This window comes from Streptomyces kronopolitis, from assembly GCF_050953795.1.
GTDB lineage: Bacteria > Actinomycetota > Actinomycetes > Streptomycetales > Streptomycetaceae > Streptomyces > Streptomyces kronopolitis_A.
In genome coordinates, this window is record NZ_CP191850.1 from 7,234,579 (window position 1) to 7,347,367 (window position 112,789).

General features: G+C 72.6%; 105 protein-coding genes, 1 pseudogene and 1 riboswitch (1 of these 107 cut by a window edge). Of the genes and pseudogenes, 53 read left to right on the forward strand and 53 right to left on the reverse strand.

The annotated features are described in order from the left end of the window. Both ACQP17_RS31975 and ACQP17_RS31980 read left to right on the forward strand, forming a co-directional pair. Nucleotides 1-321, forward strand: the 3' portion of a protein-coding gene (locus tag ACQP17_RS31975; RefSeq protein WP_433859415.1) for a helix-turn-helix domain-containing protein. Its footprint begins 252 nt before the window's first position; the window shows 321 of its 573 coding nt (coding positions 253-573); its start codon lies off the left edge, out of view; its stop codon occupies nt 319-321. 43 nt (nt 322-364) lie between these two features. Continuing rightward, nucleotides 365-922: a YbaK/EbsC family protein gene (locus ACQP17_RS31980; protein ID WP_433859416.1), complete on the forward strand. Its 558-nt coding sequence runs from the start codon at nt 365-367 to the stop codon at nt 920-922. A 20-nt stretch (nt 923-942) separates the two neighbouring features. On the opposite strand, the gene ACQP17_RS31985 is transcribed toward ACQP17_RS31980, so the two are convergent. Continuing rightward, a complete protein-coding gene (locus ACQP17_RS31985) occupies nt 943-1,350 on the reverse strand; it encodes a CoA-binding protein (RefSeq protein ID WP_433859417.1) in 408 nt (135 codons plus the stop codon). 179 nt (nt 1,351-1,529) lie between these two features. After that, nucleotides 1,530-2,300 carry a type VII secretion system-associated protein gene (locus ACQP17_RS31990; RefSeq protein WP_433859418.1) on the reverse strand — a complete coding sequence of 257 codons (771 nt, stop codon included), beginning with the start codon at nt 2,298-2,300 and terminating at the stop codon, nt 1,530-1,532. A 261-nt stretch (nt 2,301-2,561) separates the two neighbouring features. Between ACQP17_RS31990 and ACQP17_RS31995 the strand changes: the two genes are divergently transcribed. Then, the gene (locus ACQP17_RS31995; RefSeq protein ID WP_433859419.1) at nt 2,562-3,188 is read left to right on the forward strand and encodes a YigZ family protein; all 627 of its coding nucleotides are present in this window, start codon (nt 2,562-2,564) and stop codon (nt 3,186-3,188) included. Nucleotides 3,189-3,712: 524 nt separating this feature from the next. Here ACQP17_RS31995 and ACQP17_RS32000 read toward each other — a convergent pair. Next, on the reverse strand, nt 3,713-4,024 hold the full coding sequence (locus ACQP17_RS32000) for a chaplin (protein ID WP_433859420.1): 312 nt from the start codon (nt 4,022-4,024) through the stop codon (nt 3,713-3,715). Between the two features lie 408 nt (nt 4,025-4,432). Between ACQP17_RS32000 and ACQP17_RS32005 the strand changes: the two genes are divergently transcribed. Next, nucleotides 4,433-5,599, forward strand: a complete 1,167-nt coding sequence (locus ACQP17_RS32005) for an exonuclease SbcCD subunit D (RefSeq protein ID WP_433859421.1) — start codon at nt 4,433-4,435, stop codon at nt 5,597-5,599. Continuing rightward, nucleotides 5,596-8,814 (forward strand): AAA family ATPase, encoded by a 3,219-nt coding sequence (locus ACQP17_RS32010; RefSeq protein ID WP_433859422.1) that lies wholly within the window; start codon nt 5,596-5,598, stop codon nt 8,812-8,814. The genes ACQP17_RS32005 and ACQP17_RS32010 overlap by 4 nt, the downstream gene beginning before the upstream one ends. A 60-nt stretch (nt 8,815-8,874) precedes the next feature. Here the strand turns inward: ACQP17_RS32010 and ACQP17_RS32015 are convergent, their stop codons facing one another. The 4 genes from ACQP17_RS32015 to ACQP17_RS32030 form a co-directional block, all read right to left on the reverse strand. Beyond that, nucleotides 8,875-10,308 carry a GNAT family N-acetyltransferase gene (locus ACQP17_RS32015; protein WP_433859423.1) on the reverse strand — a complete coding sequence of 478 codons (1,434 nt, stop codon included), beginning with the start codon at nt 10,306-10,308 and terminating at the stop codon, nt 8,875-8,877. Nucleotides 10,309-10,385: 77 nt separating this feature from the next. Continuing rightward, nucleotides 10,386-12,080, reverse strand: coding sequence for a DUF885 domain-containing protein (locus ACQP17_RS32020; protein WP_433859424.1), 1,695 nt, complete (start codon nt 12,078-12,080; stop codon nt 10,386-10,388). A 149-nt stretch (nt 12,081-12,229) separates the two neighbouring features. Next, nucleotides 12,230-13,627: a GNAT family N-acetyltransferase gene (locus tag ACQP17_RS32025; RefSeq protein ID WP_433859425.1), complete on the reverse strand. Its 1,398-nt coding sequence runs from the start codon at nt 13,625-13,627 to the stop codon at nt 12,230-12,232. Nucleotides 13,628-13,711: 84 nt separating this feature from the next. After that, on the reverse strand, nt 13,712-15,283 hold the full coding sequence (locus tag ACQP17_RS32030) for an alkaline phosphatase D family protein (RefSeq protein ID WP_433859426.1): 1,572 nt from the start codon (nt 15,281-15,283) through the stop codon (nt 13,712-13,714). A gap of 255 nt (nt 15,284-15,538) precedes the next feature. Here ACQP17_RS32030 and ACQP17_RS32035 point away from each other — a divergent pair, with 255 nt between their 5' ends. Then, nucleotides 15,539-15,943, forward strand: a complete 405-nt coding sequence (locus ACQP17_RS32035) for a VOC family protein (protein WP_433859427.1) — start codon at nt 15,539-15,541, stop codon at nt 15,941-15,943. 321 nt (nt 15,944-16,264) lie between these two features. On the opposite strand, the gene ACQP17_RS32040 is transcribed toward ACQP17_RS32035, so the two are convergent. Next, the gene (locus tag ACQP17_RS32040; protein WP_433859428.1) at nt 16,265-17,095 is read right to left on the reverse strand and encodes an alpha/beta fold hydrolase; all 831 of its coding nucleotides are present in this window, start codon (nt 17,093-17,095) and stop codon (nt 16,265-16,267) included. A 361-nt stretch (nt 17,096-17,456) separates the two neighbouring features. Between ACQP17_RS32040 and ACQP17_RS32045 the strand changes: the two genes are divergently transcribed. Further along, on the forward strand, nt 17,457-18,203 hold the full coding sequence (locus ACQP17_RS32045; protein ID WP_433859429.1) for a GntR family transcriptional regulator: 747 nt from the start codon (nt 17,457-17,459) through the stop codon (nt 18,201-18,203). 84 nt (nt 18,204-18,287) lie between these two features. On the opposite strand, the gene ACQP17_RS32050 is transcribed toward ACQP17_RS32045, so the two are convergent. Next, nucleotides 18,288-19,445: an ROK family transcriptional regulator gene (locus ACQP17_RS32050; protein WP_433859430.1), complete on the reverse strand. Its 1,158-nt coding sequence runs from the start codon at nt 19,443-19,445 to the stop codon at nt 18,288-18,290. A gap of 120 nt (nt 19,446-19,565) precedes the next feature. On the opposite strand from ACQP17_RS32050, the gene ACQP17_RS32055 reads away from it, so the two are divergent. Continuing rightward, on the forward strand, nt 19,566-20,003 hold the full coding sequence (locus ACQP17_RS32055; protein ID WP_433859431.1) for a hypothetical protein: 438 nt from the start codon (nt 19,566-19,568) through the stop codon (nt 20,001-20,003). A gap of 133 nt (nt 20,004-20,136) precedes the next feature. On the opposite strand, the gene ACQP17_RS32060 is transcribed toward ACQP17_RS32055, so the two are convergent. The 8 genes from ACQP17_RS32060 to ACQP17_RS32095 form a co-directional block, all read right to left on the reverse strand. Beyond that, entirely contained in the window at nt 20,137-21,492 is a 1,356-nt protein-coding gene (locus ACQP17_RS32060) for an MFS transporter (protein WP_433859432.1), read from the reverse strand. Nucleotide 21,493: 1 nt separating this feature from the next. Next, nucleotides 21,494-22,300, reverse strand: coding sequence for an alkaline phosphatase family protein (locus ACQP17_RS32065; protein ID WP_433860063.1), 807 nt, complete (start codon nt 22,298-22,300; stop codon nt 21,494-21,496). A 277-nt stretch (nt 22,301-22,577) separates the two neighbouring features. After that, on the reverse strand, nt 22,578-23,135 hold the full coding sequence (mug, locus tag ACQP17_RS32070) for a G/U mismatch-specific DNA glycosylase (protein ID WP_433859433.1): 558 nt from the start codon (nt 23,133-23,135) through the stop codon (nt 22,578-22,580). A gap of 10 nt (nt 23,136-23,145) precedes the next feature. Then, nucleotides 23,146-24,588 (reverse strand): adenylosuccinate lyase, encoded by a 1,443-nt coding sequence (gene purB / locus ACQP17_RS32075; protein ID WP_433860064.1) that lies wholly within the window; start codon nt 24,586-24,588, stop codon nt 23,146-23,148. 113 nt (nt 24,589-24,701) lie between these two features. Further along, entirely contained in the window at nt 24,702-25,472 is a 771-nt protein-coding gene (locus ACQP17_RS32080) for an SGNH/GDSL hydrolase family protein (protein ID WP_433859434.1), read from the reverse strand. 284 nt (nt 25,473-25,756) lie between these two features. After that, nucleotides 25,757-26,776, reverse strand: coding sequence for a hemolysin family protein (locus ACQP17_RS32085; RefSeq protein ID WP_433859435.1), 1,020 nt, complete (start codon nt 26,774-26,776; stop codon nt 25,757-25,759). Next, a complete protein-coding gene (locus ACQP17_RS32090) occupies nt 26,773-28,116 on the reverse strand; it encodes a hemolysin family protein (RefSeq protein ID WP_433859436.1) in 1,344 nt (447 codons plus the stop codon). The genes ACQP17_RS32085 and ACQP17_RS32090 overlap by 4 nt, the downstream gene beginning before the upstream one ends. Nucleotides 28,117-28,321: 205 nt before the next feature. Then, complete coding sequence (locus tag ACQP17_RS32095) at nt 28,322-28,747, reverse strand: GNAT family N-acetyltransferase (RefSeq protein WP_433859437.1); 426 nt, start codon at nt 28,745-28,747, stop codon at nt 28,322-28,324. A gap of 628 nt (nt 28,748-29,375) precedes the next feature. On the opposite strand from ACQP17_RS32095, the gene ACQP17_RS32100 reads away from it, so the two are divergent. The 3 genes from ACQP17_RS32100 (at nt 29,376) to ACQP17_RS32110 (ending at nt 30,792) form a co-directional block, all read left to right on the forward strand. After that, nucleotides 29,376-30,020 (forward strand): CAP domain-containing protein, encoded by a 645-nt coding sequence (locus ACQP17_RS32100; RefSeq protein WP_433859438.1) that lies wholly within the window; start codon nt 29,376-29,378, stop codon nt 30,018-30,020. A 134-nt stretch (nt 30,021-30,154) separates the two neighbouring features. Beyond that, the gene (locus tag ACQP17_RS32105; protein WP_433859439.1) at nt 30,155-30,424 is read left to right on the forward strand and encodes a hypothetical protein; all 270 of its coding nucleotides are present in this window, start codon (nt 30,155-30,157) and stop codon (nt 30,422-30,424) included. Next, a complete protein-coding gene (locus ACQP17_RS32110; RefSeq protein ID WP_433859440.1) occupies nt 30,421-30,792 on the forward strand; it encodes a fic family toxin-antitoxin system, toxin component in 372 nt (123 codons plus the stop codon). Before ACQP17_RS32105 ends, ACQP17_RS32110 begins: the two co-directional genes overlap by 4 nt. Nucleotides 30,793-30,835: 43 nt before the next feature. On the opposite strand, the gene ACQP17_RS32115 is transcribed toward ACQP17_RS32110, so the two are convergent. From ACQP17_RS32115 to bioB, 4 genes are all read right to left on the reverse strand, one after another. Further along, the gene (locus ACQP17_RS32115; protein WP_433859441.1) at nt 30,836-31,507 is read right to left on the reverse strand and encodes a class I SAM-dependent methyltransferase; all 672 of its coding nucleotides are present in this window, start codon (nt 31,505-31,507) and stop codon (nt 30,836-30,838) included. Between the two features lie 154 nt (nt 31,508-31,661). Next, entirely contained in the window at nt 31,662-32,411 is a 750-nt protein-coding gene (bioD, locus tag ACQP17_RS32120; RefSeq protein ID WP_433860065.1) for a dethiobiotin synthase, read from the reverse strand. 128 nt (nt 32,412-32,539) lie between these two features. Next, complete coding sequence (locus ACQP17_RS32125) at nt 32,540-33,844, reverse strand: adenosylmethionine--8-amino-7-oxononanoate transaminase (RefSeq protein ID WP_433859442.1); 1,305 nt, start codon at nt 33,842-33,844, stop codon at nt 32,540-32,542. Continuing rightward, complete coding sequence (gene bioB / locus ACQP17_RS32130) at nt 33,837-34,997, reverse strand: biotin synthase BioB (RefSeq protein WP_433859443.1); 1,161 nt, start codon at nt 34,995-34,997, stop codon at nt 33,837-33,839. Before bioB ends, ACQP17_RS32125 begins: the two co-directional genes overlap by 8 nt. Nucleotides 34,998-35,153: 156 nt before the next feature. Here bioB and ACQP17_RS32135 point away from each other — a divergent pair, with 156 nt between their 5' ends. After that, the gene (locus ACQP17_RS32135; RefSeq protein ID WP_433859444.1) at nt 35,154-36,371 is read left to right on the forward strand and encodes an 8-amino-7-oxononanoate synthase; all 1,218 of its coding nucleotides are present in this window, start codon (nt 35,154-35,156) and stop codon (nt 36,369-36,371) included. A 39-nt stretch (nt 36,372-36,410) separates the two neighbouring features. Here ACQP17_RS32135 and ACQP17_RS32140 read toward each other — a convergent pair whose 3' ends face one another. Continuing rightward, on the reverse strand, nt 36,411-37,328 hold the full coding sequence (locus tag ACQP17_RS32140; RefSeq protein WP_433859445.1) for a LysR family transcriptional regulator: 918 nt from the start codon (nt 37,326-37,328) through the stop codon (nt 36,411-36,413). Between the two features lie 71 nt (nt 37,329-37,399). Here ACQP17_RS32140 and ACQP17_RS32145 point away from each other — a divergent pair, with 71 nt between their 5' ends. Beyond that, nucleotides 37,400-38,059 (forward strand): LysE family translocator, encoded by a 660-nt coding sequence (locus tag ACQP17_RS32145; protein ID WP_433859446.1) that lies wholly within the window; start codon nt 37,400-37,402, stop codon nt 38,057-38,059. Between the two features lie 71 nt (nt 38,060-38,130). Here the strand turns inward: ACQP17_RS32145 and ACQP17_RS32150 are convergent, their stop codons facing one another. The 14 genes from ACQP17_RS32150 to ACQP17_RS32215 form a co-directional block, all read right to left on the reverse strand. Next, nucleotides 38,131-38,604, reverse strand: coding sequence for a C40 family peptidase (locus ACQP17_RS32150; protein ID WP_189096137.1), 474 nt, complete (start codon nt 38,602-38,604; stop codon nt 38,131-38,133). 4 nt (nt 38,605-38,608) lie between these two features. Next, a riboswitch (cyclic di-AMP (ydaO/yuaA leader) is annotated at nt 38,609-38,779 on the reverse strand. 308 nt (nt 38,780-39,087) lie between these two features. Next, nucleotides 39,088-39,396: a hypothetical protein gene (locus tag ACQP17_RS32155; RefSeq protein WP_433859447.1), complete on the reverse strand. Its 309-nt coding sequence runs from the start codon at nt 39,394-39,396 to the stop codon at nt 39,088-39,090. Nucleotides 39,397-39,402: 6 nt separating this feature from the next. Then, nucleotides 39,403-40,038 (reverse strand): ATP-dependent Clp protease proteolytic subunit, encoded by a 636-nt coding sequence (locus tag ACQP17_RS32160; protein WP_433859448.1) that lies wholly within the window; start codon nt 40,036-40,038, stop codon nt 39,403-39,405. 149 nt (nt 40,039-40,187) lie between these two features. Further along, nucleotides 40,188-40,322 carry a hypothetical protein gene (locus ACQP17_RS32165; RefSeq protein WP_433859449.1) on the reverse strand — a complete coding sequence of 45 codons (135 nt, stop codon included), beginning with the start codon at nt 40,320-40,322 and terminating at the stop codon, nt 40,188-40,190. A gap of 190 nt (nt 40,323-40,512) precedes the next feature. Next, nucleotides 40,513-41,706, reverse strand: coding sequence for a macrolide family glycosyltransferase (locus ACQP17_RS32170; RefSeq protein WP_433859450.1), 1,194 nt, complete (start codon nt 41,704-41,706; stop codon nt 40,513-40,515). A gap of 9 nt (nt 41,707-41,715) precedes the next feature. Further along, on the reverse strand, nt 41,716-42,585 hold the full coding sequence (locus ACQP17_RS32175; RefSeq protein WP_433859451.1) for an SAM-dependent methyltransferase: 870 nt from the start codon (nt 42,583-42,585) through the stop codon (nt 41,716-41,718). A 28-nt stretch (nt 42,586-42,613) separates the two neighbouring features. Continuing rightward, on the reverse strand, nt 42,614-43,882 hold the full coding sequence (locus ACQP17_RS32180) for an amidohydrolase family protein (protein WP_433859452.1): 1,269 nt from the start codon (nt 43,880-43,882) through the stop codon (nt 42,614-42,616). Between the two features lie 14 nt (nt 43,883-43,896). Beyond that, the gene (locus tag ACQP17_RS32185; protein WP_433859453.1) at nt 43,897-44,814 is read right to left on the reverse strand and encodes a UbiA family prenyltransferase; all 918 of its coding nucleotides are present in this window, start codon (nt 44,812-44,814) and stop codon (nt 43,897-43,899) included. Further along, nucleotides 44,802-45,440 carry a nitroreductase family protein gene (locus ACQP17_RS32190; protein ID WP_433859454.1) on the reverse strand — a complete coding sequence of 213 codons (639 nt, stop codon included), beginning with the start codon at nt 45,438-45,440 and terminating at the stop codon, nt 44,802-44,804. Before ACQP17_RS32190 ends, ACQP17_RS32185 begins: the two co-directional genes overlap by 13 nt. A gap of 1 nt (nt 45,441) precedes the next feature. Next, entirely contained in the window at nt 45,442-46,425 is a 984-nt protein-coding gene (locus tag ACQP17_RS32195) for a ScbA/BarX family gamma-butyrolactone biosynthesis protein (RefSeq protein WP_433859455.1), read from the reverse strand. A 15-nt stretch (nt 46,426-46,440) separates the two neighbouring features. Continuing rightward, entirely contained in the window at nt 46,441-47,439 is a 999-nt protein-coding gene (locus tag ACQP17_RS32200) for a nucleoside-diphosphate kinase (protein WP_433859456.1), read from the reverse strand. Beyond that, the gene (locus ACQP17_RS32205; RefSeq protein ID WP_433859457.1) at nt 47,436-48,512 is read right to left on the reverse strand and encodes an SDR family NAD(P)-dependent oxidoreductase; all 1,077 of its coding nucleotides are present in this window, start codon (nt 48,510-48,512) and stop codon (nt 47,436-47,438) included. Before ACQP17_RS32205 ends, ACQP17_RS32200 begins: the two co-directional genes overlap by 4 nt. A 100-nt stretch (nt 48,513-48,612) precedes the next feature. Further along, nucleotides 48,613-50,268: a hypothetical protein gene (locus ACQP17_RS32210; RefSeq protein WP_433859458.1), complete on the reverse strand. Its 1,656-nt coding sequence runs from the start codon at nt 50,266-50,268 to the stop codon at nt 48,613-48,615. Nucleotides 50,269-50,373: 105 nt separating this feature from the next. After that, nucleotides 50,374-53,136, reverse strand: coding sequence for a phosphoenolpyruvate synthase (locus ACQP17_RS32215; protein WP_433859459.1), 2,763 nt, complete (start codon nt 53,134-53,136; stop codon nt 50,374-50,376). Nucleotides 53,137-53,511: 375 nt separating this feature from the next. Between ACQP17_RS32215 and ACQP17_RS32220 the strand changes: the two genes are divergently transcribed. Next, nucleotides 53,512-54,900, forward strand: coding sequence for a cytochrome P450 (locus tag ACQP17_RS32220; RefSeq protein ID WP_433859460.1), 1,389 nt, complete (start codon nt 53,512-53,514; stop codon nt 54,898-54,900). Between the two features lie 222 nt (nt 54,901-55,122). Beyond that, nucleotides 55,123-55,615 (forward strand): annotated as a pseudogene (locus ACQP17_RS32225) (transposase). A gap of 111 nt (nt 55,616-55,726) precedes the next feature. Here ACQP17_RS32225 and ACQP17_RS32230 read toward each other — a convergent pair. Beyond that, a complete protein-coding gene (locus ACQP17_RS32230) occupies nt 55,727-56,206 on the reverse strand; it encodes a DoxX family protein (RefSeq protein WP_433859461.1) in 480 nt (159 codons plus the stop codon). Nucleotides 56,207-57,234: 1,028 nt separating this feature from the next. Here ACQP17_RS32230 and ACQP17_RS32235 point away from each other — a divergent pair. Continuing rightward, nucleotides 57,235-57,549 (forward strand): type II toxin-antitoxin system Phd/YefM family antitoxin, encoded by a 315-nt coding sequence (locus ACQP17_RS32235; protein WP_433859462.1) that lies wholly within the window; start codon nt 57,235-57,237, stop codon nt 57,547-57,549. A 39-nt stretch (nt 57,550-57,588) separates the two neighbouring features. On the opposite strand, the gene ACQP17_RS32240 is transcribed toward ACQP17_RS32235, so the two are convergent. Next, nucleotides 57,589-58,530 carry a M28 family metallopeptidase gene (locus ACQP17_RS32240; protein WP_433859463.1) on the reverse strand — a complete coding sequence of 314 codons (942 nt, stop codon included), beginning with the start codon at nt 58,528-58,530 and terminating at the stop codon, nt 57,589-57,591. A 500-nt stretch (nt 58,531-59,030) separates the two neighbouring features. On the opposite strand from ACQP17_RS32240, the gene ACQP17_RS32245 reads away from it, so the two are divergent. From ACQP17_RS32245 to ACQP17_RS32270, 6 genes are read left to right on the forward strand one after another with little or no spacing between them, the layout of a single operon-like run. Then, nucleotides 59,031-59,333, forward strand: a complete 303-nt coding sequence (locus tag ACQP17_RS32245; RefSeq protein WP_433859464.1) for an urease subunit gamma — start codon at nt 59,031-59,033, stop codon at nt 59,331-59,333. 17 nt (nt 59,334-59,350) lie between these two features. Then, nucleotides 59,351-59,665, forward strand: a complete 315-nt coding sequence (locus ACQP17_RS32250; RefSeq protein WP_433859465.1) for an urease subunit beta — start codon at nt 59,351-59,353, stop codon at nt 59,663-59,665. Continuing rightward, nucleotides 59,655-61,379: an urease subunit alpha gene (locus ACQP17_RS32255; protein ID WP_433859466.1), complete on the forward strand. Its 1,725-nt coding sequence runs from the start codon at nt 59,655-59,657 to the stop codon at nt 61,377-61,379. The genes ACQP17_RS32250 and ACQP17_RS32255 overlap by 11 nt, the downstream gene beginning before the upstream one ends. Before the next feature lie 42 nt (nt 61,380-61,421). After that, complete coding sequence (locus ACQP17_RS32260) at nt 61,422-62,096, forward strand: urease accessory protein UreF (protein ID WP_433859467.1); 675 nt, start codon at nt 61,422-61,424, stop codon at nt 62,094-62,096. A gap of 56 nt (nt 62,097-62,152) precedes the next feature. Further along, complete coding sequence (gene ureG, locus ACQP17_RS32265) at nt 62,153-62,848, forward strand: urease accessory protein UreG (protein WP_433860066.1); 696 nt, start codon at nt 62,153-62,155, stop codon at nt 62,846-62,848. Then, the gene (locus tag ACQP17_RS32270) at nt 62,845-63,687 is read left to right on the forward strand and encodes an urease accessory protein UreD (RefSeq protein WP_433859468.1); all 843 of its coding nucleotides are present in this window, start codon (nt 62,845-62,847) and stop codon (nt 63,685-63,687) included. Before ureG ends, ACQP17_RS32270 begins: the two co-directional genes overlap by 4 nt. Nucleotides 63,688-63,702: 15 nt before the next feature. Here the strand turns inward: ACQP17_RS32270 and ACQP17_RS32275 are convergent, their stop codons facing one another. From ACQP17_RS32275 to ACQP17_RS32290, 4 genes are all read right to left on the reverse strand, one after another. Continuing rightward, nucleotides 63,703-64,077: a hypothetical protein gene (locus tag ACQP17_RS32275; protein ID WP_189096146.1), complete on the reverse strand. Its 375-nt coding sequence runs from the start codon at nt 64,075-64,077 to the stop codon at nt 63,703-63,705. 76 nt (nt 64,078-64,153) lie between these two features. Beyond that, the gene (locus ACQP17_RS32280; protein WP_364874244.1) at nt 64,154-64,534 is read right to left on the reverse strand and encodes a roadblock/LC7 domain-containing protein; all 381 of its coding nucleotides are present in this window, start codon (nt 64,532-64,534) and stop codon (nt 64,154-64,156) included. Nucleotides 64,535-64,604: 70 nt separating this feature from the next. Further along, nucleotides 64,605-65,456, reverse strand: coding sequence for a hypothetical protein (locus ACQP17_RS32285; protein ID WP_433859469.1), 852 nt, complete (start codon nt 65,454-65,456; stop codon nt 64,605-64,607). 42 nt (nt 65,457-65,498) lie between these two features. Then, nucleotides 65,499-65,882 carry a hypothetical protein gene (locus ACQP17_RS32290; protein ID WP_189096149.1) on the reverse strand — a complete coding sequence of 128 codons (384 nt, stop codon included), beginning with the start codon at nt 65,880-65,882 and terminating at the stop codon, nt 65,499-65,501. 638 nt (nt 65,883-66,520) lie between these two features. Between ACQP17_RS32290 and ACQP17_RS32295 the strand changes: the two genes are divergently transcribed. Then, entirely contained in the window at nt 66,521-68,158 is a 1,638-nt protein-coding gene (locus tag ACQP17_RS32295; RefSeq protein ID WP_433859470.1) for an alpha/beta hydrolase, read from the forward strand. 78 nt (nt 68,159-68,236) lie between these two features. On the opposite strand, the gene ACQP17_RS32300 is transcribed toward ACQP17_RS32295, so the two are convergent. After that, nucleotides 68,237-69,010, reverse strand: coding sequence for a lysophospholipid acyltransferase family protein (locus ACQP17_RS32300; protein WP_433859471.1), 774 nt, complete (start codon nt 69,008-69,010; stop codon nt 68,237-68,239). A 765-nt stretch (nt 69,011-69,775) separates the two neighbouring features. On the opposite strand from ACQP17_RS32300, the gene ACQP17_RS32305 reads away from it, so the two are divergent. Both ACQP17_RS32305 and ACQP17_RS32310 read left to right on the forward strand, forming a co-directional pair. Further along, entirely contained in the window at nt 69,776-70,462 is a 687-nt protein-coding gene (locus ACQP17_RS32305) for a hypothetical protein (protein WP_433859472.1), read from the forward strand. Nucleotides 70,463-70,667: 205 nt separating this feature from the next. Then, nucleotides 70,668-71,081, forward strand: a complete 414-nt coding sequence (locus ACQP17_RS32310) for an SSI family serine proteinase inhibitor (protein WP_433859473.1) — start codon at nt 70,668-70,670, stop codon at nt 71,079-71,081. A gap of 53 nt (nt 71,082-71,134) precedes the next feature. Here the strand turns inward: ACQP17_RS32310 and ACQP17_RS32315 are convergent, their stop codons facing one another. From ACQP17_RS32315 to ACQP17_RS32335, 5 genes are all read right to left on the reverse strand, one after another. After that, on the reverse strand, nt 71,135-71,293 hold the full coding sequence (locus tag ACQP17_RS32315) for a hypothetical protein (protein WP_189096154.1): 159 nt from the start codon (nt 71,291-71,293) through the stop codon (nt 71,135-71,137). 206 nt (nt 71,294-71,499) lie between these two features. After that, a complete protein-coding gene (locus tag ACQP17_RS32320; protein WP_433859474.1) occupies nt 71,500-72,459 on the reverse strand; it encodes a cytochrome c oxidase assembly protein in 960 nt (319 codons plus the stop codon). Between the two features lie 142 nt (nt 72,460-72,601). Next, nucleotides 72,602-73,627: a 6-phosphofructokinase gene (locus ACQP17_RS32325; protein WP_364874229.1), complete on the reverse strand. Its 1,026-nt coding sequence runs from the start codon at nt 73,625-73,627 to the stop codon at nt 72,602-72,604. A gap of 191 nt (nt 73,628-73,818) precedes the next feature. Continuing rightward, nucleotides 73,819-74,547: a type 1 glutamine amidotransferase gene (locus ACQP17_RS32330; protein ID WP_189096157.1), complete on the reverse strand. Its 729-nt coding sequence runs from the start codon at nt 74,545-74,547 to the stop codon at nt 73,819-73,821. 38 nt (nt 74,548-74,585) lie between these two features. Continuing rightward, a complete protein-coding gene (locus tag ACQP17_RS32335) occupies nt 74,586-75,824 on the reverse strand; it encodes a Mur ligase family protein (RefSeq protein ID WP_364874227.1) in 1,239 nt (412 codons plus the stop codon). Between the two features lie 185 nt (nt 75,825-76,009). Here ACQP17_RS32335 and def point away from each other — a divergent pair, with 185 nt between their 5' ends. Beyond that, nucleotides 76,010-76,570: a peptide deformylase gene (def, locus tag ACQP17_RS32340; RefSeq protein WP_433859475.1), complete on the forward strand. Its 561-nt coding sequence runs from the start codon at nt 76,010-76,012 to the stop codon at nt 76,568-76,570. Nucleotides 76,571-76,603: 33 nt separating this feature from the next. Here def and ACQP17_RS32345 read toward each other — a convergent pair whose 3' ends face one another. Beyond that, a complete protein-coding gene (locus tag ACQP17_RS32345; RefSeq protein ID WP_433859476.1) occupies nt 76,604-77,251 on the reverse strand; it encodes a TetR family transcriptional regulator in 648 nt (215 codons plus the stop codon). Between the two features lie 161 nt (nt 77,252-77,412). Between ACQP17_RS32345 and ACQP17_RS32350 the strand changes: the two genes are divergently transcribed. From ACQP17_RS32350 to ACQP17_RS32375, 6 genes are all read left to right on the forward strand, one after another. Continuing rightward, nucleotides 77,413-78,639 (forward strand): acyl-CoA dehydrogenase family protein, encoded by a 1,227-nt coding sequence (locus tag ACQP17_RS32350; protein WP_364874222.1) that lies wholly within the window; start codon nt 77,413-77,415, stop codon nt 78,637-78,639. Nucleotides 78,640-78,982: 343 nt separating this feature from the next. Beyond that, nucleotides 78,983-80,764, forward strand: coding sequence for a glyoxylate carboligase (gene gcl, locus ACQP17_RS32355; protein ID WP_433859477.1), 1,782 nt, complete (start codon nt 78,983-78,985; stop codon nt 80,762-80,764). 246 nt (nt 80,765-81,010) lie between these two features. After that, nucleotides 81,011-81,238 (forward strand): hypothetical protein, encoded by a 228-nt coding sequence (locus ACQP17_RS32360; protein WP_433859478.1) that lies wholly within the window; start codon nt 81,011-81,013, stop codon nt 81,236-81,238. A 292-nt stretch (nt 81,239-81,530) separates the two neighbouring features. Beyond that, entirely contained in the window at nt 81,531-83,063 is a 1,533-nt protein-coding gene (locus ACQP17_RS32365) for an AlkA N-terminal domain-containing protein (RefSeq protein ID WP_433859479.1), read from the forward strand. Further along, nucleotides 83,060-83,569, forward strand: coding sequence for a methylated-DNA--[protein]-cysteine S-methyltransferase (locus ACQP17_RS32370; protein WP_433859480.1), 510 nt, complete (start codon nt 83,060-83,062; stop codon nt 83,567-83,569). The genes ACQP17_RS32365 and ACQP17_RS32370 overlap by 4 nt, the downstream gene beginning before the upstream one ends. Nucleotides 83,570-83,624: 55 nt before the next feature. Continuing rightward, nucleotides 83,625-84,365: a 2OG-Fe(II) oxygenase gene (locus ACQP17_RS32375; protein ID WP_433859482.1), complete on the forward strand. Its 741-nt coding sequence runs from the start codon at nt 83,625-83,627 to the stop codon at nt 84,363-84,365. 37 nt (nt 84,366-84,402) lie between these two features. On the opposite strand, the gene ACQP17_RS32380 is transcribed toward ACQP17_RS32375, so the two are convergent. Together ACQP17_RS32380 and ACQP17_RS32385 are read right to left on the reverse strand one after the other, a co-directional pair. Continuing rightward, nucleotides 84,403-85,167, reverse strand: a complete 765-nt coding sequence (locus tag ACQP17_RS32380) for an SDR family NAD(P)-dependent oxidoreductase (RefSeq protein ID WP_433859484.1) — start codon at nt 85,165-85,167, stop codon at nt 84,403-84,405. Nucleotides 85,168-85,274: 107 nt separating this feature from the next. After that, entirely contained in the window at nt 85,275-86,312 is a 1,038-nt protein-coding gene (locus ACQP17_RS32385) for a ScbA/BarX family gamma-butyrolactone biosynthesis protein (protein WP_433859485.1), read from the reverse strand. A 117-nt stretch (nt 86,313-86,429) separates the two neighbouring features. On the opposite strand from ACQP17_RS32385, the gene ACQP17_RS32390 reads away from it, so the two are divergent. From ACQP17_RS32390 to hypE, 17 genes are all read left to right on the forward strand, one after another. Continuing rightward, nucleotides 86,430-87,104 (forward strand): ScbR family autoregulator-binding transcription factor, encoded by a 675-nt coding sequence (locus ACQP17_RS32390; RefSeq protein WP_433859486.1) that lies wholly within the window; start codon nt 86,430-86,432, stop codon nt 87,102-87,104. A gap of 747 nt (nt 87,105-87,851) precedes the next feature. Continuing rightward, nucleotides 87,852-90,305 carry an MFS transporter gene (locus ACQP17_RS32395; RefSeq protein WP_433859487.1) on the forward strand — a complete coding sequence of 818 codons (2,454 nt, stop codon included), beginning with the start codon at nt 87,852-87,854 and terminating at the stop codon, nt 90,303-90,305. A gap of 497 nt (nt 90,306-90,802) precedes the next feature. Next, nucleotides 90,803-91,528, forward strand: a complete 726-nt coding sequence (locus tag ACQP17_RS32400; RefSeq protein WP_433859488.1) for a DUF4232 domain-containing protein — start codon at nt 90,803-90,805, stop codon at nt 91,526-91,528. Nucleotides 91,529-91,894: 366 nt separating this feature from the next. Next, a complete protein-coding gene (locus ACQP17_RS32405) occupies nt 91,895-92,983 on the forward strand; it encodes a hydrogenase expression protein HypE (RefSeq protein ID WP_364874202.1) in 1,089 nt (362 codons plus the stop codon). A gap of 90 nt (nt 92,984-93,073) precedes the next feature. Continuing rightward, complete coding sequence (locus tag ACQP17_RS32410; RefSeq protein ID WP_364874200.1) at nt 93,074-94,858, forward strand: nickel-dependent hydrogenase large subunit; 1,785 nt, start codon at nt 93,074-93,076, stop codon at nt 94,856-94,858. Continuing rightward, nucleotides 94,855-95,463: a hypothetical protein gene (locus ACQP17_RS32415; protein ID WP_433859489.1), complete on the forward strand. Its 609-nt coding sequence runs from the start codon at nt 94,855-94,857 to the stop codon at nt 95,461-95,463. Before ACQP17_RS32410 ends, ACQP17_RS32415 begins: the two co-directional genes overlap by 4 nt. Continuing rightward, the gene (locus ACQP17_RS32420) at nt 95,460-96,122 is read left to right on the forward strand and encodes a DUF5947 family protein (RefSeq protein ID WP_433859490.1); all 663 of its coding nucleotides are present in this window, start codon (nt 95,460-95,462) and stop codon (nt 96,120-96,122) included. Before ACQP17_RS32415 ends, ACQP17_RS32420 begins: the two co-directional genes overlap by 4 nt. After that, a complete protein-coding gene (locus ACQP17_RS32425) occupies nt 96,119-96,826 on the forward strand; it encodes a DUF6084 family protein (protein WP_433859491.1) in 708 nt (235 codons plus the stop codon). The genes ACQP17_RS32420 and ACQP17_RS32425 overlap by 4 nt, the downstream gene beginning before the upstream one ends. Continuing rightward, the gene (locus ACQP17_RS32430) at nt 96,823-98,244 is read left to right on the forward strand and encodes a hypothetical protein (protein WP_433859492.1); all 1,422 of its coding nucleotides are present in this window, start codon (nt 96,823-96,825) and stop codon (nt 98,242-98,244) included. The genes ACQP17_RS32425 and ACQP17_RS32430 overlap by 4 nt, the downstream gene beginning before the upstream one ends. Continuing rightward, nucleotides 98,241-98,804, forward strand: coding sequence for a hydrogenase maturation protease (locus ACQP17_RS32435; protein WP_433859493.1), 564 nt, complete (start codon nt 98,241-98,243; stop codon nt 98,802-98,804). The genes ACQP17_RS32430 and ACQP17_RS32435 overlap by 4 nt, the downstream gene beginning before the upstream one ends. Next, nucleotides 98,798-98,902, forward strand: coding sequence for a DUF6893 family small protein (locus ACQP17_RS32440; RefSeq protein ID WP_372509262.1), 105 nt, complete (start codon nt 98,798-98,800; stop codon nt 98,900-98,902). The genes ACQP17_RS32435 and ACQP17_RS32440 overlap by 7 nt, the downstream gene beginning before the upstream one ends. A 127-nt stretch (nt 98,903-99,029) precedes the next feature. After that, nucleotides 99,030-99,410, forward strand: a complete 381-nt coding sequence (locus ACQP17_RS32445; RefSeq protein ID WP_433859494.1) for a hydrogenase maturation nickel metallochaperone HypA — start codon at nt 99,030-99,032, stop codon at nt 99,408-99,410. 3 nt (nt 99,411-99,413) lie between these two features. Next, nucleotides 99,414-100,289, forward strand: coding sequence for a hydrogenase nickel incorporation protein HypB (gene hypB / locus ACQP17_RS32450; protein WP_433859495.1), 876 nt, complete (start codon nt 99,414-99,416; stop codon nt 100,287-100,289). Next, a complete protein-coding gene (hypF, locus tag ACQP17_RS32455; RefSeq protein ID WP_433859496.1) occupies nt 100,286-102,712 on the forward strand; it encodes a carbamoyltransferase HypF in 2,427 nt (808 codons plus the stop codon). The genes hypB and hypF overlap by 4 nt, the downstream gene beginning before the upstream one ends. Before the next feature lie 50 nt (nt 102,713-102,762). Further along, nucleotides 102,763-103,104 carry a HypC/HybG/HupF family hydrogenase formation chaperone gene (locus ACQP17_RS32460; protein WP_364874184.1) on the forward strand — a complete coding sequence of 114 codons (342 nt, stop codon included), beginning with the start codon at nt 102,763-102,765 and terminating at the stop codon, nt 103,102-103,104. Next, nucleotides 103,101-104,225, forward strand: coding sequence for a hydrogenase formation protein HypD (gene hypD / locus ACQP17_RS32465; protein ID WP_433859497.1), 1,125 nt, complete (start codon nt 103,101-103,103; stop codon nt 104,223-104,225). Before ACQP17_RS32460 ends, hypD begins: the two co-directional genes overlap by 4 nt. Beyond that, complete coding sequence (gene hypE / locus ACQP17_RS32470; protein WP_433859498.1) at nt 104,218-105,327, forward strand: hydrogenase expression/formation protein HypE; 1,110 nt, start codon at nt 104,218-104,220, stop codon at nt 105,325-105,327. Before hypD ends, hypE begins: the two co-directional genes overlap by 8 nt. A gap of 64 nt (nt 105,328-105,391) precedes the next feature. Here the strand turns inward: hypE and efeB are convergent, their stop codons facing one another. Further along, nucleotides 105,392-106,651 carry an iron uptake transporter deferrochelatase/peroxidase subunit gene (efeB, locus tag ACQP17_RS32475; RefSeq protein WP_433859499.1) on the reverse strand — a complete coding sequence of 420 codons (1,260 nt, stop codon included), beginning with the start codon at nt 106,649-106,651 and terminating at the stop codon, nt 105,392-105,394. A 292-nt stretch (nt 106,652-106,943) separates the two neighbouring features. On the opposite strand from efeB, the gene ACQP17_RS32480 reads away from it, so the two are divergent. Next, the gene (locus tag ACQP17_RS32480; protein WP_433859500.1) at nt 106,944-107,360 is read left to right on the forward strand and encodes an acyl-CoA carboxylase epsilon subunit; all 417 of its coding nucleotides are present in this window, start codon (nt 106,944-106,946) and stop codon (nt 107,358-107,360) included. 101 nt (nt 107,361-107,461) lie between these two features. On the opposite strand, the gene ACQP17_RS32485 is transcribed toward ACQP17_RS32480, so the two are convergent. Then, the gene (locus tag ACQP17_RS32485; protein WP_433859501.1) at nt 107,462-108,865 is read right to left on the reverse strand and encodes an MFS transporter; all 1,404 of its coding nucleotides are present in this window, start codon (nt 108,863-108,865) and stop codon (nt 107,462-107,464) included. 150 nt (nt 108,866-109,015) lie between these two features. On the opposite strand from ACQP17_RS32485, the gene ACQP17_RS32490 reads away from it, so the two are divergent. The 3 genes from ACQP17_RS32490 (at nt 109,016) to ACQP17_RS32500 (ending at nt 112,766) form a co-directional block, all read left to right on the forward strand. After that, nucleotides 109,016-109,789 carry an ArsR/SmtB family transcription factor gene (locus ACQP17_RS32490; RefSeq protein WP_433859502.1) on the forward strand — a complete coding sequence of 258 codons (774 nt, stop codon included), beginning with the start codon at nt 109,016-109,018 and terminating at the stop codon, nt 109,787-109,789. A gap of 246 nt (nt 109,790-110,035) precedes the next feature. Further along, nucleotides 110,036-111,682, forward strand: coding sequence for an APC family permease (locus ACQP17_RS32495; protein ID WP_433859503.1), 1,647 nt, complete (start codon nt 110,036-110,038; stop codon nt 111,680-111,682). Nucleotides 111,683-111,932: 250 nt separating this feature from the next. Further along, nucleotides 111,933-112,766, forward strand: a complete 834-nt coding sequence (locus tag ACQP17_RS32500; protein WP_433859504.1) for a PP2C family protein-serine/threonine phosphatase — start codon at nt 111,933-111,935, stop codon at nt 112,764-112,766. Nucleotides 112,767-112,789: the final 23 nt, after the last annotated feature.

Consider the following 112,789-nt stretch of genomic DNA (forward strand, 5'->3'; position numbering starts at 1 on the left):
GAGGCGGTCCGGCTCTGGTCCACCGAGGCCGGCAGCTCCACCATGCTCCTGGTGGGCGCCGAGGCCCCCGGGCCCTTCGAACTGTGGGACTGGCGGCTGATGCCCGGCGACCGCAGCGCCTCCGATCCGCACCCGCCCGGCACCGTCGAACTGCTGCATGTCCGCGCCGGCACCCTGACGCTGGTTGTGGACGGCGCGGAGCACCCGGTGCCCGCCGGCTCCTCCGCGACGTTCGAGGCCAAGGTGCCCCACGCCTACCGCAACGACGGCGCGGACCCGGTCGAGATGACCATGTCGGTGATCATCCCACTCGCCCGCTGAGACGGTCCGCCGCCGGGCGGGCACGACTGTTAACTTGGCGCGTATGCCCGTCCCGATGGATGCCTTTGACGAGGTCCGCCCCGCCGTCGAGTGCCTGGATCTGCTGTCCCCGCCGGTGGCCGACGCGCTGCGGGACTGGCAGGGGTCCGTGGCGGTCGAGGAAGTGCGCTACGTCGACACCGACCCGGCCATCGCGGACACCGCCCTGCTCGTCGAGCACTACGGCCCCTGGCTGCTGGAGCAGTCGGCGAACTGCGTGGTGGTGGCCGGCAAACGCGGCGGTCGGACCACCCTGGCCGCCTGCGTCGTCCTCTCGCACACCCGCGTCGACGTCAACGGGGTGGTGCGCCGCCAACTGGGCGCCCGCAAGGCGTCGTTCGCGCCGATGGACCAGGCCGTCGAAGACAGCGGGATGGCATACGGCGGCATCACCCCGATCGGCCTGCCCGCGGACTGGCCGCTGCTGGTGGACACCGCCGTCGCCGAGGTCCCCTACGCCCTGATCGGCAGCGGCGGCCGCCGCGGCAAGCTCATCGTGCCCGGCAGGGCACTTGCCGAACTGCCCGGCGCCACCCTCCTGGACGGCCTGGGCACCGCCTGACGGGCGCCGCCCCCGCCCCCTCAGCCCAAACGGGGCAGCTCGATCGCCGGACAGCGGTCCATCACCATGTCGAGCCCGGCGTCGCGCACCCGGTCCCAGGCCGTCTCGTCGACCACCCCGAGCTGGAACCAGACGGCCTTCGCGCCGAGCGCCACCGACTCGTCGGCCATGCCGCCCGCCAGCTCGCTGTTGACGAAGACATCGACCACATCGACCGGGAACGGGATCGCGGAGAGCGAGGGATACCCCCGCTCACCATGGACCGTCTCCGCCTTCGGATGCACCGGCACGATCCGCTTGCCGTGCCGCTGCAGCACCTCCGCGACGCCGTGCGCCGCGCGCTGGTCGTTGTTCGACAGGCCCACGACGGCCCAGGTGTCGCCGAGCTCGGTGAGGATCCTGCGGATCGTGGTGGGGTCGCCGTACACGCACTGCCTCCTGTGAAGGGAAGGGTCCTGTGCGCTCAACGGACGGCGCCGCCAGGAGATTCCCGCGCGGGGCCGACCGGTGCCAAGAGGCTCGCGGACCGTGCGGAGTCCGCCCGCGGTACGGCAGACGCCCCGCCCGAAGGGGAAGACGGGCGGGGCGGGTCCTGTGCGCCGGCGGCTCAGTTCCGGCCGCGGGCCGCCATCCCGGCGCCGACCACGGTGCTGCCGTTCGCCGCACGGGCCGGCTTGCCGATCGCCCGGCCGCCGCTCACCGGCTCGGCGCCGCCGGCCCCGGTCCCCGGGCGCGCCGCCACGGCCGGCTTGCCCGCCTCGTCCGTCGCGCCGGATGCCGCGGCCAGCGCCGCGCGCAGCTCCTCGGTGTCCACCAGCATGCTCACCGGGCCGGTCGGGTTGAGATACAGCGCGTGCCCCGGCGGCAGCTGTTCGACGAGCGCGGACACCGGCCGGCGGTCGAAGAGCAGCCGGCCCACCGATTCGAGATAGCTCTGCGAGGTGTAGACCGGGATCACCGGGGTGCCCTCGGGGGAGGCGGCGGCCAGCGGTGAGCCGGTCGCGGTGACCAGGACGGACACCTCCGCACGCGCCAGCGCCTCGGACACGTCCTGCCCCGGGCCGTACCCGGTCGCGGCGAGCTGCACCGCGCAGTCGACCGCGTCGGCCGGCTCCGGCCAGTCCAGCATCTGCGGCGACGGCCGGTACTCCGGATTGTCCCGCCACTCCTCGATCTCGCCCGTCGGACCCGAGCGCCACTGCCCGATCAGCGCCCACAGGGGCGGTGGCCCCTCGCCCTGCCAGGTCAGATCCACCATGGCCAACCAGTGATCGGGCGCCTGGCGTGCCGCCTCGATGACCTCGGGCGGGGGTTCGGGCATCTCGTCACCCGTCACGGGCACGCCCGCCGTCATCGCCGCCTGTGTGCTCTCTTCCATGCCGTCCTCCGCAAACCCGCCGTTCCTACGTGTACGAGCGGGGCCCCGGAAACACGAGGCTCTCGCACTGGCCTCACAGTGCCCACGGGCGGCGCGGACGTCTCTGCGACGCACCGTGCGGACGGGGCGGGTACGCCGCCTGGCCGTGCGGACTGCGCCCGTCCGGCGGACACCCCGGCCCGTCCGGCGGACACCCCCGCGCGGCGCGGGCCGCCGCCGGCCGCCGGTTCGCAGGTCACCGGGGCCGCATAGGCTGGCCCGATGCAGGAGCAGTACCGCACGCTCGCGCGCGAGGGCGTCCACGAGATCGAGATCAACAAGTCCCGCTTCCTGTGCGCGCTGGCGCCCGTGGCGACCGAGGCCGAGGCCGAGGACTTCATCGCGCGCATCCGCAGGGAACACCCCACGGCCCGCCACCACTGCTTCGCCTACGTCCTCGGTGCCGACGGCGGTGTCCAGAAGGCCAGCGACGACGGGGAGCCCGGCGGCACCGCGGGCGTACCGATGCTCCAGATGCTGGTGCGCCGCGAGGTCCGCTTCGTGGTCGCCGTGGTCACCCGCTACTTCGGCGGCGTCAAGCTCGGCGCCGGCGGCCTGATCCGGGCCTACGGCGGTGTCGTCGGCGAGGCGCTGGACGCGCTGGGAACGGTCACCCGGCAGCGCTTCCGGCTGGTGACGGTGACCGTCGACCACCAGCGTGCGGGCCGGCTGGAGAACGATCTGCGCACGACGGGCCGGACGGTGCGCGAGGTGACGTACGGGGCGGAGGTGCGCATCGAGATCGGGCTGCCGGAGGCCGATCTGGAGGCCTTCCGCGGCTGGCTCGCGGACACCACCGCCGGAACGGCGCGGCTGGAACTCGGCGGCGAGGCGTACGGGGACGCCTGACCCGCCAACTGGCGCCGTGCACGGGAGCGCGCGGGCCGGAGAAGGATCTGCCGCTTGACCGATCTTCTCCTTGGCTGAACTCCGCGAGGAGCGCGGGGGATTCGTCCGGCGGATCAGACCTGTTCCAGGCCACGCTCTTCAACCCACTCGGCCGGCGGCAGGGGCGTCGCCGACGCCGTCACGGCGCGCATCGTGCTCACGATGGGCACCGTCCTGGTGCCCGTCCAGGCGTTGGGCCAAGTGGCCGCGGCCAATCTGCTGTGCCCGCCTACCGGATGTGGCTCCATCCGCTGCCGAGCATCGTCGCCCTGCCCGGTCGGCCGGTCATCCACGGGTACGCGGACCGCAACGTGCCCGGCAGGCACCCCGGTGCGCAGCACAAACCCGGGGCCGGGCCGTCTGCGCCGATGAAGGTGGAAGGGCTCTCGGTGCGGACGGCCCGGCCCCGGGCCGGGTGGTGCGAGCGTCAGCAGGTGCCCCCGGCGCTGCCATGAGGAACGGCAGCGCCCGGGACGGGTCCCGTCTTAGGACATGCCGCCGCCGCCGGTGTGGATGCCACCGATGGGACGGTGGTGACGCTTCTTGTGGTGGCGCTTCTTGTGGTGCGGCGTGACGTGGCGGACGTGGTGGTGGTGAACAATCACCCGGCGGCGCTCGATGGAGCCGTTGAGGCAGGTGTTGCCGAAGGCCGGGTTCAGCAGGCCCACGATGTTCACGGTGTTGCCGCACACGTTGACAGGAATGTGAATCGGGACCTGAACCGCATTGCCTGACAACACTCCCGGCGAGTTGGCCGCGCCGCCGGACGCACCGCTGTCTGCGAACGCTGCCGACATGCCACCCAGGGCGGTACCGGCCGCAAGAGCGGCAATAGCAGTCGCCCGTGTGATCCGTGACATAACAATCTCCCGATCGATCCAAAGCGACTAGCTGCCGCTTCCTGTTACTTCTCTTCGGCGCCCACGGCCGCACCTTGAGAGAGTTTGCGATCATTTCACTCTTTCAGGGAGTAAATGTGGTTTAGTGCAAATGGCTTGCGCATCACGGCTATTGAGACAAATGTTCTACGGCCCGGCGTGCGGTGAGGCGCTCGGGGTGCGGTGGCCCGGTCGGGTCCGAGCGGCGGCCCCGACGCGGTCACCCGCTCCGCGCGTGGGTGCGAGAATGGCGCCAAGGAAACGTGCCGGCCGGGGCGCTGACCGGTCGCCTCGGAGGGGGAGAAGCATGCAGGTCGGAGCCTTTTTGTGAGAGTGCTGCACACCTCCGACTGGCATTTGGGGCGGTCCTTTCACCGGGTGAACCTGCTCTCCGCGCAGCGGACCTTCCTCGACCATCTCGTCGAAACGGTGCGCACCCGCGAGGTCGACGCCGTACTGGTCGCCGGTGACATCTACGACCGGGCGGTGCCGCCGCTCGCCGCCGTCGAGCTCTTCGACGAGGCGCTGCACCGGCTCGCCGCGCTCGGGGTCCCGACGGTGATGATCTCCGGCAATCACGACTCGGCCCGCCGGCTGGGCGTCGGCTCCGGACTCATGGAGCGGGCCGGCATCCACCTGCGGACCGACCCGGCGGGCTGCGGCACGCCCGTGCTGCTCGACGACGCGCACGGCCCGGTGGCGCTGTACGGGCTGCCGTACCTCGAACCCGCGATGGTGCGGGACACCCTCGGTGCCCGGCGGGCCGACCACGCCGAGGTGCTGCGCGCGGCCATGGAGCGGGTGCGGGTCGACCTCGCCGGCCGGCCCCCGGGGACGCGTTCGGTGGTGCTGGCGCACGCCTTCGTCACCGGCGGCGCGGTCAGCGACAGCGAACGGGACATCACCGTCGGCGGGGTCGCGTCCGTCCCGGCGGCCGTGTTCGACGGGGTGGACTACGCCGCGCTGGGCCATCTGCACGGCTGTCAGACCCTCACCGAGCGGGTCCGCTACTCCGGATCGCCGCTCGCCTACTCCTTCTCCGAGGCCCGACACCGCAAGTCCTCCTGGCTCGTCGACCTCGACCGGGACGGCGCCGTGCGGGCGGAGCGGGTGGACTGCCCGGTGCCGCGGCCGCTGGCCCGTCTGCGGGGCACACTGGACGCGCTGCTGGACGACCCCGGGCACGCCCGGCACGAGGACGCCTGGGTGGAGGCGACGCTGACCGACACCGCCCGCCCGCACGAGCCCATGGCCCGCCTCGTCAAGCGCTTTCCGCACCTCGTCAGCCTGGTCTTCGACCCCGACGAGATCCCCGCCGACGGGGCGGCCTCGTACGCCCAGCGGCTGCGCGGCCGCAGCGACCAGGAGATCGCCGAGGACTTCGTGGTGCATGTACGGGCCGGGCGCGCCGCCGACGCGCAGGAGCGGGCCGCACTGCGGTCGGCCATCGACGAGGTACGCACCGCCGAGACGACGGCGGAGGGGGTCCGATGAGGCTGCACCGGCTCGCGCTCACCGCCTTCGGGCCGTTCGGCGCCTCCCAGACCGTCGACTTCGACCGGCTCACCCGCGAGGGCCTCTTCCTGCTGCACGGGCCCACCGGCGCGGGCAAGACCTCGGTCCTGGACGCGGTGTGCTTCGCGCTCTACGGCTCGGTGCCCGGGGCGCGGCAGAGCGGCCAGGCGCTGCGCAGCGACCTGGCCGACCCGCTGACGCCCACCGAGGTCGTCCTCGAACTGACCGTCGCCGGACGGCGGTTGGAGATCACCCGGCTGCCCGAGCAGCCGCGCCCCAAGAAGCGCGGCAGCGGCACGACGAAGGAGAAGGCGCAGAGCAGGCTGCGGGAGTTCGTGCCCGCCGGGACCGGCGTCGCTCCCGCCGCGCAGGGCGCCGGCCCGGACGGCCACTGGAAGGCCCTGAGCCGCTCCCACCAGGAGATCGGTGAGGAGGTCGGCCAGCTGCTCGGGATGAGCAAGGAGCAGTTCTGCCAGGTGGTGCTGCTGCCGCAGGGCGACTTCGCCCGCTTTCTGCGGGCCGACGCGGAGGCCCGTTCGCGGCTGTTGGGGCGGCTCTTCGACACCCGGCGGTTCGCCGCGCTCGAAGAGCAGTTGAACGCGCGCCGCAAGACCGCCGGCGAAACGGTGCTGGCCGGCGACGAACGGCTGCTGGCGCTGTCCCACCGGATGGCGCAGGCGGCCGGGGAGAGCGCCGACCTCACCGACCCGTCGGTCCCGGCGCCGGACCGCGACGGGCGGCCGGCGGGGCGCGCACCGGCCCGTGGCCGTGCGGCGGCCGGCGGACGCGGCCGGGCGACGGCGCTCCTGACGCAGGCGGCGACGGTGCCGGGGCAGGGCGGAGCGGTGGAGCCCGCCGGGCACGGAGCTTCCCGTGCGGGGGAGGAGCCGGCCGTACCGGGCCCGGGCGAGCCGGGGTTCGCCGAGGCGGTGCTGGTGCGGGCGGCCGTCGCCCGGGTGAGCGCACGGGAGCGGCTCGCCGTCGCCCACAGCGCGGTGGTGGCCGCCGAGACCGCGGAGCACACCGCGGCCGAGCTGTGGACGGCGGCCCGCGAGCGGGACCGCCTCCAGCAGCGCTACGCCGACGCCCGGCGGCGCGCCGCCCGGCTCGACGAGCGTACGGAGGAGCGGGAGCGCACCCGCGACAGGCTGGAGCGGGCCCGCGCGGCGGCGGAGGTCGCCCCGGCGCTCGCCCTGCGCGACGCCGCCCGGCGTGAACTTGACACCGCACGGCACGCCGAGCGGCAGGCCCGGGGGCCGCTGCCCGAGTCGCTCGCCGGCGCCGCGGGCGAGCATCTCGCCTCCCGGGAACGGGCGGTGCGGGAGGACCTGGGGTCGCTCGCCGCGGCCCGGCGGGGCGAGCGGCGGGCCGCGGACATCGCGCGGGAGCGGGCCGCCCTCGACCGCGAGGCGCGCGCCGACGAGCAGACCCTGCTGGACGCCGCCGAGTGGCTCGCCACGTGGGACGAGGCCCGCTCGGCCCACGAGCAGCGCATCGAAGCGGCCCGGGAGGCCGCCACCCGGGCCGAACACCTCGGCACCCTGATCGCACCGGCCCGCGAACGGGTCGAGGCGGCCCGTCGCCGCGACCGTCTCCGGGACGAGGTGCGCGCGGCCGAGGACGCGTTGCTCGCCGCCAGGGAGCGCGCCACGGAGGCCCACGAGCAGTGGCTGGCGCTCAAGGAGCAGCGGCTGCGCGGGATCGCCGCCGAACTCGCGGACACGCTGCGCGACGGCGAGGCCTGCGCGGTGTGCGGGGCGACCGAGCACCCCGCCCCGGCGCGGGCCGGCGCCGGCCATGTCGACCGGGCGGCCGAGGAGGCCGCGCAGGAAGACCACCGGCAGGCCGAGGAGGCCCGCGGGCGCACGGAGACCGCGTGCCAGACGGCCAAGGAGGCGCTGGCCGCCGCGACCGCCGCGGCCGGGGACGCCTCCACCGCCGAACTTGCCGCGCAGATCGCGGAACGGGAGGCCGAGCACGCCCGTGCCCGTGCGCTCGGCGCCGGCCTGCACGACGCCCGGGAGGCGCTCGGGCACGCCGGGCGTGAGGCCGAACGGCGGCGCGGCGACCAGCAGCAGGCCGAACGCCGGGTCGCCGCCCGTACCTCCCACCGCGAGGCACTGGACCGTGAACAGGTCGCCCTGGAAAAGGAGTTGGCGCAGGCCCGGGGTGACAGCCCGAGCGTCGCCGACCGGGCCGCCCGGCTGGAGCGGCAGGTGACGCTGCTGGCCGCCGCGGCGGAGGCGTCCCGTACGGCGCAGGCCTGTGCCCGGCGGCTCGACGAGGCCGGGGCCGGGCTGGCCGAGGCCGCCACCCGCGCCGGATTCGACACCGCGGAGGCCGCCGCGCAGGCGCTGCTGCGGGAGGGCGAATGGCGGACGCTGCAACAGCGGCTCGACGACTGGCAGGCCGAATCCGCCGCCGTGGAGGCCGAGTTGGCCGACCCGCAGGGCCGTGCCGCCGCGGCGCTGCCGCCCGCGGACCCGGCCGCCGCACAGGGCGCGCACCAGGCCGCGGCGGCCCGGCTGCGTACCGCCTCGGCCACCCTCGCCGCGGCCCGGGAACGCTGCGCCGCGCTCGACCGGCTCTCCGCCGGTGCCGAGGCCGACGCCCGTGCGCTGGCCCCGCTGCGGGCCGACCACGACCGCATCGCCCGGCTCGCCGCGCTCGCCTCCGGCACCTCCGCCGAGAACGCCCGGCGGATGCGTCTGGAGTCGTATGTCCTGGCCGCCCGGCTCGAACAGGTCGCGGCCGCGGCCAGCGCCCGGCTCCAGCGGATGTCCGCCGGCCGCTACACCCTCGTCCACTCCGACGAACGGGCCGGCGGCGCCCGGCGCTCCGGCCTGGGGCTGCACGTCATCGACTCCTGGACCGGCCACGAACGGGACACCTCCAGCCTCTCCGGCGGCGAGACCTTCTTCGCCTCGCTCGCGCTGGCGCTGGGCCTCGCGGACGTCGTCACCGACGAGGCGGGCGGTGTCCGGCTGGACACCCTCTTCATCGACGAGGGGTTCGGGAGCCTGGACGAACAGACCCTGGACGAGGTGCTGGACGTGCTGGACTCGCTGCGCGAACGCGATCGCAGCGTCGGCATCGTCAGCCATGTCGCCGATCTCCGGGCGCGCATCCCGGCTCAGCTGGAGGTCGTCAAGGCCCGTTCGGGCTCCACGGTCCGGCACCGGGTGCGCGGCTGAGCGGACGGAGGGCGGGGGCGGTCGACGCTGAATGGGCGCGTGACGACGGCGCCGGGCAGCTCATCGACTGAGCCGTTCCGCGGCTCCGGCCGTGTCCCGGACCGCGGGGGCCTCGTAGGCGCGCAGCCCCTCGCGCTCCCCGGCGAAGCGGAAGCCGGCCCGTTCCAGCACGCGCTGCGAGGGGGTGTTCTCCGGCTCGGTCAGGGCGCACACCGTCCGCACCTCGGGGCGGGCCGCCGCCCACCCGGCCAGCAGGCGCACCGCCTCCGTCGCCCATCCGGCGCCGCGTGCGGACCGGGAGAGGTCGTAGCCGATCTCCACGAAGCCCTCGCCGTCCGGCGGGCCGTGGAAGCCGATGCTGCCGAGGGCCGTTCCGTCGACCGCGTCGGTCAGTACGAAGACGCCCCAGCCGGGACGGCAGGGGCCCGCCGCGGCGGCCCGCACCGCGAGGCCGGCGGCGCCCGACGTGGTCTCGGCCGGTGCCCCGTCGATCCAGTCGAACCCGGCGGCCTCGCCGTCCGCGACCCGGGCGGCGGTGGCCGGCAGCAGGGCGCGCAGCACGACCCGGCCGGCCGTGAGGGTCAGCGGAAAGCCGGCGCCCGCGGTGACCAGCGCCTCGAACAGCGGCCGCTGGTCCACGCCCGGGGGCAGCGCGGCGACCTGGCCGTCGCCGACCTCCCGCACCCGCCAGACCCCGTCCGTGCGCCGCGCCAGATCCGTGGTGACGAAGCGCGCGCCCAGCGCCCGGACCGCGGGCGCCACCGAGGCCAGCTCGGGGACGGGCCGCAGCTCCGGAGTGCCGGGATGCGGGCCGGTCAGCACCGGCTCCCCGTCCACCCACCACACCCGGGCCACCCCCACCGGATCGAGGGGCTCGACGGCCCGCAGCGCCACACCCCCGGTCAGGCGCGCTCCCCGCAGGGCCAGGAGGCGGCCGACGGCCGAGACCAGCCCCTCGGTGTCGGCCCCGTCGGGGAGGCGGACGGTCTCCTGCGCTTCGTGTCCGCCGGACGTGCCCCAGTCCGTGACGAGGAGTGGACACGGACGGCCCGGCGTACCCAGGGAGGCGGCGAGCCTGGCCAGCGCGGCCGGCTTGGGGGCCCGGCCCGGGGCGCACGCCAGCCAGCTGCTGGGTGGCGTCAGGGCGCGAAACGTGGCGTACCAGCACGGCAGTTCCCGGGCGGTGCGGTAGTCGGCGGGGGAGGTCAGCGGCCGGCCGCCGTGTGCGGTGAGGGCCGCGGCGAGCGCGGCATGGCGCGCGGCGGACAGCGGCCGCCCGCGGTACCAGACCGGCCCGGCGCCCCGCGGAACCCGGGCCAGCGCCCCCTCGGCGTCCCCGGCGAGCAGTGCCTCGTGGTCGAGGACCGCACACGCGGCTCCGGCCGACCGCGCGGTGGCGGCCTCGCCCGCGAAGTGCGGATCGGGACGCCGCGGGCGGAGCGGATCACCGGGGAACACAAGGAGCGGCGGGCCGCCCGTGGGGTCCACTGTCATGTCAGCGGACCCTACGGACGGGCGGCGGCAGGGCGTCGCACCGGACGGGCCGGCCCGCCGCCGTGTCCGGGCCGGTGTCAGAGCGCCGACAGCTCGCTCAGCAGATCGTCCAGGCCCAGCGAGCCCTGGGACAGCGCGGCCATGTGCCAGGCCTTGAGGTCGAAGTCCGCGCCGTGCCGGGCGCGGGCCGCCTCCCGGCCCCGCAGCCACACCCGCTCGCCGAGCTTGTAGCCGATCGCCTGGCCGGCCATGCCCTGGTAGCGGATGATCTCGCTCTCGACGAAGTCGGCCGGCCGGCTGCAGTGGCGCGCCATGAACTCGTGCGCCAACTGCGGCGTCCAGCGCTCGCCGGGGTGGAAGGGGGAGTCCGCCGGGATCTCCAGCTCCAGATGCATGCCGATGTCGATGATGACCCGGATGGCCCGCATCATCTGTGCGTCCAGATAGCCCAGGCGCCGCTCGGCACTGGTCAGGAAGCCCAGCTCGTCCATGAGCCGTTCGGCGTACAGCGCCCAGCCCTCCGCGTTGGCGCTGACGATGCCCACGGTCGTCTGGTAGCGCGAGAGCCGGTCGGCGACATGGACCCACTGCGCCAGCTGGAGGTGATGGCCGGGCACCCCTTCGTGGTACCAGGTGGAGACCAGGTCGTACGCCGGGAAGCGGGTCTCACCCATCGGCGGCAGCCAGGTCCGGCCGGGACGGGAGAAGTCCAGCGACGGCGGGGTGTAATACGGCGCGGCGGCGCTGCCGGCCGGGGCGATCCGCGACTCCACCCGCCGTACCCGCTCGGCCAGTTCGAAGTGGGTGCCGTCGAGCGCCGCGATGGCCTCGTCCATCAGCGACTGGAGCCACTGCCGGGTCTCCTCGACGCCCTCGATCGCCTCGCCGTGCTCATCGCACCAGGCCAGCGCCTCCCACGGGGTCTTCGCGCCGGGCAGCACCTTCTCCGCCTCGGTCTCCATCTCGGCCAGCAGCCGGTGGAATTCGGACCAGCCGTAGACATACGCCTCGTCCGCGTCGATGTCGGCGCCGTTGTAGTGGCGGGCCAGGCGGGCGTAGCGCTCGCGGCCCACCACGTCCGGCGCGTCCGCGACGGCCGGGAGGTAGCTGTCCCGGAACCAGTCCCGCAGCTCCACCAGCGCGCCGGTCGCCAGCGCGGCGGCCTCGGTCAGCTCGCCGCGCAGTACCCCGGGCCCCGCGTCGGTGAATTCGGCGAACCAGCTGCGGTCGGCGCCGATCCACTCGTCCAACTGGCCGATGACCGTGCGGACCTGGAGCGGGCCGGCGGGCAGGTCCCGCTTGCGGCCGGCGTCCAGCGCGGCGCGATAGCCCTCCAGCGCGGCGGGCACGGCCCGCAGCCGCCGGGCGATCGCCGCCCAGTCCTCGTCGGTCTCCGCGGGGGTGACCGTGAAGACCTCACGGACGCTGTGCAGGGGCGAGCTGAGGTTGCTGACGGTGCGCAGGCCCTCGCCGGCTTCGTGGACCGCCAGTTGGGCGGTCAGCCGCTCGCGCAGCAGCCGCGCGCAGACCTGCTCGGCGGGCAGTTCCGCGCCCGGCCGGGTCTCTGCCTCGGCGAGCCGCTCCAGCGTCGTACGGGCGAGCTGGGCCAGCGCTTCCTGGCCGGTCGGTGAGAAGTCGGGGAGCCGGCCGGAACTCTCGGGGATCCCGAGGAAGGTCCCGGCGATCGGGTCCAGTTCCACGAAGGCGTCGACATAGGCGTCGGCGACCTCGCGGGGCAGCGGACCGCTCTGGGGGGTAGTGGTGTGGGGCATGGGGCCATCCTCGTACGGATGGCCCGCCGCGTCACCAGCAATCGCCCGATGACTCGTGACGAGAGTGGCCGGTCGCCCCACGGGGAAGCCGGCCGGGCCTCGCGGCGTCCGGCCGGCTCCCGCGCGCTCACGGCCGCGGGGGCGGGTGCTCAGCGGCGCCCCGAGGCGTCCTGGATCTCCTGGATCCGTAGGGTCTCGCGGCCCGCGGCGCGGCGGGCGGGCGGGCTCGCCGGGCGGGCGGTGATCACCAGGGTGCCCTCCTCGATCTGGTAGTCGAGGGGCAGACCGAGGCCGCGCATCGCCGCCACCATGCCGGTGTTGGAGGCCTGAGTGATCGCGTACACGCTGGTGCAGCCGGTCTCGGCCGCCATCGCCGCCAGCCGGCGCAGCAGTTCGGCGCCGATGCCGCGCTGCTGCCAGGAGTCCTCGACCAGCAGGGCGATCTCGGTCTCGTCGCCGTCCCACAGCAGATGGCCGAGCGCCACCAGCCGGCCGGACACGGTCTCCACCGCCAGGGTGCGGCCGTAGCGCGGGCTGAGCAGATGGCCGAGATAGCGGTCAGCGTCGCCGACCGGGCCGTGGTAGCGCAGCGCGAGGGTCTGCGGGGAGCAGCGCTCGTGCATCTCGCGGGCCGCGGCCAGGTCGGAGGTGTCGGCGCGGCGGATCGTGATCTCGTTGCCCTCCGGCAGCGTCAGCACATCACGCCGCGGCGGCACCCGTTGGCCGAGCCGGGCGTCCAGCTCGACCAGCGCGCGCACCCGGGCGAACTCGGTGGGCGTGAACGGCAACTGCGGCCTTTCGATGGTGAGCGAACCCCCGGAGGAATCGCGGAACTTCATCCGGTGCTCCTCCAGCACGCCCTCGGTGGGCACCTGCTCGGCGAGCGGCCGGCCGTGCAGCGAGCGCGCGGGCACCGAGTGGATCGTGCAGCGCCCCAGCAACTGGCGTAGCGCGAGGGGGAGTTCGGCGGAGTCCAGGGCCGTACGGGTCGCCATGCCCAGCATCCGGGTCGGGGCGTCGACCAGGTCGTGGGTGTCGGCCCGCTCCAGCCAGCAGTGCGTGCCGCCCGCGCCGGACACCGTCCCCGTCAGCTCAGCGGACTGCAGCGCGGCGGGGGCGCGCAGCAGGAACTCGTCGACCGTGCCGTCGGACAGCGGGTGGGTCTGCAGGCTCAGGATGTCCACCCGCTGCCCGGCCAGCGCCGTGCACAGCGCGGCCAGGCTGCCCGGCTCGTCCCGGACCGTGGTCCGCATCCGCCACAGCGTCGTCTCCTGACCGGCGGCCCGGGGGGCCTGACCGGCGGGAGACGGCGCCGTGGCGCCGGTATCGGTCGGCGGCGGGGCGTTTTCGTGGCGCCGTGAGCGCCAGGCGTACGAGCCCGTCGTGGCCAGCAGCGCCACCGCGGCGAAGCACAGTACGACGGAGCCCGCCGGTCCGGGGGTGAGGGTGCCGGCCATCGCCACGGCGGTGAACAGGGCGGCCGGCCCGATGAGGTCCCGCCGCCGGTGCGGGCGGCGGGCGGAATGCGCAAAAGATGCTTCAGTCATGCACACCAGCCTGGCGGACAGGTGTTGCCTGATCGCCAACACATTGTGTCCGACGGGTAAAAGACGCAATCGACGCATTGGCCTCTACTGTCCTGCCCGTCCCGGTTGAAGCACCTTGGTGAACAGCACCGTCCCGCCCTCCTGCCGCAGCCGGACCGTGAGCTCCCCGCTCGCGCCATCGATGTCGATCTCCCCGAAATTCTGCGGCGTCTCCGCGGGGGAGGTGTTGGCGCGGTCCGGCGCCTTGAGGAACGACTGCGCGGGCCCGAAGGTTCCGTCCAGCTTCACCGCCTGGAAACCTCCCGCGTTGAGCGGCCCGGACACGAACTCCCAGAACGGCTCGAAGTCCTTGAACGCGGCCCGCTCCGGCGCGTAGTGCTGCGCCGACGTGTAGTGGACGTCGGTGGTGAGCCAGAGGGTGCCGGTGATCCGGTCGTGCTTGATGTGTCGCAGCAGCTCGGCGAGCTGCAACTCGCGTCCCAGGGGCGCGCCCGGATCGCCCTGCGCCACCGCCTCGAAGTCGGTCTTGCCGTCCGCGACGACCAGGCCCAGCGGCATGTCGGAGGCGATCACCTTCCACACCGCCCGCGAGCGGGACAGCTCCCGCTTGAGCCAGCGCAGCTGCGCGGCCCCGAGGATGCCCTGACGGTCGTCGGTCTGCCGGCCCGGCGAATTGGCGTCGCGGTAACGCCGCATGTCCAGGACGAAGACATCGAGCAGCGGACCGTGGTGCACCACCCGGTAGACCCGTCCGTGCCGGTCGGGCCGCAGCGTACGGATCGGGAAATACTCGCTGAAGGCGCGCAGCGACCGTGCCGAGAGCACATCGGCGTCCTTCTCGGTGTACCGGTCGTCGTCGAGCAGCTGACCCGGGTACCAGTTGTTGTGCACCTCGTGGTCGTCCCACTGGGTGATCGTCGGCACCTGCGCGTTGAAGCGGCGCAGGTTGTCGTCGAGCAGGTTGTAGCGGAAGGCGCCGCGGAACTCCCCGAGCGTCTCGGCGACCTTCGCCTTCTCCTCGGTCGTCACGTTCCGCCAGATCCGGCCGTCCGGCAGGGTCACCTGCTCGGTGATCGGGTTGTCCGCGTAGATGTTGTCGCCGCTGCACAGGAAGAAGTCCGGGTTCCGGCGCCGCATGTCCGCATAGATGCGGTAGCCGCCGCGGTCCGGGTTGATGCCCCAGCCCTGGCCGGCGAGGTCACCCGACCAGTGGAAACGGACGTCCGCGCGACGCCCCGCGGGCGCGGTGCGGAAGGTGCCGGCGACCGGCTCGCCGGTGCGCCGCGGGTCGTCCGGGTCGGCCAGCAGCACCCGGTAGTGGATCTGCTCACCCGAGGGCAGGCCGTGCAGCGAGGTGACGCCGGTGAAGTCGGTGCCCGGACCGAGCAGCGGACCGGTCCAGGAGCGGGCGTGGCGGAACGACTCGGTGGCCGCGGTCTGCACCACCATCCGGGCCGGCCGGTCCGACCGCACCCAGATGAGCCCCGAGGACGTGGTCACATCGCCGGCCTGTACGCCCCAGCCGGCGGCCGGCCGGCCACTACGGGCCTGTGCCGGCGCGGCGGAGGAGAACGCGGGCAGGGCCAGTGCCGCCGAACCCACCGCGGCGCCCCGCATCAGTGCGCGCCGCCCGAAGCCGCCGGATTCCTGCGCCATACCGAACCTCCATGTCGACCGGTTTCACTGCCGTGCCGTTCGTATCGCTGTCCGGTGCCCCGCAGCCGAACGGACGGTGAACAGCGGCCCGTTCACGGTGCGGTGCCCGTTCGCCCGAACGGGTCCCGGGCCCTGCGGACCGCCGGACCCGGGCCATGGTCGCAAGACCGACGGCCGATCGCCAGGATGCCGCCACGGCCCGTACGTTTCTGCTACGCGCCGCCGCAGGGCGGCCTGGAGAAAGGTGATCCCGGTATGCCGGCCAACGGTTCCGCCCATGTCCGCCTCGCCCGCCCGTCCCGCGATCTGGCCGCGGCCGGCCGCTTCTGGAGGGACGGCCTGGGCCTCAGCGAGCTGTACCGGAGCGACGGTGAGGCGGGCGAGCACGCCCTGCTGATGCTCGGCTGGCCGGACGCGCACTGGCACCTGGAGCTGACCGTCGACCCGTCCGGCACCCTCGCACCGTCCCCCACGGCGGACGACCTGCTGGTGGTCTATCTGGGGGAGGCGGTGCCGGCCGACCTCGTGGCCCGCCTGGAGCGCAACGGGGGCAAGCGGGTGGCCGCCTACAACCCCTACTGGGACGAGTGGGGCGTCACCCTGGAGGACCCGGACGGATACCGCCTGGTGCTGTCGACACGCGACTGGTCCAACGCGTAGGCACGGCACGGCAGTTCGGCGTCCCCGGGCTCCGGGAGTGCGGCTGTTCCGGGCGGCCGCCGAACTGCCACCGGTGCACCTCGATGTCGGCGTACGCCTCCGGGGTCAGGGTGGCGCGTGCCGCGTCCCGGTCGGGCCGCACGGCGAGGTCGCCGGCGGGGCCCGCACGCAGGCCGAGGACCAGGTAGCGCGTGCCGTCCGTCGGTCCGTCGGTCCGCCGGGGAAGTCCCCCATGGTGTGCCCCGTCGGGCCCCGGGCGATCACCCCGTCCGCGAACCACGCCCCAGCCGTGCCGACGCGGCCCGGCCGGCCGCTGCCGCCCTACCGCACCGTGTCGAGAACCACCCGCGCCACCAGCGCCGGATCGTCGTTCATCGGTACGTGACCGCAGCCCGGCAGCCGCACCAGCCGTGCGCCCGGGATCGTGTGCTTGGCGCGCACGCCCTGACGGGGCCGCAGCAGCCGGTCCCGGCTGCCCCACCCGATGGTCACCGGTACGTCCGGCACGTCGTCGGTGAACCGCACGCCCCGGCCGGCCGCCAGGGTCGAGGCGAAGCCGGTCGCGTCACGCATCGCCCGGGTCTCCGCCACCACGGCATCGGCCGAACGGCGACCCGGATGGGCGTAGATGGTGCCGGTCAGCGAGGCACGGCCGAGCGGGGAGCGGGCCAGTGTCTCCAGCATCGACTCCGGCAGCACCCGCGCACCCGCGTACATGCCGCGCAGCACACCGAAGGCGTACCGCCGCTCGGCCGTCGTCCAAAAGCCCGCGGGCGACAGCGCGGTGACCGAGCGGACGGCCCGCCGCCGGCCCAGCTCCAGTGCCAGTAGCCCGCCCAGGGAATTGCCCACCACATGCGGACGTTCGGCGCCCAGCTCCGCGAACGCCGCGGTGAGCAGCGGGAGGACGGTGTCCAGGTCGTAGGAGAAGCCCTCGGGCAGCGCCGGGGAGGCGCCGAAGCCCGGCAGGTCCAGCGAGATGACCTCGTGGGAGGCGGCCAGGATGTCGGACACCGGGTGCCAGGCCTGGAGGTGGTGGCCGATGCCGTGCAGCAGCACGATCGGCTCGCCCGCGCCCTTGCGTTCGTACGCGACCGTGAGCGGCGGCCGGTCCTCGGGCGTGACATGGGCGAAGGAGACCGGGGCGGCCATGGGAACTCCTCGGGGTGCGGTACGTGCGGTGGTGCGGGTGTGCACTGACACGATGCCAGCTGAGGCTACTGAGCGGTATGGGGCAGCCGGGGCCGGCGACGAGTGATCCGTGAGGACGGCGGAACGGCGTGCCGGAGTCCGCGGGGCAGGACGGAAGCGGAGCGCCGGGGTCCGGACGGTGGCCCGGGATTGGTCTTGACCAAGGGTGGGGGTGCCCATATCGTCGGGATACTGCAACAACCTTTCATAAAGCAGCGCCCTGACCGGGTGCGCGGAACGGCCCCGGCGCAGGGCATGGGCGCGGGCCCGCGGTCCATCGGGGCAACGCCCCGCGGGGTGACGGCCGGTGCGGAGGACAACGGTGGGGACCAGGCAGCTCGAAACGGTGCCGGAGCCGAAGTACTGGCAGCTCAAGACGGTGCTGAGCGAGGCGCTGGACTCGGACTTCGCGGTCGGCGAGATCCTGCCCAACGAGCGGGACCTGGCGGCCCGGTTCGGCGTCGCCCGCGCCACGCTGCGGCAGGCCCTCGAACAGCTGGAGCTGGAGGGCAGACTGCAACGCCGCCGCGGCGTGGGAACCACGGTCGCCCCGCCCCGGGTCGGCGTCGCCGTCGAATCCGTCCACCACACCTGGCCCGGCGTCGGCGAGGACGACTGGCTGCCGGTCGACGCCGTCGAAACGGACCAGGTGCCGGCCGCGGTGGCCGCTTTGCTGGAGACGGGCCCCGGCGACCGCGTGCACCTCGTGCGCCGCAGCCGGGTCACGCAGGATCAGCCGGTCGCCGCCGAACTCCTCTACGTCCCGTCCGCCGTGGTTCCCGGCTGCGCGGCCGCCGTCCCACCGGGTGCCCAGGCCCGCGCCCGTACGGTCCTGCGCGCACTGCAGACGCTGGAGCTCACCGGCCGCGAACGCACCGTCGAACTCGGCTCGGCCCGTGCGGAGGATGCCAAGCAGCTGGACCGGCTGCCGGGCGCGCCCGTCCTGGTCGTCACCACCCGCTACGTCTCCGGGGGACGCACGACGGCCGTCGCGGTCGCCACCTACCGGGCGGACACCTGCCGGCTGACCTTCGGCGAGAGCGACCCGGTCGCCCTGCTCGCGGGCTGAGCCGCCCGCCGGACGGGGCGGTGTTCGCGCAGGCGCCGACGCCGTCCCGTACCCGGTCAGGGCGGGCACCGTCCCGAGCGGGCGTCACTGACGGCTCGTCACCCTGCCTTGTACGGCGAAGAGTTCGCCCTCCACGTGGTCGAGTGCGAGCCGCAGTGCCCCGGTGGCGATCGCCGCCTCGCCCAGCTGCGACAGGACGACCCGCGGCGGGCGCAGGCAGTAGCGCGCCAGCTCCGTGCGCAGCGGTTCCAGTACGCCGGCCGGCCCCGCCCTCCAGCCGCCGATCACCACCAGTTCCGGATCGAGCGCCAGCACCAGGGCCGCGACGTCGTGCACCAGCCGCCGCAGGAAGCGGTCCACCGCTTCCCGGGCCGGCGCCGCGCCCTCCCGCGCCGCCGCGAAGACCGCCCCGACCTGCGCCTCGTCGAGGGGCTGCAGCGGCGTTCCGGTCGTCGACAGCAGGCTCTCCGGACGCGCCTCACGGCCCAGCAGATGCAGCGCGCCGATCTCGCCCGCGGCGCCGCCGAAGCCGCGGTGCAGCCGCCCGCCGATCAGCGAACCGGCCCCCGGGCTGAGCCCCGCCAGCACGAAAACGATGTCATCGGAGCCGGTGGCCGCGCCCTGCCAGTGCTCGGCCACCGCGGCGGCGTTGGCGTCGTTCTCGACCAGCACCGGGCAGCGGAACGACCGCCGCAGTCGCTCGCCCAGCCGCAGGCCCGTCCAGCCCGGCAGGGCGGTGCTCAGCCGTACGGTGCCGTCCGCCTCCACGATGCCGGGACCGGCGACCCCGACGGCGCGCAGGGCGCTTCGCGGCACGCCCGAGTGGCGCAGCAACTCGGTGACCAGGGTGTGCACCCGCTCCAGCCGTTCCTCGGCCGGGGCGGTCTCCGCCACCGGCCGTTCCGCCCTGTCGAGCACCCGGCCGCCCAGATCGGAGAGCAGTGCCGCGACACGGTGCGGGCCGATCTCGACGCCCAGCAGATGGCCGGCCTCCGTGCGGAACCGGAACCGGCGGGCGGGCCGTCCCTGGCGGCGCGCCGCACCCCCTCCGGCAGCGGCCTCGGCCACCAGACCGGACTCGATGAGCCCTTCGACGACGCCCTCGACCGTGGGTCGGGACAGGCCGGTGGCCCGCACGAGGTCGGTGAGCGTGGGGGAGTCGGCGGCACGCAGCGCGTGCAGCACCACCGAGGAGTTGATCCGTCGCAGCAGGGACGGGTCCCCGCCGGTGAGCCGCCCCAACGTCCCTCTCCCTCGCTTGCCGTGTGGGCGGATCGTAACCGGCCGGGGGGTGCGCGGCGAGTGTCGCGAGCGGTCCGCCCGGGGGAGCCAATTGTCAGACCCGGGCGGTTTACTGAGGGCATGACGCTGGATGAGCAGCTGACGGCCATCGACCTGTGGCGCGCGCGGGAGTTCCCGGCCGGGCGGGTCCGTTCCGCCATGGCCGAGAGCGGGCCGGGCTTCCACCTCGCCGCGCTGCGGACCGGCCCGGATCTCTGGGACGCGGACCCGGCCGAGGCGGCGGAGGTCGAGGAGGAGTTCGCGGACGGGCTGACGGCGCTGGTGCAGGCGCTGTCCTTACGGTGGGGGCCGGCCGAAGTGGTCGATCTCACCGCTCATTTGGAGCGGCAGGCGCAGGGCCTGCCGGTCCGGCCGCCGCTGGACACGGTCTGTGGATATGTCCCGCGGATGCACGGCTGGCGGGTGCGGGGCCGCTGGATAGGCGTGGGGGTGGGGCAGGGCGGTCCGGAACTGCCCTGCCAACTGCTGGTGGCGGTGGGGGAGGAGCGGGTGGCGTAGGAGGGGGTGACGGGGCGTGTGCGAGGGAAGCACGGCATCGGCCGTCCCAGGGGAGCGGGAGCTTGCCCTGTGCACGGAGTCAAGCTCCGAGGTCGGGAGCACGGAGTCAGGCTCCGGGGTCCAGGGCATGGCGTCAGGCTCCGCGGTCCGGGTCGTGCCGTGGCGGCCGGGACGCCTTCCCGGCGGGCGGGGCCTGGTGGGGAAGGGCGGGCGGGGCCGGGGTGGCGCGGCGCAGCAGGCGGGCGCTCAGGGCCGCGGCGAGGGCGAGGCCGAGGGCGGTGGCAAGGACGGCGGTGCGGTCGCCCCACGCGGTCCAGGCGGCGCCGAAGGCGAGCGAGCAGACGAAGCGGGCCGCGGTCTGGCCGGTCTGCACCAGCGCCAGACCGCTGCCCCGGACCTCCTCGGGCACCGCGTCGGCGGTCGCGGCCGCCAGCACTCCGTCGGTCGCCGCGTAGAAGGCGCCGTGCAGCACGAGCACGGCGCAGACCAGCGGCGGGCCGCCGCCGGGCGGCGCCGCCAGCAGCCCGTAGGCGCCCAGCAGCGCCAGATGCCCGGCCAGGAACAGCCGCCGGCGGCCGAGCCGGTCGGCGACCGCCCCCAGCGGCACGGCCAGCAGCAGGAACGCCGCGGCCGTGCCCAGCGGGAGCAGCGGGAACCACCCGGCCGGCAGATCCAGCCGCTGCTGCAGGGCCAGATAGAGGAACGAGTCGCTGACGGTGGTCAGCCCCAGCAGCACCGCACACCCCGTCAGCCGGCGTACCTCCGGCCGGCCCAGGAGAGCGCGCACCGGCATCCGTGGCCGGGCCGGGGCCCGTTCGCCGGTGTGCCGGGTGGGGTCCCGGGTGCGGCCCGGGACGAAGAGGACAAGCACCAGCACGCCCGCCACGGCCACGCAGAAGCTGACCGTGAACACCGCGTCATAGCCGTCCGCGGTCGCCCTCAGCAGCAGGAACGCGACCAGCGGCCCGCCCAGCGCGCCGGCCGTGTCCATCGCCCGGTGCACCCCGAAGGCCCGTCCGCGCACGGCCGGTTCGGCCGCCAGCGAGATCATGGCGTCCCGTGGGGCGGTCCGCAGCCCCTTGCCGGTGCGGTCCACCGCCAGGACCGCACCGATCAACGGCAGCGAGTGCACCATCAGCAGCAACGGCTTGCACAGGGCGGACAGCCCGTACCCCACCGCGGCCACCGCCTTGTGACCGCCGCCCCCGTCGCGGTCCGACACCCGCCCGCCCACCAGCCGGACCAGCGCGCTCACCCCGTTGTAGACCCCGTCCAGCACCCCGAACCCCAAAGGGGACAGCCCGAGTTCGGCGACCAGATAGAGCGGGAGAACGGCCGTGATCATCTCCGAGGAGACATCGGTGATCAGGCTCACGGTGCCAAGGAGCAGCACCGTGGACGGCAGCGCGGCCACGGAGCGCCGCACCCGGGCGTGACGCCGGACCTCCGGCGGAGCCGCGGCAGCCGACGGGCGGTCGGCGAGATACACGTCAGCCGGCCCAGATGCCGCTGATGTCCTTGGCGTCGGCGGCCTTCCCCGCGTGCGTGGTGCCGTACATGTCCTCCAGGGTGCGCAGCACGTCGTAGTGGTTGTAGGTGGTGGCGGAGGTGGCGCCCGGCTTCACCGGCCGGCCGTACAGCACGGTGGGGATGCGGTTGCCGCTGAGCCGGTTGTCCTCGTCGAAGGTGAGCAGCAGCAGGCTGTTGTGGGTCCGGGCCCAGTCGGCATAGCTCTTGAGGTGGTTCTTGAGCCAGGTGTCACCGCTGGACACCGAGCAGTCGTGCATGTCGCTGCACAGGTTCGGCACCACGAACGACACGGTGGGCAGCTTCGTGAAGTCGGAGGGGAACGCGTCGAAGGTGTGCGCCGAGCCGGTGGGGACGTTGCTGAAGCCGAACCACGGGTTGTGCTTCTGCGCGTAGCTGCCGCTCTTGCAGGTGGTGGAGCCCTCGGACGGCAGCGATTCGTTGTAGCTCGCCCAGGTCTTGCCGGCCGCGGTCAGCTCGGCGGCGAGGTTGGGGGCGTCGCTGAACCCCGGGTCGACGCAGCTGTCGTCGGTGACGCCCTGGGTGTCCCCGGAGAAGAGGGCGTAGTAGTTGGGCTGGCTGGGGTGGGTCTCGGCGTAGGAGGCGGTGAGGCCGGCGCCCCCGGAGGCCAGGGAGTTGAAGTAGGGGGCGCTGGAGCTGCCGATGACCTGGCCGTACGCGTGGTTCTCGAAGACCACCACGACCACATGATCGGGGGTCGGCACGGCGGCCGCGGCCGGTTCGGCGCCGAAGCCGTTGCCGGCCCAGATGCCGAGGCCGGCGGCGGCGAGGCCGAACGCTGCGGCGAGCGCGCCGGCCCGATGGCGGCGCGAGCGGCGGAGAGAGGAGGGGGAGTCCGTGGAAGAAGCCGTGGGGGAAGCCGAGGGGGACGGAGCAGGCACGGGAGCCTCCGTACGGGGGAGGTGGGGGGTGCGGGCGGCGACAGCGTAGAGCTGACGCCGTGGCATGTACACGCCTATCGGGTGACGCGCGGTGGAACAGCGGCCGAGCGGCCGATGCCGCCGCGCACCCTCGCCCCCGGGAGCCTCAGCCGTCGTCCTGCGTCGCGAACGCCGCGGCGCGCAGCCGTCCGTACTCCTCCGCCAGCGCCTGCGGTGTCCAATGGGCGTTCAGCCCGCTGGGGTTGGGCAGGGCCCAGATGCGGGTGTCGCCCAGCGTGCGCTGCTGCGGTCCGATCGCGGCGCGCTTGTCGTCGAAGGCGAGGCGATAGGCGGTGACACCCGCGACGGCGAGCCAGCGCGGCCGCAGCCGGGCCACCTTCTCGGCGAGCAGCCGGCCGCCCTCGCGGTACTCCTCCGCGCTCAGCTCGTCGGCCCTGGCGGTCGCCCGGGCCACGACGTTGGTGATGCCCAGGCCGTGCGCGAGCAACTCCTCCTGCTCGTCGGGCCGCAGCCGGCGCGGGGTGAACCCGGCGGCGTGCAGGGCCGGCCAGAAGCGGTTGCCGGGCCGTGCGAAGTGGTGGCCGGTGGCCGCCGTCATCAGGCCCGGGTTGATCCCGCAAAAGAGCACGCGCAAGCCGCTCGCGGCCACGTCGGGGACGAGGCGGTCGCGAGCGGCTGCCAGCTCTTCGGGAGTAAAGCGCATGGCGTTCGCGTCAGAGGATGGCGCCCGGCGTGTACGCGGCGGCCTGCGGGTGCTGCTTGGTGATCTCCTCGATCCGGGCGACGACGGACGCCACCTGGCCGGCCGCGGCGCCGGTGAAGGAGAGCTTGTCCGCCATCAGCGCGTCCAACTGGGGCTTGTCCAGCGGGATCCGCGCATCCGCGGCCAGCTTGTCCAGCAGCTCGTTGCGCTCCGCGCCCTGCTCACGCATGGCCAGCGCCGAGGCGACCGCGTTCTCCTTGATCGCCTCGTGCGCCTCCTCGCGGCCCACGCCGGCCCGCACGGACGCCATCAGCACCTTCGTCGTGGCGAGGAAGGGCAGATAGCGGTCCAGCTCGCGGGCGATGACGGCGGGGAAGGCACCGAACTCGTCGAGCACGGTCAGGAAGGTCTCCAGCAGGCCGTCGAGCGCGAAGAACGCGTCCGGCAGCGCGACCCGGCGCACCACGGAGCAGGACACATCGCCCTCGTTCCACTGGTCGCCGGAGAGCTCACCGGTCATCGAGGCGTAGCCGCGCAGGATCACCATCAGGCCGTTGACGCGCTCGCAGGAGCGGGTGTTCATCTTGTGCGGCATCGCCGAGGAGCCGACCTGGCCGGGCTTGAAGCCCTCGGTGACCAGCTCGTGCCCGGCCATCAGCCGGATGGTCTTGGCGATCGACGACGGGGCCGCGGCCAGCTGCACCAGCGAGGTCACCACGTCGTAGTCCAGCGACCGCGGGTAGACCTGCCCGACGGAGGTGAAGGCCCGGCCGAAGCCGAGGTGCCCGGCGATCCGCTGCTCCAGCTCGGCGAGCCGGGCCGCGCCGTCCGGGCCCCCGCCCAGCAGGTCGAGCATGTCCTGGGCGGTGCCGACCGGGCCCTTGATGCCGCGCAGCGGGTAGCGCGCGAGCAGGTCCTCCAGCCGGGCGTAGGCCACCAGCAGTTCGTCCGCCGCGGTCGCGAAGCGCTTGCCGAGCGTCGTGGTCTGGGCGGCGACGTTGTGCGAGCGGCCGGCCATTACCAGTTCGGCGTGCTGCGCGGCCAGCGAGCCCAGACGCGCCAGCACGGCCACCGTACGGTCGCGCATCAGCTCCAGCGACAGCCGCACCTGCAGCTGCTCGACGTTCTCGGTCAGGTCGCGGGAGGTCATGCCCTTGTGGACCTGCTCATGGCCGGCGAGGGCGTTGAACTCCTCGATCCGCGCCTTGACGTCGTGCCGGGTGACCTTCTCGCGCTCGGCGATGGAGGCCAGGTCGACGTTCTCCAGCACCCGCTCGTAGTCGGCCGGCGCCTGCTCGGGGACCTCCACCCCCAGGTCCTGCTGCGCGCGCAGCACGGCGAGCCACAGCTTCCGCTCCAGCTTGACCTTGTACTCGGGGGACCACAGCACGGCCAGCTCCGCGGAGGCGTAGCGGCCGGCCAGGACATTGGGGATGCGAGGCTTCGCAGACACAGCAGTCACGTGGTCAGAGTCTACTGGCGCTTCACGCAGGCCGGCGCCCCGGTCCCGGCTGTGCTTTCCTCCAAGCCGGGCCGACCGCCGCGCAGGCCGCGACGGCCCTCCCGTCAGACCTCGTACGGCAGCAGTTCGGGCCGCTTGGCCGGCCGGCCGTCCCCCGAGGAGCGGCCGGTGAGCCGCCGGCCTATCCACGGCACGAGGTGCTCGCGCGCGAACCGCAGATCCGCCGTGCGCCGGGCGCCCCAACCTGGCGGTGCGCTGCTGGGCAGCGGGGCGTTCCAGTCGTCCCCGGCCGGCAGCCCGAGCGCCTGCCATACGGCCTCCGCCACCCGGCGGTGGCCCTCGGCGTTCAGATGCAGCCGGTCGTCGGCCCACAGCCGCGGATCGGACAGCGCCCGCGACCCGTAGAGGTCCACGACCACCGCTCCGTGCCGCGCGGCCACCTCGTCGAGGTGCGCGAACAGCTGCTCCATCCGCGGCCGGAAGCGCTCCAGCACCGGCCCTTGGCGGCCAGGGCTGCGCATCAGCACCAGCTGTCCGCCGCCCCTGGCCAGCAGCGCCGCGCCCTCATCGAGCCGCGCGCAGACCTGTGCCACGTCGCACCGGGGCCGCAGGACGTCGTTGAGCCCGCCGACCATGGTCACCAGATCGGCGCCCATCGAGGCGGCCGGGCCGCACTGCTCGTCGGCGATCTGGCCGATGAGTTTGCCGCGCACCGCGAGATTGGCGTAGCGGAAGCCGGGCGAGGAGGCCGCCAGCCGGGCGGCGAGCAGATCGGCCCAGCCGCGGTACGAGCCGTCCGGCAGGCCGTCCGACATGCCTTCGGTGAAGCTGTCGCCGACCGCGACGAAACTGGTGTAGCGGGCATTCATCTCCATGGCGCGGTGATCCTACCGCCTGGCGTACCGCTCGGTATGTCCAGGCCCCCCGTGAGCCGATGGATGATCCGGCCGTCCTGTCGTTCGCACGGCGCGGAAGCGGCGCAAAGAGGCAGGTGGCAGCGCGGTGCCCCCCGACGAGGGGGTGCGTTCCGGGAGTTCCACGCCCAGACGGTCACCCCGGCGATCGGCGGAGCGATCGACGGGGTGATCCCGCACGGGCCGGTGCACCCGGACCGACACCTCGAGCCGGTGACGGTCCGCGGCGTACGGCGCCCCGCTCGTCAGGCCGCGGGCTGTTGCAGCACCAGCTCCCGGAGGACGTCCTCCATCGTCACCAGCCCGGCCAGCCGCCCGTCGTCGCCGATCACCGCGGCCAGATGGGTACGGGAGCCGCGCATCGCCGTCAGCACGTCGTCCAGCGGCGTCGCCGCCTTGACGCGGGCGATCGGGCGCAGCGCCGACACCGGGAACGGCTGCCGGCGGGGGGCGGCGTCCAGGGCGTCCTTGACGTGCAGATAGCCGAGGATGCGCTCGGTGTCGTCGACGACGGGGAAGCGGGAGAAACCGGAGTCGGCGGCCAACTGCTCCAGCTCCTCCGGGGTGATCCCCATCCGTGCGGAGACGACCCGCTCGACCGGCAGCACCACGTCCCGCACCGGGCGGCGGCCCAGCTCCAGGGCGTCCCGCAGCCGCTCCTGCGCCCGCTCGTCGAGCAGCCCGGCGGCCCGGGAGTCCTCGACCATCTTCGCGAGCTGGGCGTCCGAGAACGTCGCGGCCACCTCGTCCCTGGTCTCCACCCGCAGCAGCGCGAGGAGTCCGTTGGCCAGCGCGTTGATCGCGAAGATCGCCGGGCGCAGCGCCCGGGTCAGCGCGACCAGCGGCGGCCCCAGCAGCAGCGCGCTGCGCACCGGTTCGGCCAGCGCGACGTTCTTCGGCACCATCTCGCCGAAGAGCATGTGCAGATAGGTGGCCAGCGACAGCGCGATCACGAACGAGATCGGCTGGTTCAGCGCGGACGGGATCCCCACCGCGTGGAACACCGGCTCCAGGAGATGGGCGATGGCCGGCTCGGCGACCACACCCAGTACCAGCGTGCACAGGGTGATGCCCAGCTGGGCGGCCGCCAGCAGGGCCGAGACGTGCTGCAGACCCCACAGCACGCTGGCCGCCCGCCGGTCACCCCGCTCGGCGAACGGCTGGATCTGACTGCGGCGCACCGAGATCAGCGCGAACTCGGCACCCACGAAGAAGGCGTTGACGACCAGCGTCAGCAGCCCCACGAACAGCTGTAGCGCGGTCATCGGCCGGCCTCCGTCTCCCGCTCGTCGGTACTGCCGGGCAGCGGCGCGTGCAGCAGCACCCGCGCGGCGCGGTGACCGGTGGCGTCGAGCACGTCCAGGGTCCAGCCGGCCACCTCCAGGCTGTCGCCGGCCACGGGTATCCGGCCCAGCGCACGGGCGACCAGACCGGCGAGGGTCTCGTACGGGCCCTCCGGCAGCCGCAGGCCGATCCGTTCCAGCTGGTCGGTGCGGGCGGCGCCGTCGGCCTGGTAGAGCGCGCGGCCCTCGGCGTCCGCGCCGGCCGGCGCCAGGTCGGGGGTCTCCATCGGATCGTGCTCGTCGCGGACCTCGCCGACGACCTCCTCGACGATGTCCTCCAGGGTCACCACTCCGGCCGTGCCGCCGTATTCGTCGATGACCACGGCCATCGTGCGCTTGCCGGAGAGCCGGTCCAGCAGCCGGTCCACGGTCAGCGTCGTGGGGACCAGCAGCGGCTCGCGCACCAGCTCGGAGACCGGATGGCGGGGACGGCGTTCGGCCGGGACGGTCAGCACGTCCTTGATGTGCGCCACCCCGACGACGCTGTCCAGGCTGCCGCGGTAGACCGGGAAGCGGGACAGTCCGGTCGCCCGGGTCGCATTGGCCACGTCCTCCGCCGTGGACTGCACCTCCAGCGCCATCACCTGCACCCGCGGGGTCATCACGTTCTCCGCGGTCAGATCGGCGAGGCTGAGGGTACGGACGAACAGCTCGGCGGTGTCGGCCTCCAGCGCGCCCTCATCGGCGGAGTGCCGGGCCAGCGCCACCAGCTCCTGCGGGCCGCGGGCCGAGGCCAGCTCCTCGGCGGGCTCCAGGCCCATCCGGCGGACCATGCGGTTCGCGGCGTTGTTGAGATGGCGGATCAGCGGCCGGAAGAAGGCGCTGAAGCCGCGCTGTGCGGTGGCCACCCGCTTGGCGATGGCCAGCGGGCTGGAGATGGCCCAGTTCTTCGGGACCAGTTCGCCGACGACCATCAGGACGACGGTGGAGAGCGCCGTGCCGAGCACCAGCGCCAGCGAGTCCGCCGCCGAGCGGGGCAGGCCCATCGCGTCGAGCGGACCGGCCAGCAGGGTGGCGATGGCCTTCTTCGAGAGCATGCCGATGACCAGCCCGGTGACGGTGATCCCGAGCTGGGCGCCGGAGAGCTGGAAGGTGAGGCTGCGGACGGCCTTGAGGGCGCTGTCCGCGCCCCGCTCGCCGCGCTCGACCGCGCGTTCCAGGTCGCTGCGCTCGACGGTCGTCAGCGAGAACTCGGCCGCGACGAAGACTCCGCAGGCCAGGGTCAGGAGGAGCGCCACGCCCAGAAAGAGCAGGTCGGTCATCGAGTCACCTCCGTCCCATGATCGAGCAGGATGGGGAGGTTCGCGCTATGTCGCCAGGAAGCTCGACAACTGGGAGGTTCGCCCATGGTTGGACGCTCACACACCTTTCGCCGGGTCGGTGGAGCCTCCATGGTAAAGGATCAGCAAAGCCGCGAGCGGGGCCGTCCGCACCCCGGACAATCCCCGCTCGCGCCGAGGGGTGCGCTCAGCCGTCGAGGTGCTTGACCCAGCGGCTCCACTGCGGCTCGGGGGCGTACCCCGCCGCCCGCCAGGCATGGTGCGCCGGCTCGTTGCGGTCCAGCACCATCGCGTCGCCGCGCCGCCCGCCCAGCGTGCGGAACCGCTCCTCGGCGGCCGCCAGCAGCGCGCCGCCGATGCCCCGCCGACGGTGCCGGGGATGCACGGCCAGCCGGTAGAGATGACAGCGCCAGCCGTCGAACCCGGCGATCACGGTGCCCACCAGGGCGCCGTCCTGTTCGGCCAGCAGCAGCGCCGCGGGATCGCGGGTCACCAGCCGTGCCACGCCGTCGGTGTCATCGCTGATGCTGGTGCCCTCCGCGGCGTCCTTCCAGAAGGCGAGTACGGCATCGAGGTCGGCCGGCGTCCCGGCCCGGACGTGAAGATCATTCATGATCGGATCCCATCACCGGGGGAAGTGCGGTGTCGAAGCCTTTCCGTGATGTGGGCGCCGCGGGCCCTGGGTGGCGTCCGGCCGGGGTCTTGGCCCGCGCCCTGGTTTCCGTGCCGAGCCCGTCGCCGGGCTGCCCGTACATTCTCTGTGGCTGGACCGGCAATCCCTTTTCCTGACGCGGAACGGAAACGCGGCGAGTCCCTCGCGCATTTCCCCGGAAAGGGGGCATCGGGTCGTGGATATTCGCTTTCGGTGCGCGTGCGGGGGCGTTTTTTCGGCCCTCTTGTTGACGACGTTTCCAGCAAGCCGGGGATGCGCTCGACCTCTGTGCTCAACCCGCCTGAAGTAAAGCGCAGTTGGGATTCCAGCTTCGCAAACTCGATCCGAGTGGCGTGCGGATCATGCTTTCAAAGGTTGGCGAAAGCGGGCATGTTGCTTATTGCGGCCACGCCGGGCAATTCCCGCTGTCGCGTCCGCCGATGATCGATTGGCTGAATGTTTTGTTACCGTAATCCAGTTCTCGGAAAGGGAAGTTCGGTGCACCGGCCTGCCTGTGCGAGGCGCGTGGGTGTCTTTGCTGCACCCTTTCCCTTCCGGTTATCCCCCCATGGAGACGATTTAGTTGAACGTGAAATTCTCTTCGTCGCAGCGCGAGGCGCGCGGCAATCACCGGCGCAGGGCCAGGATCATCCCGATCGGCCTGGTGGCCTCGGTGGGCGTCGTCGCCGGTTCGCTGACGGTGTTCAACTCCCAGGACCACGCGAAGGCCGACGAGGCCTTTCCGCCGGCCGCGCACACCGGCGCGCCCACGGCCGGGCCGGGCGCCCGGCCGTCCCCTCCGGCCACCCCGTCCGCCGCGCCGACGGCTTCCGCGCAGGCCGGTGGCAAGGTCGCGCGCTACGAGGCGGAGATCAACCGGCTGGTCAACAAGGCGCGGACCGAGCACGGTTGCGCGCCCCTGCATCGCGACCCCCGCCTGGACAAGGCGGCCCGTCTGCACAGCCAGGACATGGCCGCCCACGGCTTCTACGCGCACACCGCCCCCAACGGCAAGGACCCCAAGGAGCGCATGGAGGCGCAGGGCTACGACGACGCCTCGGCGGAGAACATCGACGCCTGGCCGACCACGCCCCAGGGTGCCTTCGACGCCTGGATGCACAGCCCCGGCCACCGGGCCAACATCCTCTCCTGCCACTCCAAGGCCACCGGCATAGGTGTCGCCCTGGGCGGCAAGCTCCGGGCGTACTGGACCCAGGACTTCGGCTACAAGTAGCGGCCGGCCGCGGGGTGCCGTGCGCCGTCCGGATCGTGCCGCGCACGGCACCCGACGCGGTACCCCGCGTCGGGGTCCGCCGCCGTCACCGCCGATGCTTGCCGCTGCTAGCATCCGCGCGCTAGCTTGGAAGCGTGGCGAAGACACAGCTGAACGTCCGGGTGGACGAGGCCACTGCCGAAGCGGCGCGGGAGCGCGCTCTGCAGCGGGGGGTGAGCATGAACCGCTACATCGAGGACCTCGTCCTGAAGGACGCCGGCGAGATCGGCCAGACCTTCGTCGAGGCGGCCTCCGACTTCATGAAGCAGTACGAGCGGGTCTTCGCCGAGGAATTCGACCGGGAACGACGCGAGGCGCCGGACGCGGCGCCCACTCCGCACGAAGGACAGCCGGGCACGACGTGACACTGCGGATCGATCTCGCCTGGCTCCTTCTGATCGCCGAACAGCACACCCCCGGAGACCCCCAGGTCACCGACTGGGGCGCCCTGGTGGCCGCCGTCTCCCGCCACGAGGCCGAGATACTCGGCGTGCCCGTCTACGCCGACCCCCAGGAACGCGCCGCGTCCCTGCTCCACCTCCTGCTCCGGGTACCGGCGTTGGAGGGCTCGAACGCGATGTTCGCGACCGCGGTCGCCTACGGCTATCTCGTCGCCAGCGGGCTGAAGATCGCCACCTCCCCGGAGCAGGTCCGCGACCTCGCCCGCCTCGTCAAGGACGGCACGGCCGACGTCTGCGCCATCGCGGACGCACTGCGCACCTGGACCGTCTGAGGCCCGCGGCCGTTCCGGCGTCGGCCCGGCCCGTTCCGTCCCTTCAGGCCGCGGGCCGCCGCGCCAGGCCCAGTACCGCCGGCGAGGTCGGCAGCGTCGGCCCGCGCTCCGGCACCTTCAGCCGGCGCACCCGCACCACCTCGAACCCGGCCGTCCGCACCTCGCCCAGCGGGTCGCGGCCGGTGTGACAGCCGCCCATCAGCAGCGGCCAGACCGTCCGGTCCAGGGCTCGCTGCACCATCGCCAGCCCCCGCCCCGCGGCCCGCCCGTGCTCGAAGAACCGCAGCTCACCGCCAGGACGCAGCACCCGCAGCAGTTCCGCCAGCGCCCGCGGCACCTCGTGCACCGAACACAGCACCAGTGAGGCCACCGCCGTGTCGAACGCCTCGCTCTTGACCGGCAGGGCCTCCGCCACCCCCGGCACCAGGTCCACCGGCACCTCCGCTCGGGCCGCCGCCGACCGGGCCACCTCCCGCAGCGTGGACTCCGGCTCGATCGCCACCACTTCCGAGACCGTCCCCGGATAGTGCGCGAAGTTCAGCCCCGTGCCGGCGCCGACCTCGATGACCCGGCCGGTGGCGCCCGCCAGCAACTCCCTGCGGAGCGCGGCCACCCCCGCCCGCGCGTCCGCCGCCGGACCGCAGCAGCTCGCGTAATAGCGGGCGAACACCGGGTGGTGGACGGTGCCCTGCGGCACTCTTCTGCGCTGCAACATGACGGTCCCCTTCGCCGGCGATGCCCGCTCCTGCCGTCAGTCTCCCCACTGGGCGGCCAAGGAGTCCCCGCGCGTCACCCGGTCCGCGATGCGCACATCCGTACGGGGCCGCGGCGCCGTGCTCGCCCGGCCCACCGCCCGGGTCGTCAGCGACTCACACCGGGATCAGGAACGTGTCCGAGCCGCCGAGTTCCGGTGCCAGCCAGTCGGCCGCCGCGGCACGGAACGCGTCCGGGTCGAGGGCGCCGGACCGCTCCGGGACCAGGCCGAGCAGTGGGGCGCCGGCGGCCTCCGGGAGGTCGGCCAGATTGCAGCGCGCGGCCAGATCGGGCGCGGCCGGCCAGCTGCCGATGACGACGCCGGGGGAGTCGAGACCGTACGAGCGCAGCGCCAGCGCGGTCAGCGCGGTGGCGTTCAGGGTGCCCAGACCCGCCTGGGCGACCACCAGCACCGGGGCCTTCGCCAGCCGCGCGGCGTCGGCGAGGGTGTGGCCGTCCGCGTCGAAGCGGACCAGCAGCCCGCCCGCGCCCTCGACCAGCACCAGATCGTGCGAGGCGTCCAGTTTCGCGGCGGCCTCGGCGATGTCCTGGGGGAGCACCGGCGGCAGACCGGCCCGCAGCGCGGCCGTCGCGGGCGCCAACGGGTCGGGGAAACGGGCGAGTTCCAGGGTGGTGACCGGACCGGCGAGCCGCTCGACCTCCGCGGCGTCACCCGTCTCGTGTGGTGTGACACCGGTCTGGGCCGGTTTGAGCACGGCCACCGAGCGACCCCGGGCGAGCGCCGCCGCGGCGATCGCGGCGGTGGTCACGGTCTTGCCGATCTCCGTGCCCGTGCCCGTCACGAACAGCACTGACATGGTGTGCCTCCGACTCTGCGCAAGACCGTCCCCGGGGGACGGCCGGATGGTTCTGAGGGAAATCTGAGGAAAACTGAGGAGATCTGAGGAGAGAGGTGCCGGTGTGCACCGCACCGGCGGGGGCGTGGCGGCCGGGGCCGGCCGGATACCCCGGCCGCGCCCCGCCGCTCGCGGGGTCAGCCCTCGCGGGCCGCCGCGCACACCGCGGCGCAGATGCGCGCCAGATCGTCGTCGCCGGTGATGTACGGCGGCATGGTGTAGATCAGGTCGCGGAACGGGCGCAGCCACACGCCCTCGCGGACCGCCGCCCGGGTCGCGGCAGCCATGTCCACCTCGTGGTCCAGCTGCACGACACCGATCGCGCCGAGCACCCGCACCTCGCGGACCCCGGCGTGGCCGGCGGCCGGCGCCAGACCCTCCCGCAGCCCGGTCTCGATCCGCTTGACCTCCTGCGCCCAGTCCTGGGACAGCAGCAGCTCGATCGAGGCGTCCGCGACGGCCGCGGCGAGCGGGTTGCCCATGAAGGTCGGGCCGTGCGCCAGCACCGGCAGGGCGCCACGGGAGATGCCGTCCGCGACGGCCGACGTGCACAACGTCGCCGCCAGCGTCAGATAGCCGCCGGTCAGCGCCTTGCCGAGACACATCACATCGGGCGTGACCCCGGCGTGCCCGGCGGCGAAGAGCGAACCCGTGCGGCCGAAGCCGGTCGCGATCTCATCGAAGATGAGCAGCACGCCGTGTGCGTCGCAGGCCTCCCGCAGCACCCGCAGATAGCCGGGGGAGTGGAACGACATCCCGCCCGCGCCCTGGACCACCGGCTCGACGATCACCGCCGCCAGCTCCTCGGCGTGCCGGCCGATCAGCTCGCGCAGCCGCGCCGCGTACGCCTCGTCCGGTGCGGCGTCGAAGCCGGCCGGCGGCGCGTCCGCGAAGATCTGCCGCGGCAGCACCCCCTGCCACAGCTCGTGCATCCCGCCGTCCGGATCGCACACCGACATCGGCTGCCAGGTGTCGCCGTGGTAGCCGCCCCGCCAGGTCAACAGCCGCTGTTTGCGCGGCTTGCCGAGCGAGCGCCAGTACTGCAGGCACATCTTCACGGCGACCTCGACCGACACCGAACCGGAGTCGGCGAGGAAGACGTGCTCCAGCGGCTCCGGGGTGATGTCGACCAGCCGCTTCGCCAGCCGCACCGCGGGCTCGTGGGTGAGCCCGCCGAACATCACATGGCTCATCCGCTCCAGCTGGCCGTGCGCGGCCTCGTCGAGCACCGGGTGGTGGTAGCCGTGCACCGCCGACCACCACGACGACATGCCGTCCACCAACTCGTCCCGGCCCTCGACCGGTTCGGCCAGCCGGAGCCGGACCCCGGAGGCCGACTCCACCAGCAGCGGTGCGGCGGTGCCGGGCATCGGCCCGTACGGGTGCCACACATGCTGCCGGTCGAGGGCCAGCAGTTCGCGGGGGGAGAGCGGCTCAGGCATTGGGCGGCAGCTCGGTGCCGGCACCCCGGCGGCGCACCGAGACCAGGTCGCGGCGGCTCTCCTCGGGCGGCGCGGGGATGGTCGCGGCGGGCGCCGCGTCCGCGCCCGCGCAGGCGGATCCGGCGCCGTCCGATCCGCCGCAGCCCGCGCGGCGGTGCTCGGGCAGGGTGGTGGTGTCGGTGCCCTCGACCTCGAACCCGGCGTCCGCGATCATCGCCAGATCGTCCTTGCCGGCCTGGCCCTCACTGGTCAGGTAGTCGCCGAGGAAGATGGAGTTGACCAGGTGCAGCGCCAGCGGCTGCATGCTGCGCAGATGCACCTCGCGGCCGCCGGCCAGCCGCACCTCGATGTCCGGGCAGACGAACCGCACCATCGCCAGAATGCGCAGCGCACGCTGCGGGGTGAGGTGCCACTCCTTGGCGAGCGGGGTGCCCTCGAAGGGGATCAGGAAGTTCACGGGGACGGAGTCGGGGTCCAGGTCGCGCAGGGCGAAGACCACATCGACGAGGTCCGCGTCGCTCTCCCCCATACCGGCGATCAGCCCGGAACAGGCGGACATTCCGGCTGCCTGGGCCTGCTGGACGGTGGACACACGGTCCGAGTAGTCGTGCGTGGTGCAAATGTCGCCGTACGTGGCTTCCGAGGTGTTGAGGTTGTGGTTGTACGCATCGGCGCCGGCCTCGTGCAGCCGCCCGGCCTGACCCTCGGAGAGCAGACCGAGGCAGGCGCACACCTCGATGCCCTCGTTCTGCTCCTTGATGGTGGAGATGGTCTTCGAGACGCGCTCCACGTCCTTGTCCGTGGGACCGCGGCCACTGGCCACCAGGCAGACGCGCTTGGCCCCGCCGGCGACACCCGCGGCGGCCGCCTTGGAGGCGTCGTCCGGCTTGAGCCAGGTGTACTTGAGGATCTCCGCCTTCGACCCCAGCCGCTGCGAACAGTACGAGCAGTCCTCGGGGCACAGACCCGACTTGAGGTTGACGAGATAGTTGAGTTTGACCCGCCGCCCGAACCACTGGCGGCGCACCTTTCCGGCCGCGGCCACGACATCGAGCAGTTCGTCATCGGAGGTCGCCAGCACGGCCAGCGCCTCTTCGCGGGTCGGCAACTCGCGCCGCAGTCCCTTGTCCACCAGTGTGTTCAGCAGGTCCATGGCGTTGATCCTGGCCTACGGCACCGCCCCCGGCCAAGGAGGATTCCCACAACGACCCTGGATGGAGGTGTGTGTATCGCCACACCGTGTGCCTGCGGAACGACCGCTAACGTCTATCAACAGCCCACAACCGAGGCCCACGGACGAAGGACGCCGATGCCGCAGGACTCCGCCCCCACGCTGCCCCGCGACAGCTCACCGGCGGCAGCCCCCGCCGAGGCCCGCCGTCCGGCACCCGGCACCGCCTTCGACTGGATCGACGAAGCCCGCGACGCACGCCGGCGCGCCGGACTGGTCCGCACCCTGCGCCCCCGCCCGGCCGACCACCCGCTGCTCGACCTCGCCGGCAACGACTACCTCGGACTCGCCCGGCACCCCGAGGTCACCCGCGCCGCGGCCGCCGCCGCACACCGCTGGGGCGCGGGCGCGACCGGCTCCCGGCTGGTGACCGGCAGCACCGAGCTGCACGCCCGGCTGGAGTCGGAACTCGCCGCCTTCTGCGGCTTCGAGGCCGCGCTGGTGCTCTCGTCCGGCTACACCGCCAATCTCGCCGCGGTCACCGCGCTCACCGCCGCCGGCACCCTGGTCGTGTCGGACGCGGGCAACCACGCCTCCCTCATCGACGGCTGCCGGCTGTCCCGGGCCCGCACCGAAGTCGTCCCGCACGCGGACCCGGAGGCCGTCCGCGCCGCGCTCGGCGGCCACCAAGGCCGGGCCCTCGCGGTCACCGACTCGGTGTTCTCGGTCGACGGTGACGCCGCCCCGCTCCCCGCCCTCGCCGAGGCCTGCCGGACACGGGGCGCCGCGCTGCTCGTCGACGACGCGCACGGACTGGGCGTCCTCGGCGAGGGCGGCCGCGGCGCATTGTGGGCGGCCGGGCTGGCCGGCGACGCCGATGTGGTCACCACCGTGACGCTCTCCAAGTCGCTGGGTGCCCAGGGCGGTGCGGTGCTCGGCCCGGCCCGGGTCATCGAGCACCTGGTCAACACCGCCCGGTCGTTCATCTTCGACACCGGTCTCGCCCCGGCGGCGGCCGGCGGGGCGCTCGCCGCGCTGCGGGTGCTGGGCCGTGAACCGCAGCGCGCCGCCCGGGCCGGGCAGGTCGCCCGCACGCTGCACGACCGGCTCACCGGGGCGGGTCTGACGGCGGTGCGGCCGGACGCCGCGGTGGTCTCGGTCCGCGCCCCCTCGCCGGAGGCGGCGGTCGGCTGGGCCGCCGACTGCCGCGCGGCCGGACTCCTCGTCGGCTGCTTCCGGCCGCCGTCGGTGCCCGACGGGATCTCCCGAATCCGCCTGACCGCCCGGGCAGACCTGACGGATGATCAGATCGAAGCGGCGGTCGGCACGATCCTGGCCACGGCCCCGGTCGGCTGACCCTCCGTCAAGAACCTTCGTCCGCCGCCGTGCCCGTGGTCACGGCGCGGGGGAGTGGCGGGCGAAGGCGCCGCGCAGCAGGGCCCGCAGGGTGTCCGCGGCCGGGCTGCCGGCGTCCGGCCGGTGGGCGACCGCGATCCGGCGGCGCAGCTCGGGCGGGTCCAGCCGGCGGACCCCCAGCGGCGTCACCGCGCCCTCCGCCACCATCTCCGGCACCACCGCCACCCCCAGCCCCGCGCTCACCAGCGCGCACGCCACCGCATAGCTCGGTGACTCGCAGCGCACCGCGACGCTCGCCCCGGCCGCCGCCAGCGCCGCCTCCACCGCGCGCCGGTTGGGGTTGGCCGGCGCCATGCTCACCAGCGGCTGTCCGGCGAGTTCGGCCAGCGGCAGCCGGCCGGCGCCCGCCGACAGGGCATGGCCGGGCGCCGTGACCAGCACCAGCTCCTCCGTCAGCAGCGGTTCGAGGTGCACCCCGTCCGGCGGCGGCATCGCCTCGCCCGGCACATAGACGTGCGTCAGCGCCAGATCGACCTCGCCCACCGCCACCGCCTCGGCGGCCTGCGGCGGCACGTACTCCGTCACGCTCAGCTCCACATCGGGGTGCGCCCGGCGGAAGGCGCTGAGCACGGGCGGCAGCAGATGCGTACCGGCGGTCATGAACGTGCCGACCCGCAGCCGGCCCCCGGACAGCCCCGCCAGCCGGGACAGCTCGTGCCGCGCCTGCGCCAGCTCGTCGAGCACCCGCCGGGCCCGGACGAGCAGCAGCTCCCCGGCCGCCGTCAGCCGCGTCCCGCGGTGGTGGCGCACCAGCAGCGCCGCCCCCGCCTCCCGCTCCAGCTTGGCCAGCTGCTGGGAGAGCGCGGGCGCCGTGTAGCCCAGTCGGGCGGCCGCCCGGGTGATCGAGCCGGCCTCCGCCACCGCCACCAGTGCGGCCAGTCGTGTGGGGTCGTACATAAGAACCTCTTTAGGCCCTCCCAGAACATTGCCACTACCCATTAAAGGCTCTGACCAGCGAAGCTGCTGGCATGGACGGACAGCTGACAGCATTCACCGCAGTCGCCGCGGGCATGGTCACGATGCCGGGCGCGGACTTCGCGGTCGTGGTGCGCAACGCGCTCGACTCGCGGCGCGCGGGGGTGGCGACCGCGGTCGGGGTCGCCGGCGGACTGCTGGTGCACACCGCACTGGCGGTGGCCGGGCTCGCGGCCGTGCTGGTCGCCGTGCCCGCGCTGTTCGGCGCGGTCCAACTGCTCGGCGGCGGCTACTTGTTGTACCTGGGGGTCCGCGCGCTGAGCGCGGTGTTCCGCCGTCCGGCGGCCCCCGCGAACGCGGCCGCCGACGGCACACCGGACGGTGGCGGCGGTCCGGCCGCGCCGCCGGGCACCGCGCGGAGCCTGCGCCAGGGCTTCCTGGCGAACGCGCTCAACCCGAAGGCCCCGGTCCTCTTCCTCAGCCTGCTGCCGCAGTTCGTCCCGGCGGGGCAGCCCGCGCTGCCCCGCACGCTGCTGCTGGCCGCGCTGGTGGTGGCGATGGCGCTGGTGTGGTTCCCGGTCGTCGCTCTGCTCGTCGACCGTCTGGGTACCTGGCTGCGCCGCCCGCGGGTGGCCCGTGCTCTGGAGGCCACCACCGGAGCGCTGTTGACGGTGGTGGGAGGCGTCCTGCTGGTCGAGGTGGCGCTCGCCTGAGTCGCGGCACGTCCCGCCCCTCCGGCCGTTCGACCGGAGGAAATTGACGGGTAGTCAGAATGGTGTGCAGCTCAGCGCACCCGCCCGTACCAGACCCCGTGGCTCCAGATCCGCTCCAGCCGCACCGTGCTCCCGGCCTTGGGGGCATGCCACATCCGGCCGTTCCCGGCGTAGATCCCCACGTGGTAAATGCCCCTGGTCGAATGGAAGAAGACCAGGTCGCCACGGCGGCGGGCCGCGGCCGGGACGTGCCGGGTGCGGACGTACTGCGCGGCGGCGGTACGGGGCAGGGCCCGGCCGGCGCGCAGGAACGAGTACAGCGTCAGTCCGGAGCAGTCGAAGGCGTTCGGGCCCTGGGCGCCGTAGCGGTAGGGGGCGCCCCGCTTGGAGGCGGCGACCCGCAGCGCGTGTGCGGACACCGACGCGGCCTCCACGTCCCCGGTCGCTCCCGGGGCGATCATCGTTCCGCCGAGCGTGACCAGCGTCAGCGCGGCGACGGTGCCGGTGCGCGCCAGCACACCCGGCGTATGCATGCGCACAGTCATGCGCAAACCCTTCGTCAGCCGCCTGCGAAGGAAGACCTGTCGGGTTCGGGCAGGCGAAGAATGCCCGGCCGTGCGTACGGCTTCACCCCAAGGGGTCCGCCGGCCCGTGAAGGCCGTGGACCCCGTCCTGCTCGGGTCCTCCGCTCCCGCCGGTCCAGAACGTCGACCGGACATCCGGTACGGCGGCGGGATTAGGCGCCCGTCCGGACCGCCCCGTCGCTGTGGCGGGGTCTTGTCGTCGAAGGGATCCTCACGCACCCGCCGCCCAAACTCCGAGTTGAAAATGCCGTATGTGAGATGGGTCACATTTGGCCTGAATGGTGGGTTTTGTTCCCCCAGGTGTCAGGGTCCCGGGTGTCGCACGCCCCGGACCAGGAGCGAAACATTCCAAACCGGAGAAATTGCTAATAGCGGGGCAATTCGTGACCGCCGCACAACGGCAGTCCTGGCTACGCCGTATGGGCAGCCCCACCGCGTGTCGCGTCAGATCTCCTCGGGTGGCGGCAGCGTCACGAGTCCGGCCCGGCGCTCGCCGTCCAGCACCCGCAGCGCGCGGGTCAGCGTGTCGCGGTGCAACTCGCTCTCGCCGCGCCGGTGCATCAGTGTCAGCGCGTCCCGCAACCCGGCGGCCACGCCGACGAGCGCCTGGGCGGCCCGCAGCCCGCTGTAGGTGCCACCGCCACGGGCCGGATTGATGCGGCCCAGCAGGTCGAGCGCCTCCAGATAGCGGTCGATCAGCTCACCCTCGGCGCGGGTGAGGGCGGGCAGCGGCGGGAGTTCGGGGGGCGGCATCCGCGCTCACCGCCCGGTGGGCGGGTGCGCCGATTGCTTGCGGTCCCGGGTGAGGCCGTCGATCAGGCCGTACTCCTGGGCGGCGCGGGCGTCGAAGATCTTGTCGCGCTCGATGTCGGCGGCGATCCGCGCACGGGTCTGACCCGTGTGCCGCGCGAGCATCTCCTCCAGCATGTCGCGGGTGCGCAGCAACTCCTCCGCCTGGATCTGCAGATCGGTGGCCTGCCCCTGGACGGGCTCGTGGAGCGCCGGCTGATGGATCAGGATCCGGGCGCCGGGCAGCGCCAGCCGTTTCCCGGGGGCACCGGCGGCCAGCAGCACCGCGGCGGCGGAGGCGGCCTGCCCCAGGCAGACGGTCTGCACGTCGCACGAGACGAAGTGCATCGTGTCGTAGAGGGCGGTCATCGCGGTGAACGAGCCGCCGGGGGAGTTGATGTAGAGCGAGATGTCCTGCTCGGGTGCGGCGTGCTCCAGATGGATGAGCTGGGCCATGACGTCGTTGGCGGAGGCGTCGTCGACCGGGGTGCCCAGGAAGATGATGCGTTCGCTGAGCAGCTTGGAGTAGGGGTCCCTCGTGAGCGTGCCCTGGGCGGTGCGCTCGGTGAGCTCCGGAAGGACATAGCGGGCCGTCGGTGGCAGCATGCCTGCTCCTCTCTGTAAAAAATGTACAGGACGTACATCCTGTGAGAAGGGAAGCATGCCTAGTGATCAACTAAAAGTTCAAGGTCAGAGGTTTTTCAGCTGTTCGCCGAGGGCTGATCTCCCACAGACTTGTCACGCCATCCTGTTCATCAGGCTGCTTTGTCCTCGCTGAAGCGCAGCAGAGAAGCGAGGTGGTCCGAGGCGACGCGGAGGTTCGCGGGGTCCGGGTGGACGTACACCTGCTTGGGAGGCGCCGCCCGCCCGGATCCCGACCCGGTCGACATCCGCCGTGTCCCTGTCCACCGTCCGTACCGCCTTCGAGCAACGGGCCGCGGCCCGCGACCCCGAGGACCTGGTCCGCGCGCCGGCCCGCGCCGCTGGTCACCGGCCAGGTCGCCCAGCGCCCGGGTAGGGGGCGCGTGTTCCCCGGCGGTCACTTCTTCAGCGAGAACCTCGCCGATGTCAGCGACTTCGTCACCACCAGGATTCCAGGGCCTGGGCGGCACGTGCGGCGCCGCCGGCCCCTTCCACCGCCTCGGACATGTGCCGCACCCGTTCGCGCAGCGCCTCGTCCGCGGCCGTCTCGCGCACGGCGTTCAGCAGGGTGTCCTCCGTGACCTCCGCGGGATCCAGCAGCGTGCCGAGTCCCAGTTCCACCGCCCGGCCGGAGACCACCCAGCTCTCCGGCATCTGAGGGATCAGCACCGACGGCGTGCCCGTGTACAGCGACTCCATCAGGCTGCCCATCCCCGCGGCGGTGACGAAGACATCGGCCCGCCTCAGCGCCGCCAGCTGGGGAATCCAGGCATGGGCCTCGACGTTGGACGGCAGCGGGCCCAGCTCGTGGGGGTCGATGTGGTTGCCGAGGGTGAGTACGGCGTGCCAGGGCCGGCCGTCGAAGGCGCGGACGCAGGTGGCGAAGAAGTCCGGCTGGTTGTTGTAGAGGGTGCCCATCGAGATCAGGACGAGCGGCAGCCCGTCCCGGGGCGGCTCCCAGGTGCCCCGGGAGTACTCCGGGGAGAGGCAAGGGCCGACGAATGCCGTCTCTTTCCCGAAGGTCTCCCCGGACGTCTGGAACTCCCGGGGCACGTAGACCAGGCTCCGGTCGGCGCCCCAGTCCACCAGGTACTCCGGCGTGGCGGTGATGCCCAGGTCGTCCGCGAACTGCTCGGCCCGGTGGCCGAGTTCGATGACGGCCGGGTGGTCGTGCGGCACCCCGCTCTGCTCATGGACGGTGCGCAGCTGCGAGTAGTGGGCGTTGGACGCCATCGAGGGGGTGGACTGCACCGCGGGGCGGTCCCAGAGCTGTTCCAGGGCCCGTCCCGCGGGGGCGACGATCATGTCGTACAGCACCAGGTCGGGCACGTCGTCGGCGAAGAGCCGCCGGGCCTGCGTCACCAGGTTCAGGCTCTCTTGGAGGAACAGCACGGCCGACCAGGCCAGCTGGTCCGCCGAGAGGGTCTGCCACTGCCCGGGGCCCAGGATCTCCGTCAGCAGGCTCTCGTAGGGGACCGCGGTGGCGCCGGTCGCCCGCACCGCGGGCGCGAAGATTTCCGGGGTGAGGAAGCTGACGCGGTGACCTCGCCGGACGAGTTGCTCAGTGACCGCCAGTAGGGGGCGTATGTGCCCATGGGCCGGGATGCTGAGGACGACGATGTGACGGGGCATGGGAGTCCTTCAGGAAGAGCGGACGGCGGTCAGGAGGCCGACCCGGCCGGCGCCGGGGAGGGTGGGGTCGAAGGCCGGGGGGACCGGGCGGGTGTGGCGCGACGCCAGGCCGGTCAGCGGTTCTTCCGTGGCGCTCCAGCCGTGGTCCGCGAGCCAGTCGCCCGCAGGGCGTGTCATCTCGTTCTTCCACAGGGAGGACAGCAGGTTCATGACGCCTTCCGGTGCGGCCGCTGCCGCCTCCTGGGCCTGGTCCGTGTTCACCATCGACCGGGTGACATGCTCCACCGACAGATGGCTGCCCGGCGCCGACAGCGCGCTGATCCGGCCGAGCAGGCGATCCGCGTCGCGCTCGGTCAGGTAGACCAGCACCCCCTCGACCAGCCAGGCCGTCGGCTCGTCCGCGCGGAAGCCGCGCCCGGCCAGCAGCGTGGGCCAGTCCTCCCGCAAATCCGCCGCGATCACCTCACGTGCGCAGCGTGGCACCTCGCCCTGGAGGACTTCTTCCTTGAAAGCGAGGACCTCGGGCCGGTCCAGTTCGAAGAGGCGTACTCCGACCGGCCAGTCCAGTCGGAAGGCGCGGGTGTCCAGGCCCGCCGCGAGCACGACCACCTGGCGGATGCCCGCCGCGCACGCCTGGGTGAAGTAGTCGTCGAAGTACCGGGTACGCAGGGCGAAGTAGTCACCCATGGCCTCGGCGAACTGACTTCCCTGCCCCTCGCTCCAGATCGCCTGCTGGTCGACGCCCGCGGCGTCGAGGAAACGCGCGGCCAGGGAGTCCTCGAACAGCCGGTCCCGGCGCTCGCTCTCGGCCGCGCGGGCCATGCCCACGACCAGGGCCGTGCTGCTGACCCCCGCCAGGCGGTGGTGTCCGTCGGTCATGTGGTCCTCCGCTTCGTGTGGTTCCCCGTCATGACGCACCCGCTCGGGTGGCGGCGCGTGTGTCGTACGCCTCGCGGTCGAAGCGGATGCCACCCCGCCAGATCGCCTCGATCGATCGGGTATGGCGGATGTCCCTCGTCGGGTCCCCCTTGACGAGGACGAGGTCGGCACGCCGCCCCGGTGCGATCACCCCGCGGTCGGACAGACCGAAGTGCGCGGCGGGCGCGGACGTCGCTGCCGTGAGCGCCTCGGCCGGCGTCAGTCCGGCGGCCACGAGGAGGGCCAACTCGGCGTGCAGACTCGCGCCGTGGACGACCGGGCAGGCACGGTCCGGCCGGTAATTGGTGTCGGTTCCGGCCAGCACGGGCACGCCGGCCCGGTGCAGGGCGGCCACGCTCGACAGGGCGTGGCCGAAGTGGTGTTCCGGGGATGCCCGCTCGATGCAGAGGCCTTCACAGCCTTCCGCCAGCGCGGTGCGGGCGTGTTCCGGGAGGTGGTCGGCGATCAGCGGATCGTCCGCCAGCGAGCGTCCCAGGCACGCCGGGAGAGGCGTCTGCGGTGCGGACATCTCCAGCATGACCAGGGTGGGGATGACGACTTGCTCCCCGGCTGCGGTCCGGCTGACGAACGCCTGGTCCAGCGCGGCTTCCGGCGGAAGGTGCGTCAGCACGTCGACGCCGCTGTCCAGGGCGATCCGTGCGGACCACAGTGCCGACACGTGGGCCACGGTGAGCAGTCCCCGCCGCCGCGCGGCCGCGGCGAGCGCCGTCACCGTCGCCCGGTCCAGAGCCGGCAGCGACATCCCGTGGTGCGCGCCGTCATCCACCATGATCTTGATGAAGTGCGCCCCCTCCGCCTGCCGGGCGGCGACGAACGCGTCGGCCTGCGCAGGTCCGGAGACCGTCGGCAGGAGGGGCATGGCGATGCCCGGGTGCCCTCCGGGCGCGCTCGCCAGCAGCCCCGAACTGCGCAGATCGGCGAGGTCATGGCGCTCACCGGCCATGGTGCACAGGGCCCGGGTGGCGTCCGGCGGACCCATGAACATGTCCAGTTCGGTCGTCACCCCGAAGGCAAGCGCCAGTTCGAGATTGCTCTCGGCACCGAACACGTGCGTATGCGCGTCGATCAGACCCGGCAGCAGCGTCAGCCCCGTTCCGTCCATGACCTCGGCGGATGCCGACGTCCTCCCGGCGGTGCGATCCGTCGTGACCCGCGTGATGACGCCGTCGGCGAACTCGACCGAGCCGCGGCCCAGTACCCGCTCTCCGTCGAATATCCGCACCTTGTCGATGATCACGGTCCGCACCTCTCTCACCGTCCCATGGCGATCGCTGTGGTCCCGAAGAAGCACAGCGATAGGAAAAAGAGCACAAAGCCCATCGCGGGGAGCATCAGCCCGGAGGGTTTCCGGCGCACCAGGAAGCGCCAGGCGCCGAGCGCGGGGAAGACGATGCTCAACGCCGGCAGCCGGCCTGCCCTCCCGAACAGCAGGAGCCCGAGTACCACCGCGCCCACGGCGAGGGCGAGACTGACCGCCGCGCTGCCGCGCGGGCCGAGCACCTCCGAGTACAGCCGTGCCTGCGGATCCCGCCGCCACTCGGTCTTCCGCGCGAACTCGAACTGGAGGAAGGCGCAGGCGAACATGGCCAGCAGGGGGACGGCCCGCCAGTCACCTTCGATCGCGCCGCTGGTCAGCAGCGAGAGATAGAGGTAGACCGAGAGCCCCAGCTGCACCGGATAGCTGACGAGGAGATTGACGAGGAGGCCCTCACCGATCCGCGGGGACCGGCGCTCCAGCGCGACCAGGAACAGCATGTACCCGAGGTCGAGCAGGATCAGCAGCACGGAGACGGCCGAGACCAGCGTGTTCAGCACGACGACGAGCACGGTGATCAGCGCCATGGCACAGCGCAGCTCCGCCACCGTGATGGCGCCCGTCACCAGGGGCCGGTCCGGGTGGTGCCGGCGGTCGTAGTCCAGATCCTTCTGCTCATCGACCATGCGGGCGAACAGCAGGGCCAGCACCACGCTCACCGCGCGTATCACGGTCGACCAGGAGGGAGCCCAGTGCGAGGAAGCCCCGGAGAGCGCCGCGGCCGAGCCCTCCAGGGCCAGGGTCCACAACAGGCCGTAGGTGACGTAGATCTGCGGGCGGAACATCCGCAGGACGAAGCTTCCCAGCCGGGCCGGCACCCGGGACGCGGTCACGGCCCCACTCAACTGCGCCACCGGTTCCAGGACAGGACGTCGTCGAGCGGTCGCCGCGGCGTGCGACGGAAACCGGCGCCGCCCGTGACATGGCCGACGGCCACCAGGGCGACCTGGGTGAACTCGTCGGCCGGGATGCCGACCAGCGCCGCCACTTCGCGTTCGTGGGCGAGGTGGACCGTGGTCAGCGCGGTGCCCAGGCCACGGCTGCGAGCCGCGAGCATAAAGCTCCACAGCGCCGGATAGACCGCTCCGAAGAAGCCGGACTGCCGGGCGAGCGAGGCGTCTTCGGGCAGCCGTCCGCGGGTGCACGCCAGGACGAGCGCGGGCACCTCGTGCAGATGATCGGCGAGGTGCCGGACGCCGGCCACCGCCTTGTCGCTCATCGCCACCTGGGGATTGGCGGTGAGATAGGTGTCCGACGCGGCCTTGTAGTAGCGCGCGATCCCCGCCTTCTTCTCCGGATCGTCGATCACCAGGAAGCGCCAGTCCTGCCGGTTTCCTCCGTTGGGCGCGTGCAGGGCGAGTTGGAGGCACTGGGTCAGGAGGGGCCGCGAGACCGGTCTCGTCAGGTCGAGCCTGCGGCGTACGGTGGGCGTGCGGGTCAGCAGTTCGTCGATGTCGAGGGTGTGAGGGGTGGCGGTCATCTCAACCCCGCCTCCCCGGAGGGACGGTGAGGCGGATTTCGCCGTCGGCGATGGTGCGTCCGTCCTGTTTCATCGCACAGCGCAGCACGGCATCCTTCCCGTCGCCCGCCGCCCCGACGCTCTCACAGGTGATCGGCAGATCCAGCTCGCCGAAGCCGGTGAAGCGCGCCCGCAGTCCCGTGAAAACGGCGGACGCCGACGGCAGCGCCCCGGTTTCGACCGCGGTGGCGATGCTCAGCTGCCGGAACGCCTCAAGGATCAGCATGCCGGGGACATGGTCCAGGGGGTGGTCGAACAGCACGGGGTGGCCGGTGTCGACGACGAGCAGCGCGCTCCCCGTGCCGTCCCCGTCCGGCGGGAGAGGGGGCTGGAGCGGGGAGATGACCACGTTCGCGGCGTCTTTGCGGTCGACCAGTGCCTCCGGTATCCGCTGCTGCGGACCGTGGGCCTCGAAGGCGGCCTGGAGGGGCAGCCCCAGCGTGGCGCGTCGCTCCTCGCGCATTGCCTGCCACCGGGCGGGCGTCACCCAGGACATGTTGCACTCCAGCGTTGCCGCCACGCGGCCGTCGACCAGCGCGCTGTAGGCCACCCGTGCCCCCTGCACGCCCTCGCGACCGCGGAATCGGCGCAGGACGCGGCAGCGCAGCACCACCTCGGTGGGTGCCTCGCGCACGGTGAGCGCGGTGAGGTCCGCGTGGTGCAGGGCGATGTCCCGCAGGATGAACTTCGTGCCGAACGGCATCTCGAACAGATGGTGACCCAACATGATGAGTGTCTGCCGTGCCGCCTCCACGAGGACCATCGGGTCGTAGACGTGGCGGGAGGCCGCCGAGTCCCGGTAGAAGGCGTGCGAGCGGGGGATCTGCGCCCCGACGTCGAAGGTGTCCTCGTCCCGGGCGAGCACGCCGGTCACGAACACCTCGGTGAGGCTCAAGCGATGAACGAGCTCCCGTGGCACCGTGCGGCTGAATTCCACCGTGTCCATGCTTCTCCCTCCGTGTTACCGAGCCGAGAGCCGCGCCATGTGGCGCTGCCAATCGAGCACACCGACCCCGTCGAGTACGGGGGCCAGTCCCGTGCGCTTCATCGGCAGGACATGAGTGCCGACGATCACCACGTCCCAGGTGTCGAGCGGAATCCCGGCCCGCCAGACCGCTTCCAGCAGCCGCCGGTAGCCGTCCTTGTCGTCTGCGGCGATCCGGGCCTCGCGCAGTTCCTCCCGCAGGGCGCCGGGAGCCACGGATTCCTCACCTTGCCGCACGGCGTGCTTGAGCCGTTCCGCGGCCGGTGGGAAGGTGAGGTCCCGCTCGGGCACCTCGGCGTGCAACTGCTCGGCCAGCTCACGCGCCCGGGCGGATCGGTCGTCGCCCGCCAGCGCGGAGGTGTAGACCCGCTCCCGGAGTGCCGGGTCGAAGTGGATTCCCAACTCCCTTGCCACATCGGCTGGTTCGTCCGGGGTGTGGACGAGGTTGAGCAGATAGCTGTAGCGGCCGGTCTCGTATCGGAGCTGGCCGGGGATCCGGGCCTGCGGGTCGGTCGGGCCCTTCCGTTCGGTCATGACGACGGACGCCGGCGGAGCCTCGGCCGTGTCGGCTTCGGGGCGCACCACGAGCACCACGGCGTCGCACGAGTCCATGAACATGTCGGCGAGACGGCGGCGCTCGGGTGTGGCCAGGTTCCACTGGAAGTACCACAGCGCCCGCACGGCGGTCCGGGTGAGCCGGGTGCGTTCCGCGGCCACGATCCGGAAGCCGCCGCGGGCCAGCCAGTCGATCGTCGTCGGTATCTGCCTGCTGACCACGGCATCGGGCTTGAGCAGCAGCGCGGCGTGCCGGTGGAGAAAGCCGTCGACGTCGGCGGTGAGGGTGCCGAGCTGTTCGATGCTCTCCAGGAAGTAGGTGTCCGAGCCGAACAGGGAGCGCTTTCGCGGATCGCAGGTGAGGGCCGGGGAGATGTCGTCGCCGAAGGGCCGGCCGGTCGTCGTCGTGTCGGCTGTCATCGGCCGGCTCCGTTCGTGTCGCTGCCGGCCGGCGGGCTGCCCAAGTAGCCGCTCTCCAGGCAGTGGTCGATCAGCACGCGCAGGAAGTCCTGCGCGTTCCCGGGTGCCCGGCGGGCGGTGAAAGCCGCCGTGTGGGCGTCGTCGAAACTCATCCGCCGCCGGAAGTAGCTCTCGTACAGCGTGATGACGCGCTCGTGGTAGGACCGCTCCCGCCGGGGCAGCCGCGCCACGTCGAAGCTCGTCGCGGGGACGAACCGCGGCACCTGGAACGGGGGGTACTCGGCCAGCACATCGGAGAAGTCCCGCAGGGTCACTGGTGCGCCCACCGCGTGGAAGGTACGGCCCGCCGCCTCGTCGAAGCGCTGGGTGACCTCCGTGATGACGTCCGCCACATAGTCCACCGGCACCAGATCGAGACGCGCCTCGTACTGGCCGGGGAGGGAGCGGACCCTGCCCTCGGTGGTCAGCTTGAGAACGACGTAGATGTTCTTGTAGTCGCGCACCACGCCGGTGCGCTCGTCGCCGACGACGATGCTGGGGCGGACGATCGCGGCCCGAACCCCGTCGCGCTGGGCCTTGTGCACCAGGGTCTCGGCCCGGAACTTGCTGTCCTCGTACGCGTTGGCGAGCCGCTGGCCCTCGTCCAGCTCCGTCTCGGCAATCGACCCGTCGCGCTCGCCGCAGACGTAGGCGGTCCCGACGTGCACGAGCGGGATGGCGCCGGCCCGGGCCAGCTCGATGACGTGGGCGGTGCCGTCGACGTTGACCGTCTGGTAGATCTCGTCGGGCAGGCCGAAGTCGGTGATCGCGGCGCAGTGCACGATCCGATCGAGCCCGCCGGCGGCCAGCTCCTGGTACGTGGCCTCGGGCAGGCCGAGCCGGGGCGCGGTCACATCGCCGGACAGGCAGGTGACGGCGCTCGTCTCCAGGGGGGTGCCGTCATTGCGTACGAGCGACGGGTTGCGGTGGACCAGAGCGGTCACCCGATGCCCGGCCGCCGCCAGCCGGGCGGTGACCTCCGCGCCGACCAGTCCGGCCGCACCGGTCACCAGAATCCTCAGGCTGTCCGTCATCGACCTGCCTTCTCTCTCGTACACGTGGTGGCTTCGTGCCTCGTCCCCGGTCGGGACGGTGGGTGGTGGGTGGGTGACGTCAACGAATCCTCCAGCAGCCTCAGGTGGTGGCGACATGCGGCTGTGCGCCCCCGCTGGACAGCAGATCGCTCGCCTCGTCGATGGGCAGGTCCGCGTCGAGATGAGCGCCGAGGCGCAGCCAGTCGTAGCCGAGCTCCAGGGTCTGCCGCCATCCGTCCGACGAGTCGAAGGAGGACGGGAAGCTGTACGCGCCCGTCGCGCGGCGGACCTGTGCGACGAAGCGGTCCAGCCTCTCGACCGCCGCGCTGCCCTGAGCGTCGGAGGCGAGCGTGAGCGTTTCGAGGCACCGGGCCTCCACTCGCATCTCCTCGGTCTGCGCGTCCGCCGGAAGGAGGGACAGCGCACGGACGACCTCGGAGTCCGGCGGCAGCGGGTTGACGCCGTGCGCGCTGAGCACCCCGCGCAGAGCGAACCGCAGCATCCTGCGGGCGCTGAGTTGTGCGACGCTCCACTGCTCGCGGTCCAGGGCGCCGACGAGATCCTCGCGGGCGTTCTCCACGAGCACGTTGGACCACACGAGGGTCATGCCGGCGGCACTGAACCGTCGTGCCGGCACGGGCACGAGATCGATGGCCTCCGCCCCGCCGACCGCCGCCCCGCCCACGGCGACGATGGGCCGCGCGGTGCTGGGCGGCGGTGTGACGGCACCCGGAGGGGCGGCTAGCGGCATGGCGGGGACGATCGGGCCCTCGCCCTTCCACGCGGCCTTCACCAGGCCGACCCGGAGGAACCGGGCGATCAGCCGGCCCGCCTGAGGTGCTCCTGACGCCTGCGCCGCGCTCACCACCGTCCCCAGAGGCCGGCCGAAGACGAGTGAACGCCAGGCCCGCGCGGCCTGGTCACCGAGCACGAACACGTCCTGCCTGCCGCGTACGACGTGCACCCGGTCGCCGGTCTGCCAGGTGGTCACCCCGTCGGCCCTGGCCACCGTGAGGTGCTCGGACCCGTTCGCGGCGCCCGCCACCCCCAGGTCTGCCGAGAGCAGGGCGCCGGCGGTGACGTACGCGGCGGGGTCGAGACCGGAGGCGTCCAGCGAGGCGAGGGCCCGAAAGCGGGCGGACAGCGGGTCCTCACCGAGCCGGTCCAACTGCATGGGCAGCCACTTCGGCTCCAGGTAGGTCTCTCCCCGCTCCGCCGCCCAGGACTTCACGGCCTGCAGCAGTCCGGCCTCGGTCCAGGCCGCGGCCTCCTCTTCCTGGCCGAGTTCCCGCAGGACGAGCGCGTACCGCAGCGACTGACGCGCGTGGTGCGCCCACCACTCCCGCGCCGTGTTCCGGAAGTCGTCGAAGGACATCAGTCCCTTGACCTTCGCCACCAGGTCCGGATGGCGCAGCGGGAAGCTGCGCAGCAGCCGCTGACAGCGGTTCAACAGATCCTCCGGGATCGTGCCCACGTCGCCGTGCGCGACCGATGTGAGCCCGGAGAACTGCTCGGCGATCTGCCGCACGGAGCGGGTCCTGACCTCGACCCGTCGCCCGTCCAGGAACAACAGTGACGGCATGGTGGGCAGGTCCGCGTCGCTGTCGGCGACGAGTAGGAAGTCGATGTCGGACGAGGAGTTGCCGAAGCCCTCGGCGATCGAACCCTCCAGCACCACGGCGCAGTTGGCGGCGGACGGGATGTGCGCCAGGGTCTTGTCCAACAAGTTCTGCAGATAGTCCTCGCTGAGGATCACACGGGCCTCCCGGTCGTGACGTGGGCGGGCGCGAAGACGCGCGCGCCCTTGAGCCGGCCTGATCGCAGTTGGTCTCCGATCGGTTCGCTGCGAAGGGTGCGCTCATTACTCATTGCTTTTCGCGTCCTTCGTGTTCGCTGTTGCGGCCGCGGGGTCCGGTCCGGCCGGGCCGTTGTCTCCGGCCGGGGTGTTGTCCAGGAGCGTGATGGACCCCGTTCCTCCGTCCAGCCTCAACCGCATCCCGGTCGCGATCTCCGTGACCGCGCCCTTGACCTGGACGACGGTCGGAATGCCGAGCTCACGGGCGACGATCGCCACATGCGTCAGCGGGCTGCCCCGCTCGATGACGAGTGCCGAGGCGGACGGCAGCGCGGCGACCCAGCCGGGATCCGTGCGGTAGGTCACCAGCACGCCGCCGTCCGCCTCCAGGGGGGTGTCCGTGACGACGGCGCGGGCTTCCACCACACCGGGGCAGGACGGGGTGCCGCGCAACTCCCGGACGCCGGTGGGTGCCGGGCCGCCCTCGACGAAGCCCGCCTGCTCCAGATTCCCCCGCCAGTAGGGGGCCCCGCGAGTGGTGAACCGGGACGGCGCGGACAACGTCTCGTCCCTGCGCCTCTGCTGCTTGCGCAGTTCCACGAGACCGCGCAGATCGGTGTGCGCGGTCGTGCCCTCGTAGGCACCGCGCAACTCCTCCAGGCGCAGGAAGAAGACGTCCCTCCAGTGGTCGATCGCGTGCGTCCGCGCGAGATCACGGCCCATGGCGCGCAACATCCGCTTCGCGGAGCCGAACGCGCGGGTGCGGCAGAACCTCAGCCGCTCCCGGTTGTACAAGGAGCTCTGTGCCTTGCGGCGGACGACGTCGTAGAGCAGCCGGCGGGGCCCGCGCAGGTGCGCGTCCAGATAGGCGTCGGCCTGCTCGCCGGGGTGGGCGTCCACCTCGGGCAGCGTGGCGCGCACCATGGCGAACAGGCTGGACGGATCCTCGCGCAGATCGGGCACCTCGAGCTTCAGCTCGTCGAGACTGCGGTAGCCGTACGCGGCGACGTACTCGTCCACCGACGCGAGGAACGTGGTGTGACCGCCCTCGCGCAGCGCCCGATAGGTGTCCGCGGCCGGGGTTTCCCGGATGAGGCGGCTCAGTTCGGCATCGTCCCGGACGGTGATCGCGAGCGCCGCCAGTGCACGGGCGGGTTCGATGGACTCCACCTGGGGACCGGGGCTGGCGGCGCTCCAGGTGAGCCACTCGGGGGCGTCGGGCAGCCAGCGCCGGTTCAGGAGTGCGAGTCCTCCGATGGACCACAGGATCGCGGCGTCCAGGGTCTGCATCGGACCCCACTTCTCCAGCAGGTCCTTTTCCAGGGCGCGGAAGCGCCGGTAGACGTCCTGGCCCTCCATGGCGTCGTAGTCGACGTTGTCGAACTGCCGGTACGCCTCATAGAAGTACGCCATGAATCGCTCGACCGAGCGGTTCATGGTGAGGAAGCGGCGCACGAACGCCACCACCGTTCTCGCGCGGGACAGCCGGTGGTTCAAGGACGACGCGAAGGTGTACGGGTAGAGGGAGTCGGCCGTTTCCGTGTCGAGCGGTTCCTCGACGCCGATCGCGATTTCCAGGACTTTTCTGTTGAGTGGGTAGAGGGGTGCGATCCGTACCATCCGGTACCAGTTGAGCAAGTTGTAGTACACGCGGCCATGGAAATAGCCGAGCATATGAGGAGTCCATTCCTCCATTTCCCGCAGCGCGGCGGGAGGGACACGGAGCCCTCGGGCGTAGTATTCGTATACCTTTCCGTAGACATGAGCCGCGAAGCTGTAGGTCAGCGGTGAGACGATTCCGGAGAAGCTTTCGACGATGTTGGCGTTGTCCCAGATCCGGAGTTCACCGCTCTCGCTCGGCGCCAACTCGGCCTCCGGCGACTGAACCTCGTGCGGCAGCGCGGTGATGGGGCGGGCCTGCAGAATCCACAGGTCGTCGCCCGTGAACGCCCACTCGATGTCCTGCGGAGTGTCGAAAACCGCTGCGATACGCGCCCCGGCTTCGTGCAACTGCGCCAGGTCCTTCGGCCCGAGCGACAGCTTCTCCCGTTCGGCCGGCAGCACTTCGCCGACCAGATATCCGGAACCCGCCTCGTCCGAGTGGTATCGCTCCTGCTTGTCGCCGAGCACGGTGTCGCGCACCGCGCCTGTGATCGCGTCGAGAACCACGGTGTCGGCGTCGACGGCGCCAGAAACCAGGCCCTCGCCCAGCCCGTACACCGAACTGACCACATACCGCCCCCGGTCCCCGGACACCGGGTCGGCCGTGAACATGACGCCGCTGCGCTGGGCATGCACCATGTCCTGCACGACAACGGCGAGGCCCGCGCCACGCAGCGGCAGTCCGTGGCGCAGCCGGTAGTGCAGGGACCGTTCGCAGAACGCCGACGCCCAGCACTTCTTGACGTGCGCTGTCACCTCGGCGAGCCCGGACACATTGAGGAAGGTGGCGAACTGCCCGGCGAAGGAGAGCTCCGAGCCGTCCTCCTCGACACCGGAGGAGCGCACCGCGACCCGAGGGCTCCCCACATACGCGTACGCGTCCTCGACAACCGACGCGGCCTGATCGCTCAACTCCCCGGACTCGATGAGTTCGGCCAACTGGCCGGAAATCCGGTGCACATTGTCCAGGGTGATTTCGGCGAGCAGGTCCTCGATGCGTCCCGCCCCGTCGACCGCGGCGATGAATTCCTGGAAGACATCGAGTCCCACGACTGCCCAACGGGGAACTTCGATCCCCTTCCTGGACAGCTCATGGAGATTCTTCCCCTTGCCGCCCGCCATCCGCGCGGCATCATCCGGACGACTTTCGGCGACTATGGTTCGCATCAGATCCCTGCCCTCCGGGCATCCGTGAACGTGATTACACCCCGCGGAAATGGCGCTGCTCGACCGTACAACGCAAAGTCATGCAGAGTCAGCTCCCCGCCACTGTTTATGAGTTTCCCTAGTGGCCGAACCGGGTTCCCATTGGTTGCTATGACTTCCCCTAGTAATCGGTGTTTCGGACGGAGGTGACAGCCCACTGTGTCGCGTTACGATTCCTGTCACGCTCCCGCGCCGTTTCCTGCCCCGCCCCACGCCCTTGTTCTCCCCGCCTTGTTCTCCCCGGCCGTGGGTGAACCCCGGTGGGCCGGGCACCGGTGACCACTGCCCTGCGGACTCCGGAGAACTGAGCAGACGCTGGACGACTGGAGAAGACCGATGACTCAACTTCCTCCCGGCTCGCGGCAGCCCGCCCTCCTACAGACCGTGCAACTGCGTGACCCTGTGCGGTACTTGGAGTCGCTTCGGCGACGTCACGGTCCGGTGTTCCGAATGAAGCTCCTCGGTTTGCCGCCCCAGGTGGTGGTGTCCACCGCGCAACTCGCGGAGGAGATCTACCGCACGGACGGCGACGGCAGTCGGGCCGGAGCACTGCGCGCCGGATTCGTGCCGTGGCTCGGGCAGTTCTCGCTGTTCACCAACGACGGTGAGCCATGGTGGCGTCACCGCAAACTGCTCAGCCCGACCCTGCACGGCCGGTCCATCGCCGGCTACCCCGATCTGATCGCCGAGATCGCCGCGGAGGACATCCGCACGTGGCCGCTCGGCAGGCCGTTCGCGCTGCAGGAGCACATGCAGTCCATCACGCTGGAGATCACCCTGCGGCTGGTCTTCGGGGTCCGCGACGTCAACCAGCAGTCCCGGCTACGGGCGTTGCTCCTCGCGCTGTCCAAGGCCAGCGGCTCCGCGTCCCTGTTTCTGATGCCCGCGCGACTGCGTGCATGGGCGGAGAAGTCACCTCTGGCGACGCGCGTACCGTTCCTGCCGACGACCCGCACCATGAGAGCCAGTGCGGCAGTGGACAAGGTCCTCTTCGGTGAGATCGCCAGGCGCAGGCAGGAAGGAGACGGCGAAGCCACCGATGTTCTGGGACGGCTGCTCCAGGCGCGGGACGAACAGGGCCGGCCGATGAGCGACCAGGAGATCCGCGACGAGCTGGTCACCCTGTTGGAAGCCGGACTTGAGACCACCGCGACCGGCCTGTCCTGGGCGTTCGAACGGCTGATGCGTTCCCCGGAGGTGCTCGGTCGGCTGCGAGAGGAGTTGGAGCGGGGCGAGGACGAGCGCTACCTCGACGCGGTGGTCAAGGAGGTGCTGCGGCTGCGCACGGTGATATATGGCTCGGGGCGTCTCTTGGACAAGCCCCTGCGGCTCGGCGGGTACGAGATCCCAGCCGGATGGGTGGCCATCCCCATGTTCTCGCTCATCCATCAAGACAGCGAGGTGTATCCGGAGCCCCAGGAGTTCCGGCCGGAGCGGTTCCTCGGCGAGAGTGCCAAATCGGCGCAGAAGTCCTTCCTGCCCTTCGGTGGCGGCCGCCGATATTGCGTCGGCGCACAACTGGCCACCATGGAGATGAAGGTGATCATCCGTGAAGTGCTGCGACGGGTGGAGCTGACACCCGCCGCCCCCGAGCCGGAGGCCCAGCGAATGTGGCACGCCACCCTCATCCCGGGTGAGCATGCCGTCGCTGTGGCCCGACAACGCCCGCTGACGCAGCCCCCGTCGAGCGAAGAGCCGAAGTGCCCCGCACACCCCTCCTCGTAGTACGCGCCGAAGAGGACATCGGCGATCGGCACGCCGGCCGGCCGCTCGACGCCGTCCGGCCCGGTCACCCGTCTCAGCGGCAGAACGTCGCGCTGCCCCGTCCACGTCGGCAGCGCGGCGGGCGCGGGCGGGACCACCCCGCCGCGCCGCCCCACATTCGTCGACTTCGGGGTGATACGCCATCATGAACTCGCCGATCGGGAGCGGTAGTTACTCGCTCCGCTGATACCGCGAGCCGCTACAGGGTGGCCTGACGCGGAGGACCGGCAGGTCGTCAACGGCATGGTCTACACGATCCGGACCGGTGTCTCCTGGCGTGACCTGCCAGAACGCTACGGGCCGCAGAAAACGGTCGGCACCCGCTTCCGCCGCTACGCCCTCGCCGGCGTCTTCACCCGGGCTCTGCAGCAGATGCAGGCCCAGGCAGGCGCGGCCGGTGACATCGACTGGTTGGTCCAGATGGACTCCACCACGACAGCATCTGCGCACGTCCGCTACTCGAACGCATCCGCGTTGCCTGCACCGGCCTGGGCCGACCGCGCTGCAGGCCCGACCAGGCGACCGGCGGATCTACCGTCGACGCCACATGATCGAGCGCTGCTTCAACCGGCTCAAGGGCTTCCGCGGCATTGCCACCCGATACGAAAGGACCGCTGCCTCCTCCAAGGCAGCGGTCACTCTCGCGTCGTTCCTGCTCTGGGCGAGATCCGTTTGAAGACGGACCCCAGGCGTCTGCGGGACTCGACCTCAGAGGACGCGCACCGGGCCGGTCAGGCCCAGTCCACCGCCGGCACCCAGGGCGGTCTGGACAACCTCCAGATCGCCCTCACGGCTGTGTGGCGCGTGGGCTGTGACGGCGCGTGAGCAGAGCATCGATGCTGAAGCGGTCGGCCCCGGCGCACAGTATCCAGCCGAGCAGCAGCATCAGCAGCCATTCCGGGGTGTAGAAGAGGCTGCTCAGAAAGGACGACGGAGCTGGGTACTTGTGGGACAGCGGTACGACGATGGTGGTGATCAGTGCGCCGCCCATGACTCCGGCGAGGACGAGGGCGGCCACGCGGGTGCCCAGGCCGAGTACCAGGGCCGCGCCGCCGACGAGTTCGACGGTGGCGAGCAGGGGGGCCACAGAGCCCGCCAGCGGGATTCCTCCTTCGCGGAGGGTCGCTACGAGCTGCTCCGGGGCGGTGAGCTTGGTCACCGCCCCGCTGAAAAACATGAAACCGACGCTGATCCTCAGGACGAGGGTCGGCAGCCAGGCCAGGCCGGAGAGGGCTTTCTTCGTTTGCGTCGATCGTGGAGAGAGCATGCGGCACTCCTTCAAGGGGATGTTCAGTCGTTCGGTCTCGCCCCACGGGCGTGGGGCCGGCCGACGGCCTAGATCCGGAGTACGCAGAGCAGTGCGGGTTCGCGCGCGTGCGGTGGAGGTCGGGCGGCGGACGGGAGCTGCGCCGAGGGGTGGGTTGTGACCTGGCTTTGGCTCGGTGGCAGGGCGTGGTGGGCCTGCGCATTGGTTGGTGGCGCCAGAGCATGCGACGGAGTCGATGGCCCGTCCGGGGACCGGCAGTGGGGAGGGTCGGGAGCGTGTCGGGCCTTCGCGACGGGTTCACTGACCAGATCCACGACCGTGCTTGGCGCCAGGCCCTCACCGGTTGGCCGGGCGACAGCTGACGGAGTGCCCCTGCCGAGCGCAAGGCAGTCCGCTGACACCGCCCACACGGAGGCACTGCACAGGACAACTGCCACCACGAGGAGCGCCCACCGCCCCCCGCACTGCCGGACCCTCTCCCACATGGAACGAACGATAACGGAGCGAGTGTGATGAAACGACGAAATCGCCCGCCGGTAGGTGTTGTGCGCGGCGGGGTGGGGCACGGCAGACTCGAACGTGACGACTACGGAGTTGTCTACGCTCTGTGAGCGCCAGAAGAGCTCGTATCCGCGGCGCCCGCATGGTGTCCTGCCCGAGCCCCGGGGGCAGAGCTACGGCCGTACCCTGTGGCGGGCCGCGATGGCCTGGGGTGCCGCCCACGGCGCCGGCCACCAGCTCCTGCAGACCGAGGTCGGCGTAGCCTCCGACCGGCTCTGCCAGGCCGAGGGCCCGACCTCGCTCGGCTTCGTGACCCTCACCAAGCTCTGGCTCGCCCGGCCGGAGCTTGGTGCGGGGCCGGTGGCGCGCGGTGTTCCGCCGCACCGGAGACCCGCCAGGGTTCTCACCTCGTCTCGCACATCTCTCACACACGAGAGCGCACGGGAGCGTGCGAGAACCTCTGACCTGGACATTCGCCGTCGCCATGGACCACGGCAGACCAGGTGGACATTACATAGGCTAGGAACATGGCCTACGAAATTCCGGTGACGCAAGCCCGGGCGGAGCTGGCGGATCTGATCAACCGCGTCGTCTACGGCGGCGAGCGGGTGGTCGTCACCCGTCACGGCAAGCCGCTGGTGGCGCTGGTTTCCGCCGCTGACCTGGAGCTTCTCGAAGAGCTCGGGCGGCGTGAGCCGGACGCGGAGGAGGAGCAGGCGATCAGCACGGTCTCGGCCGTGCGGCAGCTCCCGTCCGCTCCGGGCGAACGGCGGCGGTTCGGGATCGCCGCGGAACACCGCGACCCGGCCGCCGGGGATCGGCGGCCGGGTCGAGGGCACTGACGGGTCAGTGTGCGCTGACCGCGGGGTGGTGCGGGTGGATCAGGAGCTGAGCTCCCAGATCGCGTGGGCGATGGCGTCGGTGTTGGTGTCCAGCGCCTTGTCGTCCAGGTTCTTCGAGGTGTCGCAGGACTGGTGGTAGCAGGCGTCGAACGCCTTGCCCGCCGTGCCGCCCCAGTTCTTCGCCTGCTTCTCGGTCTTGATGTAGTCCGCGCCGGAGAACAGGCCGCCGACCGGGATGCCGGCGTCCTTGAAGGAGGCGTGGTCGGAGCGGCCGTCGCCCTCGGTCTCCTTCTCGGTGGCGATCTTCTTCGTGGCGAACCAGTCCTTGAAGACCTTCTCCAGGCGGGTGTCGTCGTCGTAGACGAAGTAGCCCGGGTTGGGGGAGCCGATCATGTCGAAGTTCAGATACGAGTCGATCTTCGATTTGTCGGCACCGAGCTTGTCCACATAGGCCTTCGAGCCGACCATGCCGTCCTCCTCGTCGCCGAACCAGGCGAAGCGGAGGTGCTTGGTGGGCTTGAGGTCCGCCTTGGCGACGGCGAGGGCGACCTCGAGGATGCCCGCCGAGCCGGAGCCGTTGTCGTTGATGCCGGGGCCGGCGGGGACCGAGTCCAGGTGGGCGCCGGCCATCACGGTCTTGCTTTCGTCGCCGCCCTTCCAGTCGGCGACGAGGTTGTAGCCCTTGGCGCCACCGTTGTCGAACTCCTCGACCTTGGTGGTGAATCCGGCCTTGTCCAGCTTTTCCTTGACGTAATCGATGGACGCCTTGTAGCCGGCCTTGCCGTGGGCGCGGTTTCCGCCGTTGGCGTCGGCGATCGACTGCAGCTGGTCCAGATCGCCCTTCACGGCCTTGACGTCGATGTCCGGGGCCTCGGCCGACGCCGGGCCGGCGTAGGCGCCGGCCGCGGTGAAGAGGGTGGCGGCCAGCGCGGTCGCGGCGCCCGTGGCCAGCACGGCCCGGCGTATGTGTGCCTTTTTCACGGTATGGGCTCCTGATGTGGGGGGTTGGTGCGGAGCGTTTTGATGCGCACATGAGAATTGCGATCACTTTGCCAACCGTCAAGAGCTCATATCGGACAGGGGAGTTCACTGAGCGGGACATTTCTGTCATGTGTCGTTGATGTGGAGGGGTGGGGTGTGGGGGATTCCGCCCGCTGGGCCGTGTGTGATCCGGGAGGGCGGGAGGAGGCGGGCGCGGCGCCGGGAGGCGGGGGGCGGAGGTGTCCGGCGGGCGGTGGCGCGGTCGCCGTGTGTCCGCCGTGTTACGTCGGCCGTATGAAAGGACGCCGACGCGTACCCGGCTGTCACGCCGACGAAATCTCGCCGAACTACTCTCCTGACGTGCGGCTCTTGATGGCCAACTGCTGGAAGTGGGTTTGCTCTCCCTTTAATTGCTGCGTGGTACATCTATCGACACGGGTGTGCCCACGCCTGTGACCTGGGCGTATGCGTCCGGGCAGGAAGACCTTGAGGTGGAACGTATGCAACTGACCCCGCATGAACAGGAACGCCTGATGATTCATGTGGCGGCCGACGTGGCTGAAAAGCGCCGCTCGCGGGGAGTGAAGCTGAACCACCCCGAGTCCATCGCGCTGCTGACGGTGCACCTCCTCGAAGGGGCCCGGGACGGCCGGACCGTCGCCGAGCTGATGTCCTCCGGCCGCAAGGTGCTCACCCGCGACGAGGTCATGGAGGGCGTCCCCGAGATGATCCACGAGGTGCAGGTCGAGGCCACCTTCCCCGACGGCACCAAGCTCGTCACCGTTCACGAACCCATCAACTGACCGCGGGAGCGCCGAAGATGATCCCGGGACAGATCCTGCCCGCCGACGAGCCGGTACGCCTCAACGAAGGCCTCCCCCGCACGCGGATGACCGTCCTGAACGCCGCCGACCGCCCCGTACAGGTCGGCTCCCACTACCACTTCGCCGAGGCCAATCCCAGTCTGGACTTCGACCGCGCGGCCGCGCACGGCAAACGGCTGAACGTCGCGGCCGGCTCCGCCGTGCGCTTCGAGCCCGGCATCCCCACCGAGGTCGAACTCGTCCCCCTCGGGGGCAAGCGGATCGTCGAGGGCCTGCGCGGCGAGACGGGAGGCCATCTCGATGCGCTCTGAGCTGACCCGTCAGGCCTACGCCGACCTCTACGGCCCCACTACGGGCGACCGGATCCGGCTCGCCGACACCGACCTGCTCATCGAGATCACCGAGGACCGCTCCGGCGGGCCCGGCCGGGCCGGTGACGAGGCGGTCTTCGGCGGCGGCAAGGTGATCCGCGAGTCGATGGGGCAATCCCGCGCCACCCGCGCCGAGGGCACCCCCGACACCGTGATCACCGGTGCGGTCGTGCTGGACCACTGGGGCATCGTCAAGGCCGACGTCGGCATCCGCGACGGGCGGATCACCGCCCTGGGCAAGGCCGGCAACCCCGACACCATGGACGGCGTCCACCCCGACCTGGTCATCGGCCCCGAAACCGAGATCATCGCCGGCAACGGCAAGATCCTCACGGCCGGCGCCATCGACACCCACGTGCACTTCATCTGCCCCCAGCAGGCGGACGAGGCGCTGGCCTCCGGGGTCACCACGCTCATCGGCGGCGGCACCGGACCGGCCGAGGGCAGCAAGGCCACCACGATCACCCCCGGTGCCTGGCACGTGGCCCGGATGTTCGAGGCGATGGACTCGCTGCCGGTCAACGTCGGACTGCTCGGCAAGGGCAACACCACCTCGCTCGCCTCGATGCGCGACCAGCTGCGGGCCGGCATCCTGGGCTTCAAGATCCACGAGGACTGGGGCGCGACCCCCGCCGTCATCGACGCCTGTCTGACCGTCTGCGAGGAGAGCGGCGCCCAGCTCGCGATCCACACCGACACCCTCAACGAGGCCGGCTTCCTCGGTGACACCCTCGCGGCCGTCGCCGGCCGCTCGATCCACGCCTTCCACGTCGAAGGCGCCGGCGGTGGCCACGCGCCCGACATGATCGCCATGGTCTCCGAGCCGAACGTGCTGCCCGCGTCCACCAATCCCACCCGGCCGCACACCGTCAACACCGTCGAGGAACACCTCGACATGCTGATGGTCTGCCACCACCTCAACCCCGCCGTCCCCGAGGACCTGGCCTTCGCCGAGTCCCGGATCCGGCCCTCCACCATCGCCGCCGAGGACATCCTGCACGACCTCGGCGCCATCTCGATCATGGCCTCCGACGCCCAGGCCATGGGCCGGATCGGCGAGGTCGTGCTGCGTACCTGGCAGACCGCGCACGTCATGAAGCGACGCCGCGGCACCCTGCCCGGCGACGGCCGTGCGGACAACCACCGTGCCCGCCGCTACGTCGCCAAATACACCGTCAACGCGGCCCTCGCCCAGGGCATCGACCACCTCGTCGGCTCCGTCGAGGACGGCAAGCTCGCCGACCTCGTGCTGTGGGACCCGGCGTTCTTCGGCGTCAAGCCGCAACTGGTCCTCAAGGGCGGCCAGATCGCGTACGCGCAGATGGGCGACGCCAGCGCGTCCATCCCCACGCCGCAGCCGGTCCTGCCGCGCCCGATGTTCGGCGCCACCGGCAAGGCGCCCGGCAGCAACTCGGTCAACTTCGTCTCCCCGCAGGCCCTCGACGACGATCTCCCCGGGCGCCTTCCGCTGGCGAAGCGCTACGAGGCGATCCGCTCCACCCGCGGCGTCACCAAGGCCGCGATGCGGAACAACGACGCCCTGCCGCGCGTCCAGGTCGACCCCGACACCTTCACGGTGACCATCGACGGTGAGGTGGTCGAACCCGCCCCGGCCGCCGAACTCCCCATGGCCCAGCGGTACTTCCTCTTCTGACATGGAGTCGATGAACCTCCCCGCACCCGCCCCGGAGCGCCGATGAGCCGCGCCGCGCTGCTGATCCTCGCCGACGGCCGCTTCCCCGCCGGCGGGCACGCCCACTCGGGCGGCGCCGAAGCGGCTGTCGCCGCGGGGCGGCTCACCGACGCCGCCACCCTGGAGACCTTCTGCCGGGGCCGGCTGCACACCGCCGGCCTGGTCGCCGCCGGGCTCGCCGCCGCGGCCGCCGCCGGCCACGACCCGCTCCTCCTGGACGACGCCGCCGACGCGCGGACGCCCGTACCGGCGCTGCGGCAGACCGCCCGGCGGCTGGGCCGGCAGATGATGCGGGCCGCCCGGGCGACCTGGCCCGCGGCCGCCCTCGACGCGCTCGCCGCGGCCCGCCCCCGCGGGGCCCACCAGCCCGTCGTGCTGGGCCTGGCGGCCCGGTCCGCGGGGCTGACGCCGCTGGACGCCGCGTACGCCGTGGCCTACGAGACCGTCAGCGGCCCGGCCACCGCCGCCGTCCGGCTGCTGAGCCTGGACCCCTTCGACGCCACCGCCGTGCTCGCCCGCCTCGCCGACGACCTCGACGCGGTCGCGAGGCGGGGCGCCGACGCCGCGGAACGGATCGCCATCGAAGGGACCGACGCCCTGCCCGCCGCCTGCGCGCCGCTGCTCGACCTCACCGCCCAGCAACACGCCGCCTGGCCGGTACGACTCTTCGCATCCTGACCCCCACCCGCCCGGCGTGCCCCAGCCGCGCGCCCCGTACGCCTCACGGAGTGACCATGCACCTCGACCACCCGGAAACCTTCCCGGAGCGCCACACCTACGGCGCCGCCCGGGCCGAGCGCCCCGACGGCACCCGGCGCGCGCTGCGCATCGGCCTGGGCGGTCCGGTCGGCACCGGCAAGACCGCCACCGTCGCCGCACTCTGCCGCGCCCTGCGCGACGAACTGTCCATCGCCGTCGTCACCAACGACATCTACACCCGCGAGGACGCCGAGTTCCTGCTCCGTGAGGCCGTGCTGCCCGCGGAGCGGATCGCCGCCGTCGAGACCGGCGCCTGCCCGCACACCGCCATCCGCGACGACATCTCCGCCAACCTGGAGGCGGTGGAGGACCTGGAGGACACGGTCGGCCCGCTCGATCTGGTGCTGGTCGAGTCCGGCGGGGACAACCTGACGGCCACCTTCTCCAAGGGCCTGGTCGATGCGCAGGTCTTCGTGATCGACGTGGCCGGCGGCGACGACATCCCGCGCAAGGGCGGCCCCGGTGTCACCACCTCCGACCTGCTCGTCGTCAACAAGACCGACCTCGCGCCGTACGTCGGCGTGGATCTGGAGGGCATGGCGCGCGACGCCAAGGCGCAGCGCGGGGAGTCGCCGGTGGTCTTCACCTCACTGAAGGCCGAGAACGGTGTCCGGCCGGTCTCCGACTGGGTCCGCGGGCGGCTGGCGGACTGGACCGCGGGCCCCGCATGACCCTCGCACCGCCCCCACCGGCCCACCACGAGCGGGTGCCCGCGCCCTCGGCCTCCGGGCTGCGCGCCACCGCCCGTATCGTCGCGCGGGCGGGCGGCGACGGCGTGACCCGGCTGCCGGTCCTCGACGGCGCCGGCCCGTTCGCGCTGCGCCGCGTCGGCGCGCACGGCCGGCCGGCCCGGGTCTGCGTGGTGAGCGCGATGAGCGCCCCGCTCGGCGGCGACCGGCTGGGCATCGAGGTCACCGTCGAGGCGGGCGCCGCACTGCACCTCACGACCGCCGCCGCGACCGTCGCGCTGCCCGGCCGTACGGGCGAGCCCGCCCACTACGACGTGCGGGTGACGGTGGGCGAGGGCGCGCGGCTCGACTGGCTGCCGGAGCCGCTGATCTCCGCGGCGGGCAGCGACCTGCGGATGACCACCACCGTCGAACTCGCCGCCACCGCCCACCTGGTGCTCCGCGAGGAGCAGGTCCTGGGACGCAGCGGCGAGGAGACCGGTGCGCTGCGCAGCCGGCTCACCGTCCGGCGGGCCGGCCGGACCCTGCTCGACCAGGAGACGGCCTACGGGCCCGGCGCGGCCGGCTGGGACAGCGCCGCCGTCCTGGGCGGACATCGGGCGACTGGTCAACTCCTCGTTGTGGCACCGGAGTTCGTGGCACGAGCGGTTGAGGTGCGGCTGCTCGGCGGGGCGGCGGGCGAGCGGCCCGCGGCTCAGGAGGGGCAGGGTGTGCTCGCGCCGCTCGCCGGTCCCGCGGCGCTGGCCACCGCCGTCGCCCCGGACGCGCTGCGGCTGCGGCGCCTGCTGGACGAGGCCGGGCGGAGCGCCGCCGCCGGGTGACGGCGGCGCCCCTCGTCACACCTCCAGGTCGGTCTCGACCTTGGCGAGCCGGTGCCGGGCCAGCGCGAGGTTGGCGCGCTTGCGGTCCAGCACCAGATACAGGAACAGGCCCTGCCCGCTCTTGCCCGTCACCGGGCGGATGATGTGGTACTGGTTCGTCAGGGTGATGAGCATGTCCTCGATGGAACCCGTGAGTTCGAGCATCTCCATCGTGCGCATCTTGGCGCGTACGACATCGGTGTTGCCGGCCGCCGCGACATTGAGGTCCAGTGCCTGGTTGTCGCCCAGCGCGGCCAGGGCCATGCCGCTGGTGTAGTCGACCAGGGCGACGCCGACGGCGCCCTCGATGCTGGACATCGCGTCGGAGAGAGCGGTTTCCATTTGAGCCATGACGGGTCAGACCTTTCGATTCTTTGACGGTGTTGCCGGTTTTGGGGAGTACGGTCCGGGTGCCGGTGCGTGGGCGTTATCGGCGGGCCGGGGCGTCCACGAGGGCGCCGATGCGTTCCGCGGCCTTCCTGGCCTGGAAGTGGAGCCGCCCCACATTGGTGGCCGGGCTCGCCACGGCAGTGAGCACCGCGCGGCGGCCGGCCGAATAGGCCGCGATATAGCCGTCGGCGCCCCTGGTCAGGGATTCCTCGAAGGCGCCCTGTCCGGTCGCCTCGGTGAGGCGCTGGGCGACCCCGATCGCCGCGGCGGTGAGCGCGGCCAGGCCGTCCGGTTCGATGTCCGGCAGATCATGGGCGATGACCATGCCGTCGACGCTCGCCACCATCCCGCCCTGGAAATGGCGGACCTGATCGCGCAGCGAATGCAATTCCTCCCGTATCCGGGGTTCGATCGTCATCAGTCTCCTTTTCGTGACGCGCCCTCTGATGACGCGCCTCATGGGGTGCACCGGATTCCCGCGGAAGGGCTCACAGTTCTTCCTCCAGCGCCGTACGCAGCCGGACGAGGAGGGCGATGTTCGGATCGGTGGTGTCGAAGACGTCCGGCACCGATCGCTGCGGGGCGGGGGACGGGCGGGGTGCGGTGGCCGGCGGGGGCGGGGCGTCCAGGCAGGCGCCCGGGCGGCGCCGGGGCAGCGGCGCCGGCGGCGGGGGGATGAGGACCAGCCCGGCCGCGGCGAGCAGACGGATGTCGAGCAGCGTGGCGAACGCCGACTCGCCCAGGATCCGGGCCAGTTCGTACGGGGTGTGCCGGCCGTCGGCCCGGTCGAGCAGCCGCCGCTGGCGGCGCGTGGTGGCGGCCGGTACGGGGGTCCCGGCGGCCATGACGGGGGAGGTGTCGGCCGCCGCCCAGGGCTGCAGCCGGTCGAGCAGCGCCCGGCGGCGGGCCGTCGCCTGCTGGAGCGCGGTGATGCTGACCGGGCGTATGACGCCCAGCCAGTGCGCCGTCCCGGGGGTGAAGGAGGTGGCCTCGGGCGGCAGCGGCAGGGCGAAGAAGGCCGCGTCGAGCAGCGCGGCGAGATGGCAGATCTCCAGTTCGCCCTGCGTCAGCCAGCCCTCCTCGACCAGGAACCGGCCGCCGGTCCGCCGCTCCCCGGCCGCCTCGGCGGCGTGCTCCCAGCCCTGCGGCGGGAGCTTGCCGGCCGCGGTGAGGCGGCTGCCGAGCCCGGGGGCGGCGGTGCTCTCTATGCAGTAGACCGCGCCGTCGAGGAAGTAGAAGCAGCCGTGCGGACCGGAGAGGGCGCCGGTGACGCGTTCGGCGGCGAACCGGTCGAGCAGCCCGGCCGGAGCGGGCGGGGGAGGAGATATGGGCAGGCCCATGGTGGTTCCCTTACCGTTCGTACGAGGTGGCGGAGGGCGCCGTCAGGACGCGACCAGCTCCGCCGCCAGATCGCGCAGCCGTAGCCGGGCCACGGCGAGATTGGCCTGGGCGCGGTCCAGCCAGAGGTAGAGGTAGGTCTGGCTGTCGAAGGCCGTGTGCACGAAGCGGATGAGGTGGTAGCTGCCCGCGGCCGTGATGATGAGGTCCTCCAGAGCCGGACCGCCGGCCCCCGCGGTGTCGAAGCTGGCGTTGCGCGTCACGGCCTGCACCACATCGGCGGTGTCGGCGGCGGCCGCGTCGTGGTCACCGTGCGGCGCCTGCCCCGCCGTGCCGAGTGTCAGCCCGCTGGTCCAGTCGATCAGCCCGGCGCCGAGCACGCCCGGGATTCCCATGGCCTGGGACAACACCTGATCGATTCCCGGCACTTCGGATCTCCTTCTGAACGACTCGGCTGCGGGCGAAAACGCCGAAGCCCTCCCGTGGCGGTGAGTGGGAGAGCCTTCACGGAAGGTTACTGAAGGTGTGCGCCTGGCACATGCCTGATGGGCAGGTCTACGGCAATTGACGTATTCTCGCCCCTGCACGCCCCCTCCGGCAGCCCTCGCGCCGGACGACAACCGGCCAGGTCAGTACGGAGGTTGACGTCCTGCGGGCACCGTTGAGCCTGGTGGCTGTGCGATCGCCGCTCGGTCAATTGCGCGATATTCCCCTCACATTGGCGCCTGAGCTGGTAGAGCGTGAGCCCCGGAGGTGCGGGCACGGTCGGCCGGCGACTCTGGCCGGAAGAGGGAGGTACCTCCACGCCCTCCCGGTCGTTCGGCAGCGGCCTTTTCGGCCGCTCGGGATCTTCCCGCCGTGAGTGGCCCGCCGGCCGTCCGGCCACGTGCGTGCCGTCCCCGAGCGCACCCCGACGGAGCGGCTCCCCGGCGGCCGGATACCTACAGCTTGGTAAAGAATTGCGGGCGCAACCTGTTCAAGCGGGGACGGCACACGTCAGGATCCCTCTGTAAGCCTGTGATCAACGCCGCCACGAGTGGCGCACCATGCAGGGGGAATTGACCACGTGAGAAAATCTGCAGCGCTCGGCGCCGCCGGCACCCTGGTGACCGGAGCGCTCCTCGCCGGAGCGATATCCGCCACGCCCGCCACCGCAGGTGAGCGGCACCACGGCGGCTCGGCCGAGTCGCGCGGCGTACAGACCGCCGCCGCGCGCGCCGCCAAGAAGGGCATCCAGTGGCAGGAGTGCCCCGCCGACTGGGGCCTGAAGTCACCCGTCCAGTGCGGCTATGTGGCGGTCCCCGTCGACTACGCCAAGCCCAACGGCCGCACCATCAAGATCGCCGTCGACCGGGCCGTCAGCACCGGCGACAAGAAGGAGCGACAGGGCTCCCTGCTGTACAACCCCGGTGGTCCCGGCGGCTCGGGCATGCGGTTCCCGACCCGCATCACCACCGAGAACCCGCTCTGGGCCAAGACGGCCAAGGCCTACGACTTCGTGGGCTTCGACCCCCGGGGCGTGGGGCACTCCGCGCCGATCTCCTGCATGGACCCGCAGGAGTTCGTCAAGGCACCCAAGGCCGACCCGGTGCCGTCCAGCGAGGCTGACAAGGGCGCCCAGCGCAAGCTCGCCAAGGAGTACGCGAAGGGCTGTGCCGAGCGCAGCCACGGCCTGCTGCCGTACATGACGACCACGAACACCGCCCGCGACATGGACGTGATCCGTGCCGCGCTCGGTGAGAAGAAGCTCAACTACCTGGGCGTCTCCTACGGCACCTACCTGGGCGCCGTGTACGGGACGCTCTTCCCGGGCCATGTCCGCCGGATGCTCGTCGACAGCGTCGTCGATCCCTCCCGCGAGAAGATCTGGTACCAGGCCAACCTCGACCAGGACATCGCCTTCGAGACCCGCTGGGGCGACTGGAAGAAGTGGGTCGCCAAGAACGACGCCGCCTACCACATCGGGGACACCCCCCAGAAGGTCCAGGCGGCCTGGGAGAAGCTGCGGGCGACCGCGAGGAAGAACCCCATCGGTGGCGTCGTCGGCCCCGCCGAGCTGACCGGCTTCTTCCAGAACGCGCCGTACTACGACTCGATGTGGACCACGGTCGCCGAGGTCTGGAGCTCCTACCGCTCCGGTGACAGCAAGCCGCTGGTCGAGAACGCCGGTCCGAACCTCAAGGACACCGCGGGCAACATCGCCTCGGAGAACGGCAACGCCGTCTACACGGCCGTCGAGTGCACCGACACCAAGTGGCCCACCAGCTGGCAGAAGTGGGACCGGGACAACACCCGCATCCACGCCAAGGCACCGTTCATGACCTGGGCCAACGCCTGGATGAACCTGCCCTGCGCCAGCTGGCCGGCCAAGCAGCAGCGCGCGATCGACGTCAAGACGGGCAAGGGCCTGCCGAGCGTGCTGATCGTGCAGAGCAAGCGCGACGCGGCCACGCCCTACGGCGGCGCCGTGGACCTGCACCACCGCTTCAAGGGCTCCCGCCTGATCACCGAGCGGGACGCCGGTTCGCACGGTGTCACCGGCCAGGTCAACCCCTGCATCAACGACCGGGTCGACGCGTACTTCCTGGAAGGGAAGACCGACGCCAAGGACGTGACCTGCGCTCCGCACGCCACGCCCCAGCCGGGCAAGGCGACGGCCAAGGCCGCCGCCAAGGGTGCCGCCGACCTTCCGGCCGCTCCCTGATCCCGCACGGCAGAGAAAAGGCGGGGGCGGCCGGGATCTTTCCGGCCGCCCCCGCCACGTGACCGCCGGCCGCCGCGCCTACTCCGTGCCCGCGCTCTTGCCCGTCGGCTCGTCCTCCCCCTTCACCCGGCCCTTTTCCCTCCCGTGTCCCCGCCGCCCCTGAGCGCGCGCCTGGGCCTGTGCCTCGGCCTTGGCCTCGCCCGCGTACCGGTCGACGTACTCCTGGCCGGACAGCGTGAGGATCGCGTACATGATCTCGTCGGTGACGGCACGCAGGATGAAGCGGTCGTCCTCCATCCCCTCGTACCGCGCGAAGTCCAGCGGTGCGCCGAAGCGGATGGTGATCCGCATCGCGCGCGGCAGCCGCCGGCCCGTCGGCTGGGCCTCGAAGGTGCCGATCATCGCGCAGGGCACCACCGGCACGCCCGCGATGACGGCCATCGAGGCGACCCCGGTCCGCCCCTTGTAGAGCCGGCCGTCGTGCGAGCGGGTGCCCTCCGGGTAGATCCCCAGAAGGTGGCCCTTGCGCAGGACGGAGAGCCCCGAGGACAGGGCCGCCCGCGAGGCGCGGCCCCCGGAGCGGTCCACCGGAATCTGCCCGACGCCGCGGAAGAACGCCGCGGTCAGCCGCCCTTTGAGGCCGGGTCCGGTGAAGTACTCGGCTTTGGCCAGAAAGGTCACCCGGCGCGGCACGATCGCCGGCATCACGAAGTGATCCGCGAACGACAGATGGTTGCCCGCGATGATCGCCGCGCCCTCTTCCGGGATGTGCTCCAGTCCCTCGATCCGTGGTCGGAACACCAGCCGCAGCAGTGGTCCGAGGAGGAGGTACTTCAGCACCTGGTAGAGCACGGAGCAGCTCCCTTGTTCGGTTGGCTTGCCATGGGGGGAGGCCGTTCAAGGTCATGAGGGCCCGGGACAGCCAGTGAGTTTATGAGCACATGCCGCTACTTGTAACCACCTTCGGCCGGATCGATGCTGACGCCCGCCGGCGTCCCGCGAACGCACCGGCCGGCGCGTCGGCCGCACCCCGCGTCCCCGCCGCACGGCGGGGGTGGGCAGGCCGGGGCCGGTCGGGGGGCCGAGGGGGAGGGGGACGGGTGTGCACGCCCGCCTGTCGGCGCCCGGTCCGCGAGGGACGACGCGGTCGGCATCGGCCGCCGGACCTTCTCCGTGCCGCCCGGTGGCCATGCCGCCGGTGCCGGGTCGCCCGGCACTCCGTCGTCGGGCCGCTGACGTACCCGGACGCCGCGCCGGCGGACGTCCCGGACGGTGGACGCTCTCGTCAACAGCCGTGCCGGGCCGTCCCGTTACTCGGCCGGGGTCCTCCCGCAGGAGCGGACGGAGGGTCCTGACGGGAGGCGCCCGGCCGACCCCGCGCCGCGACGCGGACGGACCGCCGCAGCTAACGGCCACGCCGGCCGGAGGACATCCCAGGCGCACTCCGGCCGGCGCCCCGCATACCCGCACCCTGGCAGACCCGGCCGCCGTCCGGAATCCCCTTTGGCATCCACGGACAACTTTCAACTTCCACTGAACGAGCCCGGGTTGGCCCGGCGTACTGTCCGGCAACCGAGCCTGAATCCACGGTTCCAGGCCGAGAACAGGAGTGCAGAGATGTCCCGGAAGAAAACGGTCGGCCGGCGCCAGAAGATCGTCGTCTGTGTCAGTGCCGCGGCGCTGGTGGGCGGCATCGCCATCGCCACCACGGGCACCAGCCAGGCATCGGTGGCCTGTGACGGTCTGTCCGCCGCCCTGAGCAACAACCAGAAGTTCATCGCCGACCAGCGGGCCCACCCGGACTCCCAGTCGGCGGCCCGGATCGCCAACCGGGAAGCCGTGATCAAGGAGATCGGCGTCAAGCAGAAGGCCGCCGGCTGCTCCGCGGAAGGGGGCGGGGACCGGGCCGGTGCCCCGCCGGCGCAGCAGTCTCCGGGCGGCGACGCCCCGCCCGCCTCCTCGACGGCGCCGCCCGGCTCGGCGGGCACCTCCGCCCCGGGTGACTCCTCCGCCTCGGCAGCCCCGCCCGCCGCGGGCGGCTCCGCGGGCGGCGACGGCGACGTGGTCTGCCCCGGCTCGACGGTGACCCTGTCCGGCGAGGGCGGCGCGCCGGCGGCGTCCAGCGACCAGTTCCCCGCCGGGACCAAGCTGAAGGTGACCAACCTGGACAACGACAAGTCGACGACCGTCTCCGTGACCTCCACCTCGGGCAGCTGTGTGCTGCTGAACAACGCGGCCTTCGACCAGGTCCGTGAGGAGGGGAAGAACCTGATCCGGCGCGCCCGTATCGAGCGCGTGGGGTGATCCCGGTCCGGTGACCGGCGACGAAGCCGCCTCCTTCGTTGCCGGTCACCTTCTTGTCTCCCGGGCCTGGATCCGGGGCCCGTACGGGCGACCTCGCGGCGTGGCCGCTTGCCCGCCGGCGTCCGGCGGGGTGGCCTGGGGCCGCCGGGCGCCACGTCCCTGTCGGCCCCGCACCCGATCCCGCCGACGTTCCCAGGAGACCTCGATGTCCGTGAGCCGTGGACGCCGATCCGCCCGTACCGCCGCGCTCGCCGCCCTCTCCACGGCCCTGCTGGGCGTGCTCGGCGCCGCCCCGGCCGGCGCCGATGAGCCGCCGATGGACCAGGGCCTGCAGCTCACCGTGTCGGGAGCCGCCAACACCTGGGTGCGCGGGGTACGGCTCAGCTGCCCGGACGCCTACCGCCGGCATCCGCACGCACGCGCCGCCTGTGACGCGCTGACCTGGGCACACGGGGACCTCGATGCCCTGCCCGGGGAGCCGCACAGCTGCACCCGGGAGTTCGACCCGGTCACCGTCACCGCGACCGGCACCTGGCACGGCAGCCCGGTGAACTGGCGCAAGGAGTTCCCCAACGCCTGCACGATGGACTCCGCCACCGGGCCGGTCTTCCGCTTCTGACCCGCCGCGTCCGACGCACCGTGGGCCCTGACCCACGCCCTCCGGCGGGGCGCTCAGACGGGTCGCGCGGCCACCATCCCGATCGTCACCAGCGCCAGCACCACCCAGGAGAACCAGAGCCAGCCATTGGCGCCCAACGCCACGGTGTAGGCGGTCGCCACGACCAGTCCGCCCACCGTGCACACGGCCATCGTTCTCGCAGATCCGGGCATACCCGCAACCTCCTCACGGCGGCCCGGGCGTCCATGCCGCGGGCCGCGGCCATGGGACCATCGTCCCCGGCCGCGGCCCGTACCGCCAGAGTGGCGCCCCGCCCGTCGCCCGACCTCCACCCCCAGAAGGCGGCGCGATGCGCCGACCCGCCCGCCCGTCGCCCGACCTCCACCCCCAGAGGACGGCGCGATGCGCCGACCCGCCGTTAGCGCCCCCGTGCGTGGAGCGAGGCGAGGTAGGCGTTGTACTCGACCAGGTCCTTGTCGCCGTTGCGGTCGGCGGCCCGGTCCGCGCGCTGCGACTGCCGCTCGTCGGACCGGTACCACTGGAAGACCAGCGCGATCAGCACCACGACGGACGGGATCTCGCTGAAGGCCCAGGCGATGCCGCCGGCGGCCGTCTGGTCCGACAGCGCCTCGATCCCCAGCGAGGCCGGCGGGTGCACGAAGGTGTCGACCATCGGCTCCGAGGCCATCATCAGCGCGATCCCGAAGAACGCGTGGAACGGCATGCCCGCGAACAGCTCCAGGATCCGCATCACATGGCCGGGCCGGTGCGGGCCCGGGTCGACGCCCATGATCGGCCAGAAGAACACCAGGCCGACCGCGAGGAAGTGCACCATCATCCCGATGTGCCCGGCCCGCGACTCCATCAGGAAGTCGAACAGCGGGGAGAAGTAGAGCCCGTAGAGGCTGGCGATGAAGAGGGGGATGGTGAAGGCGGGGTGCGTGATGATTCGCATGTAGCGGCTGTGCAGCAGCGCGACCAGCAGTTCGCGCGGGCCCCTGCGTCCGCGCGAGGCGGTCGGCAGTGCCCGCAGCGCCAGCGTCACCGGCGCCCCGAGCAGCAGCAGGATCGGCGAGAGCATGCTGATGATCATGTGCTGGACCATGTGGACGCTGAACATCGCCATGCCGTAGTCGTTCAGCTGGGTGCACATCACCAGCGCCACCGTCAGGATGCCCAGCGTCCAGGCGACGGTCCGGCCCACCGGCCAGGCGTCCCCCCGCCGCCGCAGCCGGAACACCGCCCAGCCGTAGAGGCCCAGCCCCAGCAGGCAGCCGACGAGGAACAGCGGATCACCACCGAACTCCAGGCCACGCCCCAGCGTGAACGGCGGCAGATCCATGTTCATGCCGTCCATGCCGTGCCCGCTGTGATCCATCCGCTCGCTCCTGATTCGTACCGATAGTCCGGCCACAAGACTAGAACCGCCCCCGGCCGGAACATCGGCCGGGGGCGGCTCGTGCGTCAGGGCGTCACGGATCCGGGGTGACCCCGGACCGACGCGCCGGGCGCGCGCTGCTTCAGAGCACGCACTCGGCCTCGTCGTAGCGTTCCACGGGCACCGTCTTGAGCGTCTCGACCGCCTCGGCCAGCGGCACCAGCGTGATGTCCGTGCCGCGCAGCGCGGTCATCATCCCGAACTCGCCGCGGTGCGCGGCCTCGACGGCGTGCCAGCCGAAGCGGGTGGCGAGCACCCGGTCGTAGGCGGTCGGCGTCCCGCCGCGCTGGACGTGGCCGAGGATGACCGGGCGGGCCTCCTTGCCGAGGCGGTCCTCCAGCTCCACCGACAGCTGCCGGGCGACACCGGCGAACCGCTCGTGGCCGTACATGTCCTTGCCGCCGATGTCGAAGGTCATGCTGCCCTCGCGCGGCTTGGCGCCCTCGGCGACCACCACGATCGCGAACTTCTTGCCGGCCTCGAAGCGTTCGGCCACCCGAGCGGTGAGCTCGTCGATGTCGAAGGGCCGCTCCGGCACCACGATGGCGTGCGCGCCGGCCGCCATCCCCGAGTGCAGGGCGATCCAGCCGGTGTGCCGTCCCATCACCTCGACGATCATCACCCGCTGATGGGACTCCGCGGTGGTCTTGAGCCGGTCCAGCGCCTCGGTGGCGACGCCCACCGCGGTGTCGAAGCCGAACGTCACGTCGGTGACCGCGATGTCGTTGTCGATGGTCTTTGGCACGCCGACGATCGGCAGGCCCGCGTCCGACAGCAGCCGTGCCGCCTTCAGCGTGCCCTCGCCGCCGATCGGGATGATGGCGTCCAGACCCAGCTCGGCGACGTGGCCGCGGGCCCGCTCCACACCGTCCCGCAGATGGGCGGGCTGCACCCGTGAGGAGCCGAGGATGGTGCCGCCGCGCGCCAGGATGCCACCGACGGCATCGAGGTCGAGCTTGCGGTAATCACATTCCAGCAGGCCCTTCCAGCCGTCACGGAAGCCGATCACCTCATCGCCGTGATCAGCGGTGGCGCGGTGGACGACGGACCGGATGACGGCGTTCAGGCCGGGGCAGTCGCCGCCGGAGGTGAGGACACCAATACGCATTGCTCGAAAACCCTCTGCAACTCAACCGGAGGCCCGGACCCCGTCGTCCGGTTGGATCCCGCTCACCCTACAAGCGCGGAGCCACCGGGCACACGAACGCCCGCAGTGCGGGACTGCGGGCGTACGAAAGGGTGGCAACTCCGGCAAACGTCACATGTGGGCGAAGGGCCCGAACATGGCGTCGACCGGTATCAAGCGGGCTGGGTGGCCGCCGCGATCCGCTCCTGGCGCAGCGCCTCGTACCAGCGGTCCTCCACCGGAGGCAGCGCGTTGACGTCCAGCGCCAGCTTGATCAGCAGATCGGCGATGTGCGGGTTGCGGGCCATCACCGGACCGTGCAGATACGTGCCGAAGACGGTGTCGCTGTACGCGCCCTCGTAGCCGTCGCCGACGCCGTTGCCGTTGCCGAACCGCACCTTGGCGAACGGCCGGGCCGTCTTGCCCAGGTGGGTGACGCCCTGGTGGTTCTCGAAGCCGGTCAGCGGCGGCAGCCCCAACTGCGGGTCGATGTCGGCGAGAACGTCGCCGACACAGCGCTCCGCCTCACCGCGGGTGCTCACCACGTCCAGCAGACCCATGCCCTGCTGGCGCTCCCCGAGGTCGTTGACGAACTCGTGGCCCAGGATCTGGTAGCCGGCACAGACCGAGAAGACGATCGCGCCGTTGGAGACCGCGCGGCCCAGTCCGCCGTCACGGATCAGCCGCTCCGCGGCCAGCCGCTGCGGCCGGTCCTCACCGCCGCCGATCAGGTAGATGTCACCGGAGGTGGGGATCTGCTGGTCGGAGCGTACGTCCAGACGCTGTACGTCCAGACCGCGCTGCCGCGCCCGGCGCTCCACCACCAGGGCGTTGCCCTGGTCGCCGTACGTGCTCAGCAGGTCCGGGTAGATCCACACCAGGCGCAGGCTGTTGTCACTCATGCTCGCTCGTCCTTGTCCGTAAGGTCGGTGGACCGCACTCAGTTGCCCACGCGGCGGCGCAGGTCCTGGAAGGCCGTGTAGTTGGCGATGACCTCGATCCGTCCGGGCGGTGCCATCCGCGCCGCCTCGTCGAGGTTCTCGCACACGTGGAAGTCGAGTCCCGCGACCTCCAGACGCACCGCGAGGTCCAGCTTGCGGTCGCCCAGCACGAAGAGCGGGTGCCCGGCCAGCCGGGTGTAGTCGACGTCCCACAGCCACGAGGTGTCCGTGCCGTCCGCGCCGCGCGCGTTCACGGACATGATCACCGGGGTCGGCGGCGGGTCGATCAGCGAGAAGGTCTCCAGCCAGCCGGCCGGGTTCTTCGCCAGCAGCAGCCGCAGCTCCCGGTCCTGGAACGAGACCACGTCATAGCGGCCGGCCACGGCCTGCACCGAGAACATCCGCTCCAGGGCCACCTGCGGCGGCACCCCGAACGCGGCGGCGACCGCGGCGGACGTGGTGGCGTTCGCCTTGTTGGCGCGCCCCGGCAGCTGGAGCTTGATCGGCCAGGCGCTGCCGTGCGGATCGAGCACATGGTCGCCGGACAGCGCCCAGCTGGGCGTGGGGCGGCGGAAGCCGCACTCGCCGCAGAACCAGTCCTCGCCGGGCCGCTGCATCACGCCACCGCACGAGGGGCAGGACCAGGCATCGTCCTTCCACTCCTGGCCGGCCGCGACCCACACCACGTTCGCGGACGACGAGGCCGCCCACACGATCAGCGGGTCGTCCGCGTTGGCGATGATCAGCGCCTTGGAGCCGGCCAGGCCCTCACGCCAGTGCTCGGCCAGCATCCGGGTCTCCGCGGCGCGGTCGAGCTGGTCGCGCGAGAGATTCAGCAGCGCTATGGCCTTCGGCGTGACATCGCGCGCCACACCGGCGAGGTACTTCTCGTCCACCTCGATGACGCCGTACTTGGCGTCCGACCCGCCGGCCAGCGCCGAGGTGATACCGGCCGGCATGTTGGCGCCGAGCGCGTTGGAGACCACCGGGCCGCTGGCCCGCAGCGCCTCGGCGATCAGCCGGGTCGTGGTCGTCTTGCCGTTCGTCGCCGACACCAGGATCACGTCCAGGTGCCCGGCCAGCCGCGCGAGCAGGTCGGGGTCGAGCTTGAGCGCCACCCGGCCACCGATCACCGATCCGCTGCCGCGGCCCGCCGCGCGCGATACCGCCGCCGCGGCCTTGCCCGCCGTCACGGCCAGCTTGGCCCGCGGCGACAGCGGCTCCGTGTTGCCTGCCATCGTCCTTGATCCTCCTTGCATCCGGCGCCCCCCTGCCGTACCGCTGCCGGTGGAACGCCTCCTCCGCAGCCGATGACCGGCCGGGGCTTCGGTCGGGGATCAGCCTATCGAGATCCGGCGGCGGGCCCGAACCCCGCCACCCGTGCGGCGACATCCGGGGCGGCCCTGGCCGTACCCTTACCCCCATGCGTTCTCGCACCATCCAGGGCAGTTCCGGACGTGTCCACCCCCTGCGCCTGCTCGGCGACCCGGCCCTGACCGCGCCCTGCGAGGAGGTCACCGCGTTCGACGGCGCGCTGCGGCAGCTGGTCGAGGACATGTTCGCGACGATGTACGCCGCACAGGGCGTGGGCCTGGCCGCCAACCAGATCGGCGTGCCGCTGCGGGTCTTCGTCTACGACTGCCCCGACGACGAGGACCGCCGGCACCTCGGCCATCTGGTCAACCCCCGGCTCGTCGAGGCGGACGGCCCGGTCTTCCGCGGCCCCGAGGGCTGCCTGTCGCTCCCGGGCATCGAGGCCGGCACCCCGCGCCACGACCACACCGTCGTGACCGGGGTCGATGCCGGTGGCGAGCCCCGGACCGTGATCGGCACCGGCTTCTTCGCCCGCTGCCTGCAGCACGAGTGCGATCACCTCGACGGCGGTCTGTACGTCGACCACCTCACCGGGCTGCGCCGGCGCCGGGCGCTGCGGGCGGCGGCCCGGGCCCCGTGGGCCGCGGCGGCGGGGACCGCCGGCCGCTGAGCGACGCGCGGCCCGCCCCCGCACGGCCGCAGCTCAGAAGCCGGGGCCGCCCTCACGGTCCGCGACCGCGGCCAGCTGGCCCCAGAGCAGATCGGCCAATTGTGTGACCAACTGCTCACGGGTGCACGGGCGTTCGCGCAGCCACCAGTCGCCGGCGCCGTGCATCATGCCGACGATGCCGTGCCCCCACACGCGTGCCGTCAGCTCGCCGCCCGGCCCGAGGTCCAGCCGGTCGGTGATCACCTTGGCCAGCTCCTCGCCGAGCCGGCGCAGGAGTGGGGCGGAGTGCCGCCCCACGTCGAACCCGGTCTCGGGCGCGGTGTCCCCGTCGGAGGGGTGCATCAGGAAGCGGTACACCTGCGGTTGGCTCTCGATCGCGAGCAGGTAGGCGTCGAGGGTGGCCTCGACCCGGTCGCGGCGCAGGACGGGGGCGTCCAGCGCGGTGGCCAGATTGGCCAGCAGGGCATCGGTGTGCCGCAGGGCGAGCGCGCGGTAGAGCCCGCCCTTGTCCCCGAAGTGCCGGTAGAGGATCGGCTTGGTGATGCCGGCCTCGGCGGCGATGGCGTTCATCGAGGCATCCGGGCCGTCGCGCAGCACAATGCGCTCGGCGGCCTCCAACAGCTCCCGCCGCCTGCGCTCGGTCGTCGAATGCCGGCTGCCGCTGCGCTCGGTGCGTTCCATGGTCGTGCTCCCCACCCTTGTGAATCTGTGGCGCTGGCGCAACGTAACACCCGTTCTCCGCGGCGAATTCGTCCGTAGGGGAGTTGACATCCCCTACTGGCGAGTAACACACTGCGGGTTACCGCTAGTAACATCGTACGGCGTGCAGCACTGGAGGGGACATGGCCGAGTTCACCATGGAGCTCAACGATGAGCAGAAGGAAGTCCGTGACTGGATTCACGGCTTCGCCGCGGACGTCATGCGCCCCGCCGCCGCCGAATGGGACGAGCGCGAGGAGACCCCCTGGCCGGTGATCCAGGAGGCCGCCAAGATCGGTCTGTACTCGCTGGACTTCTACGCCCAGCAGTTCTTCGACCCCACCGGCCTGGGCATCCCCATGGCTCTGGAGGAGCTGTTCTGGGGTGACGCCGGGATCGGCCTGTCGATCGTGGGCACCGGACTCGCGGCCGTCGGCGTGCTCGCGAACGGCACCGAGGAGCAGATCGGCACCTGGGTCCCGCAGATGTACGGCGATGTGAACGACGTGAAGGTCGCGGCCTTCTGCTCGTCGGAACCGGACGCCGGCTCGGACGTCGCCTCGATGCGCACCCGCGCGGTCTACGACGAGGCCAAGGACGAATGGGTGCTCAACGGCACCAAGACCTGGGCCACCAACGGCGGCATCGCCGGCGTCCATGTCGTCGTCGCGGTCGTCGACGCCGAGCTGGGCTCCAAGGGGCATGCCTCCTTCATCGTCCCGCCGCAGACCCCCGGCCTCTCCCAGGGGCAGAAGTTCAAGAAGCACGGCATCCGCGCCTCGCACACCGCCGAGGTCGTCCTGGAGGACGTCCGCGTTCCCGGCCACTGCCTGCTCGGCGGCAAGGAGAAGCTCGACGAGCGCCTCGCCCGCGCCCGTGAGGCGGTCAAGAGCGACGGCGAGCGGGTGAAGAACGCGGCGATGGCCACCTTCGAGGCCTCGCGTCCCGCCGTCGGCGCGATGGCGGTCGGCACCGCCCGCGCCGCCTACGAAGAGGCCCTGGAGTACGCCCGGACCCGCACGCAGTTCGGCCGCCCGATCATCGACAACCAGGGCGTGGCCTTCCAGCTCGCCGACATGCGTACCCAGGTCGACGCGGCCCGGCTGCTGGTCTGGCGCGCCTCCTGGATGGCCGCGACCGGCAAGCCCTTCACGTCGGCCGAGGGCTCCATGTCCAAGCTCTTCGCCAGCGAGGTCGCCAAGAAGGTCACCGCCCAGGCCGTCCAGATCCTCGGCGGCAACGGCTTCACCCGCGAATACCCGGTCGAGCGGATGCACAGGGATGCCGCTATTTATACGATTTTTGAGGGCACGAGCGAGATTCAGCGGCTGGTGATCGCCCGCACGCTGGCGGGGGTGCCGATTCGCTGACGTGGCGTCAACTCAGCGTGCCGCCGGTGCTCTTGACCTCCGAGTGAGGTCGGGGGCGCCGGCGGTTTCGTGCGGGTGGGGGCGCGCGTACGCCCCCTGACCGGTGGCCTCCGTGGCCGCCCCTCGGTCGCGCAGTGGGCCTTGCCCGTGCGCGGCTTTCGCGTTTCCGGTGCCGGTTCGGGTGCGCCGCTCGCTGTGCGCCTCTTGAGGGCCACCTCTTGACGGGCGGTACGCCTCACTCTACGTTCCTTCCATAAAGCAAAATATTGATTCCGCTATACGGAATTAGACCTCTGGCTCTGTGCCGGAGCGTGCCCGTGACAGGTCGATGCAGGAGTACGCGATGCCTCGAATGACAGCCGCCCGCGCCGCGGTGGAGATCCTCAAGCGGGAGGGCGTGCGCCACGCCTTCGGCGTGCCGGGCGCCGCGATCAACCCCTTCTACGCGGCGCTCAAGGGCGCCGGCGGGATCGACCACACCCTCGCGCGGCACGTCGAGGGCGCCTCGCACATGGCCGAGGGCTACACCCGGACCCACCCGGGCAACATCGGCGTCTGCATCGGCACCTCCGGCCCGGCCGGAACGGACATGATCACCGGCCTCTACTCCGCGATCGGCGACTCGATCCCGATCCTCTGCCTCACCGGCCAGGCCCCGACCGCGGTGATCCAGAAGGAGGACTTCCAGGCCGTCGACATCGCCGCGATCGCGGGGCCGGTCACCAAGGCGGCGACCACCGTGATGGAGGCCGCGCAGGTCCCCGGCGTCTTCCAGCAGGCGTTCCACCTGATGCGCTCCGGGCGGCCCGGCCCGGTCCTGATCGACCTGCCGGTCGATGTCCAGCTGACCGAGATCGACTTCGACCCCGAGACGTACGAACCGCTGCCGGCCTTCAAGCCGGCCGCGACCCGCGCCCAGATCGAGAAGGCCCTCGCGCTCCTCGCCGCGTCGGAGCGTCCGCTGATCGTCGCCGGCGGCGGCGTCCTCAACGCCGACGCCTCCGAGCTGCTGGTCGAGTTCGCCGAGCTGACCGGCACGCCGGTCGTCCCCACCCTGATGGGCTGGGGCATCCTCGCCGACGATCACGAGCTGAACGCCGGCATGGTCGGCCTGCAGACCTCGCACCGCTACGGCAACGCGACCTTCCTGGAGTCCGACTTCGTCCTGGGCATCGGCAACCGCTGGGCCAACCGCCACACCGGCAAGCTGGACGTCTACACCCGCGGCCGCACGTTCGTCCACGTCGACATCGAGCCGACCCAGATCGGCAAGATCTTCGCCCCGGACTACGGCATCGCCTCGGACGCCGGGGCCGCGCTGGAGCTGTTCGTCGAGGTGGCCAAGGAGCACCGGGCCGCCGGCACCCTGCCTGACCGCGCTGCCTGGGCCGCCTCCACCCAGGAACGCAAGGCCCGGCTCCAGCGCCGTACGCACTTCGACGACATCCCGATGAAGCCGCAGCGCGTCTACGAGGAGATGAACAAGGCCTTCGGCCCGGAGACCCGCTACGTCACCACCATCGGCCTGTCCCAGATCGCCGGCGCGCAGATGCTGCACGTCTACCGGCCCCGCCACTGGATCAACTGCGGTCAGGCCGGCCCGCTCGGCTGGACCCTGCCGGCCGCGCTGGGTGTCGCCACCGCCGACCCGGCGACGCCGGTCGTCGCGCTCTCCGGCGACTACGACTTCCAGTTCATGCTCGAAGAGCTGGCCGTCGGCGCCCAGCACCGGATCCCGTACATCCACGTGCTGGTGAACAACGCCTACCTGGGCCTGATCCGTCAGGCCCAGCGCGGGCTCGACATCAACTTCCAGGTGAACCTGGAGTTCGAGAACATCAACTCGCCGGAGCTGGGCGTCTACGGCGTGGACCACGTCAAGGTCGTCGAGGGGCTGGGCTGCAAGGCCATCCGGGTCACCGACCCGAGCGAACTGGGCGCCGCCTTCGAGGAGGCCAAGAAGCTGGCCGCCGAACACCGCGTCCCGGTCGTCGTCGAGGCCATCCTGGAGCGGATCACCAATATCTCCATGGCGGCCGCGGAGATCGACAAGGTGAACGAGTGGGAGGAGCTCGCGACCGAGCCCGGCCACGCCCCTACGGCGATCAAGCCGCTCAAGGTCTGACGGGGGGTCGGGTGCGGTGGGTGGGCCCGCCGGGCCGCCGCCTCCGCCGGAGTGACCGTCATCACCTCACCCGGGTGGAACGTGATTGCTCTGTTTACCGTTCAATTGAGTGTGGGCGCTGAAGAAGCGCGCACCCGCGAGCCCCGACCGGTCCCCCCGTCCGGCCGGGGCTTCCGCGTGTCGGGGGCCGCCGCCCACGGTCGCCGTCGACGTGCGGGAGCGCGGAGCCCGGCGCAGGCTGGAGGCATGACCGAGCATCCGCCTGTCATCGTGCACCCCCCGACGCCGTCCGGCGGCCGGCGGGTGACCGTCCGCGGGCAGATCGTCGGCCTGGCTCACGGCCGTGGCGATGTCGCCGAATTTCTGCGCCGCGCGGGCGTCGCCGGACAGGCCGAGGACATCGCGCTCGACGACCCGGGTCTCGTCGAGTGGCGCGGTGGCTCGCTGAACGACTGGCCGCTGCCGCCGGCCTGAAGCGGCTGGTCACGAGGGCATCAGCGCGCCCGGCACGCCAAGGTGCCGGGCGCTTCGTCGTGCCGGGGCGTGCCTCTGCGCTACGGCGCACCGCCCACGCTTCACCACCAACTGCCGTTCTGGCGAACGGTGTTGGCTGCGGCGTGCGGGCCGCCGGCTCGTTCCTGATCCGGTGCGCGCGTGAGCGGGCCCGAAGCCCCGGCGGCGGGCGGCCGCACCCCGCACGCGCGCCCCCGGCCTGCCGAGCGCCACGTCCGATTTCCGCCAGCGCCCCGCCCTGACCTGCGGCACAGTGGACACCGTGAGCAACGAGGAAACCAGGTACGAGGCGGTGCGCAGCAGGGACGCCAGATTCGACGGCGCCTTCTTCTTCGCGGTGTCCACGACCGGCATCTACTGCCGGCCGAGCTGCCCGGCCACCACGCCCCGCCGCCGCAATGTCACCTTCTTCCCGACCTCCGCCGCCGCCCAGGGCTCCGGCTTCCGCGCCTGCCGGCGCTGCCGCCCCGACGCGGTTCCCGGCTCCGCGGAGTGGAATGCCCGCGCCGATGTCGTCGGGCGGGCGATGCGGCTGATCGGTGAGGGCGTGGTCGACCGGGAAGGCGTCAGCGGACTCGCCGCCCGGCTCGGCTACAGCGCCCGGCAGGTCCAGCGGCAGCTGAACGCCGAACTGGGCGCGGGCCCCGTCGCCCTGGCGCGGGCCCAGCGCGCCCACACCGCCCGGGTCCTCCTGCAGACCACCGGCCTGCCGGCAGCCGAGATCGCCTTCGCGGCCGGCTTCGCCAGCGTGCGCCAGTTCAACGACACGATCAAGGAGATCTACGCCCTCACCCCGAGCGAGCTGCGCGCCGCCCGCCCCGGCAGGCCGACCCGGTTCGGCCCGGTCGCGCCCGGCGGCACGGCGGGCACGCTGCCGCTGCGGCTGGCTTTCCGCGGCCCGTACGCGGCGGGGCCGCTCTTCGACCACCTCCAGCGGCGTGCGCTCACCGGCATCGAGGACGTCAGCGGCGAGCCGGGCACCCGCACCTACCGGCGCACCCTGCGGCTGCCGCACGGCGCCGGTGTCGCCGAGGTCGACGAGGCGACCGGCGACGGCTGGCTGAACTGCCGGCTGCGCCTGACCGAGCTGCGCGATCTGACCACCGCGAGCCAGCGGGTGCGCCGCCTCTTCGATCTGGACGCCGATCCGTACGCGGTGGCCGAGCGCCTCGGCGCGGACCCCGTTCTGGCGCCGCTGGTGGCGCAGTGCCCCGGGCTGCGGGCACCGGGCACCCCCGACCCGCACGAACTCGCCGTCCGCGCCGTGCTCGGCCGGCAGGTCTCGGTCGCGGCCGGCCGCACCCTCGGCGGCGCACTGGTCGCCGCCCACGGCGAACCGCTGCCGGAACCGTCCGGTGCGCTCACCCACCTCTTCCCGCGGCCCGAGGACCTGGCGCGGGCCTCGCTCACGGCTCTTGGCATACCGGAGTCGCGACGGGCTGCCCTGCGCACCCTCGCCGCCGCGCTCGCCGACGGCACCGTCACCCTGGACGCCGGAGCCGACCGCGACCGTACCGAGCAGGCACTGCTCGCTCTGCGCGGTATCGGCCCGTGGACCGCCGGGTACATCCGGATGCGCGCCCTGGGGGACCCCGATGTCCTGCTGAGCGGGGACGTGGCCGTACGGGCCGGCATGCGCCGGGCGGGGATGCCTGCGGACGCGCCGGCGGCGCACGCCCACGGCTGGCGCCCCTGGCGCTCGTACGCGATGCACCACTTCTGGAACACGCCGGCCACAAAGCCGGCGACCGACCGACCCGCCATCACGGAAGGCACAGGATCATGACGCTCTACACCACCCTCGACAGCCCGCTGGGCGAACTTCTGCTGGTGGGCGAGGAATCGGCCACCGCACCGGGCGGCACCGCGCTCGCCTCGCTGTCCCTGCCCGGCCAGAAGGGCGCCGCCACCGTCCAGGACGGCTGGACGCGCGACCCCGACGCCTTCGCCGCGATCGTCGAGCAGCTGCGCGCGTACTTCGACGGGACGCTGACCCGCTTCCGCATCGAACACCTCCCCCGGGGCACGGACTTCCAGCAGCGGGTGTGGAAGGCCCTGGAGACCGTGCCCTACGGCACCACGACCACCTATGGAGGGATCGCCGCCGAGATCGGTGCGGCACGCGGCGCGGTGCGCGCCGTCGGCACCGCGATCGGCGCGAACCCGCTGCTCATCGTCCGGCCCTGCCACCGGGTGATCGCCGCCGACGGCTCCCTGTCCGGCTACGCGGCCGGGCCCGCGCCCAAGCAAAAGCTCCTCGGCATCGAGGGCGTCGGCCCGGACGCCACCTGAGCCCCGTCCCGTCAGTGATCCCACCCGCCGCTCCGACCCCCGTTGGGAGCACCCCATGACCCGCACGACCCCGGAGCGACGGACCCGGCCCGGTGTGCTCGCCCGGCGCGTCGCGGCCGCCGACTGGCCGGCCCTGACCGGCGCACTCGACGAGCTGGGCTGCGCGTCGACCCCACGGCTGCTCGGCCCGGCCGACTGCCGCGCCCTGATCGCGCACTATGACGAGGAGCGGCACTTCCGCTCCACCGTCGACATGGCGCGGCACCGCTTCGGCTCGGGCCGCTACCGCTACTTCGCCGACCCGCCGCCCGCCCCCGTCCAGGCCCTGCGCGAGGCGTTCTACCCGCACCTGCTGACCATCGCCCGGGACTGGGCGGACAAGCTCGACCGGCCGGCGCCCTGGCCGGACACCCTGGGGGAGTGGCTCACCCTGTGCCACCGGGCCGGACAGGACAAGTCCGCCCAGATCCTGCTGCGTTACGGGGCGGGCGACTGGAACGCGCTGCACCGCGACCTCTTCGGGGAGATGGTCTTCCCGCTGCAGGTCGTCATCGGCCTGAACGCGCAGGGCACCGACTACACCGGGGGCGAGTTCCTCCTCGTCGAGCAGCGGCCGCGGGCCCAGTCCCGCGGCACCGCCACCGTCCTGCCGCAGGGCCACGGCATGATCTTCACGACCCGCGACCGCCCGGTCCGCTCGGCCCGCGGCTGGTCGGCCGGCCCCGTACGCCACGGGGTGAGCCTGGTTCGCTCGGGCCACCGGCACTCCCTGGGCCTGGTCTTCCACGACGCCTGACCCCGGGCCGGCCCCGCCCGGCCGGCCCGCAGGCGGGTCAGAGCGTGGAGCCGCCGGTGACGTCGATGCGCTGGCCGGTGATCCAGCGGGAGTCGTCCGAGGCCAGGAACGCGGCGACATCCGCGATGTCCGTCGGCCGGCCGATCCGGTTGAACACCGAATAGGCCGCCAGCGCGGCCCGTCCCTCGGGGGTGGCCCTGCGCGACGCGGTCACATCGGTCTCGACCCAGCCGGGGGCGAGGGTGTTGACCGTGATCCCGCGCGGGCCGAGGTCCTTGGCGAGAGCGAGCGTGAGGGTGTCCAGCCCGCCCTTGGAGACGCTGTAGGCGATCTGCGCCGGGTGCGCCGTACTGGTCACCGCCGAGGAGATGTTGATGACGCGCCCGCCGTCCCGCATCCGGCGCAGACCGTGCTGGGCGAGGAAGAACGGGGCCCGGATGTTGACCGCGAGGGTGCGGTCGAACTCCTCGTAGCTCACCTCGTCGATGCGCCCGGGGAAGTTGAGGGCCGCGTTGTTGACGAGGATGTCGAGGCCGGGTTCCGCGCCGCTGGCCGCGAGTTCGGCGTCGAAGGCGGCGAAGAGGGCCTCGACCGCGCCCGGAGCGCCCAGTTCCGCTCCGACCGCGAAGGCCCGGCCGCCCGCGTCGAGGATGCTTTCGACGGTCTCCTTGGCCGCGGTGTCCTTGCTGCCGTAGTGGACGGCGACCAGCGCGCCGTCCCCGGCGAATCGCTGGGCGATGCCCCGGCCGATGCCCCGGCTGGCTCCCGTCACCAGTGCGGTCTTTCCCGTGAGGTCACCCATGGTTGAGGGCCTTTCGTGTACGGAGGAGAACAGGCTGCCGCCCACCGGGTGGACGGGAGGTGCGTGCGGCGGCCGCCGGTGCACCACGACGCCGGCGGGCGGATGCTTCAGGGGCGGGTGTCCAGCGCCGTGAGGGTGGAGTGGAACACCGGCTCGCCGTCCTGGGAGCCGGTGACCTCGACGGTCGTGGTGCGGGGCAGCGCGGAGGGGACACGTCGCGCCTCGATGACGCAGGGGGTGCCGTGTTCCGCGTAGCGCTGGAATTCCGTGCCGAAGGCGTACGGGATCAGGGCCTGGGGCGCGGCCAGCGTGCGGGCGGCCTGCTGCGCGGCGTCGAGCAGCAGCATGCCCGGGATGTGGTCGTTGGCGGGGTTGACCATCGCGGCGTGGCCGGGCGGGATGCGCAGCTGCCACCGGCCGGCCTGCCCGGTGGGGGCGAGCAGGACATCGCCGTCGTGGGCGCTGCCGGTCAGCTGGTGCGGGAGGGGCGCGGGGAGCGGGGCGGGGGCGTGGCGTGCGGTCAGCCGCGCGCCACGGATGCGGCGATAGACGGACGGGGAGGTGACGGTCACGTCGGAGTGGCCGGTCGCGACGATCCGGTCCGCCCGGCGGATGGTCATGTCGAAATGGCCGCTGGTGAGCGTGCCGGACCGGAAGCGCATCCGGCTGCAGCGGACCTCGACCGTGAGCCCGGTCGGCCCCTGGCCAACGGCCAGATGTTCGGGATGAGTTGTGTACACCAGGTCACCGAGGATGAAATGGTGCCCGACCGGAACGCCCAGCTCGGTGTGGCACAGCAGCAGCCCTGCCTGGCGGATGGTCTCGCCGGTGAGAATGAGGTGGTGGCGGCCGTGCACCGGGGTGAAATACCCGTGGTCGTGGGGCCAACGGGCGGTCAGCGAGAAATGGGAGGCGTCCCGGCGGCGCCATGAGGTGACCAGAATGTCGTCGACGCGCGGGCGGTGCACGAACTCCCGGGGAACACCGGGGCCTCGGTGTTCCCCGGTGGTGGCCTGGTTCCGGCCCAGGGGTGTCCGATGTGGAGCCCTGGGTGGAACAGCGCCGCTGACGTGCATCGTGTCGCTCATGACTGCCCCCAGGCGTCTCAATGGAATGAGGTCCGGCGCTGATAAGATACGTACCATCCGGTTTTATTTTCAATGCCGGGTCGCGAAACGGAGCAAGTAGCCGGCTCAGCGGCGACTTGAGCGGTAGCTAACTGATGCGGAACGTGAAAAACATCAAGAGACAGGAGGCGTCCTGTGGCACAACAGGACCGCGCTATCCGGACCCGGCGACTGATCCTGGAGGCAGCCGCCTCGGTCTTCGACGACCTCGGCTACGACCGTGCGACCATCGCCGAGGTCCTGGAGCGCGCCGGCGTGACGAAGGGCGCCTTGTATTTCCATTTCGCTTCAAAGGAACAGCTCGCCCTGGCCGTGCTCGATGAGCATGTGACGGATATCGCCGTCGAGCCGCAGAAAATCAAACTCCAGGAATTCGTCGACGCGGGACAGGTGCTCGCGTACCGGCTGCGCAGCGATCCGATCCAGCGCGGAGCGGCCCGGCTCGCGGTCGAGCAGGGCTCCAACCACCTCGACCGCAAGCAGGGGATGATCGCCTGGACGCGGTTCGTCGAGGACCTGCTGAACCAGGCGCGGGATCGTGGTGAGGTCCTGGAGAGCGTCGCGGTCACCGAGACGGCCGAGCTGTTCGTCGGTGCGTTCGCCGGTCTGCAGCTGATGTCCAATGCCCTGACCAACCAGGCCGATCTCAGTCACCGCCTGACGGTGTTCTTCGAACACACCCTCCCCAGCATCGCGGTGCCGGCCGTGCTCGCCAAGCTCAAGCTGGATCCCGAACGCGGCGCGGAACTCGACGCCGCGCTGCAGCGCAAGGGCCGCGCGGCCGTCGAGGACGAGGTCGCGGTGGGGTGAGTCGCCGCGGCGGCCGACCGGTGCCGGCGGGGCGGGGTGGCACGGTGCGGGCCGGGTCGGCCCGAAGGGAAGTCCCCGTGCTCTGGGGGCGGTTCGGCACGAGCCGGTTCACGTCCGTTCAGGTCGGGTCGGTTCAGGGCCTGCGGGGCATACTGCGTATTCAGGGCGCGGGAAAATACCGCACAGTCGGTGTGGTGCGCCGGGTGTGTGGCCGAGTCGTGTGTGAAGTGTGCAGGTCGAGGGGCTATCGGCCGGAGTGGGAGGCGTCGCGGAAGAGCCGCGGCGCCTTTCGCTGTTGACGGGTGTACCGGTGGGCGCTGCCACCGGAACGCGGGCGCGAGGTACGGCGCTCGCTGTCCGGGCGGGACTGTCAGTGGTGTGCGGTTCACTGGTTGCGCGGGGTCGGTGGATTCCGCGTTCACGGCGAGGCCGGGGGAGGCCCGATGAACGGGGCGTGGGAGAGTGCGGGGCGCTGTCGCGTGAGGCAGATCACGACCCCGCGGGCGAGATTCCGGCCGGCGTGGCGGAATAGTGCCACTGGCTGACGCGTTCGTCATGCACGTATCAACGGCCTGCACGTATCAACGGCCTGACCGCACCGGCGACCGAGGGCGACACCCCACACCCCGAACGCCCGCCGCCTACTCCTGCCCTCCCACACCTCCACCCGCTCCTGCTGCTCGTGCTCACCGCGCCCTGCCACGCCTGATGACACCGCGCCCCTCTGCCGCCCTGGAGGCCACCCGCATGACCCGGACGACGACGGACCAGCCAGCCGGAAGGACGGCGACCCTCACCGCGGCGCCCCCGGTGCCCGACCCCGTCGCGGGCGGGCGGCGCAGAGCCGGCGGCCTCGTCGTCCCGGTGCTCGCCTTCGCCGGCATCACCGTCGCGGTGATGCAGACGCTGCTCGTGCCGGTCATCAAGGACCTGCCTGTGCTGCTCAACACGGCACCCGGCAACGCCACGTGGGTCCTGACCGCCACGCTCCTCGCCGGTGCCGTCGCGACGCCGATCATGGGACGCCTCGGCGACCTGAACGGCAAGCGCCGGATGCTGCTGACCAGCCTCGCCGTGATGGTCGTCGGCTCGCTGGTCTGCGCGTTCACCGACGACCTGGTCACCATGATCGTGGGCCGGGCGCTCCAGGGTTTCGCCATGGGCGCCATACCGCTCGGCATCGGCATCATGCGCGACGAGCTGCCGCGTGAGCGGCTCGGTTCGGCGATGGGGCTGATGAGTTCCTCGATCGGGGTCGGCGGCGGACTCGCGCTGCCGGTCGCGGCCCTGGTCGCCCAACACGCCGACTGGCACACCCTGTTCTTCGGCGCCGCCGGGCTCGGTGTGCTGTCGATCGTGCTCACCCTCCTCGTCGTGCCGGAGACCGCGGTCCGCGCCCAGGGACGCTTCGACGTGGCCGGTGCCCTCGGGCTGTCGGCCGGGCTGGTGGCCCTGCTGCTGCCCATCACCAAGGGCGGCGACTGGGGCTGGGGTTCGCCCACCACCCTCGGGCTGTTCGGCCTCGCCGCGCTGATCCTGGTGCTGTGGGGTGTGATGGAGCTGCGCCTGCCCGATCCGCTGGTCGATCTGCGGACCACCGCCCGGCGCGAGGTGCTGCTGACCAACCTCGCCTCGATCACGGTCGGTGTGGCGTTCTACGCGGTCTCCCTGGTGCTGCCGCAGCTGCTCCAGCTGCCCACGTCCACCGGATACGGGCTGGGACAGTCGATGGTGGTGGCCGGGCTGTGCATGGCGCCGCTGGGCCTGACGATGATGTGCGTCGCGCCGCTGTACGCGCGGATCGCCGCCCGGCGCGGCCCCAAGGCCTCGCTGCTGCTGGGCATGCTGGTCATCGCGATCGGCTACGGCGCGGGCATGGGCCTGATGAAAGCCGCCTGGCAGACCGTCATCATCGCCGTGGTCCTCGGTGCCGGCATCGGTCTGGCGTACTCCTCGCTGCCCGCACTGATCATCGGGGCCGTCGACCCGTCCGAGACCGGCGCGGCCAACGGCCTGAACACCCTGATGCGTTCGATCGGCACCTCGGTGTCCAGCGCGGTCATCGGCATGGTGCTGGCCCACATGTCCACGCGCGCGGGGCGGGTCACGGTGCCCACGATGGCCGGCTTCCGGGTCTCCTTCCTGATCGCCACGGCCGCGGTCCTCGCCGGCGTCGCCCTGGCGTCCTTCCTGCCCTCGCAGGGGAAGGCGTCCCGCCCGGCCCTGGTCGCGAAGGGCACGGACGGTGTGGTGGACACGGAGCGCCAGGAGACGGCGGCCGGCCGGCCGCGCCCGGAGGGGGTGACGGCGGTGCCTGCGGCGGCTGAACGCGAGGCCGTCCCCGTGCCCACCGGTTCGTCCGCGGCTGGTTCGTCGACGGCCGGAGCGTTCACGGCCGACCGGGTGGCCGACCGGGTGGCCGACCGTGCGGCCGGGTTCCGCGGCCGGGTGGCCGACGCGTCCGGTACCCCGGTCCCGGGCGCGAGCGTCACCTTGATCGACCGTCAGGGCCGCCAGGCCGGTGTCACCACGGCCGCAGTCGACGGCCGCTACGCGCTCGACGCCCCCGCGGCCGGCACCTACGTCCTGACCGCCGCCGCGCCCGGCCATGCCCCGCACGCGGCCTCCGCCACCAGCCGCGGCGCGCAGGCCGGGCCCCCGGTCGACCTGGTCCTCACCGCCACCGGCCGGCTGCACGGCACCCTGTCCGGCGGCCCGGACGGCAGCGCGCTGGACGGCGGGAGCATCGTGGTCACCGACGCCCGGGGCGAGGTGGTGGCCCGTACGACCTCCGACGCCGAAGGGAGCTGGGAGGTCACCCAGCTGCCGCCCGGCGCGTACACCCTGGTGCTCGGCGCCCCGGGACACCGGCCGCACGCCCGTGCGCTGGAGCTGTCCGGCAGCGCCCCCGACCGGCAGGACGCCCGGCTCGAGCCGGCCGCGACGGTCCGTGGCACGGTGCGCGGCCCCGGTGGCGGGCCACTCGCCGACGCCGCGGTGACCCTCGTCGAGGACGGCACGGTCGCCGGGCACACCGTCACCGGCCCGGACGGCGTCTTCGCCTTCGCCGAGCTGAGCGGCAGTCACTACACCCTCACGGCAGCCGGCTACCCGCCGCACGCCGCACCGATATCCCTCGCCGGCGGCGCCGACGAGTCCCTCGACCTGGAACTCACCCAGCCGTCGTCGGCCACCCTCTGAAACGGAGGCTGCCGGCGGGGCACCGGACGGCGCCGGGGCGCGCGGGCGCGCGCCCCGTTCCGCGGACCCGGGGCGGGCGTACCCGTCCCCGGCGGGGGTGAGCGGCGCCTCCGCGGCGATCCGGTTCCCGGTCCGCAGAACGCCGGTGCCGGCCGGGGACAGGGGGCGTAGCGGAATCGGCCACCGGCCGGGTCCCGGGGGCCGATGGGGCGGTCGGGGGCGGTGGGGCGGAGTAACCCGTTCCGCGGAACGGCCGAACCCGGTGGTGCCCCGTCCGCAACTCGGGAGTTTTCTGCGAGTCTGAGCGGCACGCCCGCAATCCGGGCTGGTCACGGCCGGTTGCCGGGTCATCGGCGTGCCGGGCGCACGGAGTCGTTAGCGGTGTGTTAGTGCCTCGTTAGCGGACCGGCAGTGACCGGGGCCACGCTGGAAAGAGGCAACGGACGGACCGCACACCTTCCACGACCGCTCGCACCTACCAGACGAGGGGGACACTCATGTCGCTCACCATCAAGAAGCCCGGCCGCGGCCGCCGTGTCGCCGCAGGATCGCTGATCGCCGTCGCGGCGCTCGGGCTCTCCGCCTGCAAGGGCGGGACCGATGCCGCGTCCCGCCCCTCGTCGGCCGCCGCCTCCGCCCCGTCCAGCGACGCCGGCCAGGGCAGCGGCGCGCAGGCGTCCGGCAGCGGACACTCGCCCGGCGCCAAGCCGCAGTCCTCCGCCCCGGGCGGCCACCGGTCCTCGGCCGCGCCCGTGACACCGAAGGGCACGGTTCCGCGCACCACCCAGTCGCAGAGCTCGGCGATGGCCGCATCGGACCGATGCACCGCCGCCGCCATGTCACTGCGGCTGGGCCACGCCGATATCGGTGCGGGCAACATCCGTTACCCCCTTATCTTCACGAACAAGAGCAAGAAGGCCTGCACGCTGCGCGGGTTCCCCGGGGTGTCGCTGATCAACCGGGACGGCTCGGCGGTCGGCAAGCCCGCCACCCGCGCGGCCGGCGCCGGCGGCGTCGTCCGGCTCCAGCCGGGGCAGAGCGCGCACGCCCTGCTGCACACCGTCAATGAGGGTGTCTCGGACATCCCGTGCTGGGCCAAGTCGCAGATCGTCTACGTCTACCCGCCCGGCTCCAAGGAGCCGATGACCACGGGCAGTGACGGGCTGCGGGTGTGCGGCGGCCGGTTCGACGTGACCGCCGTGGAGCCCGGGTCCCTGGGCTGACGACAGAAGAGTCGGGCGCACGACGGCCCTCCCGCATGACAGCACGCCCCCGGCGCACGAGACGCCGGGGGCGTGCTGTCGTCCGTGGACGGTCATCCGCCCTCCCGTCGAGCGCCCTGGTGGAACGGCCCCCCGCGCCGCACCCGGACCGACGGTCACCGCCCGGCCGGCCCCCCGGCCGATCCGCCGACCGGTCACCCCCGCCGATCCGCCGGCCGGGCGGTGCTCACCCCGTGCCCCGGGCGGTCGGGTGGTACGTCACCGCAACGGCCCCTTGCGACGGCCCCTTCCCTCGGGATCGGTGTTACCAAGGTGAATGAAAGCCTTGAATGAGTGCTTTCGTTGCATATCTGCCGAGGAGACTCCATGTCCGCAGCTTCGCGTGCGGCCACTCAGGTCGCTGCCAACGGAAAGCCGTCCGCCGAGGACGAGTCCCCGATCCACGTTCTCTGGATCAACGCCGGCCTGAGCTGCGATGGTGACTCCGTGGCGCTCACCGCCGCGACCCAGCCGAGCATCGAGGAAATCGCGCTCAGCGTGCTGCCGGGACTGCCCAAGATCGCGGTCCACTGGCCACTGATCGACTTCGAATGCGGACCGGTCCAGGGCGCGGACAACTTCATCGAGTGGTTCTTCAAGGGCGAGCGCGGCGAGATCGACCCGTTCGTGCTGGTCATCGAGGGGTCCATCCCCAACGAGTCGATCAAGCCGGAGGGCTACTGGTGCGGCTTCGGTGACGACCCCGAGACCGGCCAGCCGATCACCACCAGCGAGTGGATCGACCGCCTCGCCCCCAAGGCCCTGGCCGTGGTCGCGATCGGCACCTGCGCCACGTACGGCGGTATCCACGCGATGGCCGGCAACCCGACCGGAGCCATGGGCGTGCCCGACTACCTCGGCTGGGACTGGACCTCCAAGGCCGGGATCCCGATCGTGTGCGTGCCCGGCTGCCCGATCAAGCCGGACAACTTCTCCGAGACGCTGACCTATCTGCTCTACCAGGCGGCCGGTTCGGCGCCGATGATCCCCCTGGACGACCAGCTGCGGCCGACCTGGCTCTTCGGGAAGACCGTGCACGAGGGCTGCGACCGGGCCGGTTACTACGAGCAGGGCCAGTTCGCGACCACGTACGACTCGCCCAAGTGCTCGGTGAAGCTCGGATGCTGGGGTCCCGTGGTCAAATGCAACGTGCCCAAGCGGGGCTGGATGGACGGCATCGGCGGCTGTCCGAACGTCGGCGGCATCTGTATCGCCTGCACCATGCCCGGCTTCCCCGACAAGTTCATGCCGTTCATGGACGAGCCGCCCGGCGGCAGGGTCTCCAGCACCGCGAGCGCCGCGTACGGCAGCGTCGTCCGCCGGCTGCGCGGCATCACGGCCAAGACCGTCGACAGCGAGCCCAAGTGGCGCCATCGCGGTGATCAGCTGACCACCGGTTACCGGAAACCGTGGTGACCGCACACCCGTAGTCGTCCGGACACCCCGGACGCTCCGGCCGCCCGTACGACCCCATTCCCGCGCGCAGAGAAGGGCACGGCATTCACGATGGCACCGAAGACAAAGGCGGCCGGTGACGGCAGCGGTCTGACGGAGATGTCCTGGGATCCGATCACCCGGATCGTGGGCAGCCTCGGCATCCACACCAAAATCGACTTCAAGCAGAAGCGGGTCGCGGAGTGCTACAGCACCTCGTCCGTCTTCCGCGGCTACAGCGTCTTCATGCGCGGCAAGGACCCGCGCGACGCCCACTTCATCACCAGCCGGATCTGTGGCATCTGCGGCGACAACCACGCCACCTGCTCGGTGTACGCGCAGAACATGGCCTATGGGGTGAAGCCCCCGCACCTGGGGGAGTGGATCATCAACCTCGGCGAGTCCGCCGAGTACATGTTCGACCACAACATCTTCCAGGAGAACCTGGTCGGGGTCGACTACTGCGAGAAGATGGTCCGCGAGACCAACCCCGGGGTCTGGGAACTCGCCCAGCGCACCGAGGCGCCCCACGCGGCCGACCACGGCTACCGCACCATCGCCGACATCATGAGCTCCCTCAACCCCCTGGAGGGCGAGTTCTACCGCGAGGCGCTCCAGGTCAGCCGCTACACCCGGGAGATGTTCTGCCTCATGGAGGGCCGCCATGTGCACCCCTCCACGCTCTACCCGGGCGGCGTCGGCACCGTGGCCAGCGTCCAGCTCTTCACCGACTACATGAGCCGGCTGATGCGCTACGTCGAGTTCATGAAGCGCGTCGTCCCGCTCCACGACGACCTGTTCGACTTCTTCTACGAGGCGCTGCCCGGCTACGAGGAGGTCGGCCGGCGGCGGGTGCTGCTGGGCTGCTGGGGCGCGCTCAACGACCCGGAGCACTGCGACTTCACCTACCGCAACATGACGGACTGGGGACGGAAGATGTTCGTCACCCCGGGCGTCATCGTGGACGGCAAGCTGGTCACCAACGACCTCACCGAGATCAACCTCGGCATCCGCATCCTGCTGGGCAGCTCCTACTACCAGGACTGGGAGGGCCAGGAGCGGTTCGTCACCCACGACCCGCTCGGCAACCCCGTCGACCCGCGCCACCCCTGGAACCAGCACACCATCCCCGCCCCCCAGAAGCGGGACTTCAACGACAAGTACAGCTGGGTGATGTCACCGCGCTGGTTCGACGGCAAGGAACACCTGGCGCTGGACACCGGCGGCGGCCCGATCGCCCGGCTGTGGTCGACCGCGCTGTCCGGGCTCGTCGACACCCCGTACGTCAAGGCCACCGGCCAGAGCGTCGTCATCGACCTGCCCCGCTCCATGACCAAGCCCGAGGCGCGCTTCGAGTGGAAGATCCCGAAGTGGAGCAACGCCCTGGAGCGCAACCGGGCCCGCACCTACTTCCAGGCCTACTCGGCCGCCATGGCGCTGCACTTCGCCGAGCAGGGCCTGAACGAGGTCCGCGCCGGACGCACCCAGACCTGGGAGAAGTTCGAGGTCCCCGACGAGTCGATCGGCTGCGGCTTCACCGAGGCGGTGCGCGGCGTCCTCTCGCACCACATGGTCATCCGGGACGGGAAGATCGCCAACTACCACCCCTACCCGCCGACCCCGTGGAACGCCTCCACCCGCGACAGCTACGGCACCCCCGGCCCGTACGAGGACGCCGTCCAGAACACCCCGATCTTCGAGGAGAACTCCCCGGAGAACTTCAAGGGCATCGACATCATGCGCGCGGTGCGCAGCTTCGACCCCTGTCTGCCCTGCGGCGTCCACATGTACGTCGGCAACGGCAAGTCCGTGCAGAAGATGCATGTGCCCACCGGACTGAGCGGACTGGGCGGATGAGCGCCCGGACCACCGCGGCACCGGCCGCCGCACCGCGGGCCGGCGTCCCCCAGGGCACCGCGTCCCACGGCACCGCGCCGAACGCCGAGGCGACCGGCCGCCGCGTCGAGGACGTCCTGGACCGCCTCGCGCAGCGCGGCGACGGCGAGATCACCGCCGCCGCGGAGGAACTGGTCAGCGTCCTGATGGACTTCTACGGCGCCGGACTCGCCCGGATGATGCACCACCTGGGCACCGGCGACGACGGCCCGCGCCCGGCCCTGCTGCGCGACGAACTCGTCACCAGCCTCCTGGTGCTGCACGACCTGCACCCCGAGGACGCCGCCACCCGCATCGACCGCGCCCTGGACAGCGTCCGCCGCCAACACGCCGCGCAGGTCGCGGAGTTCGACGCCGGCACCGGGGCGCTGCGGCTGCGGGCGGGCGACTCCGGCGGCTGCGGCTGCCCGAGCACGGCCGAAGGGGCCCACCAGACCGTCGAGGCCGCCGTCGCCTGCTACGCGCCCGAAGTGACCTCCGTGGAGTGGGAGACGGCGGTCGACGGGCCCGAGCCGGCGCTGCTGCAGATCTCCCGCCGGCCCCCGACCGGCGCCGGAACGCCGTGAGCGGCCCGGCGCCCACCCGCCTGGGGCCGCAGGCCGCCCACCGCGGGCTGCGCCGCTTCCGCGCACCGACGCCGCCGGCCCCGGAACGCTGCGAACTGTGCGGGGTGGTGCTCGCCGAGCACAACCACCGCCACCTGGTGGACACCAAGCGCCGGGCGCTGGCCTGCGCCTGCACCCCGTGTGCGCTGCTCTTCGACCGGCCGGGCGCCGGCGGGGGACAGTTCCGCACCGTCCCCGCCCGCTACCTCGTCGACTCCGGCCACACCCTGGACGACGCGGCCTGGGAGCTGCTCCAGATCCCCGTCGGGGTCGCCTTCTTCCTGCGCAACGCCGACCTGGACCGGCTGGTCGCGCTCTACCCCAGCCCGGCCGGCGCCACCGAGAGCGAGCTCGACCCGTCGACCTGGCAGACCGTGCTCGGCGCCAGCCGGCTCTCCGCCCTCCTCGAACCCGACGTGGAGGCACTGCTGCTGCGCCGCTTCGAGGGCCGGATCGACTGCTACCTCGTGCCCGTCGACGTCTGCTACGAACTCGTCGGCCGGATGCGGCTGCTGTGGCAGGGCTTCGACGGCGGCGCCGAGGCACGCGCCGCGCTCGCCGACTTCTTCGCGACGATCGCCCGCCGGGCCCGTGAGGCCAAGGAGGACGACCGGCCGTGACCGAGCTGTCCTTCGAATGCACCGGCGTACGGGCGGACCGCTATGCCGCCGCGCCCACCCTCCTCTTCCGCCTGCGCCTGACCGCCTCCGAGGCGACCCGGGTGCACGCCATCGCGCTGCGCTGCCAGATCCGCATCGAACCGGCCCGGCGCGGCTACCGGGCCGACGAGGCCGAGGCGCTGTCCGACCTCTTCGGCGAGCGGGCCCGCTGGGGCAGCACGTTGCACCCGCTGCAGTTCGCCCAGGTCTCCCAGGTCGTCCCCGGCTTCACCGGCGAGACCGAGGTCGACCTCGCCGTCCCCTGCGGCTACGACCTGGAGGTCGCGGCCGGCCGCTACTTCCGGGCGCTGCACGACGGTGAGGTGCCGCTGCTGCTGCTGTTCTCCGGCACGGTGTTCGCCGGCGCCGGCGGCTTCCAGGTCCAGCCGGTGTCCTGGGACAAGGAGGCGGCCGTGCGAATGCCGGTGGCCGTCTGGCAGGAGATGACCGAGGCACACTTCCCCGGCTGCGGCTGGCTCCGGCTGCCCAACGAAACCCTCGACGCCCTGCTCGCCTACCGCTCCCGCCACGCCCTTCCCTCCTGGCAGGCGGCCGTCGAGTCCCTGCTGGCCTCCGCCGGGGACAGCCGGCCGGCCACACCGGACGCCCGGCTGCTGCGCGGCGCCGCCCGTGCCCGTACCGCCGGCGAGAGGACCGCGCCATGACGACCGATGTCCTGCCCGACGAGACGGCGGACCGCTTCGCCACCGCCCGACAGGTGGCCGACGCCGTGCTGTTCGAGGGCTATGTCCTCTACCCCTACCGGGCGTCCGCCGCAAAGAACCGGCTGCGCTGGCAGTTCGGCGTCCTCGTCCCGCCCGCCTGGGGATCGGACAGCGCCGAGCACTCCTTCCAGCGCACCGAATGCCTCATGGAGCCCCGCTCCGGCGCCCGGCTCTCGGCCGAACTGCGTTTCCTGCACGCCCAGCGGCGCACCGTCCAACGCGTCCGCCCCGATGGCGGGTTCGACACCGTCGAGCAACTCGAACTGCCCGACCGGGTGCTGGTCCCCTGGGACGAGGGCGCCGAGGAACGCGTCACGCTGGCGGCCGATGTCTCCCAGCTGACCGGCGAGGGCGTCACCGTGCCCTTCACCCGGCCCGCGCGGGAGGAGACCGAGCCGGTCCACGACGAGCAGGGCCGGCTCGTCGGCCGGCTGGTGCGCCGCTGCGCGCGACTGGGCGGCCGAGTACGGCTCACCGCCCAGCCGATCGAGGGCCCCTACGCGGCGCTGCGGCTGACCGCGACCGTCGAGAACACCAGCGGCTGGGAGCCGGACGCGGCCGGCGCCGACCGCACCGCGGCGCTGCCCCACTGCCTGGTCGGCGCGCATCTCCTGCTCGGCCTGAGCGCGGGGTCGTTCCTGTCCATGACCGACCCGCCGGAGTGGGCCCGGGGCGCCGTCGCGGCCTGTCGCAACGAGCACGCCTGGCCGGTGCTGGCCGGCGCCGGCGGACGCGCCGACGTCCTGCTCTCCGCGCCGATCATCCTGGAGGACCACCCGGCCATCGCCCCCGAGAGCCCCGGTGCCCTCTACGACGCCCTGGAGATCGACGAGATCCTCGCCCTGCGCACCGCGGCCCTCACCGACCAGGAGAAGCGCGAGGCCCGCGGCACCGACCCGCGCGCCGCCGAGGTCATCGAACTCGCCGACACCATGCCCCCCGAGGTGCTGGAGCGCCTGCACGGCGCGGTCCGGGCGTTGCGCGAGGTCACCGGTCCCGGTCCGGCCGCCCCCGACGCCTTCGCCCCCGACGTGCCGGGCACCCGCCCGGACACCCCCTGGTGGGACCCGGAGAGCGACCGCAGTGTCGACCCCGTGCGCGACCGGATCACCGTCGACGGTCGGTCGGTCGGCGCCGGCAGCCGGGTGGTGCTGCGGCCGGGACTGCGGCGCACCGACGCCCAGGACCTCTTCCTCCAGGGCCGCACCGCGCAGGTGGAGGCCGTGCTTCACGACGTCGACGGCGGGGTGCACCTCGCGGTGACCGTGGACGGCGACCCGGGCGCCGACATCCGTCGGGAACAGGGCCGCTTCCTGTACTTCCAACCCGACGAGATCGCTCCTCTGGAGGACGCGTGAGCGCGCACCCGGCCGGCAAGCCGCCCCTCAAGACGCTGATCGCCGGCGTCGGCAACATCTTCCTCGGCGACGACGGTTTCGGCGTCGAGGCCGTCCGCCGGCTCGGGGAGCACGAACTCCCCGAGGACGTCGAGGTCGTCGACATCGGCGTCCGGGGCGTCCACCTCGCCTACCGGATGCTCGACGGCTACCACACGGTGCTTCTGGTGGACGCCGCCGCGCGCGGCGACGAGCCCGGCACCGTCCACCTCCTCGACGCCGGCGACCCGGCCACCGCCCGCCCGCGGACCACCGCGCTCGACGGCCACCACATGACCCCCGACACCGTGCTCGCGCTGCTCGACACGCTCAGCGCGGGCACCGACGGCCGGCGCCCGGACCGGGTGCTGGTCGTCGGCTGCGAGCCCGCCGAGGTCGACGAAGGCATCGGGCTCAGCGCACCGGTCGCCGCCGCGGTCGACGAGGCCGTGGCGCTGATCCTGCAACTCGTCGGCGCCGCGGAGCCCACCCCGTCGGCCGCCGGACCGCACACCAGTGAGAGGAACTCGACACCATGCTGAAGCTCGCCATGAGCGGGGTGCTCGCCGCCGCGCTCGCCGTCGTCATGAGGGCCGTACTCCCCGACATCAAGCGCTACATGCGGATGCGCGCCATGTGACCGGGCGGCGCTGCACCGAACGGTGTACGCCGCCGCGCCACCCCGGCGAGGCACCCCGGCCGGCCTTTGGACGCGCCGTCTAATGAAGCCGAGCGGCCCCGGTCGTCCCCGTACCAGAGAGGGACCGATGCACGAGATGTCCATCGCGCTTGCGGTCGTGGACCAGGTCGCCGGCGCGGCCCGGCCGGACGGGGCCGGCACGGTCCACAGCGTCCGCCTGCAGGTCGGCGAACTGGCCGGCGTGGTCTCCGACGCGCTGGCCTTCTCCTTTTCCCTCGCCTGTGCCGGAACCGTGCTGGAGGGCGCGGAACTGGTCACCGAGCCGGTGCCGGCCCGCGCCCGCTGCGGCCCCTGCGCCGACTCCTGGCCGGTGGGCATGCCCCCGCAGCTGAGCTGTCCGGGTTGCGGCGGGGCGAGCGGCGAGCTGCTCTCCGGCCGGGAACTGCAGATCGTCAGCGTGTGCTGGAACGACGCTCCGGCACACCCACCGACTCACGAGGAGCGCTGAACCATGTGCCGTGTCGTCGACCTGCAACAGGCGGTCCTCGCCAAGAACGACGCCTGCGCCCACACCCTGCGCGAGGACCTCGCCGCCCGGGGCACCGCGCTGGTCAATCTGCTCTCCAGCCCCGGCAGCGGCAAGACCGCCCTGCTGGAACGGGAACTCACCCTCGCCCACAGCCGCCACATCCCGGTCGCCGCACTCACCGCCGACCTCGCGACGGAGAACGACGCGGTGCGGCTGGCCCGCTCCCAGGTCCCCGTCAAACAGGTGCTCACCGACGGGCTGTGTCATCTGGAGGCGGAGATGCTCGGCGGGCACCTGCACGGCTGGCTGCCCGCCGACACCCGGCTGCTGTTCATCGAGAACGTCGGCAACCTGGTCTGCCCGGCCTCCTACGACCTGGGGGAGACGCTGCGCGTCGTGCTGGCCTCGGTCACCGAGGGCGAGGACAAACCGCTGAAGTACCCCACCGCCTTCGGACTCGCCCATCTGGTCGTGGTCACCAAGATGGACATCGCCGACGCGGTCTCCTTCGACGAGGCGGAGTTCCGCGCCAACGTCGAACGGATCAACCCCGGTGTCGAGATCGTGCTCACCTCGGTCCGCGGCGGCACCGGCGACGGGGTGCTGCTGGACCGGGCGCTGGCGGCGCGCGACGGGGCCCCGGTCCACATCCCGGTCATGACCCGCACCTCCCACCACGTGCACGACGTCGAGGACGGCCGGCCGTACGAGGCGGGCCACCCGCACGACGGCGCCCACCCGCACGGGCACCCCCACGACGGGCACCCCCACGACGGTGAGCACACCCACGCGCCGCGGACCCCCGGCGGCCGTCCGCACCCGACCGGCTCCGACACCGTGGCGTCGAGCCGCTCATGACCACAGGGCAGGTCGACGGGGCCCTCGCCACGGCCCCCGCGGCAGCCGCCGCCCGCCGCCGGATCACCGTGCGCGGCGTCGTCCAGGGCGTGGGCTTCCGCCCGTTCGTCCACACCCTCGCCACCGCACTCGGCCTGACCGGCCATGTCACCAACACCGGTGACGGCGTGGTCGCCGAGGTCGAGGGCGCTCCCGCCGCGCTCGCCCGCTTCGCGGAGCGCCTCGGCGCCGAGGCGCCCCCGCTTGCCGTGGTGGAGGCCGTCGACGGCACGGACATCGCGGTGACCGGTGACACCGGCTTCCGGATCCTGCCCTCCCGCGCCGACGGCCCCTCGCGCACCCTGGTCTCCCCGGACGCCGCCACCTGCGACGCCTGCCTCGCCGAGCTGACCGACCCGGCCGACCGCCGCCACCGGCACCCCTTCCTCACCTGCACCCACTGCGGGCCGCGCTTCACCATCGTCACCGCGGTGCCCTACGACCGTGCCCTGACCACCATGGCCCGCTTCCCGATGTGCGCCCGCTGCGCGCGCGAGTACGCGGACCCCACCGACCGGCGCTTCCACGCCCAGCCCATCGCCTGCCACGACTGCGGCCCCCGGCTGCGGCTGCTGACCGCGGACCCGGACGACCGCACCCGCCCGCCGCACCCGGCGCCCGGCCCCGACCCGGTCGCCGACGCCCGCCGGCTGCTCGCCGACGGCGCGATCGTCGCCGTCAAGGGCCTGGGCGGCTACCATCTGGTCTGCGACGCCACCAGCGACACCGCCGTCAGCACCCTGCGAGACCGCAAGTCCCGCGGGGACAAGCCCTTCGCCCTGATGGCACGTCAACTCGACGACATCGCACACCTGGTACGGCTGCGGGACGAGGAGCGCGCGCTGCTCACCGGGCCGGCACGCCCCATCGTGCTGCTGCGCCGCGCCCCGCACCCCTCTCCGCCGCCCGGCGCGCCCACCCTCTCCGCCGCTGTCGCCCCCGGCAGCCCCGACCTCGGCGTCATGCTGCCGTACACCCCGCTGCACCATCTGCTGCTGGGCCTGCCCGGCGACCCGCCCGGCCCCCGGCTGCTCGTGATGACCAGCGGCAACCTCGCGGGCGAACCGATCGTCACCGACGACGACGAGGCCGTGGTGCGGCTGGCACGGCTGGCGGACGCCTGGCTCACCCACGACCGGCCGATCCACCTCCCGTGCGACGACTCCGTGGTCCGTCTCAGCGAAGGGGAGCCGCTGTTCGTCCGACGCTCGCGCGGCTACGCGCCCCTCCCCGTCCCGCTGCCGGTGGCGGTGCGGCCGGTGCTCGCGGCGGGCGGTGACCTGAAGAACGTGCTCTGCCTCGCCGAGGGCCGCCGCGCCTGGCTGTCCGCGCACATCGGCGACATGGACGACCTGGCGACCCAACTCGCCTTCGAGCGGGCCGCCTCGCACCTGGAGACGGTCACCGGGGTGCGTCCCCAGCTCCTCGCCGCCGACCGGCACCCCGGCTACCGCTCCGGCCGCTGGGCCGAGCGTCACACCGCGGGCCGGGCGCTGGTACGCGTCCAGCACCATCACGCGCACATCGCCGCGGCCATGGCCGAACACGGCCTGGGCGACCGCCGGCCGGTCATCGGCGTCGCCTTCGACGGCACCGGCTACGGCGACGACCACGCCGTGTGGGGCGGCGAGATCCTGCTCGCCGACTACGACGGATACCGCCGCTTCGGACAGCTCGCCTATGTGCCGCTGCCCGGCGGCGACGCCACCGTGCGGCGCCCCTACCGGATGGCCCTGACCCATCTGCGCGCCGCCGGCATCGACTGGGCCGCCGACCTGCCGCCGGTCACGGCCTGCCCGCCGGAGGAACGACCGCTGCTGGCACGGCAGTTGGAGCGCAATCTGCACTGCGTGCCGACCTCCAGCATGGGCCGGCTCTTCGACGCCGTGTCCTCGCTGGCCGGGATCTGCCACCACGCCGGTTACGAGGCCCAGGCCGCCGTCGCCCTCGAAGCCGCGGCGCTCACCGCGGGCGAGGACCACGGCCCCGGCTACACCTTCGCGCTGCACGACGCGCCGACGGGCCGGGGCGGCGCCGACACCGTCGCCGACCCGGCCCCGGTGTTCACCGCCATCGTCGAGGACCTCCGCGCGGGCACCGCCCCGGCGTTGATCGCGGCCCGCTTCCACGCCGCGGTCGCCGACCTCGTACGGCGCGGCTGTGTGCTGGCCCGGCAGCGTGCCGGACTGACCACCGTGGCGCTGACCGGCGGCGTCTTCGCCAACACCCTGCTGGCCGAGGCCACCGCCCGCCTCCTGCGGGAGGAGGGGTTCACCGTCCTGCGCCACCGCCGCGTCCCGCCCAACGACGGCGGCCTGGCGCTCGGCCAGGTCGTCGTGGCGGCCCGCGCGGTCCCCGTGTTCGGCGGGGTGGGCGTGCCCTGAGCGGTGCCCCGACGAGGCAGACGCAACGCACCCATGACGAGGAGAGGCCCATGTGCCTGGCGGTACCCGGCAAGGTATTGGACATCGAGGAACGGGACGGCACCCGCATGGCCACCGTCGATTTCGGCGGGGTGGTCAAGGAGGTGTGCCTGGAGTACGTCCCCGATCTGCGGGTCGGCGAGTACGCCATCGTCCATGTCGGCTTCGCGCTGCAGCGCCTGGACGAGGAATCCGCCCGGCACACCCTCGCCCTGTTCGAGGAACTGGGCCTGCTGCAGGAGGAGTTCGGCGACCCCTGGGAGGCGGCGGCCGACCGGGGCGGTGACGGGGCCGTCGCCGCGGGTGCGCCGGCGGCGGGGTCCGCGGACGGCGTGACGGAGGCGAGCCGGTGAAGTACATCGACGAATTCCAGGATCCGGCGCTGGCGCGGCGACTGCTCGACGAGATCAGGGAGACGGTGACCCGTCCCTGGGCCCTGATGGAGGTCTGCGGTGGTCAGACCCACACCATCATCCGACACGGCATCGATCAACTGCTGCCCGACAAGGTGGAGTTGATCCACGGACCGGGCTGCCCGGTGTGTGTGACGCCGCTGGAGGTCATCGACAAGGCGCTGGAGATCGCCTCCCGCCCCGACGTGATCTTCTGCTCCTTCGGCGACATGCTCCGGGTGCCCGGCACCGACCGCGACCTGTTCCAGGTGCGCAGCCACGGCGGTGACGTCCGCGTCGTCTACTCCCCGCTCGACGCCCTGAAGATCGCCCAGCAGAATCCGCACCGCGAGGTGGTGTTCTTCGGCATCGGTTTCGAAACCACCGCCCCGCCCAACGCCATGACGGTCCATCAGGCCCGCAAGCTCGGCATCCCCAACTTCAGCCTGCTGGTCTCGCACGTCCGGGTGCCGCCCGCCATCGAGGCGATCATGACCTCGCCCAGCTGCCGGGTCCAGGCCTTCCTGGCCGCCGGCCATGTGTGCAGCGTGATGGGCACCCGGGAGTACCCGGAGCTGGCCGAACGGTTCGGGGTGCCGATCGTGGTCACCGGCTTCGAGCCGCTGGACATCCTGGAGGGCATCCGCCGCACCGTGTGCCAGCTGGAGCGCGGCGAGCACACCGTCGACAACGCCTATCCGCGCGCGGTGCGCCCCGAGGGCAACCCGGCGGCCCAGGCCATGCTCGCCGATGTCTTCGAGGTCACCGACCGCGCCTGGCGCGGCATCGGCACCATTGCGGCCAGCGGCTGGCGCCTGTCGGAGCGCTACCGCGAATACGACGCCGAGTACCGCTTCTCCGTCGAGGGCATCACCACCCGCGAGCCCGACGCCTGCCGCAGCGGGGAGGTCCTCCAGGGGCTGATCAAGCCGCACGAGTGCGAGGCCTTCGGCGGCAGCTGCACCCCGCGCAGCCCGCTCGGCGCCACCATGGTCTCCAGCGAGGGCGCCTGCGCCGCCTACTACCTCTACCGCCGACTCGGCATCCCGTCCACCCCGCAGGAGGCGAGCCCCGTTGCCTGACACCACCCGATCCGCCCACGGCGCCCCCACCCCGGCCGAACGCGGCCTGCCCACCGTCGACATCTCCGGCTGGACCTGCCCCACCCCGGTCCGCGACCAGCCCCGGATCGTGATGGGGCACGGCGGCGGCGGCGCGCTGTCCGCCGAACTCGTCCAGCAGATCTTCGCCCCGGCCTTCGGCGGCGAGGTCCTCGCCCAGCTCGGCGACTCCGCGGCGGTCTCCCTCGGCGGCGTACGCCTGGCGTTCTCCACCGACTCCTACGTCGTGCGGCCGCTGTTCTTCCCGGGCGGCTGCATCGGCGACCTCGCGGTCAACGGCACGGTCAACGACCTCGCCATGAGCGGCGCCCGGGCCGCCTACCTCTCCTGCGGCTTCATCCTGGAGGAAGGCGTCGAGATGCCGGTGGTCGCCGGGGTCGCCGATGCCATGGGCGCGGCCGCGCGGGCAGCCGGTGTCGAGGTGGCCACCGGCGACACCAAGGTGGTCGAGTCCGGCCACGGCGACGGCGTCTATCTCAACACCGCCGGTATCGGGCTGATCCCGGCGGGCGTCGATCTGCGGCCGCAGCGTGTCGTCCCCGGCGATGTGGTGATCGTCAGCGGCGACATCGGGCTGCACGGTGTGGCGATCATGAGCGTGCGGGAGGGCCTGGAATTCGGCGTGGAGATCGAGAGCGACTGCGCGGCGCTCGGCGGCCTCGTCGAGTCCATGCTCGCCGTCACGCCCGATCTGCACGTACTGCGCGACCCCACCCGGGGCGGACTGGCCGCGGCCCTGTGCGAGATCGCCACCGCGTCCTGCACCGGCGTCGTCATCGAGGAGGGCGCCGTTCCCGTCCCGCCGGCCGTCGCCAACGCCTGCGCGATCCTCGGCCTGGACCCGATGTACGTCGCCAACGAGGGCAAGCTCGTGGCGTTCGTCCCGCGTGAGCATGCCGACGCGGTACTGGACGCGATGCGTGCGCACCCGCTGGGCGCCGGCGCCGCGATCATCGGCGAGACCGTCGAGACCCACCCCGGCATGGTCGTCGCCCGCACCTCGCTGGGCGGTACCCGGGTGGTCGATCTGCCGCTGGGCGAGCAGCTGCCGCGGATCTGCTGAGGGCGGTCACCGCGAAGGGCGGTGGCCCGGCGTCACAGCGCCGGGCCACCGCCCTCCGTGTCGCTCAGGCCTTCTCCAGCAGCCGGGAGCCGAACCAGTCGCCGGCGTCCCGCACCCCGGGCAGGTTGAAGAAGTAGCCGCCCCCGATGGGCGTGACGAACTCGGACAGCGGCTCGTGCCGCAGGCGCCGCTGCACCGTCGCGAACTGCCGCTGCGGGTTTTGCTGGTAGCCGCAGAAGACCAGCCCGAGGTCCATCTTCCCGCTGTGGTCGAAGCCGGCGTCGTAGTTGTAACTGCGGCGCAGGAAGCGGGAGTTGTCGGTCTTCTCGGTGCGGGGGTTGGCCAGCCGGATGTGCGCGTCGAGCGGGATCTTCTCGCCGCGCGGGTCGTCGCGGTAGCGCGGCACATCCGACTCGTTCCGCCCGTCCAGGGGGGCGCCGCTGGCCTTGCGCCGGCCGAAGATCCGCTCCTGGCGGGTCACCGGCAGCTTGTCCCACTTCTCGATGTGAAAGCGGATCAGCCGCAGTACCTGGTAGCTGCCGCCCAGGGCCCACTCCGGCTCTCCGCACGGCGGGGTCACCCACATCAGCCGGTCCATCTCCCGCGCCGATGCGGTGTCCGGGTTGACGATCCCGTCCTTGAAGCCGATGAAGGTGCGGGGCGACCCCGAGGGCCGCGAGGGGTTGAGGAAGGCGTCCGCGCGCCAGCGGGGGCGCAGCAGCCCCTCCGTCTCCCGGGTCAGATCGCGCAGCACATGCACGATGGCGTCGGGGTGCTGGGCGCAGATCTGCAGCGACAGATCGCCGTGGCAGCGGGCCGGCTCCAGCCGGTCGTCCGGGAAGGCCGGCATGGCCTTGAGGTGCCGGGGCTTGTGCCCCGAGAGCCCGAAGCGGTCGTCGAAGAGGGAGGCGCCGACCCCGAGGGTGATGGTCAGCGAGTCGGGCGTCGGTGTCTCCTTGGCCACCTGCTCGTCCTGCGGCTTGACGCCCGCCACCAGGGTGCGGGTCCGCTTGGTGAGCCGCTGGAACAGCTCGGTCAGGCGCTCGCGGTTCTCGGCCAGCACATCGAAGCCGACGAACCCGGCGAAGAGCTGCTGCGGGGTCACGATGCCGGCCTGGTGCGGCCCGTGGAAGGGGATCCGGTCGGGCAGCTGCCGGTCGTCGCGCGGGGCGGTCGCCGGGCGGGCCGGCGGGACGGCTGCGGCCTCCTGGCCGAGTCCCACGGCGGCCGCCGCTCCCGCCATCCCCGCCGCGCACCTCAAAAAGCCCCGGCGTCCCTCGTCCCGCGTCGGCGCCCGCCCGTCGTCGGCCTGGTCACGTCTCATCGTCCCGCCATCCTGACTGCGTCATCCGGCAGCCGCGTGCCTTGCACATCCCTGGGCGCGATGCTCGTCGCCCGGGTTGCGCGGGCCGGGAGCAACACGGTCCGGGCGCCGGATATCACGCCTGGGACGGCGGCGGGGTCGTCCGAATGGCGCAGGCGGAGCGGCCCCCGCGCGACACCGCCCCGGGGCGCTCGTAGCGTCGGGACGGTGACCTGCCCGCACCCGGCACCAGCGGGACGCCGGGGCGGCCCGTCATGCGCCACGCACCGTCGCCTAGCCCATGGATTCCCACATGAGCACCACCACGGACGCGAGCACCGTCACCGGCGAGGCCGGACCCGGCGCCCTCCTGGCTGCCGCCACCCCCCTCGTGGAGCGGCCACCCACCGCCGCGGGCTCCCCCACGGTCGAGCGCACGCCCCGTGACGGGACCGGGACCACCGGCGGACGCACGGCCCCCGATGGCACCCCGCCCGACAGCGACTCAGCGGTGTCCGAGGAGCCGCCCGGGTCCTGGCTGCGCATCGAGAGGGGCAGCGCCGGGCCGGAGGAGATCGCCGCCCTCACCGTCGTGCTGTGCGACCGGATCGCCGCGCTGCGGGCCCTCGCCGCACCCGCCGACACCGGCGAAGGGCCCGCCGGCCCGCGCCACGGACGGCGTCACCGCCCCCACCGCTCGGCCTGCTGGTCGGGCTGCTGGAGCTGCTGAACACGCGCAGACGGGGGAGTTGGGGTGCTCGCTCGCCTCCGCGGCGGCCGGGCCCGGTACTTGCGTACGGCCGACCCGCCACCCCGTGCTCCGGCCCGTCGTCACGCCCGGTCGGCCGGGCCGTGGTCGGCGCCCGGGAGCCGGCGTGCGGCGAGTGCCGCCGCGGTGAGGAAGCCCGCCGCGCCGATCAGCACCGAGAGGTGCAGTCCCGGCACGAGCCCGGTGGCCACCAGCGTGCCGAACAGCGCGACGCCCAGGGCGCTGCCGGTCTGCCGTGCGGCGTTGAACACCGCGGCCGCGACGCCGCCGCGCTCGCCGGGCGCCGCCTCCATCACCGCGGCCGTCGAGGCCGGCATGGTCAGCGCGGTGCCGAAGCCGACGCAGGCCATGGGGAGTGCCAGCACGACCCAGGGCGTGTCCGGGCCCGCCGCCAGCCAGCCGAGGAGCCCGGCCGTGCCCACCACCAGCCCGGCCACCACGGGCAGCCGCGGCCCGGTGCGCGCGGTGAGCCGGCCGGCCAGCGCGGAGCCGACGGCCACCACCCCCACGGCCGGCAGCAGCGCAGCGCCCGTGCGCAGCGCGCTGTAGTGGTGCACCTGCTGGAAATACAGCGGGGCGAGGAACAGCAGCCCGTAGAAGCCCGCGTTGAGCAGGACGCCGATGACCACGGCGGTGGAGAAGGCGCGGAGGCGGAAGAGCCCGAGCGGCAGCATCGGCGCGCGGGCACGCCGCTCCAGGAACAGGAACGCGAGGGCTCCGCACACCGCGGCGGCGAAGGCGCCGAGCACGGCCGGATGGGTCCAGCCCAGCGCCCCGGCCTCGATGCACCCCGTGGTCAGCGCGGCCGGCGCCACGGCCGCCGCGGTCTGCGCCGGCAGGTCCAGCCCGCGGCGGGCACGCCCGGCGGGGGAGTGCGGTACGTGGCGCACGGCCAGCAGCAGCGCGGCGAGGCCGACGGGCAGATTCAGGAGGAAGACCGACCGCCAGCCGAGCCCGGTGACCAGCACGCCGCCCAGGACCGGCCCGGCCCCGGCGGCCAGGCCCGCGACCGTGCCCCAGACACCGAACGCCCGGGCGCGCGCGGCCCGTTCGGGGTACGTCGTCCGCAGCAGCGCCAGCGACGCCGGCACCATCAGCGCCGCCCCCAGCCCCTGCACCAGCCGCGCCGCGACCAGCACGGTGACGGTGGGGGCCAGCGCGCACCCCGCGGAGGCGAGGGTGAACACCAGCAGCCCGCCCAGGAACACCGCCTTGCCGCCCAGCCGGTCGCCGAGCCCGCCGCAGAACAGCAACAGCCCCGCGCACACCAGGGTGTAGCCGTCCACCACCCACTGGAGCCCGGTCACCCCCGCGTGCAGCGAGCCGCCGATCGCCGGGAGGGCCACCGTGACGACGGTGACGTCCAGGATGACCATGAAGTAGCCCAGGCAGAGGGCGACCAGCGGCAGCGGCGAGCTGCGGAGGGCGGTCCGCGGGGGCGCGGCGGGCGGGCAGATCGTCGGCATACGGCCAGTGTCGAGCCGGGTCGGTACGGCGACGGCCGAAACGTGCCCGTCGTACGGGACCGGTCTCGGGCGCGGGACCGGTCTCCGGCGCGGGGCCGGGCGGGAACGGTTCGCTGTCCGCCGAAGTGTCCCCGGCGTACCGTCGGAAGCATGGATGTGCGCGGCGAGGCCGATATCGCCCAGGTCGCGGCGGTGATCGGCGACCCCTCCCGGACCAGGGTGCTGCTGGCGCTGGCCGGGGGCGGGGTGCTGCCGGCCAGCGCGCTGGCCGCTGAGGCCGGTGTCAGCAACTCCACCATCAGCGGGCATCTCGCCAAGCTGCTGGACGCCCGGCTGCTGACCGTCGAGCTCGACGGGCGTCACCGCTACTACCGGCTGGCCACGACGGACGTGGCCCGTGCGCTGGAACAGCTCGCCCTGATCGCCCGCCCGCTGCCCGTCCGCTCGCTGAACGCCGACACCCGCGCCAAGGCCCTGCTGCGCGCCCGGCTCTGCTACGACCACCTCGCGGGCCGGCTCGGCGTCACCGTGATGAGCGCCCTTCAGGAGCGGGACATCCTCACCGCTGAGCCTGCCGAAGCCGCCGGGCCCGCCGAATCCGTCGAGCCCGCCGAACCCGCCCGACCCGGCGGGGAGGCCGCCCCTCCCGTCTACGTCCTCACCCCGCACGGCCACGCCGAGCTGACCGCCTTCGGTGTCGACACCGAACGCCTCCCGCGCCGCCGGGCGTCCGTCCGCTACTGCGTCGACTGGGCCGAGCGGCGCCACCACCTCGCCGGCGGGCTCGGTGCCGCGCTCACCGCCCGGATGTTCGCCCTTGAGTGGCTGCGCCACGGGAAGTACCGCCGGGTCGTCCATCTCACCGAGGCCGGGCGGGCGGGACTGGTGACGACCTTCGGCATCCCGGCGGACCGGCTGGGGTGAGGCCGCCCCGGTCCGCCGGTCCGCCCGCCCTGTGAATTCTGTGTGTCGGCTGCGCCCCGCGCGGCCCTGCCTTCCCCCGCCCCCGTGCGTCCGGCCGGGGCCCTCCCGGCCGGGCGCCGCACGCTCCGGCGCCGTGACGGCACGCCGTGTGGAGGAAGTGTCCGCTGGTGGAGCAGGACATTTCCGCGCGCCGCCGGTCGAGTAGGGTCCGGCGGGCCGGAACAGTGAATCAAGGAGGCCGTTTCCGTGACGGAGCGTCAGGTATCAGCCGGGGGCGAGGGCGCCGGCGCGCCGGAAGTGCAGGCGCAGGAGCGCCGATTGCGCCGTGACCTGGGCTTCTGGGGGCTGACGGGCATCGGCTTCTCGAACATCGTCGGCTCCGGCTGGCTGTTCGCCGCCATGTACGCCGCGCAGACCGCCGGCCCCGCCGCCCTGCTGTCCTGGGTGGGGGCGGGCGTGCTGTGCGCACTGGTCGCGCTGGTGATGATCGAGCTGGGCGCGTCCCGGCCGGAGGGCGGCGGCACGGTCCGCTGGCCGCTGTTCGCCAGCGGCCGGCTCGTCGGTACCCTCATCGGCTGGTCCACCCTGCTGTCGGTGGGCGGCACCGCTGCCGAGATCAGCGCGATCATGCAGTACGCCGCGCACTACCTCCCGGGCATCTACAACGGCCACACCCTCACCCTCTCCGGGCTGGCGCTGGCCACCGGGCTCAGCGTGCTGCTGACGGTGCTGAACTGGTTCGCGGTGCGGATGTTCGCCAGGCTCAACAACCTGGTCTCGGTGTTCAAGATCGTCGTCCCGGTGGTCACCGTGATCGCGCTGATCGCCTCCGGCTGGCACTCCGGCCGGCTGACGGACCACGGCGGCTTCGCGCCGTACGGCTATGTCGCCTGCCTGACCGCGCTGGCCGGCGGCGGCATCGTCTACTCCGTCAACGGGTTCCAGGCGCCGCTGGACTTCTCCGGCGAGACCCGCAACCCCCGCCGGACCATCCCCGGCGCCGTCCTCAGCGGGATCGGCCTGGCCGTCCTGATGTACCTGGCCCTGCAGCTGGCGTTCCTCTTCACGGTCCCCGAGAACCTGCTCGGCCACGGCTGGCAGGGGGTCTCCTTCGACTCGCCGTTCGGCCAGCTCGCCCTGATCCTCAATCTGCACTGGCTGTCCAGCCTGCTCTACGCGGACGCGGTGGTCTCGCCCGGCGGCTCGGCGTACGTGGGCGTGGCGATCGACGCCCGGCACACCTACGCGCTCGCCAAGAACGGCACCATCCCCCGGTACTTCATGAAGGTCAACCAGCGGTTCGGCATCCCGCGCCGGGCCCTGGTGATCAACCTCGTCGTCATCGTGGTCTTCCTGCTGCCGTTCGGCGGCTGGCAGGACATCGTCAGCGTCATGGGCGACATGTATCTGCTGATCTACGCCGCCTCCGCGGTCGCGGTCGCCGTCTTCCGCGCCGAGCCGGGCGGCCGCACCGCGGGCTGGGTCCCGGGGCTGAGCTGGATCGCGCCGGTCAGCTTCGTGGTGTCCAGCGAGTTCGTCTACTGGTCGGGCTGGCAGGACCTGCGGCTCGCGCTCCCGCTGGTCCTCGGCGGCCTGCTGCTCTTCCTGGCCATGCGCCGCCCCGGCGCCCGCACCGATCAGGACGCCCCGGAGGCCGACGGCGCCGGCCCGCGCCGCCCGCTCGGCGCCGAACTGCGCACCGGCGCCTGGCTGGTGGTCTACCTCGTGGCCCTGACGCTGCTGTCCTGGCTGGGCACCTTCGAGGGCTCCGGCCGGCTGCCCGCCCCGTACGACTCCCTCACCGTCGCCGCCCTCGCCGTCGCGGTCTTCTTCTGGGCCGTCCGGTCCGGCGTCCGGCACCTCCAGGCACCCCGCCCGGCGGCCACCGCCTGAGCCCGGCGCGCGAGGGCCGTCCGTCCGGCGGAGTCCGCCCCGCCGGACGCCCCGCCGCCCGCTCCCGCGCATCCGCCGGGCCCGCCCCCACCGGGCGGCCGTCAAGCGGAACCCGGGCCGCAGAAATAAGATGAACCGGACAGACGGACTCCCCAGGGGTCCCATCAGGCCAGGTCAGACGGCCCACGCGGAGCACCGCACGGAGCGCGCCCCGCGGCGGCTCCTGCACCGACGCACCTTGGAGCGATCCATGCTGCGGCGTCGTCCTTCGCGGTCCGCGAGCGCCGACGATCTGCTGACCACGCTCGGCCGGCTCACCGCCCAGGCGCGGGAGGGCGCCGAGAAGCAGCGGGCCCGGGTGGAGCTGGCCGAGGCCCTCCAGCACGACATGCTGCCGACAGTCCTGCCGGTGGTGCCCGGCCTGCGCGCCGCCGCCACCTACGCCCCCGCCCGGCACGGCCTGGACATCGGGGGCGACTGGTACGACGGCTTCCCGCTGCCCGACGGATCGCTCGCCTTCTGCATCGGCGACGTACAGGGGCACGACGTCGAGGCGGCCGCCTTCATGGGGCAGATCCGCTTCGGGCTGCGCGCCGTCGCCGGCCACGCCGCCGACCCGGGGGAGGTGCTGCGGCGCGCCAACGACCTGCTGGTGTCCGTCGACTGCGGGCTCTTCGCGACCTGCACCTTCGTCCGCTTCGACCCGGTCGCCTGGGAGCTGTCCAGCGCCCGGGCCGGTCATGTGCCGGGCATCTGGGCCACCACCGACGGCCGCCACGGTCTCGCCGACGACGCCGGGGGCCTGCCGCTCGGCATCGTCGCGGGGGAGGACTATCCGGTCACCCGCCGGCGCTTCGCCACGGCGGGCGCGTTCGTCCTGCTCACCGACGGGGTCGTCGAGGGCCCGTCGTTCCCGATAGAGGCCGGACTGGCCCAGGTGACCCGGCTGGTCAGCGCCAACGCCGGCGGCGACCCGGCCACGGTGGCCGACGTGGCGATGAGCGTGGCCGAATTCACCGGGCACACCGACGACTCCGCGGTGATCGTGCTGCGCTTCGACGCGGCGGCGCCCAGAGCGGGGTGAAGCGCGGCCCTGGCGTGCGTGTC

Bases quoted from the DNA above. Each gene is read 5' to 3' on its own strand.
- ACQP17_RS31980 (WP_433859416.1), top strand. From the start codon at position 365: ATGCCCGTCCCGATGGATGCCTTTGACGAGGTCCGCCCCGCCGTCGAG.
- ACQP17_RS31990 (WP_433859418.1), bottom strand. From the start codon at position 2,300: ATGGAAGAGAGCACACAGGCGGCGATGACGGCGGGCGTGCCCGTGACG.
- ACQP17_RS31995 (WP_433859419.1), top strand. From the start codon at position 2,562: ATGCAGGAGCAGTACCGCACGCTCGCGCGCGAGGGCGTCCACGAGATC.
- ACQP17_RS32000 (WP_433859420.1), bottom strand. From the start codon at position 4,024: ATGTCGGCAGCGTTCGCAGACAGCGGTGCGTCCGGCGGCGCGGCCAAC.
- ACQP17_RS32010 (WP_433859422.1), top strand. From the start codon at position 5,596: ATGAGGCTGCACCGGCTCGCGCTCACCGCCTTCGGGCCGTTCGGCGCC.
- ACQP17_RS32015 (WP_433859423.1), bottom strand. From the start codon at position 10,308: ATGACAGTGGACCCCACGGGCGGCCCGCCGCTCCTTGTGTTCCCCGGT.
- ACQP17_RS32020 (WP_433859424.1), bottom strand. From the start codon at position 12,080: ATGCCCCACACCACTACCCCCCAGAGCGGTCCGCTGCCCCGCGAGGTC.
- ACQP17_RS32025 (WP_433859425.1), bottom strand. From the start codon at position 13,627: ATGACTGAAGCATCTTTTGCGCATTCCGCCCGCCGCCCGCACCGGCGG.
- ACQP17_RS32030 (WP_433859426.1), bottom strand. From the start codon at position 15,283: ATGGCGCAGGAATCCGGCGGCTTCGGGCGGCGCGCACTGATGCGGGGC.
- ACQP17_RS32035 (WP_433859427.1), top strand. From the start codon at position 15,539: ATGCCGGCCAACGGTTCCGCCCATGTCCGCCTCGCCCGCCCGTCCCGC.
- ACQP17_RS32040 (WP_433859428.1), bottom strand. From the start codon at position 17,095: ATGGCCGCCCCGGTCTCCTTCGCCCATGTCACGCCCGAGGACCGGCCG.
- ACQP17_RS32055 (WP_433859431.1), top strand. From the start codon at position 19,566: ATGACGCTGGATGAGCAGCTGACGGCCATCGACCTGTGGCGCGCGCGG.
- mug (WP_433859433.1), bottom strand. From the start codon at position 23,135: ATGCGCTTTACTCCCGAAGAGCTGGCAGCCGCTCGCGACCGCCTCGTC.
- ACQP17_RS32080 (WP_433859434.1), bottom strand. From the start codon at position 25,472: ATGGAGATGAATGCCCGCTACACCAGTTTCGTCGCGGTCGGCGACAGC.
- ACQP17_RS32085 (WP_433859435.1), bottom strand. From the start codon at position 26,776: ATGACCGCGCTACAGCTGTTCGTGGGGCTGCTGACGCTGGTCGTCAAC.
- ACQP17_RS32090 (WP_433859436.1), bottom strand. From the start codon at position 28,116: ATGACCGACCTGCTCTTTCTGGGCGTGGCGCTCCTCCTGACCCTGGCC.
- ACQP17_RS32095 (WP_433859437.1), bottom strand. From the start codon at position 28,747: ATGAATGATCTTCACGTCCGGGCCGGGACGCCGGCCGACCTCGATGCC.
- ACQP17_RS32115 (WP_433859441.1), bottom strand. From the start codon at position 31,507: ATGTTGCAGCGCAGAAGAGTGCCGCAGGGCACCGTCCACCACCCGGTG.
- ACQP17_RS32125 (WP_433859442.1), bottom strand. From the start codon at position 33,844: ATGCCTGAGCCGCTCTCCCCCCGCGAACTGCTGGCCCTCGACCGGCAG.
- bioB (WP_433859443.1), bottom strand. From the start codon at position 34,997: ATGGACCTGCTGAACACACTGGTGGACAAGGGACTGCGGCGCGAGTTG.
- ACQP17_RS32135 (WP_433859444.1), top strand. From the start codon at position 35,154: ATGCCGCAGGACTCCGCCCCCACGCTGCCCCGCGACAGCTCACCGGCG.
- ACQP17_RS32140 (WP_433859445.1), bottom strand. From the start codon at position 37,328: ATGTACGACCCCACACGACTGGCCGCACTGGTGGCGGTGGCGGAGGCC.
- ACQP17_RS32145 (WP_433859446.1), top strand. From the start codon at position 37,400: ATGGACGGACAGCTGACAGCATTCACCGCAGTCGCCGCGGGCATGGTC.
- ACQP17_RS32150 (WP_189096137.1), bottom strand. From the start codon at position 38,604: ATGACTGTGCGCATGCATACGCCGGGTGTGCTGGCGCGCACCGGCACC.
- ACQP17_RS32155 (WP_433859447.1), bottom strand. From the start codon at position 39,396: ATGCCGCCCCCCGAACTCCCGCCGCTGCCCGCCCTCACCCGCGCCGAG.
- ACQP17_RS32160 (WP_433859448.1), bottom strand. From the start codon at position 40,038: ATGCTGCCACCGACGGCCCGCTATGTCCTTCCGGAGCTCACCGAGCGC.
- ACQP17_RS32165 (WP_433859449.1), bottom strand. From the start codon at position 40,322: ATGTCGACCGGGTCGGGATCCGGGCGGGCGGCGCCTCCCAAGCAGGTG.
- ACQP17_RS32170 (WP_433859450.1), bottom strand. From the start codon at position 41,706: ATGCCCCGTCACATCGTCGTCCTCAGCATCCCGGCCCATGGGCACATA.
- ACQP17_RS32175 (WP_433859451.1), bottom strand. From the start codon at position 42,585: ATGACCGACGGACACCACCGCCTGGCGGGGGTCAGCAGCACGGCCCTG.
- ACQP17_RS32190 (WP_433859454.1), bottom strand. From the start codon at position 45,440: ATGACCGCCACCCCTCACACCCTCGACATCGACGAACTGCTGACCCGC.
- ACQP17_RS32195 (WP_433859455.1), bottom strand. From the start codon at position 46,425: ATGGACACGGTGGAATTCAGCCGCACGGTGCCACGGGAGCTCGTTCAT.
- ACQP17_RS32200 (WP_433859456.1), bottom strand. From the start codon at position 47,439: ATGACAGCCGACACGACGACGACCGGCCGGCCCTTCGGCGACGACATC.
- ACQP17_RS32205 (WP_433859457.1), bottom strand. From the start codon at position 48,512: ATGACGGACAGCCTGAGGATTCTGGTGACCGGTGCGGCCGGACTGGTC.
- ACQP17_RS32215 (WP_433859459.1), bottom strand. From the start codon at position 53,136: ATGCGAACCATAGTCGCCGAAAGTCGTCCGGATGATGCCGCGCGGATG.
- ACQP17_RS32220 (WP_433859460.1), top strand. From the start codon at position 53,512: ATGACTCAACTTCCTCCCGGCTCGCGGCAGCCCGCCCTCCTACAGACC.
- ACQP17_RS32230 (WP_433859461.1), bottom strand. From the start codon at position 56,206: ATGCTCTCTCCACGATCGACGCAAACGAAGAAAGCCCTCTCCGGCCTG.
- ACQP17_RS32235 (WP_433859462.1), top strand. From the start codon at position 57,235: ATGGCCTACGAAATTCCGGTGACGCAAGCCCGGGCGGAGCTGGCGGAT.
- ACQP17_RS32245 (WP_433859464.1), top strand. From the start codon at position 59,031: ATGCAACTGACCCCGCATGAACAGGAACGCCTGATGATTCATGTGGCG.
- ACQP17_RS32250 (WP_433859465.1), top strand. From the start codon at position 59,351: ATGATCCCGGGACAGATCCTGCCCGCCGACGAGCCGGTACGCCTCAAC.
- ACQP17_RS32255 (WP_433859466.1), top strand. From the start codon at position 59,655: ATGCGCTCTGAGCTGACCCGTCAGGCCTACGCCGACCTCTACGGCCCC.
- ACQP17_RS32260 (WP_433859467.1), top strand. From the start codon at position 61,422: ATGAGCCGCGCCGCGCTGCTGATCCTCGCCGACGGCCGCTTCCCCGCC.
- ureG (WP_433860066.1), top strand. From the start codon at position 62,153: ATGCACCTCGACCACCCGGAAACCTTCCCGGAGCGCCACACCTACGGC.
- ACQP17_RS32270 (WP_433859468.1), top strand. From the start codon at position 62,845: ATGACCCTCGCACCGCCCCCACCGGCCCACCACGAGCGGGTGCCCGCG.
- ACQP17_RS32275 (WP_189096146.1), bottom strand. From the start codon at position 64,077: ATGGCTCAAATGGAAACCGCTCTCTCCGACGCGATGTCCAGCATCGAG.
- ACQP17_RS32280 (WP_364874244.1), bottom strand. From the start codon at position 64,534: ATGACGATCGAACCCCGGATACGGGAGGAATTGCATTCGCTGCGCGAT.
- ACQP17_RS32285 (WP_433859469.1), bottom strand. From the start codon at position 65,456: ATGGGCCTGCCCATATCTCCTCCCCCGCCCGCTCCGGCCGGGCTGCTC.
- ACQP17_RS32305 (WP_433859472.1), top strand. From the start codon at position 69,776: ATGTCCCGGAAGAAAACGGTCGGCCGGCGCCAGAAGATCGTCGTCTGT.
- ACQP17_RS32310 (WP_433859473.1), top strand. From the start codon at position 70,668: ATGTCCGTGAGCCGTGGACGCCGATCCGCCCGTACCGCCGCGCTCGCC.
- ACQP17_RS32315 (WP_189096154.1), bottom strand. From the start codon at position 71,293: ATGCCCGGATCTGCGAGAACGATGGCCGTGTGCACGGTGGGCGGACTG.
- ACQP17_RS32320 (WP_433859474.1), bottom strand. From the start codon at position 72,459: ATGGATCACAGCGGGCACGGCATGGACGGCATGAACATGGATCTGCCG.
- ACQP17_RS32325 (WP_364874229.1), bottom strand. From the start codon at position 73,627: ATGCGTATTGGTGTCCTCACCTCCGGCGGCGACTGCCCCGGCCTGAAC.
- ACQP17_RS32330 (WP_189096157.1), bottom strand. From the start codon at position 74,547: ATGAGTGACAACAGCCTGCGCCTGGTGTGGATCTACCCGGACCTGCTG.
- ACQP17_RS32335 (WP_364874227.1), bottom strand. From the start codon at position 75,824: ATGGCAGGCAACACGGAGCCGCTGTCGCCGCGGGCCAAGCTGGCCGTG.
- def (WP_433859475.1), top strand. From the start codon at position 76,010: ATGCGTTCTCGCACCATCCAGGGCAGTTCCGGACGTGTCCACCCCCTG.
- ACQP17_RS32345 (WP_433859476.1), bottom strand. From the start codon at position 77,251: ATGGAACGCACCGAGCGCAGCGGCAGCCGGCATTCGACGACCGAGCGC.
- ACQP17_RS32350 (WP_364874222.1), top strand. From the start codon at position 77,413: ATGGCCGAGTTCACCATGGAGCTCAACGATGAGCAGAAGGAAGTCCGT.
- gcl (WP_433859477.1), top strand. From the start codon at position 78,983: ATGCCTCGAATGACAGCCGCCCGCGCCGCGGTGGAGATCCTCAAGCGG.
- ACQP17_RS32360 (WP_433859478.1), top strand. From the start codon at position 81,011: ATGACCGAGCATCCGCCTGTCATCGTGCACCCCCCGACGCCGTCCGGC.
- ACQP17_RS32370 (WP_433859480.1), top strand. From the start codon at position 83,060: ATGACGCTCTACACCACCCTCGACAGCCCGCTGGGCGAACTTCTGCTG.
- ACQP17_RS32375 (WP_433859482.1), top strand. From the start codon at position 83,625: ATGACCCGCACGACCCCGGAGCGACGGACCCGGCCCGGTGTGCTCGCC.
- ACQP17_RS32380 (WP_433859484.1), bottom strand. From the start codon at position 85,167: ATGGGTGACCTCACGGGAAAGACCGCACTGGTGACGGGAGCCAGCCGG.
- ACQP17_RS32385 (WP_433859485.1), bottom strand. From the start codon at position 86,312: ATGGTACGTATCTTATCAGCGCCGGACCTCATTCCATTGAGACGCCTG.
- ACQP17_RS32395 (WP_433859487.1), top strand. From the start codon at position 87,852: ATGACCCGGACGACGACGGACCAGCCAGCCGGAAGGACGGCGACCCTC.
- ACQP17_RS32400 (WP_433859488.1), top strand. From the start codon at position 90,803: ATGTCGCTCACCATCAAGAAGCCCGGCCGCGGCCGCCGTGTCGCCGCA.
- ACQP17_RS32405 (WP_364874202.1), top strand. From the start codon at position 91,895: ATGTCCGCAGCTTCGCGTGCGGCCACTCAGGTCGCTGCCAACGGAAAG.
- ACQP17_RS32410 (WP_364874200.1), top strand. From the start codon at position 93,074: ATGGCACCGAAGACAAAGGCGGCCGGTGACGGCAGCGGTCTGACGGAG.
- ACQP17_RS32415 (WP_433859489.1), top strand. From the start codon at position 94,855: ATGAGCGCCCGGACCACCGCGGCACCGGCCGCCGCACCGCGGGCCGGC.
- ACQP17_RS32430 (WP_433859492.1), top strand. From the start codon at position 96,823: ATGACGACCGATGTCCTGCCCGACGAGACGGCGGACCGCTTCGCCACC.
- ACQP17_RS32440 (WP_372509262.1), top strand. From the start codon at position 98,798: ATGCTGAAGCTCGCCATGAGCGGGGTGCTCGCCGCCGCGCTCGCCGTC.
- ACQP17_RS32445 (WP_433859494.1), top strand. From the start codon at position 99,030: ATGCACGAGATGTCCATCGCGCTTGCGGTCGTGGACCAGGTCGCCGGC.
- hypB (WP_433859495.1), top strand. From the start codon at position 99,414: ATGTGCCGTGTCGTCGACCTGCAACAGGCGGTCCTCGCCAAGAACGAC.
- hypF (WP_433859496.1), top strand. From the start codon at position 100,286: ATGACCACAGGGCAGGTCGACGGGGCCCTCGCCACGGCCCCCGCGGCA.
- ACQP17_RS32460 (WP_364874184.1), top strand. From the start codon at position 102,763: ATGTGCCTGGCGGTACCCGGCAAGGTATTGGACATCGAGGAACGGGAC.
- efeB (WP_433859499.1), bottom strand. From the start codon at position 106,651: ATGAGACGTGACCAGGCCGACGACGGGCGGGCGCCGACGCGGGACGAG.
- ACQP17_RS32480 (WP_433859500.1), top strand. From the start codon at position 106,944: ATGAGCACCACCACGGACGCGAGCACCGTCACCGGCGAGGCCGGACCC.
- ACQP17_RS32485 (WP_433859501.1), bottom strand. From the start codon at position 108,865: ATGCCGACGATCTGCCCGCCCGCCGCGCCCCCGCGGACCGCCCTCCGC.
- ACQP17_RS32490 (WP_433859502.1), top strand. From the start codon at position 109,016: ATGGATGTGCGCGGCGAGGCCGATATCGCCCAGGTCGCGGCGGTGATC.
- ACQP17_RS32500 (WP_433859504.1), top strand. From the start codon at position 111,933: ATGCTGCGGCGTCGTCCTTCGCGGTCCGCGAGCGCCGACGATCTGCTG.